The 115,343-nt window shown below is 54.6% G+C and carries 99 protein-coding genes, 1 tRNA gene and 5 pseudogenes (2 of these 105 only partly in view); 53 read left to right on the top strand and 52 right to left on the bottom strand.

The window, feature by feature from the left end; all coding sequences use genetic code 11:
* Positions 1–433 carry the 3' end of a GTPase gene (gene yjiA / locus ETG88_RS15850; protein ID WP_129035764.1) on the top strand. Its footprint begins 521 nt before the window's first position, so only the last 433 of its 954 coding nucleotides appear in the window; the start codon falls outside the window, past its left edge; its stop codon occupies positions 431–433.
* A 357-nt stretch (positions 434–790) separates the two neighbouring features.
* Positions 791–1,336 (top strand): YfaZ family outer membrane protein, encoded by a 546-nt coding sequence (locus tag ETG88_RS15845; protein ID WP_100777764.1) that lies wholly within the window; start codon positions 791–793, stop codon positions 1,334–1,336.
* A gap of 59 nt (positions 1,337–1,395) precedes the next feature.
* Here ETG88_RS15845 and ETG88_RS15840 read toward each other — a convergent pair whose 3' ends face one another.
* From ETG88_RS15840 to ETG88_RS22315, 3 genes are all read right to left on the bottom strand, one after another.
* Complete coding sequence (locus ETG88_RS15840; RefSeq protein ID WP_129035763.1) at positions 1,396–3,936, bottom strand: penicillin acylase family protein; 2,541 nt, start codon at positions 3,934–3,936, stop codon at positions 1,396–1,398.
* A 216-nt stretch (positions 3,937–4,152) separates the two neighbouring features.
* The gene (locus tag ETG88_RS15835) at positions 4,153–5,523 is read right to left on the bottom strand and encodes an NAD-dependent succinate-semialdehyde dehydrogenase (RefSeq protein ID WP_129035762.1); all 1,371 of its coding nucleotides are present in this window, start codon (positions 5,521–5,523) and stop codon (positions 4,153–4,155) included.
* 136 nt (positions 5,524–5,659) lie between these two features.
* Complete coding sequence (locus tag ETG88_RS22315) at positions 5,660–5,800, bottom strand: hypothetical protein (RefSeq protein ID WP_164971804.1); 141 nt, start codon at positions 5,798–5,800, stop codon at positions 5,660–5,662.
* A 399-nt stretch (positions 5,801–6,199) separates the two neighbouring features.
* On the opposite strand from ETG88_RS22315, the gene xapA reads away from it, so the two are divergent.
* From xapA to ETG88_RS15815, 4 genes are read left to right on the top strand one after another with little or no spacing between them, the layout of a single operon-like run.
* Positions 6,200–7,033, top strand: coding sequence for a xanthosine phosphorylase (xapA, locus tag ETG88_RS15830; RefSeq protein WP_129035761.1), 834 nt, complete (start codon positions 6,200–6,202; stop codon positions 7,031–7,033).
* Positions 7,034–7,077: 44 nt separating this feature from the next.
* Positions 7,078–8,277, top strand: coding sequence for an MFS transporter TsgA (gene tsgA, locus ETG88_RS15825; RefSeq protein WP_129035760.1), 1,200 nt, complete (start codon positions 7,078–7,080; stop codon positions 8,275–8,277).
* Positions 8,278–8,297: 20 nt separating this feature from the next.
* Positions 8,298–9,233: a LysR family transcriptional regulator gene (locus tag ETG88_RS15820; RefSeq protein WP_232730989.1), complete on the top strand. Its 936-nt coding sequence runs from the start codon at positions 8,298–8,300 to the stop codon at positions 9,231–9,233.
* Between the two features lie 47 nt (positions 9,234–9,280).
* Positions 9,281–10,552, top strand: a complete 1,272-nt coding sequence (locus tag ETG88_RS15815) for a DUF445 domain-containing protein (RefSeq protein WP_102104526.1) — start codon at positions 9,281–9,283, stop codon at positions 10,550–10,552.
* A gap of 26 nt (positions 10,553–10,578) precedes the next feature.
* Here ETG88_RS15815 and ETG88_RS15810 read toward each other — a convergent pair whose 3' ends face one another.
* The 8 genes from ETG88_RS15810 to ETG88_RS15775 all read right to left on the bottom strand — a co-directional run bounded on the left by ETG88_RS15810 (position 10,579) and on the right by ETG88_RS15775 (position 21,835).
* A complete protein-coding gene (locus tag ETG88_RS15810) occupies positions 10,579–12,207 on the bottom strand; it encodes an alpha-glucoside-specific PTS transporter subunit IIBC (protein ID WP_129035759.1) in 1,629 nt (542 codons plus the stop codon).
* 33 nt (positions 12,208–12,240) lie between these two features.
* The gene (bglB, locus tag ETG88_RS15805; RefSeq protein WP_129035758.1) at positions 12,241–13,329 is read right to left on the bottom strand and encodes a beta-galactosidase BglB; all 1,089 of its coding nucleotides are present in this window, start codon (positions 13,327–13,329) and stop codon (positions 12,241–12,243) included.
* Positions 13,326–15,713, bottom strand: coding sequence for a hypothetical protein (locus ETG88_RS15800; RefSeq protein WP_129035757.1), 2,388 nt, complete (start codon positions 15,711–15,713; stop codon positions 13,326–13,328). Before ETG88_RS15800 ends, bglB begins: the two co-directional genes overlap by 4 nt.
* 250 nt (positions 15,714–15,963) lie before the next feature.
* Positions 15,964–17,637: a hypothetical protein gene (locus tag ETG88_RS15795; protein ID WP_129035756.1), complete on the bottom strand. Its 1,674-nt coding sequence runs from the start codon at positions 17,635–17,637 to the stop codon at positions 15,964–15,966.
* 69 nt (positions 17,638–17,706) lie between these two features.
* Complete coding sequence (locus tag ETG88_RS15790) at positions 17,707–18,774, bottom strand: DUF2955 domain-containing protein (protein ID WP_100777774.1); 1,068 nt, start codon at positions 18,772–18,774, stop codon at positions 17,707–17,709.
* Positions 18,764–19,831 carry an HlyD family secretion protein gene (locus tag ETG88_RS15785; RefSeq protein WP_129035755.1) on the bottom strand — a complete coding sequence of 356 codons (1,068 nt, stop codon included), beginning with the start codon at positions 19,829–19,831 and terminating at the stop codon, positions 18,764–18,766. Before ETG88_RS15785 ends, ETG88_RS15790 begins: the two co-directional genes overlap by 11 nt.
* Positions 19,832–19,833: 2 nt before the next feature.
* Entirely contained in the window at positions 19,834–20,298 is a 465-nt protein-coding gene (locus tag ETG88_RS15780) for a MarR family winged helix-turn-helix transcriptional regulator (protein ID WP_100777776.1), read from the bottom strand.
* A 127-nt stretch (positions 20,299–20,425) separates the two neighbouring features.
* Positions 20,426–21,835 (bottom strand): aldehyde dehydrogenase family protein, encoded by a 1,410-nt coding sequence (locus ETG88_RS15775; RefSeq protein ID WP_129035754.1) that lies wholly within the window; start codon positions 21,833–21,835, stop codon positions 20,426–20,428.
* 99 nt (positions 21,836–21,934) lie between these two features.
* Between ETG88_RS15775 and ETG88_RS15770 the strand changes: the two genes are divergently transcribed.
* Positions 21,935–22,837: a LysR family transcriptional regulator gene (locus tag ETG88_RS15770; protein WP_129035753.1), complete on the top strand. Its 903-nt coding sequence runs from the start codon at positions 21,935–21,937 to the stop codon at positions 22,835–22,837.
* Here the strand turns inward: ETG88_RS15770 and ETG88_RS15765 are convergent.
* Entirely contained in the window at positions 22,824–23,303 is a 480-nt protein-coding gene (locus ETG88_RS15765; protein WP_107702326.1) for a carboxymuconolactone decarboxylase family protein, read from the bottom strand. The two genes, ETG88_RS15770 and ETG88_RS15765, sit on opposite strands and share 14 nt — an antisense overlap.
* Positions 23,304–23,404: 101 nt before the next feature.
* Here ETG88_RS15765 and pdxR point away from each other — a divergent pair, with 101 nt between their 5' ends.
* Together pdxR and ETG88_RS15755 are read left to right on the top strand one after the other, a co-directional pair.
* Complete coding sequence (gene pdxR, locus ETG88_RS15760) at positions 23,405–24,796, top strand: MocR-like pyridoxine biosynthesis transcription factor PdxR (protein ID WP_129035752.1); 1,392 nt, start codon at positions 23,405–23,407, stop codon at positions 24,794–24,796.
* 105 nt (positions 24,797–24,901) lie between these two features.
* Positions 24,902–25,156, top strand: coding sequence for a DUF4282 domain-containing protein (locus ETG88_RS15755; protein ID WP_102104517.1), 255 nt, complete (start codon positions 24,902–24,904; stop codon positions 25,154–25,156).
* A 45-nt stretch (positions 25,157–25,201) separates the two neighbouring features.
* Here ETG88_RS15755 and ETG88_RS15750 read toward each other — a convergent pair whose 3' ends face one another.
* Positions 25,202–25,372 carry a DUF1127 domain-containing protein gene (locus ETG88_RS15750; protein WP_100777782.1) on the bottom strand — a complete coding sequence of 57 codons (171 nt, stop codon included), beginning with the start codon at positions 25,370–25,372 and terminating at the stop codon, positions 25,202–25,204.
* Positions 25,373–25,548: 176 nt separating this feature from the next.
* Between ETG88_RS15750 and ETG88_RS15745 the strand changes: the two genes are divergently transcribed.
* Positions 25,549–26,964: an aminotransferase-like domain-containing protein gene (locus ETG88_RS15745; protein ID WP_100780770.1), complete on the top strand. Its 1,416-nt coding sequence runs from the start codon at positions 25,549–25,551 to the stop codon at positions 26,962–26,964.
* Between the two features lie 39 nt (positions 26,965–27,003).
* On the opposite strand, the gene foxA is transcribed toward ETG88_RS15745, so the two are convergent.
* The 3 genes from foxA to ETG88_RS15730 form a co-directional block, all read right to left on the bottom strand.
* A complete protein-coding gene (gene foxA / locus ETG88_RS15740) occupies positions 27,004–29,112 on the bottom strand; it encodes a ferrioxamine B receptor FoxA (RefSeq protein ID WP_102104515.1) in 2,109 nt (702 codons plus the stop codon).
* A gap of 121 nt (positions 29,113–29,233) precedes the next feature.
* Positions 29,234–30,205, bottom strand: a complete 972-nt coding sequence (locus tag ETG88_RS15735; protein ID WP_129035751.1) for a helix-turn-helix transcriptional regulator — start codon at positions 30,203–30,205, stop codon at positions 29,234–29,236.
* 85 nt (positions 30,206–30,290) lie between these two features.
* Entirely contained in the window at positions 30,291–31,412 is a 1,122-nt protein-coding gene (locus tag ETG88_RS15730; RefSeq protein ID WP_129035750.1) for a ribosomal protein uL16 3-hydroxylase, read from the bottom strand.
* 118 nt (positions 31,413–31,530) lie between these two features.
* On the opposite strand from ETG88_RS15730, the gene ETG88_RS15725 reads away from it, so the two are divergent.
* Positions 31,531–31,914 (top strand): SH3 domain-containing protein, encoded by a 384-nt coding sequence (locus tag ETG88_RS15725; RefSeq protein ID WP_233446116.1) that lies wholly within the window; start codon positions 31,531–31,533, stop codon positions 31,912–31,914.
* 29 nt (positions 31,915–31,943) lie between these two features.
* Here ETG88_RS15725 and ETG88_RS15720 read toward each other — a convergent pair whose 3' ends face one another.
* Both ETG88_RS15720 and ETG88_RS15715 read right to left on the bottom strand, forming a co-directional pair.
* Positions 31,944–32,549 (bottom strand): ATP-dependent Clp protease proteolytic subunit, encoded by a 606-nt coding sequence (locus tag ETG88_RS15720; protein ID WP_102104512.1) that lies wholly within the window; start codon positions 32,547–32,549, stop codon positions 31,944–31,946.
* 64 nt (positions 32,550–32,613) lie between these two features.
* Positions 32,614–33,385 (bottom strand): annotated as a pseudogene (locus ETG88_RS15715) (DeoR/GlpR family DNA-binding transcription regulator).
* A 268-nt stretch (positions 33,386–33,653) separates the two neighbouring features.
* Here ETG88_RS15715 and ETG88_RS15710 point away from each other — a divergent pair.
* Together ETG88_RS15710 and ETG88_RS15705 are read left to right on the top strand one after the other, a co-directional pair.
* Positions 33,654–34,040, top strand: coding sequence for a VOC family protein (locus ETG88_RS15710; protein WP_129035749.1), 387 nt, complete (start codon positions 33,654–33,656; stop codon positions 34,038–34,040).
* 102 nt (positions 34,041–34,142) lie between these two features.
* Entirely contained in the window at positions 34,143–34,961 is an 819-nt protein-coding gene (locus ETG88_RS15705) for a GNAT family N-acetyltransferase (protein ID WP_129035748.1), read from the top strand.
* On the opposite strand, the gene ETG88_RS15700 is transcribed toward ETG88_RS15705, so the two are convergent.
* Positions 34,946–35,368: a FosA family fosfomycin resistance glutathione transferase gene (locus tag ETG88_RS15700; protein ID WP_102104508.1), complete on the bottom strand. Its 423-nt coding sequence runs from the start codon at positions 35,366–35,368 to the stop codon at positions 34,946–34,948. The genes ETG88_RS15705 and ETG88_RS15700 overlap by 16 nt on opposite strands.
* A gap of 204 nt (positions 35,369–35,572) precedes the next feature.
* Between ETG88_RS15700 and trpS the strand changes: the two genes are divergently transcribed.
* The gene (gene trpS, locus ETG88_RS15695) at positions 35,573–36,577 is read left to right on the top strand and encodes a tryptophan--tRNA ligase (RefSeq protein ID WP_129035747.1); all 1,005 of its coding nucleotides are present in this window, start codon (positions 35,573–35,575) and stop codon (positions 36,575–36,577) included.
* Positions 36,578–36,615: 38 nt separating this feature from the next.
* Here the strand turns inward: trpS and ETG88_RS15690 are convergent, their stop codons facing one another.
* Positions 36,616–38,010, bottom strand: coding sequence for an MFS transporter (locus ETG88_RS15690; RefSeq protein WP_102104506.1), 1,395 nt, complete (start codon positions 38,008–38,010; stop codon positions 36,616–36,618).
* Between the two features lie 45 nt (positions 38,011–38,055).
* Positions 38,056–39,144 carry a cellulase family glycosylhydrolase gene (locus tag ETG88_RS15685; RefSeq protein WP_129035746.1) on the bottom strand — a complete coding sequence of 363 codons (1,089 nt, stop codon included), beginning with the start codon at positions 39,142–39,144 and terminating at the stop codon, positions 38,056–38,058.
* A gap of 197 nt (positions 39,145–39,341) precedes the next feature.
* Here ETG88_RS15685 and ETG88_RS15680 point away from each other — a divergent pair, with 197 nt between their 5' ends.
* The 7 genes and pseudogenes from ETG88_RS15680 (at position 39,342) to ETG88_RS15650 (ending at position 44,539) form a co-directional block, all read left to right on the top strand.
* Entirely contained in the window at positions 39,342–40,352 is a 1,011-nt protein-coding gene (locus ETG88_RS15680) for a LacI family DNA-binding transcriptional regulator (RefSeq protein WP_129035745.1), read from the top strand.
* Between the two features lie 212 nt (positions 40,353–40,564).
* A pseudogene (locus ETG88_RS22475) lies at positions 40,565–40,675 on the top strand (phosphorothioated DNA-binding restriction endonuclease family protein); the annotation flags it as partial.
* Between the two features lie 252 nt (positions 40,676–40,927).
* The gene (locus tag ETG88_RS15670; RefSeq protein WP_004131894.1) at positions 40,928–41,185 is read left to right on the top strand and encodes a YjhX family toxin; all 258 of its coding nucleotides are present in this window, start codon (positions 40,928–40,930) and stop codon (positions 41,183–41,185) included.
* A gap of 7 nt (positions 41,186–41,192) precedes the next feature.
* Complete coding sequence (locus ETG88_RS15665) at positions 41,193–42,833, top strand: class I SAM-dependent methyltransferase (protein WP_129035744.1); 1,641 nt, start codon at positions 41,193–41,195, stop codon at positions 42,831–42,833.
* Between the two features lie 127 nt (positions 42,834–42,960).
* Positions 42,961–43,212, top strand: a complete 252-nt coding sequence (locus ETG88_RS15660) for a zinc ribbon domain-containing protein (protein WP_063163721.1) — start codon at positions 42,961–42,963, stop codon at positions 43,210–43,212.
* A 46-nt stretch (positions 43,213–43,258) separates the two neighbouring features.
* Complete coding sequence (locus tag ETG88_RS15655) at positions 43,259–43,651, top strand: VOC family protein (RefSeq protein WP_129035743.1); 393 nt, start codon at positions 43,259–43,261, stop codon at positions 43,649–43,651.
* 540 nt (positions 43,652–44,191) lie between these two features.
* Positions 44,192–44,539 carry a glycosyltransferase family 2 protein gene (locus tag ETG88_RS15650; protein WP_164971807.1) on the top strand — a complete coding sequence of 116 codons (348 nt, stop codon included), beginning with the start codon at positions 44,192–44,194 and terminating at the stop codon, positions 44,537–44,539.
* Between the two features lie 264 nt (positions 44,540–44,803).
* Here the strand turns inward: ETG88_RS15650 and ETG88_RS15645 are convergent, their stop codons facing one another.
* From ETG88_RS15645 to ETG88_RS15585, 13 genes and pseudogenes are all read right to left on the bottom strand, one after another.
* Entirely contained in the window at positions 44,804–45,175 is a 372-nt protein-coding gene (locus tag ETG88_RS15645) for a TA system toxin CbtA family protein (protein WP_038628663.1), read from the bottom strand.
* Between the two features lie 38 nt (positions 45,176–45,213).
* The gene (locus ETG88_RS15640) at positions 45,214–45,579 is read right to left on the bottom strand and encodes a type IV toxin-antitoxin system YeeU family antitoxin (protein ID WP_038628665.1); all 366 of its coding nucleotides are present in this window, start codon (positions 45,577–45,579) and stop codon (positions 45,214–45,216) included.
* Positions 45,580–45,604: 25 nt separating this feature from the next.
* A pseudogene (locus ETG88_RS15635) lies at positions 45,605–45,826 on the bottom strand (DUF987 domain-containing protein).
* The gene (gene radC, locus ETG88_RS15630) at positions 45,823–46,362 is read right to left on the bottom strand and encodes a RadC family protein (RefSeq protein WP_129035742.1); all 540 of its coding nucleotides are present in this window, start codon (positions 46,360–46,362) and stop codon (positions 45,823–45,825) included. The pseudogene ETG88_RS15635 and the gene radC overlap by 4 nt, the downstream one beginning before the upstream one ends.
* Positions 46,363–46,374: 12 nt before the next feature.
* Positions 46,375–46,818 (bottom strand): antirestriction protein, encoded by a 444-nt coding sequence (locus ETG88_RS15625; protein WP_129035741.1) that lies wholly within the window; start codon positions 46,816–46,818, stop codon positions 46,375–46,377.
* 30 nt (positions 46,819–46,848) lie between these two features.
* The gene (locus ETG88_RS15620; protein WP_129035740.1) at positions 46,849–47,670 is read right to left on the bottom strand and encodes a DUF932 domain-containing protein; all 822 of its coding nucleotides are present in this window, start codon (positions 47,668–47,670) and stop codon (positions 46,849–46,851) included.
* Between the two features lie 98 nt (positions 47,671–47,768).
* A complete protein-coding gene (locus ETG88_RS15615; RefSeq protein ID WP_063925496.1) occupies positions 47,769–47,999 on the bottom strand; it encodes a DUF905 domain-containing protein in 231 nt (76 codons plus the stop codon).
* A gap of 71 nt (positions 48,000–48,070) precedes the next feature.
* Positions 48,071–48,520 carry an IrmA family protein gene (locus ETG88_RS15610; RefSeq protein ID WP_000734140.1) on the bottom strand — a complete coding sequence of 150 codons (450 nt, stop codon included), beginning with the start codon at positions 48,518–48,520 and terminating at the stop codon, positions 48,071–48,073.
* A complete protein-coding gene (locus ETG88_RS15605) occupies positions 48,517–48,969 on the bottom strand; it encodes a YfjS/YafY family lipoprotein (RefSeq protein WP_129035739.1) in 453 nt (150 codons plus the stop codon). Before ETG88_RS15605 ends, ETG88_RS15610 begins: the two co-directional genes overlap by 4 nt.
* 36 nt (positions 48,970–49,005) lie before the next feature.
* Positions 49,006–49,575 (bottom strand): hypothetical protein, encoded by a 570-nt coding sequence (locus tag ETG88_RS15600; protein ID WP_129035775.1) that lies wholly within the window; start codon positions 49,573–49,575, stop codon positions 49,006–49,008.
* On the bottom strand, positions 49,575–50,279 hold the full coding sequence (locus ETG88_RS15595) for a helix-turn-helix transcriptional regulator (protein WP_129035738.1): 705 nt from the start codon (positions 50,277–50,279) through the stop codon (positions 49,575–49,577). Before ETG88_RS15595 ends, ETG88_RS15600 begins: the two co-directional genes overlap by 1 nt.
* Before the next feature lie 200 nt (positions 50,280–50,479).
* On the bottom strand, positions 50,480–51,355 hold the full coding sequence (locus tag ETG88_RS15590; protein WP_129035737.1) for a GTPase family protein: 876 nt from the start codon (positions 51,353–51,355) through the stop codon (positions 50,480–50,482).
* 84 nt (positions 51,356–51,439) lie between these two features.
* Positions 51,440–52,324, bottom strand: a complete 885-nt coding sequence (locus ETG88_RS15585) for a hypothetical protein (protein WP_129035736.1) — start codon at positions 52,322–52,324, stop codon at positions 51,440–51,442.
* Positions 52,325–52,798: 474 nt separating this feature from the next.
* Here ETG88_RS15585 and ETG88_RS15580 point away from each other — a divergent pair, with 474 nt between their 5' ends.
* The 15 genes and pseudogenes from ETG88_RS15580 to ETG88_RS15510 all read left to right on the top strand — a co-directional run bounded on the left by ETG88_RS15580 (position 52,799) and on the right by ETG88_RS15510 (position 75,264).
* On the top strand, positions 52,799–53,005 hold the full coding sequence (locus tag ETG88_RS15580) for a helix-turn-helix transcriptional regulator (protein ID WP_025122562.1): 207 nt from the start codon (positions 52,799–52,801) through the stop codon (positions 53,003–53,005).
* Positions 53,006–53,101: 96 nt separating this feature from the next.
* Positions 53,102–53,695, top strand: coding sequence for a hypothetical protein (locus tag ETG88_RS15575; RefSeq protein ID WP_129035735.1), 594 nt, complete (start codon positions 53,102–53,104; stop codon positions 53,693–53,695).
* A gap of 366 nt (positions 53,696–54,061) precedes the next feature.
* Positions 54,062–54,688 (top strand): inovirus Gp2 family protein, encoded by a 627-nt coding sequence (locus ETG88_RS15570; RefSeq protein ID WP_187469895.1) that lies wholly within the window; start codon positions 54,062–54,064, stop codon positions 54,686–54,688.
* A gap of 97 nt (positions 54,689–54,785) precedes the next feature.
* Positions 54,786–55,141, top strand: a pseudogene (locus ETG88_RS15565) (IS66 family transposase); the annotation flags it as partial.
* 251 nt (positions 55,142–55,392) lie between these two features.
* Positions 55,393–56,700 carry an AAA family ATPase gene (locus ETG88_RS15560; RefSeq protein WP_129035734.1) on the top strand — a complete coding sequence of 436 codons (1,308 nt, stop codon included), beginning with the start codon at positions 55,393–55,395 and terminating at the stop codon, positions 56,698–56,700.
* Positions 56,687–57,220 carry a hypothetical protein gene (locus ETG88_RS15555; RefSeq protein ID WP_129035733.1) on the top strand — a complete coding sequence of 178 codons (534 nt, stop codon included), beginning with the start codon at positions 56,687–56,689 and terminating at the stop codon, positions 57,218–57,220. The genes ETG88_RS15560 and ETG88_RS15555 overlap by 14 nt, the downstream gene beginning before the upstream one ends.
* On the top strand, positions 57,220–57,915 hold the full coding sequence (locus tag ETG88_RS15550) for an RNA ligase family protein (protein WP_129035732.1): 696 nt from the start codon (positions 57,220–57,222) through the stop codon (positions 57,913–57,915). Before ETG88_RS15555 ends, ETG88_RS15550 begins: the two co-directional genes overlap by 1 nt.
* 359 nt (positions 57,916–58,274) lie before the next feature.
* Positions 58,275–59,071, top strand: a pseudogene (locus tag ETG88_RS15545) (IS3 family transposase); the annotation flags it as partial.
* A 318-nt stretch (positions 59,072–59,389) separates the two neighbouring features.
* Complete coding sequence (locus ETG88_RS15540; RefSeq protein ID WP_129035731.1) at positions 59,390–60,442, top strand: DNA cytosine methyltransferase; 1,053 nt, start codon at positions 59,390–59,392, stop codon at positions 60,440–60,442.
* A 49-nt stretch (positions 60,443–60,491) separates the two neighbouring features.
* Positions 60,492–63,632: a DISARM system SNF2-like helicase DrmD gene (gene drmD / locus ETG88_RS15535; protein WP_129035730.1), complete on the top strand. Its 3,141-nt coding sequence runs from the start codon at positions 60,492–60,494 to the stop codon at positions 63,630–63,632.
* Complete coding sequence (locus ETG88_RS15530) at positions 63,629–67,711, top strand: Eco57I restriction-modification methylase domain-containing protein (RefSeq protein WP_129035729.1); 4,083 nt, start codon at positions 63,629–63,631, stop codon at positions 67,709–67,711. Before drmD ends, ETG88_RS15530 begins: the two co-directional genes overlap by 4 nt.
* A gap of 125 nt (positions 67,712–67,836) precedes the next feature.
* A complete protein-coding gene (drmA, locus tag ETG88_RS15525) occupies positions 67,837–71,811 on the top strand; it encodes a DISARM system helicase DrmA (RefSeq protein WP_129035728.1) in 3,975 nt (1,324 codons plus the stop codon).
* Positions 71,812–71,813: 2 nt separating this feature from the next.
* A complete protein-coding gene (drmB, locus tag ETG88_RS15520; protein ID WP_129035727.1) occupies positions 71,814–73,673 on the top strand; it encodes a DUF1998 domain-containing protein in 1,860 nt (619 codons plus the stop codon).
* Between the two features lies 1 nt (position 73,674).
* Entirely contained in the window at positions 73,675–74,436 is a 762-nt protein-coding gene (drmC, locus tag ETG88_RS15515; RefSeq protein WP_129035726.1) for a DISARM system phospholipase D-like protein DrmC, read from the top strand.
* A 48-nt stretch (positions 74,437–74,484) separates the two neighbouring features.
* Positions 74,485–75,264 carry an HNH endonuclease gene (locus ETG88_RS15510; protein WP_164971806.1) on the top strand — a complete coding sequence of 260 codons (780 nt, stop codon included), beginning with the start codon at positions 74,485–74,487 and terminating at the stop codon, positions 75,262–75,264.
* Positions 75,265–75,508: 244 nt separating this feature from the next.
* On the opposite strand, the gene ETG88_RS15505 is transcribed toward ETG88_RS15510, so the two are convergent.
* The 5 genes from ETG88_RS15505 to rraB all read right to left on the bottom strand — a co-directional run bounded on the left by ETG88_RS15505 (position 75,509) and on the right by rraB (position 79,259).
* Positions 75,509–76,768: a tyrosine-type recombinase/integrase gene (locus tag ETG88_RS15505; protein WP_129035725.1), complete on the bottom strand. Its 1,260-nt coding sequence runs from the start codon at positions 76,766–76,768 to the stop codon at positions 75,509–75,511.
* Positions 76,769–76,954: 186 nt separating this feature from the next.
* A tRNA-Leu gene (locus ETG88_RS15500) sits at positions 76,955–77,039 on the bottom strand.
* 106 nt (positions 77,040–77,145) lie between these two features.
* Entirely contained in the window at positions 77,146–77,877 is a 732-nt protein-coding gene (locus ETG88_RS15495) for a topoisomerase II (RefSeq protein WP_129035724.1), read from the bottom strand.
* Between the two features lie 27 nt (positions 77,878–77,904).
* Positions 77,905–78,663: a tRNA isopentenyl-2-thiomethyl-A-37 hydroxylase MiaE gene (gene miaE, locus ETG88_RS15490; protein ID WP_129035723.1), complete on the bottom strand. Its 759-nt coding sequence runs from the start codon at positions 78,661–78,663 to the stop codon at positions 77,905–77,907.
* Between the two features lie 170 nt (positions 78,664–78,833).
* Positions 78,834–79,259, bottom strand: a complete 426-nt coding sequence (rraB, locus tag ETG88_RS15485; protein ID WP_100777805.1) for a ribonuclease E inhibitor RraB — start codon at positions 79,257–79,259, stop codon at positions 78,834–78,836.
* Between the two features lie 99 nt (positions 79,260–79,358).
* Between rraB and argL the strand changes: the two genes are divergently transcribed.
* The 3 genes from argL (at position 79,359) to ETG88_RS15475 (ending at position 81,340) form a co-directional block, all read left to right on the top strand.
* Positions 79,359–79,454, top strand: coding sequence for a putative translational regulatory protein ArgL (gene argL / locus ETG88_RS22645; RefSeq protein WP_228483316.1), 96 nt, complete (start codon positions 79,359–79,361; stop codon positions 79,452–79,454).
* A complete protein-coding gene (gene argF / locus ETG88_RS15480; RefSeq protein WP_129035722.1) occupies positions 79,424–80,428 on the top strand; it encodes an ornithine carbamoyltransferase in 1,005 nt (334 codons plus the stop codon). Before argL ends, argF (ETG88_RS15480) begins: the two co-directional genes overlap by 31 nt.
* Before the next feature lie 153 nt (positions 80,429–80,581).
* A complete protein-coding gene (locus ETG88_RS15475; protein WP_129035721.1) occupies positions 80,582–81,340 on the top strand; it encodes an IclR family transcriptional regulator in 759 nt (252 codons plus the stop codon).
* Between the two features lie 4 nt (positions 81,341–81,344).
* Here the strand turns inward: ETG88_RS15475 and ETG88_RS15470 are convergent, their stop codons facing one another.
* From ETG88_RS15470 to ETG88_RS15450, 5 genes are all read right to left on the bottom strand, one after another.
* Complete coding sequence (locus tag ETG88_RS15470; protein WP_129035720.1) at positions 81,345–82,964, bottom strand: glycoside hydrolase family 43 protein; 1,620 nt, start codon at positions 82,962–82,964, stop codon at positions 81,345–81,347.
* Between the two features lie 12 nt (positions 82,965–82,976).
* Positions 82,977–84,359, bottom strand: a complete 1,383-nt coding sequence (locus tag ETG88_RS15465) for a glycoside-pentoside-hexuronide (GPH):cation symporter (protein WP_129035772.1) — start codon at positions 84,357–84,359, stop codon at positions 82,977–82,979.
* Between the two features lie 354 nt (positions 84,360–84,713).
* Positions 84,714–86,681 (bottom strand): YjhG/YagF family D-xylonate dehydratase, encoded by a 1,968-nt coding sequence (locus ETG88_RS15460; protein WP_129035719.1) that lies wholly within the window; start codon positions 86,679–86,681, stop codon positions 84,714–84,716.
* A 14-nt stretch (positions 86,682–86,695) separates the two neighbouring features.
* The gene (locus ETG88_RS15455; RefSeq protein WP_129035718.1) at positions 86,696–87,604 is read right to left on the bottom strand and encodes a dihydrodipicolinate synthase family protein; all 909 of its coding nucleotides are present in this window, start codon (positions 87,602–87,604) and stop codon (positions 86,696–86,698) included.
* 199 nt (positions 87,605–87,803) lie between these two features.
* Entirely contained in the window at positions 87,804–88,256 is a 453-nt protein-coding gene (locus ETG88_RS15450; protein ID WP_129035717.1) for a YhcH/YjgK/YiaL family protein, read from the bottom strand.
* A 675-nt stretch (positions 88,257–88,931) separates the two neighbouring features.
* Here ETG88_RS15450 and arcA point away from each other — a divergent pair.
* The 9 genes from arcA to ETG88_RS15395 all read left to right on the top strand — a co-directional run bounded on the left by arcA (position 88,932) and on the right by ETG88_RS15395 (position 96,443).
* Complete coding sequence (gene arcA / locus ETG88_RS15440) at positions 88,932–90,152, top strand: arginine deiminase (RefSeq protein ID WP_100777812.1); 1,221 nt, start codon at positions 88,932–88,934, stop codon at positions 90,150–90,152.
* 10 nt (positions 90,153–90,162) lie between these two features.
* Complete coding sequence (gene arcC, locus ETG88_RS15435; RefSeq protein ID WP_100777813.1) at positions 90,163–91,074, top strand: carbamate kinase; 912 nt, start codon at positions 90,163–90,165, stop codon at positions 91,072–91,074.
* 104 nt (positions 91,075–91,178) lie between these two features.
* Positions 91,179–92,183 carry an ornithine carbamoyltransferase gene (argF, locus tag ETG88_RS15430; protein ID WP_100777814.1) on the top strand — a complete coding sequence of 335 codons (1,005 nt, stop codon included), beginning with the start codon at positions 91,179–91,181 and terminating at the stop codon, positions 92,181–92,183.
* Positions 92,184–92,230: 47 nt separating this feature from the next.
* Positions 92,231–93,634 carry a YfcC family protein gene (locus ETG88_RS15425; protein ID WP_100777815.1) on the top strand — a complete coding sequence of 468 codons (1,404 nt, stop codon included), beginning with the start codon at positions 92,231–92,233 and terminating at the stop codon, positions 93,632–93,634.
* A gap of 106 nt (positions 93,635–93,740) precedes the next feature.
* Entirely contained in the window at positions 93,741–94,220 is a 480-nt protein-coding gene (locus ETG88_RS15420) for an arginine repressor (protein ID WP_095280563.1), read from the top strand.
* 100 nt (positions 94,221–94,320) lie between these two features.
* Positions 94,321–94,425, top strand: coding sequence for a pyrBI operon leader peptide (locus ETG88_RS15410; RefSeq protein WP_095280562.1), 105 nt, complete (start codon positions 94,321–94,323; stop codon positions 94,423–94,425).
* A 34-nt stretch (positions 94,426–94,459) separates the two neighbouring features.
* Positions 94,460–95,392, top strand: a complete 933-nt coding sequence (gene pyrB, locus ETG88_RS15405) for an aspartate carbamoyltransferase (protein ID WP_129035716.1) — start codon at positions 94,460–94,462, stop codon at positions 95,390–95,392.
* 12 nt (positions 95,393–95,404) lie between these two features.
* Positions 95,405–95,866 carry an aspartate carbamoyltransferase regulatory subunit gene (gene pyrI / locus ETG88_RS15400; RefSeq protein WP_100777817.1) on the top strand — a complete coding sequence of 154 codons (462 nt, stop codon included), beginning with the start codon at positions 95,405–95,407 and terminating at the stop codon, positions 95,864–95,866.
* Positions 95,867–96,056: 190 nt separating this feature from the next.
* Entirely contained in the window at positions 96,057–96,443 is a 387-nt protein-coding gene (locus ETG88_RS15395; protein ID WP_100777818.1) for an enamine/imine deaminase, read from the top strand.
* Between the two features lie 103 nt (positions 96,444–96,546).
* On the opposite strand, the gene ETG88_RS15390 is transcribed toward ETG88_RS15395, so the two are convergent.
* The 3 genes from ETG88_RS15390 to mgtL form a co-directional block, all read right to left on the bottom strand.
* Positions 96,547–98,931 (bottom strand): beta-N-acetylhexosaminidase, encoded by a 2,385-nt coding sequence (locus tag ETG88_RS15390; RefSeq protein ID WP_129035715.1) that lies wholly within the window; start codon positions 98,929–98,931, stop codon positions 96,547–96,549.
* Between the two features lie 196 nt (positions 98,932–99,127).
* On the bottom strand, positions 99,128–101,836 hold the full coding sequence (gene mgtA, locus ETG88_RS15385; protein ID WP_107702357.1) for a magnesium-translocating P-type ATPase: 2,709 nt from the start codon (positions 101,834–101,836) through the stop codon (positions 99,128–99,130).
* 212 nt (positions 101,837–102,048) lie between these two features.
* Entirely contained in the window at positions 102,049–102,102 is a 54-nt protein-coding gene (gene mgtL, locus ETG88_RS22590) for a mgtA regulatory leader peptide MgtL (RefSeq protein ID WP_220186778.1), read from the bottom strand.
* A 191-nt stretch (positions 102,103–102,293) separates the two neighbouring features.
* On the opposite strand from mgtL, the gene treR reads away from it, so the two are divergent.
* The 5 genes from treR (at position 102,294) to nrdG (ending at position 109,541) form a co-directional block, all read left to right on the top strand.
* Positions 102,294–103,241, top strand: a complete 948-nt coding sequence (gene treR / locus ETG88_RS15380) for a trehalose operon repressor TreR (protein ID WP_100777823.1) — start codon at positions 102,294–102,296, stop codon at positions 103,239–103,241.
* A gap of 125 nt (positions 103,242–103,366) precedes the next feature.
* Positions 103,367–104,785, top strand: a complete 1,419-nt coding sequence (treB, locus tag ETG88_RS15375; protein WP_181827912.1) for a PTS trehalose transporter subunit IIBC — start codon at positions 103,367–103,369, stop codon at positions 104,783–104,785.
* A gap of 51 nt (positions 104,786–104,836) precedes the next feature.
* Complete coding sequence (gene treC / locus ETG88_RS15370) at positions 104,837–106,492, top strand: alpha,alpha-phosphotrehalase (protein ID WP_129035714.1); 1,656 nt, start codon at positions 104,837–104,839, stop codon at positions 106,490–106,492.
* 375 nt (positions 106,493–106,867) lie between these two features.
* Positions 106,868–109,006 carry an anaerobic ribonucleoside-triphosphate reductase gene (nrdD, locus tag ETG88_RS15360; protein WP_100777827.1) on the top strand — a complete coding sequence of 713 codons (2,139 nt, stop codon included), beginning with the start codon at positions 106,868–106,870 and terminating at the stop codon, positions 109,004–109,006.
* A 70-nt stretch (positions 109,007–109,076) separates the two neighbouring features.
* Entirely contained in the window at positions 109,077–109,541 is a 465-nt protein-coding gene (gene nrdG, locus ETG88_RS15355) for an anaerobic ribonucleoside-triphosphate reductase-activating protein (RefSeq protein ID WP_129035713.1), read from the top strand.
* A gap of 32 nt (positions 109,542–109,573) precedes the next feature.
* On the opposite strand, the gene ETG88_RS15350 is transcribed toward nrdG, so the two are convergent.
* From ETG88_RS15350 to ETG88_RS15330, 5 genes are all read right to left on the bottom strand, one after another.
* Complete coding sequence (locus ETG88_RS15350; RefSeq protein ID WP_129035712.1) at positions 109,574–111,484, bottom strand: BglG family transcription antiterminator; 1,911 nt, start codon at positions 111,482–111,484, stop codon at positions 109,574–109,576.
* A gap of 19 nt (positions 111,485–111,503) precedes the next feature.
* Positions 111,504–112,649, bottom strand: coding sequence for a lactonase family protein (locus ETG88_RS15345; RefSeq protein ID WP_129035711.1), 1,146 nt, complete (start codon positions 112,647–112,649; stop codon positions 111,504–111,506).
* Between the two features lie 77 nt (positions 112,650–112,726).
* The gene (gene dagF, locus ETG88_RS15340; protein WP_129035710.1) at positions 112,727–113,467 is read right to left on the bottom strand and encodes a 2-dehydro-3-deoxy-phosphogluconate aldolase; all 741 of its coding nucleotides are present in this window, start codon (positions 113,465–113,467) and stop codon (positions 112,727–112,729) included.
* Positions 113,464–114,582, bottom strand: coding sequence for a DgaE family pyridoxal phosphate-dependent ammonia lyase (locus ETG88_RS15335; protein ID WP_129035709.1), 1,119 nt, complete (start codon positions 114,580–114,582; stop codon positions 113,464–113,466). Before ETG88_RS15335 ends, dagF begins: the two co-directional genes overlap by 4 nt.
* Positions 114,566–115,343: the 3' portion of an amidohydrolase/deacetylase family metallohydrolase gene (locus tag ETG88_RS15330; protein ID WP_129035708.1), read on the bottom strand. 356 nt of this gene lie beyond the right edge of the window; 778 of the gene's 1,134 nt are visible here — the last part of the coding sequence; its start codon lies off the right edge, out of view — the gene reads right to left on this strand; the stop codon is at positions 114,566–114,568. The genes ETG88_RS15335 and ETG88_RS15330 overlap by 17 nt, the downstream gene beginning before the upstream one ends.

Here is a 115,343-nt window from a genome sequence, read left to right as displayed (position 1 = left end):
GCGCATCAACGCCCGCGCGCCGATTTATACGGTGGTCCACGGTGATATCGACCTGGCGCAGCTGTTCAACACCAACGGCTTTATGCTGGAGGAGAACGTCACCTCAAAACCACGCTTCCACTTTATCGGCGATAAGCAGAACGATGTCACCTCTATCGTGGTCGAGCTGGATTATCCGGTCGATATCAGCGCCGTGTCCCGCGTGATGGAAAATCTGCTGCTATCGTTTGCCGACAAACTGCTGCGCTACAAAGGGATGCTGTGGATTGACGGCGAGCCAAACCGCCTGCTGTTCCAGGGCGTTCAGCGCCTCTACAGCGCCGACTGGGACCGTCCGTGGGGTGATGAAACGCCGCACAGCACCATGGTCTTTATCGGGATTCAGCTGCCCGAAGAGGAAATCCGGGCGGCGTTTGCCTCACTCAAGTCCTGATCGCAGGAAACATAACCGCCCTTATCGGGCGGTTATGGCAAATATCGCGTAATGTCGATTAGAGAAATGTAATTTTTCGTCATTTACAAAGTTTTTTTGAAATAATGATAATCCTCATTAATTCACTTCTCATCATTATTTCCGCGATATTCAGGCTTTGTTTAGCTAATAAATAAAACGAAGTCTAAACACGAAAAGATAAATGATTGACGCCGTGACAAACCCACTTTAGCTCAACAACAATCATACCGAAAAGTAACAAAACCAGCATAAAACCGCGAGTCACGTCACATTTGCAGTCATAAACATCGCTTGTTAAGGTGTCCTCAGATTAATTTGATGACGAGGAAATACACCATGAAAAAGATTAACTTCATTCTGCTTTCTGTCCTGACCGTAACATCTGGCTCCGCACTGGCGATGGGCGCATCTATTGAGCAGGGTAAAAACTTCACCAACTTAAATATCGAAATGGGCAAATCCACCTCCGGTATTTATGCTGAAAGTAACTGGCTCAAAAATACCGATGACGGTACTCAGACGGGTGGTGTGGGTGCAGGTTATAACCTGGAAGTGGGTCCGGTAATGCTGAATGCAGGTGCGAAAGCCCTCTACCTCGGCCCGAAAAAAGGCGATAACGGTGTCGCATTCCCGGTCGGCGGTGGTGTAAACGTGGCTCTGACCGACAGCATTAACGTCTTCGGCGAAGGTTACGTAGCGCCTAACGGCCTGAACAACAGCGTGAAAAACTACGTCGAAGCCAATGGCGGCGTGAGCTGGACGCCGGTTAAACCGGTTACGCTGAAAGTGGGCTATCGCCACGTAAGCGTTGACGGCAAAGACGGTCGTCCAAACCACACCCTGATTGACGGTGCCTACGTCGGCGGCGGCGTGAGCTTCTAAGGCTTGCGAACAAAACAAAAAACCTGCCCCAGGGCAGGTTTTTTTATATGAGAGATTCGCTAGCGCTGAACCTGCAAAATCTCCTGCGATTCCTGATTGGCACTCACCTCCTGCGGCGTTAACCACAGCGGCTTCCGGCCAAAGGTTTCGTACATTTTCAGCTGATCGTCATAATGCTTATCCGGCGTCCCATCCGGGGCCACAAACCCGCTTTGACCGGGCGCAACCACGTCCCACGCCAGAACCGGGCTTGCTCCCGATTGAGGGGAGAAGACAATCATGTCGTTTTCCGTTCCCCGGTTCTGATATTCGGCCTGATGACGCGCCTCTTTCGTCGCCGCCTGCGGCACGCCAAAGAAGTTGTTCGCGCGGAAGGTCAGCGCCATGGCAGGTGTTTCCCAGGCGTTGATATCCGTACCGTAACGCGCCGAAAGCGTCTGCCACGCATCCTGCAGGGCCGCGAGGACGACCGTCTCCTGCGACTGTCCGGCAAAGAGATCGACCTCCTGCGGGATCGCCGATTTCTCCCCCTCCAGTGCTTCGAAGAGGATCTTGGCCCCGACGCTGATATTCAGCGAGCCGGTCGGCCCGTCCTGCGTCGTTTCATAGCCGCTGGCGCTGTACCAGGTGTTAAAGGGTGCCGGTACGGCGGCAACCACCGTGCGCTTCAGCATACTGGTCAGCCAGGCATTGAGAATGGCGGAACCGGGTTGATCATAGGTTTTCCCGTCGTCGCGTAAGCGATTTTGACCGTCCCAGTTCGTCAGCTTTTGCACCAGCAGCTGGCGGGGATCGCTTTGCGGCAAACTGGCCGCCGCTTTTTGCAGCGCAGGCAGGAACAGACGTAGGTTCAGATCCTGACGGCTGGTTTTTTGGATCAATCCCCAGGCTTGTTCGTAGGTCAGCGTGGGCTGTTTATCGATAAGCTGCGTGATTTCAGTGACGCGATCCGCCCCGCCCCATAAGAACGCAAACAGATCCGAGGCCGGATAATCTTTCTGCGGAGCATTGTTCCAGTTAGCGATATACCCCGACTGCGGGTTATACACCTTCGGATTGAGATCAAACGACAGCAGCCCCTGCCAGTCCCACTTTCCGGTGCCGGGCACCGGCAGGCGCGGATCGTGACCCGGCTGGCGTTTCGGATATGCGCCCCCATGAACGTAACCGATGTTGCCGTCGATATCCGCGTAATACCAGTTGATAGTGAGCGCCTGCTTCGCCGCCTGCGCCGTCCAGCTCGGCCAGTCTTTAGCCTTCATCTGGTGCGTCCACGCCAGCAGGGAGGCCACCTCTTTTCCCTCCCATGCGCGCGCTTTGGCGTAGGCGGTGTGTGTCGCCGGATCGACGTTGATCACATTGCCGTGAACGGTTCGCCAGACGGTAAACGTCTCAGGCTGCCCGTCTTTCACGGCGATCGTCTCTTCGCGACGCTGCATTTTGATCCACTCGCCGTTATGCAGATATTCACCCGGTTTGCTCTCGGAGGTCTGCTCCGCAAAGATATCCACATCGTCACCGAACCCCGCCGTCGCGCCCCATGAAATGGTCCCGTTGTGGCCGAATACCAGCCCCGGGTAGGCAAACGGCGTGTTGCCGGTCACGTCATAACCCGCGCCGTGCAGCCCAATGCCATAGGTATACGCCGGGGCGTACCAGCCAAACTGCGGGCCGTTGACCATAATCGCTTTCGCGTCCTGCGCCTTTTTCTTGCCAATCACCCACATATTGCTGGTGGTCGGGTAACCCGCCAGTCCGTTGGCCCCGCTACGGGCAAACTGGGCGGCGATCGTTTCGCGGTTTTGCCCGGCAGTGAGCGCCAGCAGTGCGCCATCCCTGCCTTTCGCCGGTCGGTCGAGCATCGGTGCGGGGAGATCGTAGCGCGGGAGCAGCGCGGCGGTTTGGCTGTTTTTCAGATCGACAGTGATCGGATAGCGACTCTCCTGCGCGGCGATGGTGGTCGGCGCCGCCGGATTCACCAGCCATTTCAGCTGGTTAAACACCCCCATCCCTTTTTGCGCGCCGTATCTATCTTTTAACGCCGTGAGAAGCGCCAGGTTGTCGATTTCACTGGTGCTGTCGGAGAAACGGTTGGCCATCGTGCCAACAAAAACCATCGCCACATCAAAGGGCTGCCAGTGCCCAGGCTTAAAACCAAACTCGGTAAATTGCGCAGGCAGACGCTTACCCGGCTCGGCGTTCACTTTATCAATCCAGGCGTTCATGCCGTCGGCATAGCCCTGAAGGATCGCTTTGTCATCGGCAGAGAGCGCGGCGATCTGCGCGTGAATCGACGCCGGCCAGTAGTTCTGGCGGATATCCTTATCAAAACTCACAAAAGATTTTCCGAGCACTTCAGACACCGTGCCCTGGGTGCTGCGACGGGCCATCTCCATCTGGAACAGGCGATCCTGCGCCACCACATAGCCGTAACCGTAAAAAAGACGATAGGTATCATCGGCGTAGATATGCGGCATGCCGTAGCTATCGCGAACGATCTTGACCTCTGTCGGGGCGGTATTCGCCAGCGCCGCGAGGCTCCAGCTTAGCGTCAGGGAAGCCACAACACAGTTCACGATCATACGATTTGTATTTTTCATTGTATCCTCTTGCAGGTGTATGATTTTCGATTTGATACTAGCAAGAGGCGAATTGTTATCCAGAACAGCCAGTTTGTTTCACTGCGAACTGTGAGTCTGGTAACTAATTCATGATACGAATATATTCATTATGTGATATCAGGCGAATCACAATCATTTGTTGATTGCAAAAAAAGGGCGGCTCGTAAGCCACCCTGTTTACTGCTGTGAAATCGGTTAGCGGCGGACGACCACCAGCTTCTGATTCACAAACTCTTTAATGCCCAGATCCGACAGCTCGCGACCGTAGCCGGAGCGCTTCACGCCGCCGAACGGCAGTTCTGCCGCCGTGTCGGTCAGCCAGTTGATGTAGACCATCCCGGTTTCGATTCGCGAGGCCATTTTCTTCGCACGCTCAATGTCCTGACTGAACACCGCCCCGCCCAGCCCGTAGTTCGAGTCGTTCGCCAGGCTCACCGCTTCGTCGTCGTTTTTGACGACATAGAACTGCGCCACTGGCCCGAAGAACTCTTCAAAATAGGCCGGATTCTCACGGGAGATATGGGTCAGGATTGTCGGCTCAAAGAAGTTGCCGTCACGCTGCACCGGCTTGCCGCCCACGTGCACTTTCGCGCCGTTTTTCACCGCCTCGTTAACCTGTTTGGTTAACGTCTCCAGCGCATCTTTCGACGACAGCGGCCCCAAAGTGGTGCTCTCATCCAGCGGATCGCCGATTTTGACCTCGCGGAACGCCTCGGTGAAAGCCGTCAGGAACTGATCGGCCACTTTTTCATGGACGATAAAACGTTTCGCGGCGGTACACACCTGCCCGGCGTTGTTGAGTCGGGCATTGACGCCGATCTTCACCGCTTTCTTGAGATCCGCATCGTCGAGCACGATAAACACGTCGTTACCGCCCAGTTCGAGGGTCGATTTTTTGATGTGCTTCGCCGCCTGCGCTGCGACCACGCTCCCGGCCTTCTCAGACCCGGTCAGGGCTGCACCCTGCACGCGCGGATCGGCAATGATCTTCGCGACCTGATCCTGCGAGATAAAGAGGTTCGTCCAGGCACCGTCCGGCGCACCGGCTTCACGCACCAGATGGGCGAACGCCTCTGCGCAGTGCGGCACGATGCTGGCGTGTTTCGCCACCACAGGGTTGCCCGCCGCCAGGTTCGGCGCCAGCACACGCATCAGCTGGTAGAACGGGAAATTCCACGGCTCAACGGCCATCACCACGCCGATAGGATGGTGCTCCACCCAGGCGTCACCCAGTTCCGATTTGTACTTCACAGGGGCGAGAAACTGCTTCGCATTATCCGCGTAATAGCGGGCGATTTGCGCGCAAAGCTTCACTTCCCCGCGGCTTTGCCCGATGAGTTTCCCCATCTCCTGACTGGCGATTTTTGCCAGCTCTTCGCTCCGGCTATCGATCAGATCCGCCAGCTTATGCAGCACCGGCAGACGCTGTTCGATAGCGCCTTTCGCCCAGTCGGAATGGTAAAGGGCATCCGCCGTTTTTAGCGCCGCCTCGATATCAGCGTCGGTATGGGATTTGTACTCTTTAATGAGCTTGTTGTTAGCAGGATTCACTGTCTGGTAAGCCATGTAGGTCTCCTTAATTACCGCTTAGGGTATTAAGGGTAGTCAAAATGGCCGGGGGTGGGCGTAAAGTTGGGTATATACGGACGTTTCTTAGAAACATGTTGTAAAAAAGGCACATCACCCGATGTGCCTTACCTGTTTATTCGTCAAAAGAGCAGTAACCGCCTTTATGATGCGAGCCGGTCCCGCCGTGAGGGTGCTGCCCTTTTGGGCAGGCCAGTGCTGTAAATGAAGTCATCGTAAATAAAGCCAAAAACATTGCTACAATAATCTTTTTCATGTATTCCATCCGCGAAATTAATAATTCCTATTTATATTTCCCCGCGTAAACAAACGGGAAGGGAAATTATACTACCGGTGAATAGGGTTATTAATTAACGGATGTCGCAAATAGATTAACGATCGTGCTGCGCGATAAATTTTTAAGAAAGAGGCATTCACCCGTTCAGAATGGCAGCGGCAAAACCGCAGAGCCACAACGCTCACCATTGACTCCCATCACAGTTCCTCTGCGTCATTTCCCCCACTACCTCTGGGCTGCTCATCCTAACCCGTTGAAAATCCACATACCCAACAACCATCCATTCGAAAAATACTATCGATAACCCATTTTATCCAATTGGATCTGCAATCACGCTCTCCACAGAATGTGTATAAACCTACGCATTCAGGAGTTCCCATGTCTATTTCCGTGATTAACAACACCCCGTATGAAGCCGTTGAAATCATTCAGGCTGCCAAACCCGGCTTTAAACCGCGCATCGCGTTTATCCTCGGCTCCGGCCTTGGCGCGCTGGCGGATAAGCTTGATAACAAAACCGTTATCTCTTACGAAAAACTGCCGGGCTTCCCGGTCAGCACCGTGATTGGTCACGCGGGTGAAATAGTGATGGGTTCGCTGCACGGCGTGGATCTCATCTGCATGAAAGGACGCGGGCATTTCTATGAGGGCGTCGGGATGGGCATCATGACCCACGCGGTGCGCACCTTTAAGCTGCTCGGCTGCGAATTTATGTTCTGCACCAACGCCGCCGGTTCACTCAACCCAAACATCCCGGCGGGCAGCCTGGTGGTGCTCAATGACCACATCAACACCATGCCGTCCACGCCGCTGGTTGGGCCGAACGACGACCGTTTTGGGCCGCGCTTCTTTAGCCTCGCCAACGCCTACGACAACGATCTGCGCGCAAAACTGCACCACACAGCGGGTGATCTCAACATCACTTTGCACGAAGGCGTGTTCGTCTCCTACCCAGGGCCAAACTTCGAAACGGCGGCAGAAATCCGCATGATGCAGAACATGGGCGGCGATGTGGTCGGCATGTCGGTGGTGCCGGAAGTGATTGTTGCCCGCCACTGCGGCCTGAAAGTGCTGGCGGTCTCGGCCATCACCAACATGGCGGAAGGGCTGAGCGACGTGGAACTCTCCCACGAACAAACCCTGAAATGTGCGGCGATGGTCACCGACGATTTCATTCGCCTGATTAGCCAGTTCGTGAAGAACTGCCGCTAACTTCCCGTCCAGCGGCGGGCACGCGCCCGCCAGGAGAAATGCAGATGTCAGAAAATTACTCTCGCGGCAGTCTGAATGCGATTTCGTATCTGAGCTACTACTTCGTCGGCGCGCTGGTCTCGACGCTGGGGATTGTCCTCGGCCCGCTCTGCGCCGCGTTCAATAAGGATCCGAGTTTCATCGGCCAGGTGTTTACCCTGATGAATATCGGCATGTTCGTGCCGATCATGCTCGGCGGCATCCTGATGAAAAAATGGGGTCTGCAAAAGCCGCTGGTGATCGCCGCCGCGCTGACGATCATCATCAGCGCCCTGCTGTTCGCCACCCCGACGCTGACCATGTTCAGCGTGGCGGTCGCCATTATCGGTGCCTGCGGCGGTATTTTTATGACCATCGGCAGCTACCTGGTGGTGCGCATCAATCCGGACGAAAAAAGCCGTTCATCGAGCCTGATCTTCACCGATTTCTTCTTCAGTCTGGCGGGCGCGACGCTCTCCTTCCTGCTGGCGTGGCTGTTTAAAATGGGTGCGAGCTGGATTGCCATGTACGGCATCATGGGCGGGCTGGGCGTGCTGATGCTGATCCTCACCCTGCGCAGCCGTTACCCAAGCACCGTTGCGCCAGAACCGGCGCATCAGGACACCACCCGCAAAGAGCCGTGGGGTCGTTCCGTCTGGCTGCTGTGCGGCGCGCTGTTCCTGTTCCTGCTGGCGGAGCCGATTTTCACCATGTGGACGCCAGGCTATCTGCAGTGGCGTTTCCAGATGCTGCCAGAACAGGCGGCGCTGTACACCACCGTCTACTGGGTGGCGAAAGCGACCGGGCTGTTCCTCAATCAGTTCACCGTGAAGTGGATGAAACTGCGCACCTTCCTGCTGATCTGCACCGCCGTCGGTCTGGTGGCGATTGCGCTTATCAGCAACAGCGCCAATACCATGCTGATTCTGATTGCCTGCGGCGCGTTCGGTTTCTTCAACTCTGGCCTGTTCTCCGGGCTGATGAGCTACGGTTCGCTGCAGGTCAGCCGCAGCTCCCCGACGCTTATCTCCGCGTTGCTCACCTGCGGCACCGTCGGCACGCTGCTGTTCGCCACTGTCTCGTCGCTGGTTAACAGCCGCTACGGCCTGCACGGCGCAGTGAATGCCTCCACCTGCGCCTACGCGCTGCTGATGGTGACGCTGCTTGCGGCCATCGCCTGCAGCAAGGCTGAACGCCTGCACCGGGGCGAGGCGGTCGCGGTTTGACAGGCTCCAGGGAGGGTTGCATGATATCGCCACCCTCCTTTTTCTCGGTGCCCGGTATGCTCGATTCACAGGCCAACAGCCGCATTCGCTTCCGGATGCTGCGCTATTTCCAGACCCTCGCCGATGAGCTGCATTTTGGGCGCGCTGCCGCCAGGCTGAATATCTCCCAGCCACCGCTGAGCATGCAAATCAAAGAGCTGGAAGAGCTGCTTGGCGTGGAGTTGTTTGAGCGAACCAGCCGAAAAGTGGTGCTGACTCACGCCGGAAAAGTGCTGAAAGCGGAAGTCGACCGTCTGCTCAGCGCTACCGAACAGTCCCTGAACTATGTGCGCCAGATTGGCCGCAGTGAAAAGCAGCACATTAATATCGGGGTGATTGGCAGCGCGATGTGGGGGCCGTTGCTGACGCGCATGAAAGCGTTCCGCGAGGCCAATCCGGACGTCAACTGGACGCTGCACGAGCTGGGCCAGCAGGAACAGACCGAGGCCCTGCGCGCCCGCACCGTGGACATCGCCATCAACCGCAATGTGATCCCTCACGTCGAAGCCAAAATCCGCTGCCAGATGATTGCCCGTGAGGCGGTGTGCGTGGCGGTGCATGAGAGCGATCCGCTGTGCCGCCGCGCCCAAATATCCCTGAAAGATCTGGTTGATCGGGCGTTTATCTCCCTCTCTTTCACCCACAGCGACTTTGCCCGTCAGGTGTATGACAGCTGCCTCGCGCTGGGCGTCTCGCCGCTGGTGACGCATCAGGTCTTTGAACCGCAGACCGCGCTGGCGCTGGTCAGCACCGGGAATGGCGTATCGCTGTTACCCGAATCCTGCGCGCTGATCCACTGGCCGGGTGTGGTGTTCCTGAAACTTACCGAGACTATCCCCGCCGATCTCTACGCGCTGTGGTACGACGAGCCGCTGCCGGATCTGTTCAGCCGTTTTCTGGCAGCCCTGCGCGACTGATCACACTTTTTTGCACTCCTCCCACGTTCCGCTCTATCCTTAACCCTATGGAAAAATTAGCTGAACTCAAACGCGCCAAGCTGTTGGCGCTGTCGCTGCTGCTGGTTGCCGCCGCGATTTTCATTGCCACGCTGTTTCTGCCGCAGACGATCTGGGTACGCGGCGCGAAGGCGATTGCCGAGGCGGCGATGGTCGGCGCGCTGGCGGACTGGTTCGCCGTGGTGGCCCTGTTCCGCCGGGTGCCGATCCCGTTTATCTCGCGCCATACGGCGATTATCCCGCGCAATAAAGATCGGATCGCCGATAATCTCGGCCTGTTCGTGCAGGAAAAATTTCTCGATACCCAGTCTTTAGTTGCGCTGATCCGCCGCTACGAACCCGCACAGATGATCGGCAACTGGTTCAGCCAACCGGATAACGCCCAGCGTGTCGGGCAGCATCTGATTCAGGTGATGGGCGGGTTCCTGGAACTGACGGACGACGGGCGCATTCAGCGCTTACTGAAACGCGCCGTACACAAGGCCATCGATAAGGTCGATTTTACGCAAACCAGCGCGGCGATGCTGGAGAGCATGACCAAAAACAACCGTCATCAGGTGCTGCTGGACGCGGTGATCAACCGCTTGATCACCCTGATACAGCGCGACAGTACGCGGGACTTTATCGCCGCGCAGATCGTTCACTGGCTTAAAACCGAACATCCGCGCAAAGCGATGATGCTGCCGACCGAGTGGCTGGGCGATCAAAGCGCCGAGCTGGTCTCCGATGCGGTGAACGCGATCCTCGACGATATCAGCCACGACCGCACGCACCAGATCCGCCAGGCGTTTGATCGCGCCACGCTGAAGCTTATCGACAACCTGAAAACCGATCCGGAGATGGCGAACAAAGCGGAGAACATCAAACACTACCTGAAGAATGACGAAGCGTTTAACCGCTATCTTGGCGAGATGTGGGCCGATCTGCGCGCATGGCTGAAAGCCGATATGCAGAGCGACGACTCCCGCGTGAAGCAGCGCATCGCCAACGCCGGGCAGTGGTTTGGCGAAACGCTGGTGGCCGACGCCAGCCTGCGCGCCTCGCTGAACGAACATCTGGAGCAGGCGGCGCATCGCGTGGCACCGGATTTCGCGGCCTTCCTGACGCGCCATATCAGCGATACGGTGAAGGGCTGGGATGCAAAAGACATGTCACGACAGATCGAGCTGAATATCGGCAAGGACCTGCAGTTTATCCGCGTTAACGGCACGCTGGTCGGCGGAACTATCGGGTTGATTCTGTTTCTGCTGTCGCAAATTCCGGTGCTGCTCCCCCACTAAAAAAGGGGGCAGAGCGCCCCATTTTGTTATGAGTTTACCGGCTGCGGCGCAGGCGAATCTCTCCCCGCCTCGCGCGCGCGAATCACTTCTGCCTCAAAGAATTCCCGGACCACGGTGACCGACAGGCCGATCACGATTTGCAGGTTCCTGCCATTACGAATCGTCCCTAATGCACCCGCAGCTTTCAACGCGTTGTCATCCATCACGCACGAGGGATCGTGGATCACCAGCCGCAGGCGGGTCTGGCAGTTGCTGATGGTTTCAACGTTTTCCGCGCCGCCGACGCACTGCAGGATCGCAATCGCCTTCTCGCGATCGGGTTGTTTGCCCGCCGCCTTTTTATCGCGGTAATCCTGTTTCGAATAGAGACGCACCTCGTCTTCATCCTCGTTACGCCCCGGCGTCAGGATGTTGTATTTGAGGATCACGTAGCGGAAGACCATAAAGTTGATCGCCGCAAATCCAAAGCCGATGGCCAGATGGATCCAAATCAGGTGCGCGTGGTTTTGCGCGTAGAAGATCCAGTTGAACAGGATCATGTCGTTCATCCCGCCGCCCATAAAGCCCACCACCCCGGCCATGTACAGCGCCATGCACAGCACCGCACCGATCAGCGCGTTGAGCAGATAAAGCACCGGCGAAATAAACAGATAGGTGAATTCGATCGGTTCGGTAATACCCACGCTCATCGCGGTGATGATCGCCGGGATCACCAGGGCCGCCACTTTTTTCTTCTGGCTTTTCTTCGCCGTGGCGTAAATCGCCAGCCCCGCACCCAACGAGCAAAAGACGCTGATATTGCCGTAAAGGGAGTAGCCCGCCGCCGGGAACTGCTCACGCAGCGGCACGGCAGAGGCCGCGTAGGTCGAGACGTTCTCGATCCAGTGGGTGTAGAGACCGCCGTCCACCACCGCCGGGCCGAAGAAGAACGGGAAATAGACGAAGCGGTGTAGGCCCGTCGGCACCAGAATACGCTCCACAAACGCAAACAGCCCCATTCCCAGCACGTCGGCTTCGATGTAGAACGTTTGCATGGCGTTGATGCCCAATTGCACTTTTGGCCACACCAGACAGGTCAGCCACGCCAGAGGGATCATCAGGAAGAAGGCGATAATAAACACCAGCGCCATCCCCTGGAAAATCGAAAAGTAGTCGTGGAGTTTTTTCTCGAAAAAGCGGTTGTGGATCCAGGTGACGATCCCGCCGACGATCAGGGAGAAGACGATACTGGTATCCAGCGTTTTGATGCCGCCCACCAGCGCCAGCCCGCTCTGCCCACCCACTTCCTGGCTGAAGTTGACGCCGAAATCAGCGCCCCAGAAGGTGAGCATCCCGTTGGTAAAATAGTTAAACGCCATGTAGGAGAAAAAGGCCACCAGCGCCGCGCGCGCCTGGGCGGACTTCGCCAGGCCAATCGGCAGTGCCATACAGAACAGCAGCGGGAAGTTGCGGAAAATCGTCCAGCCGCCGGACTTCAGAATCGTCATTACCTTGTAAAAAGTCGCGTCCGGATGGGCCAGATCGCCCATGATATCGGGCATGGTGAGGATGTTGGTGACGGCCAGCAGCAACCCTGTGAACGGCAGGAAAGCTATCGGGACCGCCATCGCGCCGCCAAACGTCTGGAAGGCGCCCATGATGTTGAGTTTTTTCATTTATTATTATCTCCAGCTATCCGCTCTCGCGGGTCAGGTCACAGAGGTTTTGCCAGGCCAGTCACCCTGCTCCCTCTCCAGCAGGAGCAGCATCGTTAACGCCTGAGCGTAGGGAACGGGGGCCATCGCGATATCGCAGTAATACTGGATATCCCAGCCCAACATGGTGCCGCGTGAGGCTTCGAGGACGATGCCGTCCTCGTCAATGCGCGCCATTACGGCGTCAAACGCCCGCAGCGCGTTAACGCTGACGGAATCATCCAGAATGCCCATCCGAACGCCGCGCAGCATGCCGTAGGCAATCCCCGCCGTGGCGGAAGATTCCTGAGGTGAGAGCGGATCGTCGAGCACCGTGTGCCACATGCCGTTGTCAGCCTGGAGCGTGCATAGGGAGCGCACCTGGCGCGCCACCACCTGCGACAGATAGCGACGCACGCCGGTATCCAGATGCTCGCCCATCAGTTCGATAAATTCGGGGATTGCCACGGTGATCCACGCGTTGCCGCGCGCCCAAAACGCCCCGGCAAAGTGGTGTTTATCGACAAACGTCCAGCCGTGATACCACAGCCCACTGGCCGGATCGCTCAGATAGCGGGTGTGCAGCAGAAACTGGTATCCCGCCTCGTCAATCAGGTCCCGACGTTTGAGCACAATCCCCGCCACGCCAAGGAAAAGGCAGGTCATAAACAGCGTGTCGTCCCAGAGCTGGCCGGTGTTGGGCTGCTCTTTCACCACGTGCTGGAAGCCGCCCTCTTCGGTTTTGGGCAGATCACGCAGCAGGGCGTCGGCCCAGTCGTTGACCGTTTTCAGCAGATCCTCACGCTGATGTTGCCCCGCCACCAGCGCCAGCACGATCATCGGTGCGGTGGTGTTGATCTGTATCTCCGGCAACCCTTTGGCGATCTGCGCCTCATACCATGCGAGGATCGACTGCTGCAGCGCCGCGTCCTGCTGGTGCGCGGCGTAACGCCAGAATCCGTAAAGCCCGACGCCGATTTCCCACTCCCACTCCTCAAAGTGGATCGCAAAACCGTCGCCAACGCCCACTTCATTCAAATTCTTCAGACGGCAAAATCCGCGCACCACGCGGTCCAGCGTGCTCATCCGTTCATCCTTGTTCATGCGTTTACGTCCTTGAAAATAATGCGTGGGGCAGTGCTGTGCAGAGCGGGAAATGTCGCGGCGAGATCGTGATCTTTCTCGATCGTCATTGCGCCCATCCGGGCGCTGAACGTCGCAAAAGCCACGTCGTCGCCATAGCCCGCTTCCACGTACCACGCCACGTCGCGTCCCGCCGCGCGACACTCTGTTCCGGCCGTGAGCCCGTGGTCGATGGTGTGCAGGGGAGCAGAGCAGATCACCGCCGCAAAAGCCTGACCGGCGCGAACGATACGGGCGTGCGTCGAGGCGATGACACGATCAAAAGCCTGTACCGGCAGGTGAAGATGCGTCCACGGCAGGGCCTCTTCGTCAGCGATGTGCCAGCGCATCGCAGCGCCGTTTTCCTGCTGCATGACATGCGGCATTACACCGTTTCCCGCCCAGAATGAAGGCCGCTTTTCGCCGCCTGGCTCCGCTTCACCCGGATGATTAATCCAGATTTTGGCGTCAGGACGGGAAGCAAATTGCAGATCGAGCAGATGCTGCTGATGGCCTGGCTCACCCGTGTGGTGATCGACGCAGGAGGACAAACTGACGCCCGGCGCTTTCCAAAGGCAAATATTCCCGCCGCCGCAGGTGTACCAGGCGGCCAGTTCGCCTTCGCAGAGCGTGGCGTACTTCTCTGACTCGGCAGGCGGCACGTAGTCGCTGGCGCAGAACAACGGCAGCGAGGCGCATTTGCGGTTATAGCTGCCGCCATCCCAGGCCACCGCGCCGTAAGCCGACAGCTCGGTGAGCCTCCCTGCCAGCAGCTCTTTTTCGTAGACGCGGCCCATGGTTCCGGCGGCGACGCCGTTCTGGTAATGCAGCGAGCTTAATAGCATTAAGCGGTCAATGAGCTGACCTGCGCGGGTGCGAATCACCTGGCTCTCGGCAAGCTGATACAGCGCGAACAGGCCAATATAATCAACGGGATAATAGGGCGCGGAGTTCCACTCGACGAAACCATGCGCATCGATGGCGTCGAACCACTGCACCAGACGCGCTTCGGCAATCGCCTGCTGTTCGCGCCCAAGGCGGCCCGAGGCGATAAACTGTTCGTCCGGGAAAAACTGCCCCGCCAGATACTGGGCGGTATGGAAACAGAGCGCGTGGTTTTCGCTCCAGAACCACATCACGTCGCAGCCCTGTTCGTCGAGCCAGTAGCGATAGCCCAGCAGAGTCGATTTCACCCGTCGCCAGAGGGCTGGCGGGAAATGCTCCCCCTGGTGATAGCGCCAGATCCACAGCAGCGGCACCAGCGAAAAATCAGAGCAGTCTTCGCGCGCGCTGATGCGCTTGAGAGTGCTGTTCAGCAGGGTTTCACACTCAGGGCCGTATTCGTGCAGGTGCATCATCGCCAGCAGGCGGCAGGTGCGATCCATCCCATGCGCGGCGATATAGCGCAGCGCTTCCTGTTTGCGCCCTACAAGAGTGGTGGCGCGGGCAAGCACCGGCGCATCGGGCATGACGTTGACGCCGATGTGACGCGTGAGTGTCACTTCACCGCGCTGGAGCGTCAGACGTAGCTGATAGTGCGCCTCACCGATATCCGCCGGTAACGGCAGGGTGATCGTCATTTCCCCGACGTTTAGCGCGCCAAAATCGAGTATTCTCGGCGTAAAGTTGTCGTTGCCCATGCCGCGCAGTTCACCGCAAAGCACAACCCCCGCAGGGACTGGCACACTGCCGTGCAGCCGCACGCTGTGGTCAATGGCCGCCAGTTCCGGTCGCAGCCCGCACGCAAACTCACTCAGACAATCGACCGCCTCCCCCGACATGCCGGGCAGTGCCACGCCCAGGGGCGCGTCATCCAGATAGACCATCTGCAGAGCAAAAAGGGTGTCGCGCTCAAACAGCTCGTCGAGATGGATCTGCAGGCTATTTTTGCCCGCATTCAGCGGCAGGCGCACCTCGACATGCTGCAGGGTATTGCGCGTAAACGGCGTATGGCAGAGGGTTTCTGCTCCCTCAATCCATATCCGCACGCCGCCGCAGGTGCCCACACGAAACGAAAATTCCCCGGTGTGTGGCGCGAAAAGATCAACCGTTAGCCAGCGCTGAAAGTGGAAAGGCAAATGGCGAAAATCAGAAAATGAAACGCTGTCATTCTCACCGCTAAAGGTCACTTCTCGGCACGGCAGCGCCTGGGCGGGATCGACCGCGCGCCGGGCGTGCGTCTGGCGAAAGACGCGGCGGCAGAACGCCTCAGCTTTCGGGCCGGAGCCGTTGCGAAAGTGATAGTCTATTTCCGGGTCGATGGCTTCGCCGGTATAGAATTCAGCAAAGCGCTCTTCCTTTGCCGCGGAAAAGAGAAAACGCGTCAGCGCTTCGCCCTGTTTAAGTTGCCAGTCACCCTGTGACATATTTTCCTCGCCTTCATACGACTTATCGATTGCGGACCAATCATCAGCGGGAATGTACTTTTCGGCGAGCAGCCAATAGTGGAGATTGGCCGGAACTGCCTGGCAACTCACAAAGCGAGCCACCACCGGGGAGACGACGTGACGACGATCACGCCTTACGTGAAATGAAAAAAGAGAATGTGACGATGGGCGCATAGCCATCGCGCCGTGCGCGTGTCTTGCGCGACGTTCGTCACATTTTTGGCAGGTTTTAGCCCTTCAGCGCCTTAAGCTCCTCGCCCAGGCTATCGGCCAATGCCCGTACGCGTGAGGCATCAAACAGCACGTGCAATCCCGGCGAGGCGTCCGCGTGTTTCGCGCAGTAGTCTTCCATTTCTGAGGCGCTGCGATACAGCTCCTGAATGTTGATCTGGCAGATCTCGCGCATGCTCCAGCTGTTTTCCACCTCACGGGCAAAGCGCAGAGTGAAGAAGGCTTTCTGAGCATGCAAGAACAGGTGGCAGTAGAGCGCAAAGCCTTGCCACTCCTCCAGCCAGCGGTTTTTCAGGGCATACGGGAACGCGGCGATCTCCGTGAAACGCAGCGCGCGTTCACGTAAGCTCACAGAGGCGTCGCGGGCGTCATCTTTCTCTTTGGCGATGCGCGTCAGGCAGGCGGCGGATGTCTCCACATCGCTGGCGTCAAAGGAGATATCGCGCTCGGAGCCTGGCAGCCAGTGGTTGCGATTGAGCTGTCCGTAGAGGCTCCACACCGCCTGGCCGTAGCTTTCCGGCACCTGACTGTGGCGGTGAAACACGTGGTCGCGGACGTAAATCGCGTTATAGAGCACCTGTCCGGCCTGCTCCAGCAGGGCGGTGAACTGGTGAAACACCGGCGGTTCAGGGCGCCAGCCGTAGCTTTCGTCGAGCCAGTACGTCAGCAGCTGATCGCGCGACAAATGGGCGCCATCATTCGCCAGCATCCGGCTGCATGCCAGCAGATTACATTCGCTCAGGGTGCCCATGATCCAGTGGTTATCGACCCCTTCCCAGCTGGTTTTGCACACCGCGCCGCGGATCGCCGGATTGCTGCGACACCACAGCAGACGGCCCTGCAGCTCGTCGATGCGCGGAAACGGGAAAATCCCCCAGCCCACCTCTTCGCCCACCAGATCGATATCCGCCCACACTTCGCGCTCGCGGACTGCCAGCAGCGCCGGGTTATTCGGAAACGATGGCCAGAAGCGCTCAGGAGTCAGTTTGATGGAGACGCTGACGCTTTCGGGCAGCGGGCGGATCGCCTCCAGCACGTTGCCGAGATCGTGATTGCTCGCCGGGAACACCCGCAGCACCAGATGCTTATTCTCTTTCTGCATCGTCCGGGAAAGCGCGCTGAAACAGCGGCTGTAGAGGGAAAAACTGCGCTCGTCACGCTCGGGAAGCCGGGCGTTGTCTTGCCCCTGTAGCTCCCAGTTCGGGCGCGAAATGGGCAGCAGCCCGTCAGTATTGGAAATCGCCACCAGCAGGCCGCTCAGTGCCGGAATGCGCTGGCAAATCAGCGACACTTTCTCGCTCAGATACGCGCACCAGAAATCGATGTCAAAGCGCACGCCGTGGCCCGGCTCGAACAGATGCGGATGCGCCAGCAGCAGGTCGGTCGGGAAGTTGAACTCTTTGGCCTGCAGATAAAAACGCAGCCCTTTTTGCTGACACAGTTTACCGAGACGATTGAGATGGACGCAGCGGGCGCGCTGCTGGCTGGAGAGGCGATCGTTGTACTGAAGCGGGGTGTAACCCTTGGGCGAAACCAGCATGTCGAACAGGTCCACCTGCCCGACAATCACGGTATTGAAATCATGCGCGACGGCGTATTCCACCAGCTCGCAGGCCTTATCCCAGTTCCAGTAAGCCTGATTATTTAGCTCCAGCGCCCTTGTCTGCCACATCTCCCTGCTCCTTTTGTCGCCCAATTGACCGGCCGACAGTCATAGCACAGAACGCAGAAAATAGGTGTGTCACGGTTCTCGAATGACGTAGCGGGTCGGCTCAAAAAGGTTCAGGAACAGATGCACCAGGAACACCAGCGTCAGCGTGGAGACCAGCGCCACCGTCACCGAGACGATGCGGTAGAGATCGCTGAACACCAGATCGCCGTCAGGATGCATGTTCTGACCAAACATAATGCCGATGGTGGTGATGCTGGCAAACCCGACGCCCGCGCCGACTTTTTCCATGACGTGCAGACGTGCGCCAAACGCCAGCCCGAGGCCAATCAGCGGCATCATCAGCAACATATGGCTGCTGTGATCGTAAAGCACCAGCTGCATTACCAGGATGTACAGACAGCCGAGGATCACCCCGACCACGCGCCACAGGGAGCTTATCACCGCGCCGCGATAGTTCATCGGAAAGAGGATCAGCACGCCCGCCATCAGCGCCGAGAGGGAATCGCTGAGATCGCTTATCTGAAAGACGACAAATATCAGCGTCGCCACGGTACCGGAGAGCAGGGATTCGTGGCGCACGCGGGCAGCGTTTTTCTCAATCAGCGGCGGCGGCTTGCGCGGTTCGACGTCCGGCAGCAGGTAGTTCATCAGCGCGCTTAAACAGACCGCCATGATGCTGGCCTCGACGTTTGAGAACAGCAGCGTGTGCCAGTTCGTGGTCGGGTAACTCATGAAATTGAGCATCACGCTCTGACACACCACCCCCATCGAGCCAAACAGGAACAGCGGCCCCTTGCTCATAAACCGAAAACGCATCACGTAGAGGGCAAACACCACCAGCGTCATGATCAGCGGCCATTGTGAGAGATAGCCGATGATAATTACCATTTCGATGCAGTTCAGCGACGCGCTAAAAATAAACTGCTTCGCCACGTGGCGGTTAAACACCGGCACCAGCGACAGAAGCATGATCGGGTAGACCACGTAAAAGACGCCGTAGCTGGTGTTGTAAAACGTCGAAATGCTCAGCGCGATCATCCCGGCAAAGACGATGCGCAGGGTCTGGCGAAAGTCGTTCGCCGTGTAGACGATGTTGCCGTGCGGGGTAAAGACCCGCGCGAGCGTATTAATAGACATAATGCAGCAGGCTCACGAGGTGAATTTGCAGCCCGGAGAAGAAGCGGGCGAACGGCCCTTCGCTATTGTACAGCTGCACTGTGGCGCGAGCGCCGGTTGGCAGGTGTTTCGGCAGCGTTTCGTCCAGCGCAATGTGAATGCGCATGCGCTGCGCGTCTCGCACCCAGCGGTTGGAGGTTTCAGGCTGAGATAATTCACCGTTTACCGCCTCCTGTCCCGCCAAAATCCCGGCGTCACTGCTGGTGACGTGCGCGCGGAAAACACGGCCCGGGAAGGCGTCAAACACCACCGCAGCGTCGGTGCCCTGATGGGTATGGCGCAGGCTTTTCTCGCGGAAATCGGCGACGATATCAGTCTGGTTATTCACCAACGCCAGCGCGGCAGAGCCTGACGAGGCGTAAAAACCGGGGCTAAGCTGCACGTTGCTCACGGTGCCGTCGGCCAGCGCGTAGACCTTCGTCCAGCTCAGGTTTAGCTCCGCCTCTTCCAGTGCGTTACGATATTTTTGCAGCGTTACGTTGCGCTTCTCATCCCGCTCACCGCGCTCGATGCGCAGGTTATGGATATTAGCTTCCAGATTCGCCACCGACTGTTCGCTGCTCTGCCAGATGGTGCGCACCTTATCCAGATCCGATTGCGAGACGTTCTGCAGGGTGCTCAGGCGCTGATAGCGGTCAAAAGTGACTTTATCGTTGCGGGCGGTCAGCTGCGCCGTTTTCAGATTGGCCTGCGCGGCGACAATCTGCGCGTCCAACTGCTGGTTCGAGAGCCGGGCCTGTTCCAGAGCGATCTGGGCGGCTTCGACCTTATTGCGAAACGGCGTCGGGTCGAGTTCGAACAGCACATCGCCCTTTTTAACCTGGCTGTTGTTGTGGACGTACACCGCCGCGACGTTGCCGGAAACGCGCGCGGATACCGGCGTCACCACACGCATCACGGTGGAGTCCGGCGTCAGCGGGATCCAGATATCCGCGACGATAAAATAGACAAACATCAGCAGGAAAGAGGCAATACTCACCCTAACCCAGCGGGCAAACTTTTGTTCAGGAGTCATTATTTTTAGATCTTGTTGTCTTCTTCGCGGATTGATCGCAAATTGCAGGCGATTTGATTTAATGTTGCGCAGAAAATCTCAAGATGTTCTGGCGCGATATTATATGACACACGTTGCTGAAAATTTTCGACCACCTGGGTGAGCGTTTTCAGGACCGCGTGACCTTCCGGCGTGAGGGTGAGCAAGCGGATGCGCTTGTCATAAGGTGATACCGTGCGCAGCAGATAACCCTGCTTTTCCAGCTGAGTCAGGGTGCGCATCAGCGGCGGCAGTTCGATACCCTGCACTTCCGCCAGTTCGCTGACCGAGACGTTATCGCCAAGCGATTTGAGCTGCATCATCACCGTCCAGCTCGACTGGGTGAGTCCCGTATCGAGAATGGCATCATCAATGACCGCGCGCCATTGACGCACAATCATCGCCATCCGCATGCCCATCGGCCTGCGGCAAAACAGATCATCTTCGCTCACGGGAACCCCCCTCTCATCACCGTAAGCAAGATAATAGTTATCAGGGTAACTATCAAGAAACGAGAGGGAAAAGAGCAGGAATTGCGAATTCATAAGCCGGTGGGCACTGCGCCCACCGGGCGGGGTTTTATTCAATCATCGTTTTAGGCTCCATAAATGCGCTGATCCCCCACGCGCCCATCTCGCGGCCTACGCCCGAGTGTTTGAATCCGCCGAAAGGTGCTTTCGGTTCGTGGGCGAGCGTATTAACCAGTACCCGGCCAGACTCAATTTGTTGTGCAACGCCACGCGCACGCTCGCCGCCCAGCACCAGCGCGCTCAGGCCATAATCCGTATCGTTGGCAATGGCGATAGCTTCGGCCTCATCGCGATAGGCGATAATCGACAGCACCGGGCCAAAAATCTCCTCGCGGGCGATGGTCATCTGGTTATCGACATCCGTAAACAGCGTCGGACGGACAAACCAGCCGTTTTGTGTGCCCTCCGGACGCCCTTCACCCCCTGCCAGCAGACGCGCCCCCTCTTCTGTACCTTTGCGGATGTAACCCTGCACGCGCCGCCACTGTTTTTCGCTGACCATCGGCCCCACTTCCGTCGCCGGGTCACGCGGATCGCCCGATTTCACTGCCGCCATCGCCTGCGCCAGCGCCGCTTCGCATTCCGCTTTGCGTGAGCGTGGCACCAGAATGCGCGTCCCGGCCACGCACGCCTGGCCGCTGTTCATCAGGCCAGCCTGGATTGCCAGCGGAACCGCCTGGCTTAAATCGGCGTCTTCCAGCACAATCGTCGGCGATTTACCGCCTAACTCCAGCGTTACGCGCTTAAAGCTCTCAGCGGCGTTGCGCAGAATCGCTTTGCCGGTAGCGGTTGAACCGGTAAACGATATTTTTGCCACGTCCGGATGACGGCTGATAGTCTCCCCCACCGTCTCGCCGCGCCCGGTGACGATGTTAAACACCCCCGGCGGTAATCCGGCTTCGCTCAGGGCTTCGGTGATAATCTGCGTCTGCCATGCGCTCATTTCGCTCGGTTTAATCACTGCCGAACAGCCCGCCGCCAGCGATGCCGCCAGCTTGCCGCAGATAAACCCTGCATCGCTGTTCCACGGCGTGATAAGCCCCGCCACGCCAAGCGGCACCATCTGTACCGTGGCGGCGCCGACCTCGGTCGTGAATTCAAACGCCGTCAGCGCGTCGATGGCCTGGGCTATCACCTCTGCCGGATAACTCGCCATCCACGCCGATCGCGACGCAGGAGCACCGTACTCTTCGATAATCGCCTCCAGCAAATCGTCATGACGCGCCGCGACCGCCGCATGCATCCGTTTGAGGGCAGCAATGCGCGCCTCGCGTGTGGTCCTCGCCCACGCAGGAAACGCAGCCTTGGCCGCGCTGATGGCGCGTTCCGCGTCGAGTTCATCCGCAAGCCGAACCTGCCCGAACACCTGCGCGGTCGCCGGGTTGTAGAGATCAAAACGCTCTGTGCCGTGCGGTGTGACAAATTCACCGTTGATAAAAATCCGATCGATATGACGCATAACACCTCCTCAGGCTGGAAGAGCCCAGTCTGGCACGCCTTTTACGTTTCGATAATCCACGCTATCCTGCAAAGGTTATTGCGATTTTCAGGATAATCTATGCACCGTTCAGGACTGACAGAGCTGGAAGTGGTGATGGCCGTGGTGCGGCGCGGCAGTTTTCGCGGCGCAGCGCAGGAACTCAACATGTCGGCAACAGCAGTGAGCAATGCCATCGCCGGGCTGGAAAGCCGCCTGCAGACGCGGCTGTTTAACCGCACCACCCGCAGCGTTGCGCTGACGGACGCCGGGCAGCGCTATGTGGCGCGTATCGGCCCGGCATTGCAGGCGATCCGCCAGGCCAGCGAAGAGATCCACAGCGAGACGGACGAACCTGCCGGAACGCTGCGCCTGAATGTGCCGAACAATATCGGCCCCCTTTTTCTGGACGATCTGCTGATCGACTACATGATCCGCTACCCCAAAATGCGCGTGGAGACCGTCAGTGAAGCGCGCCTGATCGACATTGTCGCCGAGGGGTTTGACGCCGGGATCCGCCTGGAAGAGTCTGTCCCACAGGACATGATCGCCATCCCGCTCACCGCCGATATCCGCCAGCTTGTCACTGCCACACCGGACTATTTTGCCCGCCACGGTATTCCGCAAACGCCGGATGATTTGCGCAATCATCAGGGGATTGGAATGCGCATGTCGCACGGCGGGATTTATCGCTGGGAGCTGGAACGGCGCGGCGAGCGCTATGCCCTGGCCGTCCCGCCGCGTTTTGCGACGTCGGATCTGTTTGCCTCGATACGGGCGGTGAAAGCGGGGCTGGGAGTCGGTTTTTTACCGGAACTTTATATCCAGCAAGAGCTGGCATCGGGGGAACTGGTAAGCGTGTTAAATGACTGGACGCAGCCCTTTGCCGGACTGCGCCTCTACTATCCCGGCCACCGGCACGTCCCGCCGGGGTTGCGGGCGCTAGTGGCACTGGTTCGCGAACGCGGGATTATTCCAGGTTAGCTTTGTTCAGGCCGTAAGCCGCATCCATTGCACCCGGCTCCATGCGCGAGGTAATGCCCAGACGGTTCCAGGCGTTGATCGCCACGATGGCGAAGTTAAGCTCTGAAATCTCGGTGTCGGAGAAGTGCTCAGCCACGCTGCAGTACAGTTCGTCGCTGATGCCGTGGACGCTGATTTGGGTCAGCGCTTCGGCGAAGGCCAGCGCCGCTTTTTCGCGAGCGCTGAACAGCGGCGACTCGCGCCAGGCCGCCAGATGATACAGGCGCAGCTCGCGCTCACCGGCAATTTTCGCCTCTTTCGAGTGCATATCCAGACAGAACGTGCAGCCGTTCAGCTGAGAGACGCGGATATCGATCAAGTGCTTCAGGGCCGGGTCGATGGAGGTTTTGCCGATCGCCATGCTCAGGTCGGACAGGGCTTTGGCAAGTGCAGGTGTGGCTTTATGGTGGTTAACGCGAGTGCTCATTGTCTTTCCTCTTTTTGTGCGGCATATCAAATGCGATGGGGCAAATCTACGCCGATCATGACATAGTAAAAAGATACAAAATTCAGGAAACGAGGTAGGACATGAAATCGGGCTATCACGATATCTACACCCGCTATCGCGACAACATCACGCGCGGCGTGCTGAAGCCCGGCGACAAAGTGCCTGCCATCCGCGTGCTGGCCGAAGAGCTAAAAGTGGCGCGCAAAACCGTCGAAACGGCTTACGCTATCTTGATCGGAGAGGGCTATCTGGTGAGCGAGGGGGCGCGCGGGACGCGGGTGAATCCCGATTTAACCCTCCCGGCGAAACAACCGGCTCCCGCTGAGCAGGCCACCGGCACGCTGCCGGAATCGCTCATCAGCCAGCGCGAGCGCGCCGGTTTCCTGCGTCCGGGTATTCCGGCGCTGGACAGTTTTCCCTATAAAAAGTGGCTGCTGCTGGCAGGCCTGGCGACACGATCGATGCGCCAGGAAGAGATGCTGAACCCGCCGGTCATGGGCTGGTATCCCCTGCGCCAGGCGATTGCCAGTTACCTGAACATTTCGCGCGGATTGTCCTGCACGGCAGAACAGGTGCTGATCACCAGCGGGTACAGCGGCAGCCTGCGGCTGATCCTTGATACGCTGGCAAGCCGCAGCGATAAAGTGGTGTTCGAAGATCCGGGCTATTTTATGGGGCAGCAGCTGTTAAAGCGGATCGTCCCGCGCCTGCACACGGTGCCCGTGGATCGCGCCGGGATGGACACGGAGTATCTTCTGCGCCACCACCGCGACGCCCGTTTTGCCATCGTTACCCCTTCACATCAAAGCCCGCTGGCGGTAACGCTTTCCCTGCCGCGCAAACAGCAGTTGCTCGACTGGGCAACACATAACGAGGCGTGGATCATCGAGGACGACTACGACGGCGAGTTTCACTACACCCGCAAAGTGCTGCCGTCGTTGAAAAGCCTCGATCGTCACGACCGGGTGATCTTTATGGGCACATTCAGCAAAACCGTGATGCCCTCCCTGCGCATGGGCTATCTGGTGATGCCCGCCAGCACCGTGGAGGCCTTTACCGACTGCGCGGATATTGTTGCCAGCGGCCAGCCGGTACTGACGCAAAAAATTCTCACCACCTTTCTTAACGATGGCCACTTTTTCCGCCATCTGAAAAAGATGCGCACACTCTACCAGCAGCGTCGCGACTGGATGATCGCCGCACTACAGGAGGTGTATGGCGAGCGGTTTTTCACTGAGCAAAACGATGGCGGAATGCATATCGTGGCATTCCTGAGCGCAGGCAGTTGCGACCGCGAGATCGCCCGCTGCTGGCAGGCGCAGCAGCTGCAGGTCAATGCGCTTTCAGAGTGGTATCGCGGTTCCGGTAAACGCTACGGGCTGGTGATGGGCTATAACAACGTGCGCAGCTATGACGAGGCGCTGGAACTGCTGCGACGCCCGCAGGCCGAGACCCTGCGCCTGCTGGAGTAGCCAGTATCGGACCCGATAAATTTCGTAGGTGTGCGTGACAGAACATCTCTTTATACTCTGCGGGCTTATTTCGTCGGATTCCGACATTTTTCTAAGGACAAGAAAATGAAGTCAATTTTAGGATTTGATTATCTGTTAACGCCGCGCGTGCTGGTCTTTTTCTACTGGATCGCCATGGTGCTGATTCTGATCGGCGGTGTGTATTCCATGTTCACCGAGCATCTGTTCACCGGTTTTATCGGCATGATTTTCAGCCTGATCGGCTGTCGCGTGATGTTCGAGCTGATTATGGTGGCGTTTAAAAATAACGAATACCTGCGCCGCATCGCGGAAAACACCAGCAAAACCACCGCAGAGTAATCTTCAGGCATTTATCTGCTCCCCCGCAGATAAATGCCCTGCCATTCAGATATTGCATGCATCATTTCGCGTTAATCCAACATCCTTCAGCTGCTCGTCGCTCATGCCCTGCAACACACGTCGCGTCTGCTGACGGCGACGCCATTTAATAAACGCCTGCCAGATAAAAACGAAGCCGATAAAAGGTCTGTTTGGGCGGTTTTCGTTGAATTCCATGATGTTCTCCTCACGCTGTTTGAGGCTCTATCATCGTCGGAAACCGGCTTTACAATACAGATTCAAAAACAACTTTTCTTTAACATACAGATCCGCTAAAAATGAATCTGCATGGCGATTATCGCCCTAATCTGTACTGGTTTAACCATCTGTATGGTCACATTTGAGGATACAGCATGACGCGCTACCAACATCTGGCCAATCTCCTGGCGCAACGCATTGAACAGGGGCTGTATCGCAGCGGCGAGCGGTTGCCGTCGGTGCGTGCCCTTAGCCAGGAGCATGGCGTCAGCATCAGCACCATTCAGCAGGCCTATCAGATCCTCGAAAATCTTCAGCTGATTACCCCCCAGCCGCGCTCAGGCTATTTTGTCTCGCAGAAAAAAGCCCTGCCGCCCGTTCCGGCGATGACCCGCCCGGTGCAGCGCCCGGTGGACGTCACCCAGTGGGATGAAGTGATGATGCTGCTCGATGCGCGCGGCGATCGCGAGATGGTCTCCTTTGGCGGCGGCTCGCCGGATCTAACCCAGCCGAGCCTGAAACCCCTGTGGCGCGAGATGAGCCGCATCGCGCAGCACAATCCGGCGGAAATGCTGAGCTATGACGTGCTGGAGGGGCGTAAAGAGCTGCGTGAGCAGATCGCGCGCCTGATGCTCGATGGCGGATCGACCGTCGCGGCAGACGAGATTGTCATCACCAACGGCTGCCACGGCGCGCTCTCTCTGGCGCTGCTCTCCGTGTGTAAGCCGGGAGATATTGTGGCGGTAGAGTCGCCGTCGTTTCACGGCACCATGCAGATGCTGCGCGGGTTTGATATCAAAGCCATTGAGATCCCAACGGATCCTGAAACTGGGATCAGCATCGAAGCGCTGGAACTGGCGCTGGAGCAGTGGCCGATCAAAGCGGTGATCCTGGTGCCGAACTGTAATAACCCGCTCGGCTTTATCATGCCGGAAGCGCGCAAACGGCAGGTTCTGGCGCTGGCCCAGCGACACGATATTGTGATCGTCGAAGATGATATTTACGGCGAGCTGGCGGCGGAATACCCACGCCCGCGCACCATTCACTCTTTCGATATCGACGGGCGCGTGTTGCTGTGCAGTTCGTTTACCAAAACTGTCGCCCCTGGGCTGCGCGTCGGCTGGATTGTGCCAGGCCGTTATTACGATCGGGTGATGCACATGAAATACGCGGCGGGCGGGTTTAACGTTCCCGCTACGCAGATGGCGGTGGCGGCGTTTATCCGCGACGGGCATTACCACCGGCATGTGCGGCGTATGCGTCAGATTTATCAGCAAAATATGGAGCGTTACACCTGCTGGGTGCGGCAATACTTCCCGGCTGAGATTTGCGTGACGCGCCCGCAGGGGAGTTTTTTGCTGTGGGTGGAATTACCGGAGCAGGTGGATATGGTGTGCGTCAGTAAGCAGCTGTGTGCGCTGAAGATTCAGGCTGCGGCGGGATCGCTGTTTTCCGCATCCGGGAAATATCGCAACTGTCTGCGGATTAACGTCGCGTTGCCGCCCAACGAGAGAAATCGTGAGGCGCTGAAGAAAATGGGCGAGGCGACTTATATCGCCATGGAGGAGTAGTGTTGCCGCCGGGCGGCAACACTCTCCATGAGCCTCACATCAGAACTTCCAGGACACGCTGCCGACAATACTGCGCTCTGCGCCGAAGTAGCAGTAAGAGAGCGAGTTACAGGCCGCCACGTAGTTTTCGTCTGTCAGGTTGTTCACGTTAAGCTGCGCGCTCAACCCCTTCACACCCAGCTTCGACAGATCGTATCCCACCGCCACATCCACCAGCGTATAGGACGGCAGCGTGTGCGTGTTCTGGCGATCGCTCGTCACACCGTTCACGTAACGCACGCCGGAACCGAGCGTCAGGCCGTCAAACGGACCGGTTTTGACATCGTAGCTCAGCCAGGTGCTGGCCATATTGCGCGGGGCGTAGACGGCGCGTTTGCCCTCCTCTTCCGGGCTGCTCTTCTTATAGCGAATGTCCGTGTAGGTATAGGCCGCCTGCACGCGCAGGCTGTCGGTGAGCTGGCCGATAGCTTCCAGCTCCACGCCTTCCGATTCGATCTCCCCGATGGAGCGGTACGGATCTGTCGGCTCCTCTTTGGTGGCGATGTTTTTCTGGTTAATGCGGAACACCGACGCGCTGAACTGGCTGTTCATCCCCTCCGGCTCCACCTTCACGCCTGCTTCCCACTGCTTGCCTTTCATCGGGTCCAGGATCTGGCCGTTCTCATCGGCAAAGCTGGTCGGCGTGAAGGCCGTGGAGTAGCTGATGTACGGCGCAATGCCGTTATCGAACAGGTACAGCAGCGCCGCACGGCTGCTGAAGTTGTTCTTATCCAGATCGCTGCGGCTGCTGTTGAGCTTGTCGATATTGGAGACGCTCACCTGGTCGTAACGCCCGCCCAGCGTCAGACGCCAGCGGTCGATGGACATCTGATCCTGCAGGTAGTAGCCCGTCTGGCGCAGCTTGTGCTTCTCTTTGCTGTACATGGTGATGTAATCCGGCTTCGCGCCGTACACCGGATGGAAGGCGTTAATCGGCGGGAAACCGCCGTAGTAGCCGGTGGTGTTGTTGCTGCGATCCTGATAGTCCAGACCGATCAGCACACGGTGGTTCACCGCCCAGGTATCGAAGCTGCCGTCCACCTGGTTATCCAGCGTGATCGCGTTCATCTTCTCGTCGGAACCGGAGTAGCCGCGATTTAGATCCGTTTCGTTCAGCCATCCTGCGGCATAGACCTGATTCAGCTCGACTTTGGTATGCAGGTAGCGCAGCTTCTGGCGCACCGACCAGCCGCTATCAAACATATGTTCGATGTTGTAGCCGACCATGTTCTCGCGGCGGTCATATTTGTCGTAATCGTCTTCGCCTTCAAAGAAAGTATTGGAAATCTTCTTGCCGTCGTGGGGAACCACGGTGCCTTCGTACGGCAGGCCAGAGTGGCTCCCGCCTTCCGGATCGCGATGCAGATAGGCCATCAGATCGAGACGCGTATTGTCGGTGATACGCCAGGTGAGGCTCGGCATCAGCGCGTAGCGCTCTTCCTTCAGCGGGCCAAACTGCGAATCGGCGTAGCGGGTCATCCCGCTCAGACGTGCGGCCACGCGGTCGTTATCGTCCAGCGGCCCGGTGACGTCGAACATCGCCCCGCGCTGATCGTTATTCCCGGCGAAGAGTTTGATCTCACCGCCCGCATCAAATGAGGGTTTGCGCGAGGTCAGCGCCACAATACCGCCCGGCGAGGAGCGCCCGTACAGCACGGATGCCGGGCCACGCACCACTTCGATATTTTCCAGGAACCAGGGATCGACGACCAGCGAGCTGTGGGAGTTGGTGTCCCCCATCATTTTCAGGCCGTCGAGATAGACGTTATCCAGGCTGCCGTCGGAGAAGCCGCGCAGCACGATGTAATCAAAGCGGTTCGACGCACCAATCTGGTTGCTGTAGACGCCAGGCGTATAGCTCACCGCCTGGCGCACGCTGGTCGCGCCCTGCTCTTCGAACTGCTCGCGCGTCACGATCGACACCGACTGCGGGGTTTCGATATCCGGCGTCTCGAGTTTGGTGGCGCCACTCTGCATTTGCGAGGTGACAACGACGGTTTCGGTTTTCGGCGTATCCTGCGCCAGCAAAGGGAACGCAACGCTGCCGGTCACCCATCCCACCAGCAGTGCCAGCCGTGATTTAGCGAACATGAAAGTCTCCAAAGGTATTTCTAATTGTTAATAAGAATTATTACCTTTTTGAGATCGCAAACAGCTATGCGCGACGCCAGGTGACGTATGCGAAATGACAAATCGTATGCGGGAGATTCGCGCGATGGCGAAAAGTGAGTTAGCCGTGTCGGCGCAGATCGCCGGGGGAGATACCGTATCGACGGCGAAACGCAGTGGCGAAATTGGTCGCGTGCTGATATCCGGACATCCACGCAGCCTGCTGCACGCTGTGCCCTTCCAGCAGATAGCGGCGTGCCAGCTCCAGACGGCAGTCGCGCAGGTAATCAAACACCGTTTTGCCATAGGCGTGGCGGAACTTCGTCCGCAGGCTGCCAGAGCTCATCGCCGCCTGCGTCGCCAGCTGTGCGAGGGTGTACTCCTGTTCCGGCGACTGTTCCAGCATGCGCCGGATGCGTTCCAGGCGGGCATGTTCCCCGCTCGGCGGCAAAGCACTGCGTCCTGTTTGCGGCTGGCACTGGTTCAGACCGTGGCCGAGCAACTGGTACATCAGCCCTTCGAGCAACAGCGTGCGCGCCACGGCGCTCAGCCCCTTCTGCTGCGCATGCTGAATGCCGATCAATACAAATCCGGGCACCGGCCAGACGAACGTTGGCGCATTCAGACGCTGCCATTCCTGGAGCAGCGTTTCCAGTAAGCTCTGGCGATCGGCATTATTCGGATAGACGCCAAAGGAGAGGGTTTTCAGGGTGCAATCTGCGTCGTGACGGGCGCTCATCGCCTGCTGTTCGCTAAGCTGCGAGCTAAAGGCCATCCCCGGCAGCACCTGATATTCCTGGCCGTTCAGCGTTAGCGTGACGCAACCTTCCAGCACCACCAGCATATAAAGCGGGCTGCTGTGGCGGGAGGTAGTTTCGTAGGGCTGGAGCACGCGCACGTCAGAGTGCGTCAGGGAAATACCGGAGGAGAGAGTCATCTCTTCGACATCGCCGTGCAGAACGGGGCTGTCCCAGGCGTTATCTGCCAGATGCGGAAAGCGATAATCAATACCGTAGCGCTCGCCGAAGCCAATAAAATCCTCAACGCAGAACAGGCGTTTGGTTGAGCTATCAGGCTGTGCGGCAAGATTCATGATGGCGTATGCGTGGGCGGATGACACACGAACATTAACACTGCGGCGGCGCAAAGGCTACGTCGCCGCAGGTTCATCGTTCGGATTACTCTTCGAAGTACCAGTAACCCTGGTTAATCAGATCGGTCAGTTCCGCGATAAACGCCGGGTTTTGCAGCGCGTCGCCGAGTTCGTTTTGGCCAAACTCGGTGTAACGGCAAAGCACATCGGCCGCTTTCGCATCCACCGTTTCGAGCAGTTCGCTGTTGATAAAGAAACCGCCGCCCACGTTCAGCACGCGTAGACCGCTCAGGCGGGAGAGCGTTTCGCCGCCCTGCAGGGCATCCAGCACCTCCTCGGGTTCGTAAGCCGGTTCTGCCGCGGCGATATCCAGCTCGTGACGCGGAGTGCTGACAAAGCTGCCGAACCATTTTTTGAAATCTTCCGGCTGGCTGATCATCTCGATCATCATGTTGCGCAGACGATCAAGTTCGTACTGCTCTACGCGGCCAGGGTGTTCGCGACAGGTCAGATCCGGATCGCTGTAGTGCTCGCCGCCCAGATCGTTTTCCAGCGCGTAGTCGGCAAAGCTGCTGATCAGATCACGACCGTTAGGCCCACGGAAGCCCACGGAATAATTCAGCGCCGTTTCGTGGGTAAAACCGTCGTGCGGGAATCCAGGCGGAATGTAGAGGATATCGCCCGGCTCCAGATCTTCGTCGATAATCGGCGTAAAGGGATCGACGTGCAGCAGCGCCGGATGCGGGCAGAACTGACGCATCGGCAGCTTGTCACCCACGCGCCAGCGGCGGCTGCCCATCCCCTGAATGATAAACACATCGTACTGATCGATATGCGGGCCAACGCCACCGCCAGGCACGGAGTAGGAGATCATCAGATCGTCCAGACGCCAGTCTGGCAGCACGCGGAACGGGCGTACCAGCTCTGCGGACGGCATGTGCCAGTGGTTCACCGCCTGCGCCAGCAGCGACCAGCCGTTTTCACCCAGTCCGTCAAAATGCTCGAAAGGACCGTTGCTCGCCTGCCACTCACCGTTGAAATGGCTGACCAGACGGCTGTCGACTTCTGGCTCCATTGCCAGGCCCGCGAGTTCATCAGGCGTGATCGGATCGACAAAATTCGGGAAGGCATTTTTCAGCACAACGGGTTGTTTTTGCCAGTATTTTTCAAGAAATTCCGGCCAGTTGAGATTCAGTTGATACGCCATGGAAAGCACCAGTGAGAAGGGAAACAGGTCCGATTATGAGAGACGAGCCGTGAGGCTGCTTTGTCGTGGGTCAATTGGCCGCCAAATCCCTCCCCTTCAGCCGTTCGCATGACACACCGTGACAGTTTCAGCCTTTAAGGTTATCGCCCGATCCCTGGCGACTTATATCGTTAATGACTATGAGCGCGCTGTTACGAGGCCTGATATGAGCCATTACACTGAACTTCCTGTTTCAGGAACGGTTAGCACCACGATGGGCGTTTTCACACGCAGGGAAAATCCGTCGGTTTTTTCGCCCGTTGCGAATGCGCTACCTGCCGGGAGTCGCGTGACGGTTCAGGGGGCGGTGGTGGGAGATGCGGTGGAAGGCAATGCGCACTGGTATCGGGTGGGCGAGGATACCTTTATCTGGGCCGGGGCTTGTACACGGCTGGAGCCGTATCCGGAATTTCCGGAGGTCATAAGACCCAACTGGACAGCGATTATTTTACATGAACGTTAGCGCCCGAAACCGGGCGCTAACAGGAACACTTAATCCAGTTTCAGTTCATCATACTGGGTGATGATTTTGCCCACGACGCCGTAATCCAGCGCCTCGGCAGGAGACATCCAGAAGTTACGGTCGGTGTCTTTTTTCACTTTTTCCAGCGGCTGGCCGGTCGCATCGGCGATCAGCTTGTTTACGCGGTCCAGCATGCGGATGATTTCACGCGCTTCGATTTCAATATCCGTTGCCTGACCACGCACGCCGCCCAGCGGCTGATGGATCATGAAACGGGTATTCGGCAGCGCATAACGGTGCTCTTTTTTCGCCGCCAGGAAGATGGTGATCCCGGCGCTCGCCACCCAGCCGGTCCCGATCACGTGCACATCCGGGCGGATAAACTTGATAAAGTCGTGAATGGTATCACCCGCTTCCACGTGGCCGCCCTGGCTGTTGATGTACAGCTTGATCGGATCGTTGCTCACGCTTTGCAGCAGGATCAGTTGGGTGATCACTTTCTCGGCCAGCGCCTGATCAATTTCACCGGAGATAATGATCGAGCGAGACTCGAGTAGTTTTTGCTGAAGCGCGCCCGCGCCGTTTTTCCCTTCTGATTTTTCTGTGTTGTCGCGATCTTTCTGTGTGAAGTGCATTGTTATTATCCTCGGCTTTTAGCGCTCAAAGTGAGAGTGTAGCCTGTTTTGCCTGGCAAAGTCGTCAGGCGCACACAATGCGAACATCCTGAGTCGCGAACGCGTTAAGAACGTCCTGGTTCATATTCGCTTCAACCACCAGCACATCGATATCACCGGTTTTGGCGACCACGAAGCGCGCGACGCCGGGGATCTTGTCGGTGGTCAGCGCCACGATGGTCTGATTGCTTTGGGCAATCACCGTTTTCTTGAACTCGCAGTCGGCAAAATCAAAGCCGGTCAGCCCCATTTCTGGGTCCATTGCGCAGCCGCCGATAAAAGCCTGATCGAAGATAATCCCCTGGATCTGGCTGGCCGCCGTCGCCCCAACCGCGCCGCCGGAGGCGCGCTGAATCTGCCCGCCGGTCATGATCACCTCACACAGCGGATGGCGCAGCAGCTCCGCCGCAATTGCCGGCGAATTGGTCACGATAGTCACCTTCAGATCGGCAGGCAACGCTTTCGCCAGGGCCAGATTGGTTGTGCCGGTATCCATAAAAATGCAGCTGCCGTGTTTGATAAAGGTTGCCGCTTTCTGCGCGATCATGTCTTTTTTTGCAGGATTTTTTTTGCTCGCGGCTAAGGAAGTTTCCCGCATCCGGCAGCTGAAGCACCGCGCCACCGTAGACCTTTTTGCATAAACCCTCTTTGCTAAGCTCATGTAAATCACGGCGAATCGTGTGCTCCGACACCTTCATTTGGGTGGCTAACTCCGTGCAGACCACCCGGCCCTTCTCCTGAAGGATCTTGCGGATCAGGTCTTGTCGTTGTTCCGGAAAAGCAGCATAATCGAGCATAAAGAGTCCTGTAATAATCCAAATCGAGCATCAATGCGCATAATGTTGCATGACGCTCACCCTGTCAACAATGCAGCCTGGAAGGGAGCGTGATGATAAAACGCAGCAAGCCATCTCACCCGCTTGTGGCTACTCAGCCTTACGACGGATTCTGGTTTCAGCCCGTCAGCCACACTGAGCGATCGCAGCAAAAAGTGCAGCGGGAAGAGTTGCCCGCCCGGTTCCAGGAATATCACCCAACAACGCGCAGCAAACAACGAGGCTTAATATGAAAATTGCACATGTCGCCCTCTGGACCCGCAACCTGTCCGCGCAGGTTCAGTTCTGGGAAACGGTTTTCGGGGGTCGCAGCAACGAGATTTACATCAGCAAAAACCGCCCCGGCTTTGCGTCGCACTTTATTACGCTCACCGACGGCCCGACGATTGAGCTGATGACGGTCCCGGAGCTGGCCGACGCGCCCGCTTACCCGGAATTTGTTGGCTGGGCGCATATCGCCCTCGATGTCGGCAGCAAAGCGAATGTGGATCGTATGGCGGAACAGGCGCGGCAGAACAGTACCCTGCTCAGCGCACCGCGCATGACAGGCGATGGATTTTACGAAGCGGTGATCGCCGATCCCGACGGGAACAGAATTGAACTGGTGGGGGAGTAATTTCTGCCGTTCCCAGTAAGCTGAAAACGCGTGGCATTCAGAAATACAGGAGAGGATTCATCCGCTACACTGATGTCCTCTCCCTTACTGAGGATGACCCTCATGGAACTGACCGCAGTCAGCGCCCTTCACTTCAGCGTGACGGAACTTACTCGCATTCTGGAGCGCTGTTTTCAGCACTATTTCGTCCCGTTTTCGCTCACGCCCGAGGCTTTTGCCCTGCGTTTTGCCGCAGAGGGGATGAGCATGGAAGACTCCTGCGTCTGGCTGCAGAATGGTGAGCCGGTGGCAATCGCCATTATCGCCCGACGTGACGCTCTCGCCCGTCTCGCGGCGTTTGCTATCGTTCCGCCACTTCGTGGGAAAGGGCTGGCCCGCACGATGCTCGCACCGCTGTTCGCCACGTTGAAAACCAAAGACGTAGCGCGTTTTTATCTGGAAGTGATCGCCGAGAATCACGCCGGGATTGCGCTGTACCGATCGCTGGGGTTTCGCGATTCACAGGCGCTGTACGGCTTTAAAGCCATCACGACGGAGAATCCGCCGGGCGCAGAACTGCACACTACCACGCTGGATGCACTTTACCGTGCGCTCTTTTCTGCGCCACGGGAGACCACGCCCTGGCAGCTCGATCCGCTGGCGCTGCGCTCGTTACCCTGCAAGGTGTTAACCACCGGAGGTGCATGGGCGGCCATCATGACTCACGGCCCGGCGCCGCAGCTGCGCTATCTGTTTGTGGAACCGGCATCGCGGCGTAAGGGAGAGGCGCTGCGCCTGTTGCAAACACTGAGCGAGCAGTATCCAGCAATCAGCACCCCGGTCGCGGTGCCGGAGCGTTTTGCGCGGCTGTTTTTGGCGGCAGGCTACGCGCAGATGGACATTTCGCAGCGTGAGATGGTTTGCGATCACGCCGGTGAATAAAACTGCATCCCGGCATAGGGCTTTTCCCGACACGCCGCCAGTCGCGCGGCGAGATCGCCCACATGCAGTTCCAGCTTATGCCCGTCTGGATCGAGAAAATAGAACGACGCCCCTTCGCTTTTATTGCTCTTCCAGACGGTGACGCCCGCCTGCTCAAGCCTGTGTGAAAACGAGTCAAAATCTGCCGGTGCGACGCTGAACGCATAGTGGGTATAGTCGCTTTCGTTGGGCGGAACATAGTCGCGAGTCTCGTCAAACGACAGGCACAGCCAGAGATCGCCGCAGGTAAGATACGCGCCGGTGTCCCACTGCGCATGCAGTGACAAACCCAGCAGATCGCGCCAGAACGCCACGCTGGTTTGCAGGTTGCTGACGGCCAGCGTGAGGTGGTTGAGTGATTGCAGCATACGATCCCCTGTTGTGTTTCGCTCAGAACATGATACGGTAATTCGATGAACAGAAAACACCTCCCCGCTTTACATCACACCCTGTGGTGGCTGCCTTCTTAAAGGCGGCCCGGAAGTGTTTTCCCTCTTTTCAGATAGCCGCCGAAAGGCGGCTATTGCATTTCAGAGACGTCTTTCGGCTTTTAAAACCTTAAGGAGTCTTTCATGAACCCTAAAACGACTATTCTCACCGGCGACCGTCCGACTGGCCCTCTGCATCTCGGCCACTATGTTGGATCGCTACGCCAGCGTGTTGCGTTGCAGCACGACTATCAACAGTTTGTGCTGGTCGCAGACCTACAGGGCCTGACGGATAACGGCAGTAACCCGCAAAAAATACGCGACAACATCCCCGAAGTACTGGCCGATTATCTGGCCGCAGGTATCGACCCCGACCTCACCACCCTCTGCCTGCAATCTGCTCTCCCGGCGCTTGCCGAGCTGACGATGCTGTATATGAACATCGTCACCGTGGCGCGCGTGGAGCGTAATCCGACGGTGAAAAATGAGATCGCGCAGAAAGGGTTTGCCCGCTCGCTGCCCGCCGGTTTCCTGGTGTATCCCATCAGCCAGGCGGCGGACATTACCGCGTTTAAAGCCGAAGTGGTGCCCGTCGGCGATGACCAGTTGCCGATGATCGAACAAACCAACGAAATCGTACACAAGATGAATAGCCTGCTGCCCGCCCCGGTGCTGCGCCACTGCAAAGCGATGCTGAGTGACACCAGCCGTCTGCCGGGCGTCGACGGTAACGCCAAAATGTCGAAATCCCTCGGCAACACGCTGCACCTTTCGGCCAGCGAAGAGACCATACACCGCGCCGTCAGCGCCATGTATACGGACCCTCACCATTTGAAAGTGAGCGATCCGGGCCAGATCGAGGGCAACGTGGTGTTCACCTGGCTGGATGCGTTTCACGCGGATAAAGCCAAAGTCGCGGCGATGAAAGACCACTATCAGCAAGGCGGGCTGGGCGATAGGATCTGTAAAAACGAGCTGGAAGCGTGCCTGCAGGAGCTGATCGCGCCAATGCGCGAGCGGCGGGCGACCTACATCCAGGACAAAAGCCAGCTGATGGAGATACTGAAAAAAGGCAGCGAACGCGCCCATGAAGTCACGCAGGCGACCTTAAAAGAGGTAAAACGGGGGCTGGGCGTACCGGTGTTCTGAAAGTGCATTGACGCCTGGCGAGCAGGCGTCAATATCGGTTAGTTGACTGATACCGGGCGATCCAGACGCTCGTCGCCTTGATTTTCCTGCGTCGTCGCATGACGCCGCTCCGCCAGCAGACGGCAAATCTCAGCGTGTTTCTCTTCGGTAAAGGTGAAGCGCGACATGCAGCCCAGGCGGATCAGCGAGCCAATGGCCGGAAGCAGGCAGATGCCGAAGAATAGCCCGGTGAGCACGCCGTCGCTCTGAGTTTGCGCCTGCGGCACGTAGCCGATCATCGTCAGGAACACGCCGATTAAGCCCCCCCCCACGGCCACCGACATCTTGCCGGTAAAGGTCTGCCCGGAGAAGGTGATCGCCGCACAGCGTTTATGGGTGTGGTACTCGGCGTATTCGATGGTGTCGGCGATCATCGACGAGGTGAGGATATTGCTCATCATCACGAACAACGTGCTCAGGCCGAGCAGCAAGAACAGCAGCGCCGTGTGCTGATAGCCCGCGAACCACATTACCGCGCGCACGGCGATATCCAGCCCGCAGAGGATCATAAACAGTTTTCGTTTCTGCATTTTGCGCGTCAGCATCGGCGCGATCAAACACACCACCGCCGCCACGATCCCCATCACGCCAATCGCCATCTGCAGGCTGCCGTCGCCCAGATTGTAGATAAAGAAGTAGATGTAAATCCCGTTGGCGACGTTGTGGAATACGCAGAAAAAGAACGACAGCAGGATGATAAACAGCGGCTTGTTCTGGCGCAGATTGTGGAAGGTGTCTCGCATCGTCACCTTCTCGGTGCTCGGCGGCACGCGCTCTTTAATCTGCATAAACCCGTTCAGCATCAGCGGCAGGCCGAACAGCATCATCACCAGCGCCGCCATAAAATAGCCTTTGTCGTTGCTGTACTGAGCGAAAAACGCCGCCAGTTTCGGGAAGAAGATATTCGCGCAGGCAATACCGGCGTTAACCCCGAGCATGGCCGCCGTCACCGCGCGGGTGCGCTGGCCGGAGTCATTAGTCATCACCGATGACATGGACCAGAACGGGATATCGGAGATGGCGTACAGCGTCCCCCACAGGATGTATGTCACCCCGGCGTAGAGGATTTTGGTGGTCATGTCCGCTTCGATTTTATAGAACGAGAGCAGCGTGACGCCGGTAATCAGCAGCGGAGCGATAAGTAAAAAATGCCTGAACTTACCGAAACGACTGTTAATGGTGTCCATAAAACTGGCGAACAGCGGATCGTGAACCGCATCCCAGACGCGGGCAATCAGAAAGATCGAGCTTGCCGCCAGGGCCGAGATCCCCAGCACGTCGGTGTAAAAATAGTTAATAAATGAACCCACTAAACCAAAACTAAAACACTGACCTAAACCATAGCCAAAATAGGACCACAACTCGCGAGACGGTATTTTCATTGTCGTTGCCATAGTGCGTACCTTGTTGTCCGGCGGCGTACCGCCGGATCGTTATTGTTATGCCTGCGGCTGCGGGGCGATTTGGCGGAGCTTGCGCATCAGGGCGATTTCACTGCGCAAGAAGGGGATGCCGTTCTCTTCAAAGACGTCGTGAAACCACAGGCGGCAGTAGTCGGTGGCGCCGGTCATGATCACCGGCCACGGCAGCCAGGTCTGGGTTTTGCCGCGAACCAGGCCCCACTGATAGGGCGCGACCTTCGCGGTGTACATCAGCGGAAGCTGCTCTTCGATGGTGCTGCCGACGTGACGCGCCAGCCATTCGGTGCAAAACAGGGGACGGCCAAGCTCCTGTAATTGCTGAATAATCGCCGTCATACGCCCGGTGTTGGTGTAAGCGTGGTAACTCACCACGTCCGACAGATCCAGCGCGGTTTGATCGAGCGGATGCTGGAAGAACGTCTCCCCTTCCTCTTCCGGCGGCACGCGCCATGCGCAGACCGTCAGGGGTTGCTCAGGATCTTCTTCCCGCGCCCACTGGAACGCCAGTTTCATTAATTCATGCGCATAGGTTTCCAGTTTTTCGTCATAGAGCACTTCCACGGTGCCCGTCGCAAAAATACCCCGGTTGCCCGGTTCGTTATAGAGATCCCAGAGCAGAACGCGCTTATCATCGCGGAACTGGCGGATAACGTCGCGGATATAGCGCTCTATTTGCGGCCAGCAGTCGCGATCGCATACTTTATCGCGCCCTGGGCTTGCCGCCGCCTGGCTGTTGTGTTTGCCCGGCACCGGTGGCTTTTGCGGGCCGAGATACGGCTCGTCACCCGAGAACCCGCAGTCGTCCATCAGCGTCAGCATGGTGCTGAACCCGTGGCGGTCAGCCAGCGCCAGAAAGTGCTCAATGCGCGCCAGTAGCCCGTCGCGATCGTGCTCCCAGACGATAAACGGCAGATTTATGCGCAGGGTGTTGTAGCCCGCCTCCGCCGCCCAGCCCAGCTCGCGGTCGATGGTTTGGGCATCGAACGTCTCCTGCTGCCAGATATCGGTCCAGTTCACCGCCGTCGACGGCAGATAGTTAAATCCGCACAGCCACCCTTTTTGCTGATACCACGCCTGCGCCTGTTCCTTGCTCCACTGCTGTTTCATCGTCGCCTCACTTGCTGATAATGTTTAGCTAATAAATATTAGCTGCGTTATAAATGAGCAAACAGGCGCATTCAGAAAAGCGACAGCAATCACAAAGTTCAGGCTTGAGCGCGTAAGAAACGTGATCGACCGCGCTTTCGCCTGACCGATATTAAAGCCGTGAGGTATGATGCTGTTTCTGAAGGGGGAGCGGACGGATGAAGCGGAAAAACAAAATCACGATGAACGATATTGCGCGGGCGGCGGGGGTGTCGCAGGCGACGGTATCGCTGGTGCTCAACCAGTCCCGCAACATCAAACTCAGCGACGAGACGCGCCAGCGGGTGATCGGCGTGGCCGCAGAGCTGGGCTACGATCGCCTGCCCGCCATTCACACGCCGCGCAACCAGGAAGAGGTGGCGCTGCTGGTCAGCTCCCTGCAAAGTTACGATCCCTTTATCGACGCCATCAGCCAGGCACGGGATGCGGCCTGGCGCAACGAGACGCTGCTGACCGTGTACGATTACGGCGACGACGTGGAGCTTGCCCTGAACATCATTCGCCAGCTGGAGAAGCGCAACTGCGTGGGGATTATCCTCGCCTCCCCCGTCACCACGCTGGTGGATATGACCGATTTCCAGGACTGCACCCAGCTCCCGCTGGTGCTGCTGAATCAGCGCGATCCCGGCTCACCGCTGCTGCCATCGTTCATTCCCGACGACTACGCCAACGCCTTCCAGGTGACGCGTCATCTGATTGCCCAGGGGGCAACACGCATAGCGCACATCACCGGCGAGAGCTGGATGGAAGCCACCCGCCAGCGTCAAGCGGGTTACCAGGCCGCCCTCGAACAGGCCGGGCTGTCGTACGACGAGAGCCTGGTTCGCCCGACCAACTGGCAGTTCAGTGAGTCTTACACGGCCACCGAGTCCCTGCTGCAACTCCCTACCCGCCCGGATGCGATCTTTTGCGCCAGCGACTGGCTGGCGATCGGCTGCTATCAGGCGCTGGCCGTGAACCACGTGAAGATCCCGCAGGATATGCTGCTGGCGGGCTACGACGATCAGAAGATTTCCGAGCAGCTCACCCCGGCGCTGACCAGTATTCAGCTCCCGTACAGCGAACTGGGACGACTGGCGGTGGAGTATTTGTGCAATCAGGAAGATGCGGCGACGCATGTGACGCTGGCGGGGAGACTGCGGGTGAGGAGATCGAGTGAGCGTAGTTGAATAAAAACTATATTCAAGACAGCTCTAATTGTGCTTATTGCGTTTTTATATTTCTCTGGGCTTTATCGACGGAAATTATAAAAGGCTGAAAAATCAGTTGAGTGGGAAAGGTGTCGGTGGCGCCTTTTTTTGTGGGTAGTGAAAAGCACGTGGGTTGATTGAAAAAGGTTTTGCGAGCATCATCGCAATTATTTTTCTTATTTCGTAACGCGATGACATCCAGTAAAACCCTCGAACAGGCAATTGCCAATATCATTATCTGGCGCAAAGGCGGTGAACGTGCGCCACATAAACCGTTATTGCTCTTGTATGTGTTGGCAAACTAACGTGGACTGCCCCTGTCTGGATCACACTTTTCAACTCAGGATATTCACTTACAAAAACCAGGTGTTATTATTCACCCCGTAAATACCTTTCAACTCTACCCGAGGCTTTGATGCTGGAGAATGTAATCATCCGATAATCAGCTTACCTACCTTTTTAGGCAGGACTGATTATCAATGCGCCGAAATCGAATGCGGACACCGCTGTGTGTTTGCACGTTTTGCACATGATGATTAAACAGGTTTTCCAGTATGAATTTATCCCGTCAGGAACAACGTACCTTACACGTTCTCGCCAAAGGTGGCCGTATTGCGCACGTCCGCGATGCGTCTGGCCGCGTCACCGCCGTTGAATGCTACACCCGCGAAGGGCTGTTGCTGACCGACTGCACCCTTGCCACCTTCAAAAAACTCAAAACCAAAAAACTGATCAAGTCCGTCAACGGTCAGCCCTACCGCATCAACACCACCGGGCTGAATAACGTTCGCGCGCAGCTTGATAACCGCTAAGGAGAGCATGATGGATATCAGCACCCTTATTTCCTCATCCCGACACATCCAGCTGTCAGCGGAGGAAAGTAAAATCCCCTGGGACGAACCGGCCTTCAGCCAGCGCATGCTGGCGAACCATTTGTCGCAGGACCACGACTGGGCTAGCCGCAGGCAGGAGGTCATTGAGCGGCAGGTGAATTGGATCGCCAACCTATTACCCCCAGGCGCACGTATTCTCGATCTCGGCTGCGGTCCCGGCTTTTATACCCACCGCTTAGCAGAGCGCGGATTTTACTGCACCGGCGTGGATTTCTCACCGGCATCCGTGAGCTGGGCCCGTCAGCAGGCGCAGAGTGCCGGATTGAATATCGACTATGTCCAGCAGGATATCCGCGCATACTGGCCGGATAAATCTTTCGATTTCATCATGATGATGTTCGGGGAACTGAATGTTTTCAGCGCGGCAGATGCGCGCTCACTCGTCAGCCGCTGCGCGCTGTGGCTGGAGCCGGGTGGCAGGCTGCTCACTGAAGTCCATGCTTTCGACGAAGTTAAGCGTCAGGGAATGGCTGAACCGAGCTGGCAACGCTGCCCGGACGGGCTGTTTCTGGGCGTCCCTCATCTGCTGCTGACAGAACATGGCTGGGATGAAGAAGCACAGACCAGCTCAACGCAGTTCTGGGCCATAGAAGCAAACGGTCAAACCACCCGTTTCGGCAGCCAGATGACGGCCTGGCGCAATGATGAGTACGTCAGCCTGCTCGGTAATGTCGGTTTTACCCTGCTTCCTCCTCCTGAAAGCCACGACTGGCCAGTCAGTGAAACATTTGAAGGGAAGCTGTTTGCTCTGCTGGCCGAAAAAGCAAATACCTCAGAGGAACTTCCTCTTAATACTCAACGCAATAAAAGGAATTCCACATTGGATATCCCACGTATTTTTACCATCAGTGAAAGCGAACACCGCATTCATAACCCGTTCACCGAAGAGAAATACGCCACGCTTGGCCGCGTGCTGCGCATGAAACCGGAGACCCGCATCCTTGACCTCGGCAGCGGGTCGGGGGAAATGCTCTGTACCTGGGCCCGGGATCACGCCATTACCGGTGTTGGTATCGACATGAGCCAGTTGTTCAGCGAGCAGGCCAGACGCCGCGCGGAAGAACTCGGCGTCAGCAGCCGGGTTCATTTCATTCATAACGACGCCGCCGGATATGTGGCAGAAGAGAAGTGCGATGTGGCCGCCTGCGTCGGCGCGACATGGATTGCCGGTGGGTTTGTCGGGACGGTCGAACTGCTGGCGCAAAGCCTAAAACCGGGCGGGATCATGCTTATCGGTGAACCTTACTGGCGTCAGCTTCCGGCAACGGACGAGATAGCGCAGGCCTGTGGCGTCAGTTCGACGACCGATTTCCTGACGCTGCCGGGGCTTGTGAGTGCATTCGATGAACTCGGCTACGACGTGGTGGAAATGGTACTGGCGGACCAGGAAGGCTGGGACCGTTATGAGGCCGCGAAATGGCTGACCATGCGCCGCTGGCTGGAAGCCAATCCTGACGACGACTTCGCCGCCGAAGTCAGGGCCGAGCTAAACATCTCGCCAAAACGCCACGTAACGTACGCGCGGGAATACTTTGGCTGGGGCGTGTTCGCGCTCATCGCCAGGTAACAACAGGTTCCCGGTATTTCTGACTGGAGATACCGGGAGCTTCGTCTTTGCTTTGATCTGATGCATCACCTGCACAATACCCATTCAGTATATTTATTAATCATGACGTCACCATAAGGAGCATCATATGTCACAACATGAACAGTTCTGTCAGGCTTGCGGAATGCCAATGTCGGCACCCGATGCACACAGTGCCAGCGATCAATATTGCGCGTACTGCAGCGACAGCAACGGCAATCTTAAACCCTGGGAAGAAGCGGTATCAGGCTTAGCCAGCTTCCTTGATTCCTGGCAAAAAGTCGGCCCGGAAGAAGCACAAAAGCGTGCAAAACGTTATCTGACGGCAATGCCAGCCTGGGCTCATAAAGCGGACGAGTGATTTGAGCTGATTATTTTCACTCCCCTGAATCCAATAAGGAGAGCCAATGTATTCTTACATGATGCTTGGAACCAACGACTTGCCACGCGCCATTACATTCTACGATCCGCTGATGGAGTTGCTGGGGTATCCCCGTGGCGGCAGGAATGAGAACGTCGCATGGTGGGGCGTATTCAACGGTAATAATACGACGGCACTGGGTATCGGCAGACCTTTTGATAAACAGTATGCCACGACCGGAAATGGTGTGATGGTCGCCCTGATTGCGCGTTCTGCCGAACGCATTCAGCAGCTTCACGCGCTCGCTTTAAACCACGGCGGCACGGACGAGGGAGCGCCTGGCCTGCGTCCGCATTACGGCGAAGGGTTCTACAGCGCTTGTGTCAGAGACCCTGATGGCAACAAACTGGCTTTCGTGTATTACACCGCACATTACTGAGAACGTTAAACCGGGGCCTCAGCGCCCCTACCTGCCGCTCGTATATCCTATCAAACCCGTTCCAGACCACACAGCCGCGCATTCTAAAAGTCATTCTCACATTCAAAAACCCAGTCGCCATTTTGCCTGAAGCCATGAACCTCCCGGTAATATAAGTCGCGCAACCGCATTTCATATCGATCGGCTCTAACGATCAATATCGAAAACTGATCTATCAAAACGATTATCTTTCTTGCGCCCTGCCTGGTTATCCTTGACTTACATTACTCGCAGAAATGCCTTTTATTACGGTTAGTTATCTAGCTGAGACTTGTTGCGTCCATTTTCCATGTAATCCACACAATGAGTTCACTAGGGCGCAAAAAGATGAAGAGATGTGCACGTTGCAACAAAAAAAGAAGCGTCCTTGATCAGTGGCTCTCTCTCGATAAAGGATTTTGTGACGAGTACTTATTCGACATGGACGAGGAAATCAGGGAAAGACTGGTTATTCCGATCAGGCGCCTCAAAGATGACAACGAAGGGAAATAGTTACTCGTGATGAAGAATAAAATCGACGTCAGCGTAATTATTCCGGCTTACAACGCCGCAAAGACCATTGATAGTCTGGTTAATAATATCCTCAGTGAAACCCGCGTGGCTATTGAACTTATCGTTATCAATGACGGTTCTACTGATGGAACAGACCACGCTCTTCATCAAATCTATGATGACCGGCTCATTCTGATCGAGCAGGCCAATCAAGGTGTCTATGCTGCCCGAAATGCTGCTCTAGCCTTGCACCAGGGAGAATGGGTTATATTCCTTGATGCGGACGACGATATAGCAAATGGGTTCATTGAAAAAAGATGGCAAGCAGCGAAGGCCGGACTCGCACATTACACTTAACCCCTTGAATTAAAATCAATAAAAACAAACTAATTTTATACGTACCAACGCAGATACCAACACATTAATTCATTGGATTCGGGACTCGAATCAGGGCAAAGCCAAGTGAACAAAATTCCCCTATGAGTAGATGATACAGATAAAGATGAGAAGCTGGCTTTAGCCTTCGCGAACTCCTCATCATCTGGTTACTGTTAGCTTTCCCTACATTGGACAGCATTGTATCAATGTTGTCGATATCAACATTAATTGACTTCCCATAGCTTATAGCTCCTGAAGTTGACCTGCCGTTACCCTGGTAACAGTTTTGTGACTGTTGCGTTTCATCAGACCGGAGGCTTTCCGGGCACGTAGAATATCGATACTGGTGATGAACGGTGACTTCTCCATGACAGAGCAATCATTACAGTCAATTCTTACCAGTTCATATTTTTCGACAAGAAAGTTCACCGCATCGCAGAGCGATACTCCAGCATCAATGTGTTCCAGTATGGTGGTTTCATTACTGAACGGTGTGTCATTCAACGTCAGACCATAGTGCTGCGACAACAGACAAGTCAGTAACCGCTGCCAGATTTCAACGGGTGACAGGCAGGGCTGAGTCGCCCGTGTCGGGTGTGATGATATAGTTTGCATGATGTTTGCTCTGTGAGTTTAAGAGGATAAGCGGGGATTTACTGCGGCTCAGTTTGCTCAGGATAGATAGCAATGTAGACATAACCACAGGAGCCTAGTGTATCGGCTTCGCAGGTGAGTCCATTGTGGTAAAGCGTGACGCAGTGTGGGTGGCGAGGGTTAAGCTCTCCACTGGTCAGCATCAGCTCAAGTTGCTTCATCATTAACGGAAATGCCTGGTCAAGGCGCATTGCAACATCGACGGCAAATACCCCGCTAAATCCTGCGCGGTCAGAGAGAAAATGCAATCGGTTGCCCTCCTGTACCAGACGGGCACCAAAACAGGGGGTAATAGCACGTTTAAGCCCCCACTGCTGGCAGGCGGGATTCTCCGGCTTTGTACCGGATTCTGAGTGATGGTTCATTATTGTTCCTGATAAAAGGGAAGGATTAATTAAGAGTAACGCTTCGAAGAATGACATAGGGACCATTGCGGTCTTGACGACGTTCAGCAAATACAGCCAGAACGCCGCGTATGTCCTGAACTTCCCGGCCAGCATAATGGCAGATACTGCCAGACCATTTATATTTGCCGGTACAGAAGCGAAACAGCCGGGAGCCTGGATGCTGTTATTACAAAGCCATTGCCTGACGTTTACTGATGATTTTCATATCCACCCTCGCTCCGCAAACGACACAATGCCATCTGAACCGACGACCAAATGATCAAGCGTGTTTACATCAACCAGTGCCAGGGCTTCTTTAAGTCTACCGGTAATGTTGCGATCGCATTGGCTGGGCTCCGGGTCGCCGGATGGATGGTTATGCGCCAGCACGACAGCTGCAGCATTGAAGCGAAGCGCTGACTTCACTACCTCTCGAGGATGGACCTGGACATGGTTAATCGAACCGGCAAATAGCGTTTCGCTCTCCAGTAAACGGTGCTGGTTATCGAGATAGAGCACCATAAACACTTCCCGCTCCTGTCCGGCCAACTGTAGCCGAAGCCAGTCACGAGCAGCAGTACTGGAGGTAACGGATTTGCCGGGCTGACGCAGATATTTATCCAGTAGATTGATAGCGCGGCGAATGGTGCGTTGGGCATAGGGGGTTAATCCGGCGGTCACAGGGAGCAAATAACCATGCGGGGCCATAATCAGTGGAAAGAGTTCAGGCTGCGTTGACACCGGGGATAATGCGGTATTCATGTCAGGTATTCCTCAGTCGATGAGATGCATAATGGCGCTGCATTCCGGATGGATTAGCGCGTAGTCGCGTAAGAGATAATAGTGCTCAGTCATCGCGTCACATTCGGTGCGACAGGCGTGGTGGCTGAATGCCATCAGACAGGCGACCATCCCTGCAGCTTCACTGGTAAGCTCTGCGCCATTGCCATTCATGCTGTTGAACAATGTCCACTTCTCATCGTGCTCTGGCTCGGGAGCCATAAAAGCGCCGCCGTTGCTGAGCGTCGAAAAGCGCCAGATACCGCCGTGATAATCGGTACACAGGCGGTCCATCCAGGCGAAAATGCGAGGTTCAAGGGTTATCCATTGTGGGATGGAGCCAAAGTGCTGCGGCCAGAAACCGATGCGTAACTCGTCCGGGACCACTGAGGCAGTAATTGCGGTATGCTCCGCGAACTGATGATTTTGTGTATTCATTAAACTATCTCCTTATGCAGGAACTGTTGTTTAACGCCCGAAAAATTCGAGCATGTTTTCTGCCATAACCCACAGGGCGCGATTGAGCTTCACATCGCCGTCAATGCCGGTAACGGCACGGGTGCGGCTGCTTTTCCCCTGTGCGGTTCGCCCTGACAGACCTCCTTTCATCAGGTTCTCCTGTACCCTCTGATAGACGGTCCACAGGTCGTCGCTGTAATCCTCCTGGCGACGCGGGGTAAGCAACTGCGATACCGTGACCGGCTGGTGGTCTTCGCCAAAGCGATATTTCAGCGCGGCATTCGCCAGCGCGTGACGGGCCGGGGCTGGCAGCGCCAGTGACTGCATCGCATCGCGCTTCTCCTCCACCCGGTCAAAGACCCCGAGCACTTCGTAAGCCCCTTCAATCACCTTCTCGACGACATTGCCTTTATGCGGTACCCGCACTTCTCCGAATGACTGGCCGCAGACCAGACCGTTGGTACAGACGCCACGAAACAGCCCCGGCAGCATCTGGTAGCTTGATGAGCCGTCGTGGCTGTTAAGCAGAATGATTTCCGGTACCTGATGCCCGGTAAGTTGACCGGCACGACGCAGGCGAAGCATGTGTTTGGTGTGTTCCCGCTTGCTCTGGTCACGGACCTTTGTCTGGCAGGCAAAGAACGGCTCAAAGCCTTCACGCTGCAGGCTTTCGAGGATGGTGATGGTCGGGATGTAGGTATAACGGTCTGAACGAGATTCATGCTTGTCACTCCCGAACACGCTGGGTACATGACTCATCAGCTCTTCATGGGTCAGAGGCCGGTCACGGCGTATCTGGTTTATACGGCCAAAGCGGCTGACTAATCGCATGGGTAACTCCTTATGCAGTGGGTAAAAAGACAAAAGGCCACACTTCCCGAAAGAGGTGTGGCCTGACTTTGTTTGTATCGGTGATGTGCTGGTGGTGGTTATGCAGGAAATTTGCGGATGCCATAACGAGTGATATACCGGTTCAGCCAGTAACCGGCATCCGGCTCAAAGTTCCAGGCTCGCCAGACCATGCAACGCTCATGACGGATAACCAGACGGAAATGCGTACCCTGGTCGTCCTCTATAGCAATGTTGGAATATTGAGCCGCAACCGCCTCTGCCTGCTGGCGCGAAAACGGTCCCTCTGGTAGTTCAGTGAGTTCAGGCATACAGGCTCCTTAAAACAAAAAGCCCCTGTGGCATAAGCGACAGGGGCTGAATCAAACGGGTAAAGAATTGGCTAAGACGCCTTACCTCCGACAACCGTGACTTGCAGCGGTTGGTAATACTGCGGGTCGAAAACAGACAGTGGCAGGTCAATCTGGTAACCATTACGCTCTTCCGTTGCCTTCATGATTTCGACAGAGCTGACGTTTTCCACGCATTCGTTCTCCAGCGAGGCTTCCTGAGAGCGAGTCGCATCGCTCTCACCAAATGCAGCCACCGCCATATTCCCCTTAACCAGCGTGTTTCCCCCTTTGTCTTTCAGACGCAGGGAGAGCGTCAGAGGCCCAAACCCCTCACCACTGCCGCCGTTGTCCAGGCGAAACTGCCACACGCAGACATTGCCCGGCACCCAGACCATGTCTGTGTTGCGGATGCTGATGTAACGCTGTTCTTCGGCCTGAGCCGGTGAAAGCAGACAAAGGCTCAGAGCGAAAACTGAGATAACGCCTTTCAGCTTCTTCATGGATTTTTCTCCTGATTCTCCGGCAGATAGAGTTTCCCCATTTCCTTGCCATCGTGCGAATACACCACCGATTTTTCACCCGTGTAGCTGTCGGTTTCAACCCGGAAGCTCAGGGTGATATTGTCCGCAAGACACAGGGCAGCAATCAGAGGCTGCACCGTTTTCTGCTGCATATCCGCAATGTAGTAATAATTGCCTGACTCACAGCCTTCCGGCGACTGGTTGGTTTTCATCACCGTATATTGCGGTGTGCCGAAAGCATCCTTCTTTACCCATTCCTGGGCAATATCGGATTTATGCGAGACAACCTTGCTGAACGGTGGCGGAGTCAGGTCCTTAAAACTGGCTATCGTTTTCACACCCGCATCTTCCTTGCGGTCGCAGCCAGAAACCCCCATGGCACCGATAACCATCAAAACAGTGAGAACAGGTCGATACAATTTCTTCATGGTGCAGATTCCTTATTAATCGTCCGTTCCTTGGCTTCAGCAATTGCCGGTGCGCCGGCACAACTCTGCCAGACTCTGTTGAGCTACCCACTGCTGCAGTTTCTGCTCTGAGGCAGAACGCTTCGCCGCCAGGGCAGCTTGCTGCTGTTTGTTGACACAGTTTTCCGGGAATGCGGCAAGCACCTGGTTGCTGTGAGGTTCATCAGCCAGCCCCAGCTGATACTGGGTGTCGATGATAGTGAAGTAACACCCTTTCCCCTGGTCTTCACTCTGATAGACCGAGGTCAGATCGGAGTAATAACCGCTGGCAGGTTTCAGATTCAGCTTGCGCACGGTATGCGTTTTCTTATCGGCGAGAAAATATACACCGCCACCACGCTGACGCAGCAGGAATTGCCTGGTCCAGGGATAATTGCCAATCACACTGGCCTGATAGAGCGTATTGTTCAGCGCGTCGTTGTCCATGTCATCTGCTGATTTCCAGCCATCCGCCTGCATGTACTGCCAGAATTTGACGGTACCCACGACAGTTTCAGCAGACGCCGGAAAGGTAGCGCCTGCGCAGAGACTGACGGCCAGCGCCGTTGTAGTCAGTATTTTCTTCATCATGATTCCTTATGAGGTAAAAGACCGTCGCCGGTTCTGGCGAGCAGTGAGTGAAAAACGTGAAAATGGGGAAGAGCTCTGAGGAATTCCGGTTCGGTGAGAACGTTGCGAATCTGAAGGTCAGGCACGAACAGTTCCGGGTGCAAGGTAACTGCATGGATATCGTTCAGCGGAAACACCGCCACGCGATGATGGTGCTCTCCAGTCAGATACCAGTGCCCGCCGCAGAGTACGAGGCGGTATGGTGCAAGCCCTGAACAGCGACAACCTTCAGCCAGCAGCGTCACACGGCGATGATCTGATATGGCCCTGACAAGGCGTGTAAATATACCTGGCCTGGGTGGCGACAATGATTCTGACTCTGCCCATATGAGACAAGGAGACTCACCGGGTCCACTCAGCAGTGAGCTGACCATGTGGTTATCCATGTCAGGAAACAAAGCCTCCACGCCTGACTGACGAGCAAAAGTCAGTACAGCCAGTTCGCGTTGATGGCTTCCTGAGAGCAGACGACAGGTGCCATCGCGATATTCCAGGTCCAGATACATCAGTCGCTCACGAAAGTCCCGGCGGAGGGTACGGATCGACACGCCAAACTCTGCAGCAAGAAGGCCCATATCCAGCGTTTCGCCAGCAACCAGGCGGCTGATAATGAGGGACAGCCGAACCGCCAGCCGTTCATGGCGACGCTCAGTCTGGGACATTAGATTTTCTCCATCCCGTTAACAGGCTGAAAATTAAGTGATTAGTGTAACGAAGGGGTCGGACAGGGTATGGACAGGGGAAGGCGTATTTTTTCAAAGCGTGGATTTCAGGCGTGATGCGCCGTTGCGCCTGATTGATAGATTTGTAGCTCATTAATTGAGCTATGGGAGGACAGGGAGTGTCCGCATTAAGCGGTTTGTCAGAAGAAAATCCAATCCCAGACGGCACGGGCAACGGTCACCACAGCTTCTCGCACCGTCCGAATCACAGCCCTTACAGGCGCTGGCAGAAAAGATGATGACTCTACAGTGCCAATAATTTCATCCACGGCATGACCAAAGCGCTCGCATGCCTGCTTTTTTACCGGCTCGGTGCAGAGCCTTCCGTGCAGTTGTGTTGTCAGTGGGCTGGTGGCCCGGTCAGGCAGGCTGCGCATCATCATCTCTACCATCGCATCCAGCCCCCAACCCGTTCGGGCCGATACAACACTGACTGGATGGTGCGGCAGGAAGAGCTTCTGCACCGCGCTCCGCTTGGCCTCAATTGTCGACAGTTGGCTATGAGAGGGTGTATTGCTGGTGGTATTCCACTGATGGCAGGGTTCGGCCTTGTCAGCCTGATTAACCACGAACAGAACCCTCTGCTGATACGCCAGCATCACCTTGCGATAGAAGTGTTCATCCACCGACAGTGCCCGGTCATCGGTTTTGATAACCCAAAGCACTAAATCCAGTTCGGGCAAGATCCGGCGGTATAACGTGGTGTACTCCTCGTCACGTTCCTTACTTTCCCCCACTCCCGGTAAGTCGACCAATAACAGGCTGTGAGAGCCACTGCTGAGCCGGAAGCGCAGCACGTCGCGGGTACAGGCTTCAACATTGCTCACAGGTGTTACCTCTCCCTGGAACAGCGCGTTACAGAGCGACGACTTACCCGCTCCGGTTTTACCCATGATGCCGATTACCGGCTCGTACTGAGTGAGACTGCGAAGACGTGCAAGGATAAGGTTGCGAAGCAAGTGTGGCAGTGAAGCTAGCGGTTGCTCAAAGGCCTTAAGGCCGTCCAACTTTTGCATACGAAGATCTCAGCGTGAAAAATAACAAGCCCCGCAATCCGGTAAAGGATGCGGGTGATTCACTGAGATAATATCTGTCTGAAATTATTTGGAATGTTCTTTTGTATTTTTACTTTTATATAGCCTAAGAATGGCACTCTCTATAATTGCGTTATTTGACATCGTATCTTTTATAGACATATCTCTCAGCATATCATGAGCTTGCTGAGAGATATTTACACTCATTGTCACAAGTTTTTTCTCTTCTTTATTTTTATTCCTGTTCTTCTGTGTAGACCAGGCGCTCTTAAACTTTCTAATGAACAACTCGACAGAATCCGGAGAATGCAGGTTGTTTTTTCTCCACATAAAGTAACTAGCATAGCACCAGGACATTATTTCCTCGGGAGAATTACCACAAATACGTTTCAGACCTATTGATGTATTCCCCTTTAAGTAATCCCTTAACCAGGAACAGACATCAACTTTACTGGATCTAACACTTCTGAATAAATCATGTTGATCAAGTAACCCAGCCCACTCAATACTTTGATCCTTCATAAAGTCAGACTGTGTTATATAAAGTATAGGCCATTCATCCATGCAGCGACGTATCGCATCAATTCTTACATCATGACTGGGTTGTAATGACACAGGGGATAAAAAACCGCTATTGTATTCAGGAGTTTCTGATTTTAATTTTTCATATAATACACAGACCAACCACAAGCTTGCTCGTGGATCATTACGGTACCAATCCAGTTCATTTTCGGATGGAAAGCCACTTGTATAGCTATTATCTACTTTAGCAAAGAAAGCATTGATTTCCTGCTCTGGAATATTCAATGAAATAAGATAATTGAAAACCCTCACCTGATATGCTCGGTAATCTTTACCTATCCCATTAGACTGAAAATGATAACCATGCGCAATGAGTTTGTTTTCAAGATTCCGTATCTTACTACTCTCATTTCCCACTAGCTTAACCATACCAGCACCCTCCTTGATATCACTAAGTGATTTACAGTGAATTAATGACTTTTAGCATAACATCATGCTGTATATCAATAACTTTCATGTGTAAGATCCAGGGGGAAATGACAATTATGTGATGTGGCTTACATATGTAAATGAGGATGATGATTGCCATTCTCTCTTCAAAGTTATACAGAAATTATTGCAGCCTTTATCAGCCTACAATAATCTTACATTACTTCATTTATATTTTTAACCATTTCCACTATACATAGCGGTTAATTTGATCTGGCGTGAAAAATCACAGCCCAAGAAATAACACTTCATTATCTTCTATTTTTGAAAAACTCCAGCATTGATGCCAAGGCAGAAACAGAGGTAAATATAACTCGTTTTTTTTACGTATCTCCACATGGATATGTCCCGGAGCAGTCGTCGTTATCAAACCTCACTAATCCGGCTTACCTTTCAAAACCGGAGAGATAAATCATGAATACCCCTACCCTACTTACCGAAGACCAGCTCGTTGACATGGTATTTATCACAACGCTTCTTCAGATGACAGACAAGTGGATTTATAAGCTCATTAAAGATGGTTCCTTTCCTAAACCTATCAAACTAGGGCGAAGTTCCCGATGGCTGAAAAGTGGAGTGGAAGCCTGGCTCCAGGAACGCGTCGACCAGTCCCGTAAATAACCTCCAACCCGAGTAATCCCTCAGCAGGCTAATAACTTTCCGGTATCTCCGGCGGTTTTCTTCTGCCTGTAATTTAAACCCTAAGGAATATAAATCATGAAAGACTACAAACCACGCTACGAGGAGCTGTATAAATACTACCAGACCTGGCTGACAGATTTTACGAAGCTGACGGTCAGATCGGGTATGTGTCATCAGAATATATATCACCATCACACTCTGACGGTTGGCAGCCTTAAGTTTCCAGGAGAGGAAGAGGTTATTGCCATCGTCCCCCAATGCCTACATCGGATTATTTATGGCAGAGCAGCAACCCCACTGACTGTTAATTATGACCTGAGAGTCAGTTTATTTACCCAGGAACACTTGCTGGCTCACCATCCCATGCTGGAGGGGATTTTGCTGTCTGAGTGCGTGCGGTTAAAACAGCGTCCTCTGGCAAATAAGCTCATCAGTTTTTTTCGGCAGTTCAGTGGCACTGAACTGCGTCTAAAGATGGTCTGGTTGTGCTGGTACGATTTGATGCTGGGAAATGGTCTTGATGACTGGACCGACAATCTGAAGCGCAGCTCCTATGAGGAGCTTTGCAACTGGATCATCGGGCGGCAGGAGGAGAATCTGATGATAACTAGCGTAATGGATGAATACGTTACTTTCGCGTATCGCACAGTTGTCGATCCACTGATTTAACCTACTGAAGTATTGGTAGGAAACATCGTTGTTCCATTGCAAATGCCTGTTATAGGGGACAACTAACTTCGGAGTGATTATTGACGGTAAAACAATCAGTTAAGCCTTATACCAAAAGGTTTCTCTGAATGATGATAATGTCGGATAGGTAATATATTACTTCAATATAATCAGTTGCTAACACTTCTGGTGTTAATGATGCTGTGCAGCTATGACAGTCGCTGGTTAATCAACTAAGAACATCATCCCCCCTATTCCCCCAACCAAACCATTAGCAAGCCTGTTTTACGGGACAGCAGCACCATGCCTGCCGTTCCTCGACAGGTGGAGGAAACCACTGTGTTCATATTCAATAATACTAACCCTATGAAGCTCGACCCAAGCCAGGCACCTTTCAATGTGGCTTATCTACAAAGAATCGCTGAAGTGCTCTGCCACGCACTGAAGGAGCATCCACAAACCACAGTTATCAGGGTGGATTTGCACTTACCGGAAGACGGTGATGTGGGCGACAGCGTTACCAGTGATGCAGATTTAAGCCAAGGGTTACTGTCCCGTTTTATCGACTCGCTGAAAGCTCAGATAGTCGCTTACCGACACCAAAAAGCCCGGGGAGGTAAACGCTGCCATCGCACTTCAGTGCGCTATGTATGGGTGTTGGAGCAGCCTGAACCGGATGGCAAGAAGCACTACCACTTGGCTCTCCTCGTCAACACCGACACGTTCAATGCTCTGGGAAGCTACGATGAACAAGGGAAAGGTCTGGCATCCCTGATTCAAAACGCCTGGCTGAGTGCGATGAAGAAACGAGACTGGTCTGAATATCTGACGTTAGTCCATTTCCCGGGTAACCCCCTGGCTTTTCTGGAAATCAATAAGCCGGATTTCAGAAAGAAAGTGGATGCACTGACTTTCCGTCTGAGCTACATGGCAAAACATCGTACTAAACGCTACAGTTGTACCGAACGCTCATTCGGCTCCAGTCAGGGCTGATATTCCTTAATTCCGGTGGTCTACAGAGACTGAATACCACGAATCATCTTCCGCTAACGCATAGCGGCCCCGCTATTCATCCCTTGCCACGCTGCCCATAAGGATACTACCGGCAGAGCAGAGCCTTGCCGAACGTCAGCAGATAGCTAAACCACTGCTGAAATCCTTGGAAAGCTGGCTGCGTGAAAATATGAAAGCCCTATCACGACCCTCTGAGCTGGTAAAAGTGTTCGTGTATGCTCTGAACCAGTGGCTGTTATTGATGTACTATGCAGACGATGGCTGGGCGGAGGCAGATAACAACATCGCTGAAAATACCCGACAGGCGATCAGTCTGGGCGTAAAAACTTCCTGTTCTTCAGCTATAACCACGGTGGCACGGTGGTGAGCGGGGGACCGCTGCTGCACAGCCTAATCGGAACGTGCAAACTGAATGGAGTGGAGTTGGAAAATTAACCAGTAGTAACATTCACGCATTACAAAGAAAATCACCTGCATAGTGCGCTAGGTTATCACTCCCCGAAAGTATACCGACGACAGCGGATCGTTAACTTAAGCTATAAAAGCTGTCGGAGATGGCTGGGCCAGCTCACGAATACGCATTTCTTGATAGGTAGTAATATGACCAGAAAAGTAAAATAATACCGAATCCAATGTCTATTGCATGCAGTGTGGGATAAATCAGAAACTGGAGAATTATACTGATGTTTACCGGACTAAGATTGACAAATTTCAAGGCGTGGCAAGACACAGGTGACATTGACCTGAAGCCTGTCACAATGTTGCTTGGCACTAACTCATCCGGCAAATCAACTTTGATTCAAAGTCTGTTGCTACTCAAGCAAACCGTACAATCACCCGATCGCAGCATTTATCTCAACCTTGGTGGCGATGAAGTCAACGATATCTTTAATTTTGGCGATTTTGACGATGTGTTACACAAAAATTTTGCGGGTGCTCGCCAATTTTCATTGAACTTCACCTTTCAGCCCCATTCACCTTCCCGAATCAATAACGGAAGTTTTTCCTGTAGTTATGGTCAAAATTCTGCAGGTGGAGTGACCATCAAGGAATGGAGCGTCAGCACCGGTCAACGCCAGTTTAAATCTATCCGTCGCGATAGAGGCGCTTATTCGGTTATGGTTGATGAAGAGAGTCAACCGCGGGGTAAAGGTCGTCACCTATGTCCTGAGCGCTCGGTATCGTTGTCTGCAGAAGCTATAGCAATATTGGGCCACGATGGCGCACTGCTTGAAGATTTGAGTTTATCTATTCGCCGTGAGTTGGAAAATATCGTCTATCTTGGCCCATTACGCCGGAAACCTGAACGAGATTATGTTTGGAACAAGTCTAATCCGGGTGAGGTGGGTAGTGATGGTCATCGCGCGCTTGATGTGCTCCTAGCCAGCGCCTTAATGAAAGGTGATGACCAAAATCGCATTATTGAAGGTGTATCGAAGTGGCTTGTGCGGATGAAAGTTGCCGACAAGTTGGAAGTTAAACAATTGGGCCGTTCGACACGTTATGAATTAGTGGTACACCGTGATGGTGTAGAAGCAAATTTGCGTGATGTGGGTATCGGAATTTCACAAGTCTTACCTGTTTTGATAATCGCCTATTTCGCACCAAGTGGCAGCACAATTATCCTTGAAGAGCCTGAGATACATCTGCATCCGCTTGCACAGTCTGTGTTAGCTGAGCTGTTTGTAGAGATCAGCAAGCAGCGAAATGTTCAGTTCATCGTCGAAACGCACTCTGAGCACCTGTTCCGACGGATGCAAACACTGATCGCTAAGCAACTTATCACCCCTAAAGATTCTGCAATGTATTTTGTTGAGCGTGAAGGCAAAGCTGCACACCTGCGGTCTTTAGTGCTGGATGATTTTGGTCGTGTGAAAAACTGGCCAGAAGGTTTCTTCGGAGATGCTCTGGGGGAGACAAGAGAGCAGACAGCCTTGGCCATTAAGCGTGCAAAGGAATTAAGAGCGAGGGATGGTAATGTACCTAGTTGATACCAATGTTATGCTCGCAGCAAGTGCTGTCTCTGAGTTGTCAAATCAAGCAGTGAGAGCCATGCCAAGTGAGATTGAGCTGCGTGAAATAATTTACGACTGGCTTTCTTCTTTTGAACAATCTGAGCAGAGTATTGTACTAGATGAAGAAGGGCTAGTACGAGACGAATACGAACGAAACATGCCTTACAACTCTCTTGAGCAAGAATATGGCATGCAAGTTTTGCAATACAAGTTAGATAGAAATCAGGTCGTTTATGTACCTATCAATTCGATTGAGGCAAACGGTGAGCACATTGCGGTGCTTGATCCTGTGCACGAAGCACTGGTATCAGACCGAGAGGATAGAAAATGGGCTGCTTGTGCACTGGCTGCACAGATTCTTTTCGACCAAGTGCCACCAATTGTATATGGGGCAGAAACTGACTGGTTCATAGCAGAAGAACAATTAAGAGGAATAGGCCTTTGTTTTCATAGACTATTGCCCGATGAATGGTATAGCTCAAAGGTTGCTTCTTAATGACTACTAAATTCTTTCGTTTTCCTCATACCCCACACCTTGCTTGGCTGGGTAATAGCTCACCACGCGATGATAAGGTACTTTCGCACGGTGAGGTGGCATCCTTACTTTCGGATGAAGTTGTGGTAGAGGAAAAATTGGATGGTGCAAATGTCGGCTTTTCGCTTGACGCGAATGGTAATTTAGTAGTCCAAAATAGAGGTCAATATCTGTCGGGGCCCTATACTGGACAGTTTGCCCGCTTACCATCGTGGTTGATACAGCATACTGACTCACTATACTCAATGCTTAAACCAAACATAATATTGTTCGGAGAATGGTGCGCTGCGCGCCATTCTCTGGATTATGTATCACTGCCAGATTGGTTCCTGATCTTTGATGTGTATGACCGTGCTATGGGGCGTTTCTGGAGTACCTCTCGCCGTAATGCATTAGCCACTAGCGTGGGTTTGGTTACTGTTCCGCAATTGCTCAAAACAAAAACTTCCCTAGATTCACTTAAGCAATTAGTCATCACGCAGCAAAGTCATTATCGAAAAGGACCACTGGAAGGTATAGTGGTCCGCCGAGAGTCAGCAGAGTGGTGCGAAGCTCGCGCTAAGCTGGTTCGCCCCGATTTCACCCAAGCCATTGACATTCATTGGCGTAAGCGAGTGATCGAGTGGAACAGAGTCAGCAACGAAAAATACATTTAACCCACCCAATATGATTCAGTTGGGTAATACTCTAATCAACAGCAAACGGCATACTGAAAAAAAAGATAAGAATAACCCAATCTAATCAAAAGATTGGGTTTTCTATGTGGTGTTAAGGCTGAATGATAGGCACTGATGAAAAAGGGTAATCACATATACTGGGGCTGTAAAAGTTTGCCATCCCATTCGATAAGAGTGTATTGGACGCCTTGTGTTGCCTGACGGAACACTTCTTCAGACTCATCGAAAGAGGCAGCGACGATGCTCTGCAAGCTTGCTTCATTCGCTTGACCTGCTCCCCGTTGATTAATACACCGCGATGTTAGTAATGTCTTCATAAGCCACATGAGGACATCCCCATGAAGAAGCGATTTTCCGACGAACAGATCATCAGTATTCTCCGCGAGGCAGAAGCCGGGGTTTCGGCCCGGGAACTCTGCCGCAAGCATGCCATTTCAAACGCCACCTTCTACACCTGGCGTAAGAAGTTCGGTGGCACGGAAGTCCCCGAAGTGAAGCGGCTCAAGTCACTTGAAGAGGAGAACGCTCGTCTCAAGAAGCTACTCGCTGAAGCCATGCTGGATAAGGAGGCGCTTCAGGTGGCCCTGGGCCGAAAGTTTTGACGACAGACCAGAAGCGGGAAGCCGTGGAAGTCATGTGTGAGACAACGGGTTTGTCGCAACACCGTGCCTGCAGGCTGACTGGTCTGTCACTTTCAACCTGCCGTTATTCGGCTCAGCGTCCGGCTGCTGACGCACAACTGTCTCTACGCATCACAGAGCTGGCACTTGAACGCCGCCGGTTTGGTTACCGGCGCATCTGGCAGTTATTGCGCCGGGAGGGCCTTCACGTCAACCACAAGCGCGTTTACCGCATCTATCACCTTAACGGTCTGGGTGTAAAACGCAGGCGCCGCCGTAAGGGTCTGGCGACTGAACGGTTTCCGCTTCTTCGCCCGGATGCGCCGAACCTGACATGGTCGATGGATTTTGTCATGGATGCACTTGCCAGCGGCCGCCGGATTAAGTGCCTGACCTGTGTGGATGATTTCACGAAGGAGTGTCTGACGATCACCGCCGCTTTCGGGATTTCAGGTATTCAGGTCGCGCGTATTCTGGACAGCATTGCGCTGTTTCGTGGATATCCAGTATTCATTTACCCTACAAGCTGTTCATGAGATCATACAAGCAAATAACTTCTGGTATGGGGCTTTTCAGTCTAGATCGCTGGTCATCGGTTGAATGAATCATAGAAGACTCTGGTAACAGCAAAATCACCATTTATGTGCAGCCCCAAAATGCTGTATTTTTATACATAAAATACTTCATCATGGAAGTTGTAAGCTAAAGGCGCTCGCAGATGGTTGCATCTTGGACGTTGTACAAATACTAATGAAGTGGGAATAAGATCTTGATACTCTTGTAGTAATTAATTTATGGGTATCTCTAAGTCTTGAAAAGATGAGAAGAGTTAAATGAAGAAAGTATCTTGTGTCGATTTGTTTTGTGGTGCAGGTGGATTAACGCATGGCCTTGTACTTGAAGGCTTACCTGTAGTTGCAGGAATTGACATGGATCCGGCCTGCAAATTTCCTTATGAATCAAACAACAATGCCAAATTTATAGAACGGGATATAAGCAAAGTAACAACAACCGAATTAGATGCATTGTTTGGCGATGCTGACATCAAAATTCTCGCTGGCTGCGCGCCTTGCCAACCATTTTCTACCTATACACAACGTTATGAATCGGATGGTAAGGATGGTAAATGGGGGCTCCTGTATGAGTTTGCACGCCTAGCAGAAGGTACTCGCCCAGACGTGATCACGATGGAAAATGTTCCTACTGTGGCTAAACACCAAGTGTTCCACGACTTCGTCGATGCATTGAAGTGTATTGGCTACAGCGTATGGTTTAGCATTGTTGATTGCACTCATTTCGGTGTCCCACAAACACGTAAGAGAATGGTTTTATTGGCATCACTCCATGGCGAGATAAAAATGTCTTCTCCAACGTGTACAAAACCCAAAACAGTAAGAGAAGCTATAGGCCATCTGCGCGCATTAAATGCTGGTGAAGCCGCTCCAGGAGATAAGCTGCATGTTACCTCCACATTGTCAGATAAGAATCTGGAGCGTATTAAGGCCTCAAAACCAGGAGGAACTTGGCGTGACTGGCCAGAACATCTTGTTGCCGATTGTCATCGAACAGAAAGTGGCAGAACTTACGCTAGTGTTTATGGCCGTATGGAATGGGACAAACCAGCACCAACCATGACAACGCAGTGCTATGGTTTCGGAAATGGTCGATTTGGGCATCCTGAACAGAACCGCGCAATCTCCCTGAGAGAAGCGGCAATTCTTCAGAGTTTTCCCCGTAACTATGCATTTATTCCCCATGATGGGCCAGTAAGTTTAAGGATTCTAGGGCGCCTAATCGGGAATGCAGTTCCTGTTGAACTTGGCCGAGCAATTGCACGTAGCATTAATTCACATCTTGAAAATGTGAATATGGTCACTGTGGAATAACAACTCTTTACTAATCATTAGCTTCGCTGAATTAGAGCCTGGAAACAATATGGAAATTTCTAATACACCTGATATCCGAGTACAGCGAACTATTCCAGAACCCGGTCAGTTGGTTGAGGTCCGTCGGCGTCAATGGATTGTTGTGGAAGTTACTTCATCTCAATTGTTACCTGCCTCATCTCAACAGCACGCAGTAACTTTGTCATCTATTGATGAAGATGGTTTGGGGGAAGAACTTGAGGTTATTTGGGAAATTGAGGTAGGTGCCCAGATTATTGAACGAGCTGGGCTGCCCACAATCAGTGGCCAAGACGACTCCAGCACTCTTGATGCTTTCCTTGACGCAGTGCGCTGGGGAGCAGCCACTAATGCTAACCGAGGCTTCCTGCAGGCCCCATTTCGCAGTGGCGTTAGTATAGAAGACTTCCAACTCGATCCGTTGGTGCGTGCAATTGATATGGCACGTGTCAATCTCCTCATAGCCGATGATGTCGGTTTAGGTAAGACTATTGAGGCGGGATTAATCATTCAGGAAATGCTGCTTCGGCATCGAGCCCGTACAGTCCTGATTATCTGCCCTGCGTCGCTACAGGAAAAGTGGCGGATGGAGATGCAGGAAAAGTTTGGACTGGAATTTCAAATCGTCGACACTCGCTATATCAAGCAATTACGCCGAGAACGAGGGATCCATGCCAACCCGTGGACATCGCATTCTCGACTGATCACATCCATGGATTGGGCCAAAAGTGGCGAAGGCTTGAGAGCTATGCGCGATGTGTTGCCCTTGTATAGCAGCTACCCACGCAAGTTCGATCTATTGGTCATTGACGAAGCACATAATATCGCACCGGCTGCTGGGGTAAACTACGCATTAGAGAGTCAGAGAACGCGCTTCATCCGTTCAATCAGTCCTCACTTCCAGCACAGGTTATTTCTGACCGCTACGCCACATAATGGCTATACCGAATCCTTCACCTCACTGCTCGAACTTCTGGATGACCAACGTTTCGCCAGAAATATACTCCCGGACGATAAGCAGCTCAATCAAGTAATGATTCGTCGCCTCAAGAGCGATCTCGTCGATGCTGACGGCAATCTACTTTACGCCCAACGTAAGCTTGAAGCCTTACCGATCTTCTACACTGCCAAAGAACGCGAAATTCACTCAAAACTCAATGACTACTGCAAGAGCCGAGAACTAGGTGCAGAGAAAACCGGTAGCACATTCGGAACTGCTTTCGTGAATCAGCTACTAAAAAAACGGCTCTTTTCCTCCCCTGCGGCCTTCGCATCAACACTCGAAAAACACATCGCTAGTCTGACTTATGAAAACCTGCGTAGTGATAATAGTCCGATGGACGACCGCATCTTGCGCAAAGCTATTCTTCGTGTTGATGAAGATTACGCTAACGACCAAGAGGTAGAGAACGCGCAATCTGAGGCTGTTGAAGAAGCTTCATGTCGAGCTCAGCCGCTCACGACCGACCAGCAACAAATGCTGAGTGAACTACGTAAATGGGCACAGATAGCCAGAAACCAAGTCGATTCCAAAGCTAAAGCCGTGCTCAGCTGGCTTGATACCAATCTGAAAACAAACGGTCATTGGAACGAACATCGGGTAATTCTGTTCACTGAATATCGCACTACCCTCCAGTGGATACATGAGATCCTAGCCAGCCATGGATTTGGTGGGGAGCGCCTTGCGATCCTACATGGTGGTATAGCGCAGGATGAACGTGAGAAAGTAAAAGCAGCCTTCCAGACCGCTCCCAAAGACTCTGCCGTTCGTATTCTTCTTGCTACTGATGCAGCATCTGAAGGTATCGATCTGCAGAACCACTGTAACTGCTTAATCCATCTTGAGATCCCCTACAATCCCAATGTCATGGAGCAGCGCAATGGTCGTATTGACCGTCATGGTCAACGCCAGAAAGAGGTGTTGATCTGGCATCCTGTCGATGGCGATGAAAATAGCCAAGCTAGCATTGGAGGCCATAGTGGGGACATCATCCGAGCTCTACGTAAGCTCGAATCTATGCGATCAGACATGGGTAGTGTCAATCCGGTTATCGCGCCACAGATGTCGAAGCTGATTGAAGGATCTATCAGGGATTTTGATACTCGTATTGCAGAAGCTCGGATTGCCAAAACTAAACGATTCGTAAGCGCCGATCGTGAACTGAAAGAACGGATAGCCCGGTTACATGACCGGCTACTATCCACTCAAAACGATTTCCATCTCACGCCAGAACATATCCTCATGGCTGTAAATACGGGACTTACTTTGGCAGGCCGCTCACATTTGGAGCCGTTTGCTCTTCCGGATGCTCCAGCTGGTTCAACATTCAAAATGCCAGCATTGTCAGGATCCTGGGCTCGTTGCCTGGAGGGGCTACGCCATCCCTATACCCTACAAACTCGCCCTATCACCTTTGACCATACCGTGGCGAGAGGACGTGACGATGTCGTACTCGTTCATTTGAATCATCGACTGGTACAGATGTGCCTACGTCTGTTACGAGCAGAAGTATGGGCTCGCGATGACGTGAAGAAGTTGCATCGTGTTACTGTACGTTCGGTGCCCGACACACTAATTGATGGCCTTGCCGTAGTAGTTAGTTCAAGGCTGGTTATCACCGGAGGCAATTACCATCGCCTTCACGAAGAGTTGACAACAGCTGGAGGTTATCTTGGGGATAAATCCTTCCGCCGTGAAGAAGGGGTCAATAAAGTTCAGCTATGGCTAGATAATAGTAAGCCAATGACAGCTTCTGACTCACTATTTGATGACATCCGTATTCGTTTTGAGCGTGCAAAACACGCTATTCTACAGTCAGTGAACGCTAGGTCAAAAGACCGGCTCAAAGATTTGAGTAATACTCTTCAGCTCAGTAAGAATCGAGAATTGACGGACATTAGCACAGTGCTTGATGAACTTGAAAAAACCATCTGTATCGAATTAAAAAAAGATCAACAACCTGAGCAATTTTCACTGTTCTCAGAGGATGAGCGAACCCAGCTCAAACGTGACACCGCAGCTCTGAAAGCTCGCCTTTTACGTATTCCTGAAGAGCGTGAACAGGAGATCCAAGCCATCGAAACTCGCTACGCTAAACTCGACGATCGTACTTTCCCCGTTGCTGTTACCTTCCTAGTACCTGAATCTACTGTTCAGAGGGGGGAAGCATGAGTATGGCCAGCATACACGATGATTGGCTCTCGCTAATCGACATTTCAGGCCCCTTCCTTGCTGTACCAGTACTAAAAGATGCATTCCCGCAAGGGCTGGAAGAGCTAGACGCTGCTAAGCGCAAACGACTGCGCCAAGCTTACGATGAGTGGCGAGAAGCACTGGAACAAGAAGATCCTCAGTTCAACAAATTGCATTTTGCGTGGATTGAAGAAGTTCTTTCACGTGGCCTTGAGTTTGATGAGGATGGGAAAGGCGATGTACTGAAGGGCACAGATTGGTGCGCCACCAACTTGAACACTTTTCTCCCTGATCATGGCGTAGCTCTGTCACCAACTCTAGCAATTGTCGACGAGCAATGTGCGAACAAGCCTTTGATGCTCATTCATACCTATGCGCAAGATATCGATCTTGACGCAACTTTGAAAATAGACGGATGGGCCACTACACCCACGGAACGTATGGTTCAGCTGTGCCGCTCCAGGGAGTGTCGCCTTGGTTTGGTGACCAATGGCGAACGCTGGATGCTGGTGGATGCCCCTGTAGGCGCTGTCACCAGCTTCGCCAGCTGGTATGCTCGAATCTGGAACCAGGAGCCCATAACACTGCAGGCCTTCGTGCACCTGCTCGGTATCCGCCGTTTCTTCGTCGATGAATCCGAACAACTACCCGCATTGTTCGACAGTTCTCTGAAATATCAGGATGAAGTAACCGATGCACTGGGAGAACAAGTACGTCGCGCTGTAGAAGTATTAATCCAGTCCCTTGATAAAGCTGATCAGGATCGCAACCGTGAACTACTTTACAACGTAAAAGAATCCGAACTCTATGAAGCGGCTCTGACAGTGATGATGCGCTTGGTGTTTCTGCTCTCAGCCGAAGAGCGCGGACTGCTACTTATGGGTGATGAGCGATACGAAGTCAACTACGCACTTTCCACTTTGCGTATGCAGCTACGCAAAGTTCCCGAAGAAATCCTAGAACGAAGATGGGACGCTTGGTCGCGCCTATTAGCGATTTTTCGGGCTATGTTCTGTGGTGTTGAACATGAGAATCTTCGTCTACCAGCGCTGGGTAGTTCACTATTCGATCCCGACCATTTTCCTTTCCTGGAGGGACGGGCTAAAGGATCTAATTGGCAAACAGATGCTGCCAAACCACTTCCAATTGATAATCGCACAGTCCTGTTATTGCTTGAGGCTATCCAGCAATTCCAAGGCCGAACACTCTCATATCGCGCACTGGACGTCGAACAAATCGGGTACGTGTATGAAGGTCTACTGGAGCGCACCGTCAAACGCACTGATGATGTCACGCTAGAACTGGACGCAACCAAGAAAGCCCAATCACCATGGGTCAAACTAGATGAGTTGGATTCAGTAAGCATTCATGGCACCGAACAATTGGTTAAATTGTTGCGAGAGCGCTCAGGCAGCTCTGCCAGCCGAGTGCGTAATGATCTGGCTAAAGCTGTTGATGACACCTTAGCTGATCGCCTGCTTACGGCCTGCCAAGGAGATATTCAGCTACGTGATCGGATCAAACCTTACGCTTACCTGCTCCGAACCGATCCTTGGGGTTATCCGCTCGTCTATACCAAAGGGGCTTTTATTGTCACTAATGGCTCCAACCGGCGCGAGACAGGTACGCACTACACGCCTAAGTCTCTCACCGAAACCATTGTCGCTGAGACGCTGACGCCTGTTACCTATGTAGGACCGGCAGAAGGCATACAACGTGAAGGGTGGAAACTCAAATCCCCTGCAGAATTACTTGAACTCAAGATCTGCGACCCTGCCATGGGCTCGGGTGCCTTTCTGGTACAAGTCTGCCGCTGGCTGGCCGATCGCCTCGTTGAAGCCTGGTCGCTGGCCGAAGCAAACGGAAAAGCGATAGGTGAAAAAGGCGACGTTTTGGAAGTTCTGGATACCAAAGAGCTACTGCCGCGCGATACCGATGCACGCATCGTCATTGCCCGTCGCCTCATCGCCGAGCGCTGCTTATACGGTGTTGACCTCAACCCGCTGGCAGTCGAACTCGCCAAGCTTTCCATCTGGCTAGTAACGTTAGCTAAGGGCCGACCATTTGGGTTTCTTGACCACAATTTACGTTGCGGTGACAGTTTGCTAGGCATCCATCGGATGGATCAACTTACCCAGCTTTCGATGAGTCCTACAACTCAAGGACAGCTGCGTCTGTTTGGTAAAAATATCAAGCAGGCCGTACACGAAGCCATTGCGCTGCGCCAGCAATTACGTGAAACACCTATCCGTAATATGCACGATGTGGAATCTATGGCAGAGCTGAATGCCAATGCACGAGGCAGACTTAATGTGCCGGAATGTATTGCAGATGCGTTTATTGGGGAAGTATTTGCTACTGGCGGCAATGCCATAGCATTGGAAACAGCTTTAGCATCTCTTGCCATCCAAGCCGAGCAAGCTATGGAAGGTGATAATGAACAATTAGCGTTAATGCAGCATAGGGCAATCACTGCTTTTTCAACTGATTTGCCCACCGGTAAGCTTTCTCGTAAACCTTTCCATTGGCCATTAGAATTTCCTGAGGTGTTTGAGCATTGTGGAGGATTTGATGGCATTGTAGGTAACCCCCCTTTTCTTGGAGGAAAGCGTATCAGCACTGTGACAGGAGCTGCCTACAACGAATGGCTTTCCATTGAACATCCAGGAGCTGGTAAAAACGCTGATTTGGTAGCGCATTTCTTCCGCCGTGCTTGGAATATTATTCGAGGCAGTGGTAGTTTCGGATTTATTGCTACAAACTCTATTGCGGAGGGCGATACTAGAAAAGGTGGGCTTGAATGGATGCTGAACGATGGAGCTATCATCTACGCAGCCTATCCTAACGAACCTTGGCCAGGAAAAGCAGCTGTCGTTACAAGTCGTGTGCATATCCACAAGGGCGTATGGAAAGGTCAACGCAATTTACTCGGAAATAAGAAATCTTTCATTTCAGCATTCCTATCTGATCGTGAGGAATGGAGTCCGAAGCGACTGAAAGCGAACGCGGGTTTAGCATATCAAGGCTCGATCGTACTAGGTAAGGGTTTCTTACTCTCCCCTGTTCAAGCTCGCAGGATGTTGGATGCAGATCCTAGAAACGCCGAGGTGATCTTCCCCTTCATAAACGGAGATGATCTCAATTCGGACCCAGAGCAGAAACCAAGCCGTTGGGTAATCAATTTCTGGGATTGGCCGGAAAAAAAAGCAGCTACTTACAAAGAACCTTATGAATGGATCAAAGAAAATGTGTACCTTGAGCGGCTGGGTAAGAGCAAAGAAAAGTCCTACCGCGAGATCATGTCTATGTGGTGGTTGTTCTGGCGCCACCGTCCGGAACTCTACCATGTAATTGGTCGTGGTCATCATTTCGAATGCCACCCAAATAACTGGTCACCCAATGGAGCACTGTCTTCAAAAGTGATTGCGATCACGCGTGTCAGTAAGACACTAGCTTTCTCATTTGTCGATTCCAACATTGTGTTTTCAGATGCTACCGTTGTGTTCTCACACAATCGTGGTAGAAATTTTGCTCTGTTACAATCGAATATACATGCTGTCTTCGCATGGCAGCATGCATCAAGACTCAAGACAGACTTGCGTTACAGCCCTACAGATGCGCTTGAACCATTCGTTTTCCCGGGTGGATTCAATGATGTAAAGGACTGTTTGCTTGATGACTTAGGTAATAGGTTCCATGAAGCACGCATTGAAATTATGCTTGCTGATCGCATCGGTCTGACTAAGTTTTATAATCGCTTCCATACACACACCGAACGCGATCCCCGTATTGAGGGATTACGCGCATTGCAATGTGAAATGGACATTAGTGTCACACACGCCTACGGCTGGGACGATCTCGATCTCGGGCACGGCTTTCACGAAGTACCATATCTGCCCGAGAGAGATCGCGTCCGTTTCACTATATCGGAGACTGCCCGTGTCGAAGTACTGCAGCGGTTGTCAGAACTGAATCGCCTTCGCTATCAGGAGGAACTTGCTGCTGACTTGCATGTAAAAGCGGCTAAAGCTAAGAGATTAAGCACGCCACGAAAATAATCCCCAACATTAATTTCAAACTAAGTTTGAGTTTGAGAAAGGTAGTTCATTAATGATCAACGCAACCCCCGTTGATCTTGTTGTCACGGCTCAAAATTTCGTCTAGAGCGGTATGGAGGGAAATAATGATAAATGATAAACCAACCAGATCACCTAATGCATGGTTCGCGATTGACCGTGCCCAAGTGAAAGATCCGACCTTAGCCCTCTATACGCAGCGCTTAAAAGGCGAGCGAGAACTCAATCAAGGCATCTCAAATGACGATTGGATCGTGATTCTAGATACCTCAGGCCATATCACGCGAATCGGACGCATTCTGCGTATTCGTTCCGATCTTGAAAGTACTACGCTGTTTTTCGATCGCATGTTGCACGTCAAGCCATCTATTTCGGTTGGTATGACCTCACTCACACTACCAGCAAAAGGAAGTTCTGGTCGTATTCAATGGAAAGAATTCATTGAAATGCTCCCAAATGCACTGAATACGAATATTGCTGAAATACCAAAAATCGGGGATCAAACCTATATCCGCGAACTGCTGCAATTGGCTGTGATGGACGACTTGCTTGGCCCTGCTGGTGGCCCTAATGAGCTCATCGTCGATATGGGTGTACGCGACCGCTACCTAGTTGGCAAACTCGCCCCACGTGAAGCAGCCGAAAGAGGACAAGAGTTTCCTGTTGATGTTGAAGATATTGAAGATGAGGAGCCAGACCTGATCGTCAAAGCGAAGACTGCAAAGGTGAACTCTCCCTCAGTCCTTGGTAGCGGCGAAACAGATACGGCAGAAGAGATTGATGCAGCCAGCAATCAGTCATTGGTGCCCAGTAGCCTCGGCATGACTTTCTGCGTGGATGGCGACGTCGATCGGATCGAGATCGAAGCGTGTTGGGGGCGATATGAGCGTGTGCCAAATGATGAACATCAATTCTTTAAGTCCAATGGGCAAAAAGCTAAGGTGTGGAAACGCATTCCTTGTGGCGGCAAGATCGTACTCCCCCTGATCGAAGGCTCGATTTCACATAATGCTCCGGATAGTACTTCCCCGGAAGTTAGAGTGCAGGGCTCTATTCGAGCCAAAAATGACAATGGTGATCGGCTGATTACACTCTTCCTCGTTAATGCGCAGGAAGAACCGGATACAAACCGTGATACAGCATGGGTGTTTCAACCAGAGCTGATCGTTCGAGCAGCGAAAGATGCTACCAAGCCTGCCATTTTCAGGCGCAGACCGGTACTAGATGCAGATGGTATGGACCCAGAGCGCGAAGCACTTGAGATGATCTACCGAGATCGTGTCGAGTTCGCCGTGGGTCATGGAGTTGCAGTTCATGCAGAAATAGCGGATGACGTCACACTAGCTACAGAAGTGCGTACTACAGTGATGCCACAGTACGAGGTTCAGGCAACTGAGACTCCTGGGCTTGAGCTATCCGATCGTCCAGCTATGCGAGAAATGGTAAGTAGTGGTCTGCTTGATATGCAACGACTAGCCACTTTGGACATTGATCCATTAGTTGATGCCTTGAGTGTGCTAACTAATGACTACGCTACCTGGATTGATGAACAGAACTTGAGTGTGAGCAGCAAGGCCAAAGGCTTCGATAGCCAAGCCCAAGCGGCCATAAATCGTTGTCAGGAGATCCATACCCGCCTGCAAGAAGGTATCAATACACTTAAGTATAATGAGAATGCTCTGGCGGCCTTCCGTTTCGCCAACCAGGCGATGGCCACGCAACGTATACGCAGCTTGTATGCACTTGCCATGCGCCGAGGCGAGGGCGTTACCCTAGATAAGTTCGATGTTCTGAAGAACCGCAGCTGGCGTCCATTCCAGTTAGCTTTTCTGTTGCTGTCGATTCCATCCCTGGCGGATCCGTGTCACCCAGACCGAGTCAAACCTATTGAGGCTTATGCGGACCTGCTGTGGTTTCCTACCGGGGGTGGTAAGACTGAAGCCTATCTGGGTGTAGCCGCCTTCACCATGGCTATTCGACGTATGCAGGGTAATTTGGGCGGGTACGATAGCTCGCGTGGTTTGACTGTAATCATGCGCTACACCCTTCGTTTGCTGACACTGCAACAGTTCCAGCGTGCTACAGCACTTATTTGTGCAATGGAAGTGCTGCGACGCGAGGCACTAAATAAGGGTGATAAGTCCCTCGGAACGGAGCCATTCACTATTGGCCTATGGGTCGGCAATAAAGTGACTCCGGGAACTACTGAAGATAGCCATAATGCTATCGAAAAAACACGTAACACGGGTAGTTATAATGCAGGAACAGCCTCACCCGTCCAACTGACCAGCTGTCCATGGTGTGGTACCGAAATCATTCCTGGGCAAGATGTCGAAGTTAAAAAGGATAAAGCTGGCGGCCGAACCTTTATCTATTGTGGTGACAAAAAAGGACGTTGCGAATTTTCCAAGGGAAAGTCCAGCAAGCAACTACACCCTGGAATACCAGTACTGGTGGTAGATGAAGAAATCTACCATCGTCCTCCGACAATGATGATTGCCACAGTGGATAAGTTCGCCATGATGGCATGGCGTGGCCAAGTGCGGACTCTTTTTGGCAGAGTTGAAAAAGAATGTGAGCGGCACGGTTTACTCTGGCCTGGGGCCAATTGCACTGGAAACCACCAAGCATTCAAAGGACAACCTTCAGCTAAAGTGAAGGCCATCCCCCCCATCCGACCACCTGATTTAATAATCCAGGATGAGTTCCACCTAATAAGTGGGCCACTGGGTACCATGGTAGGTTTGTATGAAACTGCCGTCGATGAGCTGTGTAGCTGGACGCTCAACGGAAAAACGGTAAAACCGAAAATCATCGCCTCAACGGCGACGGTACGCAAAGCCAAAGAACAAGTAAATAATGTATTTATGCGTCAAGTTTCGGTATTCCCGCCACATGGACTAGATGTGGAAGATAACTTCTTCTCAGTTCAACGCCACATTAAGGATAAATTTGGGCGACGTTATTTGGGAGTCTGCTCCCCCGGTAGCTCGCGCCCAGCAATGCTTATTCGTGTCTATACCGCTTTCTTAACTGCGGCACAGGAACTATTTGACCACTTCGGTGAACCTGCTGATCCTTATATGACTATGGTCGGCTACTTCAACTCTCTGCGTGAACTAGGTGGAATGAAGCGATTGGCAGAAGATGATGTGCAGACACGTTCCTATCGCGTGCAAATGAGCATGGTGGAACGGCCTGCATTGGCACAACGTAGTGTCAACAACATCCGCGAATTGACTTCTCGTGTATCCAGCCAGGATATCCCAAAGTACCTCGACAATCTTGAGGTCAAGTTTAAGGCCGAGTTTGATAACTCTGCAGGTAAATACGTAACGAAATGGCAGGAGGGTGATACTCGCGCTATTGATGTAGTGCTAGCGACCAATATGCTGTCAGTGGGAGTCGATGTGAATAGACTCGGCCTGATGGCAGTGAATGGACAACCTAAGGGAACGGCCGAGTATATTCAGGCTACCAGTCGTGTTGGACGTTCATTCCCCGGCCTAGTTTGCACCGTACTTACGTGGGCCCGACCGCGTGACCTCTCTCATTACGAAACATTCGAACATTACCACGCCACCTTCTACAAGCATGTTGAGGCTCAATCGGTAACACCATTCTCTCCACGTGCAATGGATCGTGGTTTGACAGGGGCGTTGCTAAGTCTTATGCGTCTGAAGAATAACGAGTTCAGCCCGAATGAAGGTGCGGGTAAATTGGATATGTCAAACCAGAGTGAACTCGCTCATGCAATTGAAGTTTTAGCGACTCGTGCAGGCAATGTAGCAGAAGATAATGCACGTAAGTTGTTAGCTGAAAATGAACTGAAAGAGCGTGCCGACGAATGGGCCAAAGAGGCCAGTAAAGGCGGACGAATTTTGGGATATGAAAAGAGAGGACCCGAAAAAGACAAGACTGTGTCGTTGATCAAATCACCAGGGCTTCAAGCGTGGGACAACTGGACTGTACCTATGTCAATGCGAGAAGTTGAGTCTGGAGTACGCCTGATTATGGACACCAAATTTATCAAGGACGATCACGATTGGAAGCCTCGTCCTGCAACGAATGACGAGGATTGAATATGATCATCAATAACAAAACTCCAGTCGGCGAAGTACGCCCAAGCCAGTTGCTATGGACTTATGGGCCTGGCGCGCTAATCGATCTACCGAGCCTATCTGTAGTGACACTAGGTATTGACCAGTGGGAGCGAGATCGCTGCCAGCCAATTCAAGAGGCCCGGCTTCTTGCTGCTGTTCGGAAGGTATTAGGATCACAAGTCGAAAATTTGAGAATGCCGCCCTTTCAGAAAAGCGAGCTCGTTGACCCCTGGTCAGCCGAGGCCAACATAGGTGTACCTGTTCGTCCATTTCCTCGCTGGATGCGCTGTGTAAAGTGTGGTTTGTTGTCGCCCTTTGATGATGGTCTGCTTGAGATCAGAGAGGATCGATTCAGGGCCGAACGAACTCGCTTTGTTCACAAAGGCTGTACAGGTTCTAAAAGGAATTTACTTGCTAAGGATGCTGATGCTGTTCCTGCACGTTTTCTGCTTGCCTGTCGTGACGGTCACCTAGATGACTTTCCTTGGCACTACTTTGTCCATGGTGGCAATAGTACATGCAAAGGGACACTGCGCTTCTTTGAGAGCGGTGCATCCTTACAAACCGAAAACCTGTGGGTACGGTGTGATAGCTGTGAGGCATCACGAAGCATGGCCCATGCCTTCGGCAAAGCCGGTAAAGAAAATCTTCCAGCTTGTCGAGGTCGCCACCCACATTTGGATCAATTCGACATTGACTGCGGTGAAGAACCACGGGCAGTACTGCTAGGAGCCACAAACAGCTGGTTTCCGATAACGCTTTCTGCATTGGCCATACCCCAAACAAAAAATCCTCTCAGTCAGTTGATTCAAGATGGATGGCCGTTCTTTGAAGCAATTACAGCTGAAGTCATGGTTCCCATCGTTGTGCAGACACTCAAGTTAACTGGCGGTCTCCCTGGAATCGACAAATATAGCGTGTCAGACATCTGGTCAGCCATCGAAATGCATCGTTCTGGTGGCGATAGCGAATATGTCGGTGAAGCCGATATCAAAGGTCCAGAATGGGAAGTGCTGACAGAGGCCAACCCTCCCACGGATTATCCACACTTCATGAGTAAGAAGATCGGAACCCCAGCACAATTCATACCGTACATCAGCCGTGTATTACTACTTGAACGACTACGAGAGGTTAATGCTCTGCTTGGTTTTACTAGAGTAGAGGCACCAGAAGGATCTGGAGAGATAAATGAACGTCCTCAGATGGCTAGCTTGGCACGCAATAAACCTGAATGGGTGCCAGCTAACCAGGTGCATGGGGAAGGTATTTTCATCCAATTCGATGAAAAAGCTCTTGTAGATTGGGAATCACTGGATGCCGTCAAGCAAGTAGACAAGATGCTTCGTGGTGGGCATACCGGTTGGCGTAACTCTCGTAATCTCGATCCGAATGAAGATTACCCAGGTATCCGATATGCCATGCTGCATACCCTATCTCATTTGTTGATCCGTGAACTAGCCCTGGAATGTGGATACAACGCAGCAAGTATTCGCGAACGTATCTATGCTGATACATCAAACGGCAGTCCACAAGCTGGTATCTTGATCTACACGGCAGCAGCTGATTCTGATGGCACACTGGGTGGTCTTGTAGATCTTGGTAAACCAGAGAATCTTGGTCGCCTGCTGGTACAAGCATTAAATCGTTCTAAGATCTGTTCTTCTGACCCACTATGTTCTGAACATAACCCGGAGAAAGATCGGTCATTACATGCCGCAGCCTGCCATGCATGTACTCTGGTAGCAGAAACCTCTTGTGAGCAAGGCAATCGCTATTTGGATCGATCGCTATTAGTACCAACACTTGAGCGTATTCACGCTGCATTTTTTAAGGGTTTTTAACATGGATGAACTCTTAGATGCTGTTGCCGAGCTAGTTTGTCTGGTTTCTCCTGAAAAGATACAAGCGATCGCTGGCCGAATTCGACGGACTGAAGCCTGCAAGGCTCTGCTGGTACTGCCAGGTGCAGTAGGAACTCCCAAGGCAAGTAAAGCTATTGAGAGACTAGCAATTGCATGGCGAAACACCATGGTCAGTTCAGATGAACTAGCATCTATGCTTCTTGCTGCAAGCCATGTTTACTTTAAAGTTAGCTCTGAGCAAAGTACTGAACTTGTATGGACTGGTCCAACAACACCTTTTGTATCTGTTCGCCGTACAGAGCAAGTGCTGCTACAAATAATCAATGCGGCAAAACAGTCTTTATTTATTACCAGCTTTGTTGCCTATGATGTGTCGAGTATTGTGAATGAATTGAATATGGCTATAAAGCGTGGCGTTACCATTACAATGTTGCTGGAATCTTCACAAGAGCATGGTGGCAGTATCAATATTGATATCATCGGTAAGATGCAGACGCTTATACCTGGCGCACATATTTACGCCTGGAATAATAAAAACAATGAATTTTCAGAAGGTCGCGTGCATGCGAAAGTAATTGTTGCCGATGGTCACACTTGTTTTATTACAAGCGCAAATCTAACTGGGTATGCCATGGAGAGAAACATTGAAGCAGGAGTACTTATTACAGGCGGAGGGATTCCAGAAGCACTTAGTGATCATCTGTACTCTCTTATAAACACAAATATCATTAGTCTGATTTAATTTATTCAGCTTGATATAAAAATGAATCTTCGTACTAAGGATAAAAAATTGAATGCATCTGAAAATGGACTATTAGAAGTAGCTTGGTATCTCGCTAAGTATGGAAAAAAAAAGCCTCCTGAAGCTCTGGGTGTTGATACATGGAAAGCAGCAATATCACTATTTTATTCAACATTTGGTGCAGGTAAGACGAGAATTGAATTTTATAACAGTCTAAAAAACCACCGTGATCGTTTTGATTCTTGGCTAAGTGATGTTCGCACAGGCTGGCGGAATGCTGATGGTTCTCCTGGCGAGCTCCCGTTGTCTGCTCAGATTGTTATGAACAAAATGAACAAACTACCAGAGTCACTTATTGAACAAAAAATTTTATCTTGGCTGTCGATAACCTCTTCAGAACAAGAACTGGCTGATATCTTACCTATTCAACAAGATAAAAGTCTGGATGAAACGATGAAAGAACGATTAGTCGCTTCAAGGCTTGGACAAGGTGAATTCAGGAAAAAATGCCTTAAACTGTTCCCTGCCTGCCCTATAACAGGTATTTCTTTTCAACCACTATTAAGGGCTAGCCATATTAAGCCTTGGGCCGCGTGCCAGAATGGTCATGAGCGACTGGATCCTTATAATGGAATAATGTTGGCAGCTCATATTGATGCTCTTTTTGACCAAGGATGGCTGTCATTTAATAATAATGGGCACATCTTAATTAGCACCGAACTTGATTTTGAAGTTAAAACACAACTAAACCTACCTGAAAATATCCCACCATTCTCGGAACAGCATCATCACTATTTAAAATGGCATCGAGAAAATATATTAAGATGATGATATTATTTTCGTGGAAACAGTTACACAAAAACACGCCAATTAAAAGCATGCTTCCTGAAGTATGTAAATAGATGAAATTGAGTATTGGTTAATCAATTCAGTGAAGCTTAAAGCAGACATCCAACCATCCTCATGCTCAGATGTCTGCTTTACTGACATTTTTTATCAAAGGTCCTCTTGGAGATAGATCGCCAGCAACACTATGTCGTATGTTGCAAATACTATACTCAATAAGGCTTATCTATTTCCCTGAATTAATTTTCGCAAAATCAAACGGACTCACTACCCCTTCCCGATTAACATCCAGAAAATCAGCCCACCACTGCAGCATCAGTCGCCGCTCATCAAGATGTTCGGCCTTATGAATGTAAGCTGCACGTACTGAGTTACGTTCCATATGACTCATCTGCCGTTCCACTGCATCCCTCGACCACAATCCAGACTCAATCAATGAACTACAGGCCATTGTCCTGAAACCATGCCCACAAACCTCTACCTTGGTGTCATAACCCATAACGCGCAGGGCCTTGTTCACCGTGTTCTCACTCATCGGTTTGCGATGGTCGTGATCGCCAATGAAAACAAAATCGCGATCGCCACTAAGTTTGTGTACCTGTTTAAGGATTGCTAACGCCTGACGAGATAACGGCACCAAATGAGGCGTACGCATTTTTGAACCACGCTGGGAGTGCTTCACCCCTTCAATAGCTTCTCGCTCTGCTGGGATCGTCCACATCGATGTTTCAAAATCGATCTCAGACCAACGAGCAAAACGCAGTTCACTTGAACGAATAAATACAAGGAGGGTTAGCTCAACGGCAAGGCGGGTCAAAGGTCTACCCGTATAGCTGTCAATGCGCTGAAGCAGTTCGGGGGTGCGTTTCAACTCCAATGCAGGTCTATGCTGCCTGTTACTTGAAGCAACAGCACCAACCATTTCCTGTGCGGGATTGTAATCAAGTAAACCACTCTGAACGGCATATCTCATAATTGCAGTAGTGCGCTGCTGTAGACGGGATGCCACCTCAAGTCGCCCCGACAACTCTACCGCTTTGATTGGGACTAGCAGGTCTCTAGTTTTAAGATCAGCAATATTTCGCTTACCGATGGCAGGGAAGAGATTATCCTCCAGACTTTTCAGTACTCGTCGGCTATGTTCTTCCGACCACTTTTTATTTGTGGCATGCCACTCAATAGCAAGTTGTTCGAAAGTACGTGCTTCTTCCTGCTCAACCTTATCATTTTTCTTTTTATCTCCCGGATCGATGCTGTTTGCCAAAAGCTTACGAGCCTCATCACGACGAGCCCTTGCATCAGCGAGTGACACATCAGGATAAACACCCAGAGCCAGCATCTTTTGCTTTCCGCCAAAGCGATATTGCAAACGCCAATATTTTGAACCATTTGGGTGGACGAGAAGATGCATACCGTTGCCATCGGTCAGTTTGTATTGCTTATCCGTTGGCTTGGCTGATCTGACTTTGATATCTGTTAGGGCCATGCTTATCCCCTCCCTGTTGGTACAAGCATTATCGAACCGGAAATACCATCATCTATACCAACATCTGTTGGTAGATGTACGTTGAAGTCGGTTGACCTTGAGAGAGTTAATATAGCTGGAATGAAGGGTAAATACTGAATTTCAGGTACAAAAAAAGACGTCCGTTGACGTCTATTAATGTTCCGATGGTGCCGAAGGCCGGACTCGAACCGGCACGTATTTCTACGGTTGATTTTGAATCAACTGCGTCTACCGATTTCGCCACTTCGGCACTGAAGGGGATGCGGAAACGTTGTGGATTATACCTGTCGCGCGCCGCCATGCAAGCGACGACGCGCTAAACCCGCGCTAAGTGCCCAAAAAACCAGCGCCCATCGTCACTCCAGCTCGGAAACGGCCAGCCGAATCACGCCGGCGGCATGGCTTTCAGGCAGTTGCAGCACTTTAGCCCACATCTCCTGCACCATATCGCACGACAACTTCTCTTTCCCCGTCGCCTTGTCCGGCATCTGCAACAGCTGAATATCCTCGCCGTACTTCGCGGCCAACTCTTTCATGATCGGGCGCACGTCGGCGACGGCGGTGTCGCGCTCCTGCGCCGTCACGGTGTGGCGGTTTTTGCCGTAGGCGGCGCGCATCATGTCGGCGTCGGCCTGCATGCGGCGCTGCATCATCGGATTATCCAGCACTCGCATCGGGTTAATGCCGCCCTTTACGTCCGGGTAGAGAAAGCGGAAACAGGCGTCGTCGCTCACCTTCTGAATGGCGGCGGTCTGTTCCATATTCGCCTTCATATAATCCACCACGTTCGCGTCCGGCGCGGTCTGCAGGCGCGACATCTGCAGGTGCAGGATCTGCGGCTGAATCACGTCGATGATCTGTTGCTCGGAATCCCCCTCTTTTTGCATCGCGAGGATCTGTTCACGGATGCGCTGCTGGAATGCGGGTTCTTGCTCCTTCAGCACCTGCCAGGCAGGCATACTGTTGAGCGTGGTGTCGAGTTGCTGTTCGGGGTTTTGTTGCAGGCGTTGTTTATCGTAATAGACCCAGCACGCCACGGCAGCGGCCAGTACGGCAACAATCACAATCGGTTTCCAGGCTCTCTTCATCGTCTCGCATCCTTTTGATCTGTCGGATTACACCGGCACGCCGCTATGAAAACGAAACTCACTGTCCGGTGTCAGGATAAGTGTGGCTTCAATTTCACCAAAAAGCTGTACGCGTGAAGAGATATCGTTGTCGCTTACCTGTTGAGCAAGTGTCAGATAGTCCTGGTAATGGCGTGCTTCCGAGCGCAGCAGCGACAGATAGAACTTCTGCAGGTCGTCGTCGAGTAATGGCGCCAGCGCGGCGAAACGCTCGCAAGAGCGCGCTTCGATGTACGCACCGCAAATCAGCTTGTCTATCAGCGTCAGCGGTTCGTGAGTGCGCACTTCCTTCAGCATCCCTTTGGCGTAGCGGCTGGCGGTGATTTTGACGTACGGAATATTGCGCGCCAGCATCGCCTCACGCACCTGCCAGAAGTGGTGCAGCTCTTCTTTTATCAGCAGCACCATACTGTCGATCAGCGCCTGACCCCACGGGTCGTCGGTTTTGGGCATCACGCTTTTACTAATCTGCTTGTGCAGGGCGATAAAATCCGGTTCTGGCCCTTCGCGGAAGGTGAAGGCTGCGTAGGGTTTGAGCCAGTCGAGCAGCGCGTCGGCCCCACTTTTGTCAGCGACATATTTACGCACCAGCAAAAGCGCAGTCTGGGCGGCTTTGAGTTCGCACACCATGTGGTCGGTGAGCAGGAGCGGCAGGTTTGCCGGATCGCGGGCTTTATCAATCCATGCTTGCGGGGTCGGGCAGTGGAGGAAGTTAAGAACGGGGGTGAGTATCTGCGGGTAGTCCATGATGAAACCTTACAAAGCGGCAGCCGAAGCTGCCGCAATACACTTCATCCTTCACGCTACCTCTTCGTTGGCTGCCCTCGTTCCCCCAGGTCACTTACCTGTGTAAGCTCGCTGGGACTCACTCGGTTGCCGCCTCGACGCAGCGTGAATGATTTTGTGTATTTTATTAATTAGTGGCGCACGCCGTCGTCATCTTCGTCGACGAAATCTTCATCGTCTTCGTCATCGCCGTCTTCGCCGTTTGGATCTTCGTAGTAGGTTCCCCAGCCGTCGTATTCCACTTCAAACTTCTCGGCCAGATCCATCAACTGCTCAACCTGCGCATCGATCAGCTCTGCTTTCAGCGCCCCTTCGCTCAGGATGTCGCAGCAGATGACGGTTTCGCCCTCTTCCACTTCCAGCTCTTCCGGCTCGGTCACTTCGTAACCCATTTTGAACGCTTCTACCGCCAGTTTCTCCAGCGATTCAAAGTCATCTGCAGAGAAATGGTGCTCGATGGTGTACAGCGCGTCCGGATCGCTGCCGTCTTCCAGCAGCTCTTCAATGATCAGGCGCGTCTCTTCGCGTTGCTCTTCCAGCAGTTCTGGGTTTGCCATGGCTCGTTCCTCTTTAAGTTCGGCAGATACTTCTATTTTCACACACGGACGTGTTTGCCTCCACCTAATGTAAGAAAGAATTGTTAAACAGGGTTGCAAATGAATATTCATACATATAAAGTGAATTTTAATTCAATAAGTGGCCTTTGCCATGTGAGGATAACATGTCTGAACTGTATAAAAAGCACTTCCTGAAATTGCTCGATTTTACGCCTGCACAGCTCAACTCTTTGCTGACGCTCGCGGCAAAGCTTAAAGCGGATAAAAAAAATAACACTGAAGTTCAGTCGCTTACTGGCAAAAACATCGCGCTCATCTTCGAAAAAGACTCAACCCGTACACGATGCTCTTTCGAAGTTGCCGCATTTGACCAGGGCGCGCGCGTCACTTATCTCGGCCCGAGCGGCAGCCAGATTGGGCATAAAGAGTCAATTAAGGATACGGCCCGCGTACTCGGGCGGATGTACGACGGAATTCAGTATCGCGGCCACGGCCAGGAGGTGGTCGAAACCCTGGCGGAATATGCCGGTGTGCCGGTATGGAACGGGCTGACCAACGAGTTCCATCCTACCCAGCTGCTGGCGGATTTGCTGACCATGCAGGAGCACCTGCCGGGCAAAGCGTTTAACCAGATGACGCTGGTGTATGCGGGCGATGCGCGCAACAACATGGGCAACTCAATGCTGGAAGCGGCGGCGCTGGTCGGGCTGGATCTGCGTCTGGTCGCGCCTAAAGCCTGCTGGCCGGATGAGAGCCTGGTGGCGGAGTGCAGCGCGCTGGCGGTGCAGAATGGCGGCAAAATCACCCTGACGGAAGATGTGATCGCCGGGGTGAAAGGCGCGGACTTCATCTATACGGACGTCTGGGTGTCGATGGGCGAGCCAAAAGAGAAGTGGGCGGAGCGTATCGCACTGCTGCGTAACTATCAGGTGAATTGCGAAATGTTGGCCCTGACGGGCAATCCGAACGTCAAGTTCCTGCACTGTCTGCCGGCGTTCCATGACGATCAAACGACCCTCGGCAAGCAGATGGCGAAAGAGTTCGATCTGCACGGCGGAATGGAAGTGACCGACAAAGTGTTTGAGTCCGCGGCGAGCATCGTCTTTGACCAGGCGGAAAACCGGATGCATACCATTAAAGCCGTCATGGTGGCGACACTTGCGGAGTAAGCCTTCACTCTCGCTTTCTCCACACGGCAGAAAGAATCAACAGCAAAAACGGCGACCTGGGGTTGCCGTTTTGCTTTTACCGCCATTCGATTGATTTTTCAGCGAAAAAAAGGTACTTTTTCACCTGAACTCCAGCGTGGACGGTCCTTAATTATGCCTATTATTCAGTCTGTTGAACGTGCCTTGCAGATCCTCGACCTGTTTAATGAACAGGCGACGGAGCTGAAGATCACTGACATCAGTAAACAGATGGGTTTGAGCAAAAGCACGCTTCACTCGCTGCTCAAAACGCTCCAGCTGCACGGCTATATCGATCAGAATCCGGAAAATGGCAAATATTGTCTCGGCATGAAACTGGTGGAGCGCGGCCATTTTGTGGTGAGCTCGATGGATATTCGCCAGAAGGCGAAGGGCTGGCTGACGGATCTGTCGCAGCGCACCGGGCAGACCACCCATCTGGGCATTCTCGACGGGCGCGAAGGCGTCTATATCGAGAAGATCGAAGGTAAGCTGGCAGCCATTGCCTATTCACGCATTGGCCGTCGTCTTCCTGTCCATGCGACTGCCATCGGGAAAGTGTTGATCGCCTGGCTCAACGATACCGACCTCAACGCCCTGCTCGACGGCTATCAGTACACCTCTTTCACCCCGGCGACGATAACCTCGCGCGAGGCGCTGCTGGCAGCGCTGGCGCAAACCCGCGCCCAGGGTTACGCCCTCGATAGCGAAGAGAACGAACAGGGTGTGCGCTGCGTCTCGGTGCCGGTGTGGAATCATGAATCCCGCGTGATTGCGGCGCTGAGCCTTTCGACCTTAACCTCGCGGGTCGATGATGACGCGTTCTCCCGCTTCCGGGGAATGCTGGAAGAGGCCGGGCTGCAGCTCTCAAAAGCGCTGGGCTACCCGGCCTGAAGCGTCACGCGGTGGCAGGCGTATAGCTGAAGTAATCAAAATCGGCAAAACAGCCATCGCCGCTGATGTCTTCACAGTGCAGTCCGACAAACGCCCCCGTAAAGAACCCACGGCCGCCGATGTAATCATCCGACAGTTTCCACGCGTCATAGGTGACAGGCACGGTCTGCCACTGCTCGCCGTCAAACGAATAGCTGTAGCGATAGACTAAATGCTCGACGTCAACGTGCAGCCACACGCCCTGCGCGTCGTCCGGTACGGGGATCGGCTGCTCGTGCAGCGGCCACGACGGCACGTTCTGATCGAGCTGAATCACCTTGAGCGTCCTGCCCTTCCCTTCCTCGTAATCGACAAAGCAGTAGCTCCAGTTTTTGCTGTTGTAGTAGCAGGTTAACCCAGCACTTTGCTGGAAATGGCGCGGGGCAAACTCCATGCGCGTCTCGGCGCGAAACGCGAAATGCTGCCAGCGCCGCGCCACGGTGGACTGGGTAAAGGTCGAGTTGAGGGAGTCGTTGCCATACAGCCGCAGGAATCCCCGGCGTGCCGTCAGCGATCCGAGAGAATCGTCGAACGGAATGCGCAGGGTTTGCAGTTCCGGGTTAAGCGCTGATGTATCAAAATCATCGCGCCAGTTTGCCGTCGACACGCTTTGACTCTCCGCCATCTGCGGCCCCGGTACGTGGACCTGCGCGTGTTTCCCGCCCTCGACATAGGGCCAGCCGTCACGCCAGGTGATGCGTGCGATCCCGGTTTCACGCCCTAACGAACAGTAGCCGCGTCCGCCAGAGGCCAGCAGCGGCACGCCCGGCAAACGCTGCGGTCGGCTGGTCAGATAGGCCATATACCACTCGCCGGTGTGCGTCTCCAGCAGCGATCCGTGCCCGCTCTTTTGCAGCGGATTTTCCGGCAGATGCCAGCTGGTCATCATCGTCACCTCGGGGTGCAGCTCGTAAGGGCCATCGATGTTTTTGGATCTCAGCACGACCACGGCATGTTCGTAGCTGGTGCCCCCCTCCGCGACCATCAGATAGTACCAGCCCTCCTTGCGATAGAGATGCGCCCCTTCCGTGTAGCACAGCGGTGTGCCGGTAAACAGCGTTTTGCGCTCCGGCGAAAGCCGCTGCGTCTGCGGGAAATACTCCTGCATCACGATAGTGTTATGCGGATTGCTGTGGTGGCGAGGCCCCCACGGTCGGTAAATGTAATATTTGCGGCCATCGTCATCGTGGAACAGCGACGGATCAAAGCCACCGTTGCCCATCGGAATCGGCTCGCTCCACGGCCCTTCGATGGACGGCGCGGTGACGAGGAAATTTTTGCCATTTTTCCACGGTGAATCGACGATTTTCACGTCCGTGTACAGCAGCCAGAACTGCCCGTCGGCGTAGCTCAGACACGGCGCCCAGATGCCGCCAGAATCAGGATTGCCTTTCATATCCAGCATCGACACACGATCCAGCGGCGTGCTCACCAGCGACCAGTTTTTCAAATCGCGCGAGTGATAAATCCGCACGCCGGGGAACCACTCAAAGGTCGAGGTGGCAATGTAATAATCCTCACCCTGACGGCACAGGGACGGGTCCGGGTTGAATCCGCTCAGAATCGGGTTAGTGATAGTGTACATAGCGTCTCCTTCTTAATGGGATGCCGCCGTCGCCGCAGCGGGAAGACCCTCGCCCTGCGCCGCACGGTGTTTAAGCAGTTGCTGGCTGATGGCCTCGACGCGGTCATCGCTGAGTTTGTAGAGCGAGAGCATGATGAACATGCCGACGTAGAGCACCACCGGAACCACGCAGAACAGGATTTTGATGGTGGTCAGCACTTCGATGGGCTGCACGCTGCTGCTGGCGGAGTAATTGACATAGGCGAGGATCCAGCCGACCACCGCGCCGCCAATCGCCAGGCCGATTTTCAGGCTGAACAGATAGGTAGAGAACACCAGCCCGTCCAGACGGCGGCCGCTGCGACTCTCTTCATAATCGACAACGTCGGAGGCCATCAGCCATTGCAGCGGCGTGGTGGTGTTAAAGACAAACAGGAACAGGATATTGAGGGCGAAAATCAGGCCGATATACGCCACCGGCGTGATGAAAATCAGCAGGCTGATCAGGGAGTACGCCACGATAATCCACTTGAACGATTTCACGCGGTCGAAGCGGCCTAACAGCCGGGATGAACAGAGCGAGCCAAACATGGTGGCGATGCTGCCGTAGAGTAAGAACTGCGTGGCCATCTCCGGATGGTCCATCACGTATTTCACGAAATAGAGCGTGGCCCCACCGCGCACCACGTTCGAGCAGGTCGCCATCATTTTGAACGCGCACATAATCCGCCACTGGCTGTTGCCCCACAGCAGCTTCAAATCTTTTGATACCGACGAACCCGGCTGCACCTCAAAGGTATAACGCTCTTTGGTGGTAAAGAAGCAGACATACAGCAGCACCACACCGCTCAGGCCGAGCACGCACATCGCGCCAAAGTAGCCCAGCTGTTCGTTACCTTTACCGATGATCCCCACCAGCGGCAGCGCAATCCCACTGATCGCCAGCGATCCCGCGGCGGCGAGGAAAAAACGCCACGACTGGAGCGCATGACGCTCTTTCGGATCGGCGGTGATCACTCCGGGCATGGCGCAGTAAGGGACGTTCACGAAGGTGTAGACCAGCGTCAGCAGAATGTAGGTCACGCAGGCGTAGATGATTTTACCGTTGGCGGAAAAGTCCGGCGTGTAGAAGGTCAGCATGCAGACGACGCCAAACGGGATCGCGCCCCAGAGCAGGAACGGGCGGAACTGGCCGTGACGCGTGCGGGTGCGATCCACCAGCAGCCCCATCAGCGGATCGGTGACGGCGTCGAGTATGCGCGACACTAAAAATAGCGTCCCCATAATGCCCGCCGATAAACCAAACACATCCGTATAAAAATAGGCCAGCAAAAACATCGTGGCCTGCCAGACAAAACCACAGGCGGTATCACCCAGCCCGTAGCCAATTTTATCTTTCATGGTTAATTGCATTATGACCCCCAACGCAGAAAGTGAAAAAGTGCAAACGTCAGGGACCTGTTCCAGGCAAAAGCAATACCTGGTGCATCGTCAGGAATACACCCTTTTTTCGTGTGCTGATCGGACTATTTCGTGTTAATTGAGTGTAAGTAAATGATCGATTAACCAGCAATGGTCATATCTTATTTATGAATTATGATATTTTGCTTTTGTGATAATCGTCGTTATATATCCACAAATTAAAAAATAGTTTTAGCTTTTATTTTTAATACGTTATGAAAACAGCCATTTATTGAATTTTGCTATATTACAGGCACAATAAAACCGCCCGCAAATTATCATCACAGGCAGTTAAATTTATTTTATGCTTTATATTCCGAGTGCTTTTTTACCGGCGTTAATCACCTCGATAATTTTATCGGTATCATATATACAGCCTTTCCAGGTCCCGCCGCTCACCGACTGCAACGCCGCCCAAAGCCGCGTATCGTCCGGCAAGAAATCGTGGGCATGCAACTCCGGGTGCGGCGCCCGACGCGCCAGCTCCGCAGCGCCCTCTTCCGGCGTAAGCGGATGCTGCGCCGTGCCGATGAAATTCACCCGGCCAGTTAACGAAAGCCTGTCCACCTCGATCTCGATGATGTCGTTATCGCGCAGCTTGCCAATCGGCCCACCGGCCAGTGCTTCGGGTGCTACGTGGCCAAAACAGGCGCCGGTCGATACGCCGGAGAAACGGGCGTCGGTGATCAGGGATACGGTCTTGCCCCAGGAGACGTGTTTTAGCGCCGAGGTTAACTGGTAAGTCTCTTCCATTCCGGTACCGGACGGGCCTCCGCCGATAACGACCATGATATCGCCGCGCACGATCTCCCCGCTTTTGATGGCTTTGATTGCCCTCGCTTCGGAGACAAATACCCGCGCCCGGCCAGTATGACGATACACACCGTCCTCACCCACCACCGACGGATCGATCGCCGTGGCTTTTATCACCGATCCTTCCGGCGCGATATTCCCCACCGGAAAGGCCACGGTGGAGGTCAGCCCGCGGGCTTTGGCCCGTTCCGGCGGCAGGATCACATCATCAGGATCAACACCGTCCTGCTCACGCAAACACTGACGGAAACGTTCGCGACGCTCGGAGGCTTGCCACCAGTCGAGGTTTTCACCGACCGTCTGGCCCGTCACCGTCATGGCATCCAGATGCAGCAGGCCGAGATCGCGCAGATGGAGCATCACTTCCGGCACGCCGCCCGCGAGGAACGCGCGCACGGTCGGGTGATAATCCGGTCCGTTCGGCAGCACGCTCACCAGGCGCGGCACGCTGCGGTTGATCCGCGTCCAGTGATCGACATCCGGGATCGTGCAACCCGCCGCATGGGCGATCGCAGGAATATGCAGCAGCAGATTGGTCGATCCCCCAAACGCGGCGTGGATCACCATCGCGTTTTCAATGGCTTTGTCCGTCAGGATATCGCGCGTAGTGATCCCGCGGTCGTCGAGCTGCGCCACAGCGCGGGCCGACTGTCGCGAAATTTCCAGCCACACATCCTGCCCGGATGGAGCCAGCGCTGAGTGTGGTAGCGCCAGCCCGAGCGCTTCGGCCACTACCTGTGATGTTCCGGCGGTGCCTAAAAACTGGCAGCCACCGCCCGGTGAAGCACAGGCGCGGCAGCCCAGTTCAGCGGCTTCCTGCAATGAGAGTTCATGGTTAGCGTAGCGCGCGCCGATGGTCTGCACCTTTCCGGCATCTTCGCCGAACGTTGGCGGCAACGTCGCGCCACCCGGCACCAGAATGGTCGGCAGATGGTGCATGGAGGCGAGTGCAATCATAGTCGCGGGCAGGCCTTTGTCACAGGTGGCGACGCCAATCACCGCCCTGCGCGTGGGGAGCGAACGAATAAGACGGCGGAAAACGATGGCGGCGTCGTTGCGGTACGGCAGAGAATCGAACATCCCGTGCGTCCCTTGCGAGCGCCCGTCGCAGGGATCGCTGACAAACGCCGCAAACGGAATTCCCCCGTTGCGGGTGATCTCTTTTGCCGCCGCCTGCATTTGCAGGCCGATTTCCCAGTGGCCGGTGTGATACCCAAGCGCCACCGGGCGGCCATCTCCCGCGCGAATCCCGCCCTGAGTGCCGATAATCAGCACCTCTTTACCCGTGAGTTTATTGGCGTCCCAGCCCATGCCCGCGTTCTGCGTCATACCAAACAGGTTGCCACTCGGCGACTCCATCAGCATTTGCGGCGTCAGCGGCAGTGCGCCCTGCGGCCCGGCCGCATGGGTGATAACGGAATAAAATGTATCATCCTGCGGGGTAAAAATCGTCTCTATCGCCATCTTATCCTTCCGGTTCAGCAGAGTTTCAGCTGTTGCAACAGCGATTTCAGCTGCGCCTTGCGTGACTCATCCAGCGGGCTGGCTGGCGGCAGCACATAGGTCGAAACCGGCCGCCCGCACAAAGAGATCGCCTCTTTGATCACATTCACAAACGGCGTATCGAGCTGATACATCTGCGGGATTTGCAGCATCGTCTGGTGATACTGCGCGGCCTGGGCCAGATCGCCGTCGCGAAACGCCTGCAGCAGTTTGACTGAGACCTGCGGCGCAAAGTTGCCGCTGGCCGAAATGGCCCCGTCGCCGCCGAGCAGCAGAGTATTGAACAGGTGATCGTCATACCCGCAGAGCACAGTGAAGTGCGGATGCGCCCCTTTCACGGTCTGGATCATGCTGCGCAAATGGGCCACAGAGTCGATGGTGTCTTTGATACCGACAATATTGGCACACGTATCGGCCAGCGTTTTCACCAGCGCGGGCGTTAAGTCCTGGCCGGTCAGCGCCGGGAAGTTATAGAGGATCACCGGGAGCGTCACGCTTTCTGCCACCTGCTGGTAAAAGCGGATCAGATTCTGCTCTGACACTTTCCAGTAATAAGGGTTAATCACCACAATGCCATCAGCACCCGCACGCTGGGCATGCTGGCTGAGTTCAATGGTTTCCCGGGCATTGGTTCCACCGGTGCCAATCAGCACCGGCACCCGGCGATTAACATGCTCAATCGCAAATTCGGCAATCGCTTTACGCTCGTCGGCGTTGAGCTGAGAAAACTCGCCCCCGCTGCCTAAAAAGAACAGTCCGTCGACGCCCGCATGAATCATGTCGTCGATGAGCGCGGCGGTGCTGGATTTATCGAGCTGGCCTTCGGCGGTGAAAAGGGTGGAGACAGGAGGAATAATCCCCGAGAACTGCACGGTCTGCTGCATGTGATCTCCCTGTTGATACAGTTTGTTCTACATTATAGAACAGCGTTCATTTATTTAACTCTCATACTAAGCCGCGACGCGCAAAGAGGTAAACCGGGAAAAATCAGTAAGGGGCGATTTTTTAGACTGGATCACGAAATGATGAAACGAGGGATAAAAGTTGTAGCCCGGTGAGCGAGGCGCCACCGGGCGAGGGAAATTAAGCCACCAGCATCTTCACGACGACCTTACGCACCGGCGCCGGGCTGCCCACCGCACACAGCGGTTTATGCACTTCGCCCGGGTAAAACACCACAAAATCCCCTTCGCTTAACACCACGGTTTTTTCCTGATCGCCTTCCGGCAGGAACGCGATGTCTTTATCCGCCAGCCAGTCGGTGTCCGGCGTGCCGTGGGGTAGCGTGCTGAACGTCATCCCTTCCTGGCCTTTCATGATGATTTGAATGTCCAGATAACGGGCATGGTACTCCGCGCGGCGCTCGGCGAACGGCTGCGTCATGTCTTCTGAGACCAGATAAAACAGGTTGTTACCGTCGATATCGTGCTTGCCGAGTGAGGTAGCGTCGGTGACGTGCGCTTTGACGTGTTCGATAGCCTGGCGCAGCTCTTCCGGCAGCCAGGACTGGAGGTGATGAATGTTGCCAACGATCATGAGTAAACCCTCAATATAAAACAATGTTTCATTTTCAACTTTTATACGAGAATTCTCTCTGCCATACCACCCCTTTTTACACCCTCTTTGCGCCAGCGCATGTTTATCGGGAAATGTGTTATCCGCCTGTTAAACCCTGCCAGGCAACTATGCACCGATTATGCATAACCACGATCAGAGGCTTTGCGTAGATTCTTATAAGCCACTGATTTCGCGGTGCTAAGTAAAAAACGCCTTGTTGGGTCACAGTTTATCAATCCGTTTAATTTCAAATAATCTGGATAGTTATTTATTAATTTACCTTTGGACAAAAATAGTTAACGGAGATAAGTGCATATTCATTCTTAGTGAAAATTTTTATCCTTTTAAATCATGCAGTTAGTTATTTATGTCTGATTATTTCATTATACATAACAATAACAATATCAAATAACCCCAGCCAATTATGCTTAATGATTCATTCCTGAATATAACTTAATTAAGCATAATCTGACGCGAATCATGCAATAGAAAACAAAGCCGACAATATCCGATCTCACGTGAGCCACATCACAAAATACAATTCTTAACTGCCTACTATGGGCCTTGAAATCAATTGAGCTTAAAGGGCTATGAATTAATAACAATTCATAGCACAGACCTTTTTATTCTGAAAAAACAGTTAAAGGAATAATTATGGAAAAGCATTACGTCGGTTCTGAAATTGGTCAATTGCGTAGCGTTATGTTGCATCGCCCGAATTTAAGTCTGAAACGCTTAACGCCGTCGAATTGTCAGGAGCTGTTGTTCGATGACGTTTTGTCCGTCGAACGGGCGGGTGAAGAGCATGATATCTTCGCAAATACCTTACGCGAGCAGGGAGTGGAAGTCCTGCTGCTAACCGATTTACTCACTCAAACGCTTGATAACAAAGACGCAAAAGCCTGGCTGCTGGACACCCAAATCTCTGACTATCGCCTCGGCCCCACCTTCGCCAACGACGTGCGCGGCTGGCTGGCGGATATGTCCCATCGCGAACTGGCCCGCCGTCTGAGCGGGGGTTTGACCTACGGCGAAATCCCGGCCTCGATTAAAAATATGGTGGTCGATACCCATACGGCCAATGATTTTATTATGAAGCCGCTGCCCAACCATTTATTTACGCGCGACACCTCGTGCTGGATTTATAACGGTGTTTCGATTAACCCGATGGCAAAACCGGCCCGTCAGCGTGAAACCAATAATCTGCGCGCAATATATCGCTGGCACCCGGCGTTTGCCGACGGTGATTTTATTAAATACTTTGGCGATGAAAATATTAATTACGATCACGCCACATTAGAGGGCGGCGACGTATTAGTGATTGGTCGCGGCGCCGTATTAATTGGCATGTCTGAACGCACCACTCCACAGGGCGTCGAATTCCTGGCCCAAAGCCTGTTTAAACACCGCCAGGCAGAACGCGTGATTGCCGTTGAGCTGCCGAAACACCGCTCCTGTATGCACCTCGACACGGTCATGACCCACATCGACGTCGACACCTTCTCCGTCTACCCGGAAGTGGTGCGCAAAGACGCCCAGTGCTGGACGCTCACCCCGGACGGTCGCGGCGGCCTGCTGCGCACCCAGGAAACTGACCTGCTCCACGCCCTCGAAAAAGCCCTCGGCGTTAACCAGATACGACTGATCACCACCGGCGGCGACGCTTTCGAAGCCGAACGCGAGCAGTGGAACGACGCCAACAACGTGCTGACCATTCGTCCCGGCGTGGTGATTGGCTACGAGCGCAACATCTGGACCAACGAGAAATACGACAAAGCCGGGATCACCGTGCTGCCGATTCCGGGCGACGAACTCGGACGCGGTCGCGGCGGTGCGCGCTGCATGAGCTGCCCGCTGGAACGCGACGGAATTTAAAGGAGCCATCATGGAAAGAAAACCCACTCTGGTCGTGGCGCTGGGCGGTAACGCGCTGCTCAAACGCGGCGAACCGCTGGAAGCGGACATTCAGCGCCAGAACATCGAGCTGGCGGCACGCACTATCGCCGGACTCACCGCCCAGTGGCGCGTGGTGCTGGTCCACGGCAACGGGCCGCAGGTCGGGCTGCTGGCGCTGCAAAACAGCGCCTACGACAAGGTCACGCCCTATCCGCTCGACATTCTCGGGGCTGAAAGCCAGGGGATGATCGGCTACATGCTCCAGCAAGCGCTGAAAAACAACCTGCCGCAGCGCGAGGTGAGCGTCCTGCTGACGCAGGTCGAAGTCGATGGCAACGACCCGGCGTTTCGCAACCCGACCAAATACATCGGCCCGGTGTACAGCGAAGAGCAGGCCAACACTCTGCGGGCAGAAAAAGGCTGGGTGTTTAAAGCCGACGGCAGCTACTTCCGCCGCGTGGTGCCCTCGCCACAGCCGAAACGCATCGTTGAGAGCGACGCCATTACCGCCCTGATAGCGCGCGATCATCTGGTGATTTGCAACGGCGGCGGCGGCGTCCCGGTGGTGGAGAACGCCAACGGCTATCGCGGTATTGAAGCGGTCATCGACAAAGATCTCTCCGCCGCTCTGCTGGCCCGCCAGATTGAAGCTGACGCGCTGCTGATCCTCACGGACGCCGACGCGGTGTACCTCGACTGGGGCAAACCGACCCAACGCCCGCTGGCGCAGGTCTCTCCGGAGGTGCTCAAAACCCTGCAGTTCGATGCCGGTTCGATGGGGCCGAAAGTTGCCGCTTGCCGTGAATTTGTCGAGGCCTGCAACGGTATCGCCGGGATCGGCGCGCTGGCCGACGGTGCCGCGATTCTGGCAGGCGACAAGGGGACGTTGATTCGCAATTGATTCCTATTTTTCCCTTCACCCTGCTCCTGGCATTTCCCCTCTCCCGCAAAGAGAGGGGCGGGTGAAGGGCACCAGACAGCTCAACATTTAACAAGGATCGCCACATGACCATTAACCTGAAAAACCGCAACTTCCTCAAACTGCTGGACTACACCCCGGCAGAAATCCAGTACCTGATCGATCTGGCCATCGACCTGAAAGCCGCCAAAAAAGCCGGGCGCGAAAAGCAGACCTTAGTCGGCAAAAACATCGCCCTGATCTTCGAAAAAACCTCCACCCGCACGCGCTGCGCCTTTGAAGTGGGCGCCTTTGACCAGGGTGCGCAGGTCACCTACCTCGGCCCAAGCGGATCGCAGATTGGCCACAAAGAGTCGATGAAAGACACCGCCCGCGTGCTGGGCCGCATGTATGACGGCATCGAGTATCGCGGCTACGGCCAGGCTATCGTCGAAGAGCTGGGCGAATACGCGGGCGTGCCGGTGTGGAACGGGCTGACCGATGAATTCCACCCGACGCAAATCCTCGCCGATCTGATGACCATGCTCGAACACGCGCCGGGCAAAACCCTGCCGGAGCTGAGCTTCGCCTATCTGGGCGACGCGCGGAACAACATGGGCAACTCCCTGATGGTCGGCGCGGCGAAGATGGGCATGGATATCCGTCTGGTGGCGCCGAAATCCTTCTGGCCGGAAGCCGGGCTGGTCGAGCAGTGCCGCGCCATCGCCAAAGAGACCGGCGCACGCATCACTCTGACGGACGATGTGAATGAGGGCGTTCACGGCACCGATTTCCTCTATACGGACGTGTGGGTGTCGATGGGCGAACCGAAAGAGGCCTGGGCAGAGCGTGTAAGCCTGATGAAACCGTATCAGATCAACGGCGACGTCATGAAAGCCACCGGCAATCCGAACGTGAAATTCATGCACTGCCTGCCCGCGTTCCACAACGAACACACCAAAGTGGGCCGTGAAATCGAAATGGCGTACGGCCTGAAAGGGCTGGAGGTGACGGAAGAGGTCTTCGAATCCCCGAACTCTATCGTCTTCGACGAAGCAGAGAACCGCATGCACACCATTAAAGCGGTCATGGTGGCGACACTCGGCGACTAATCACCGCCCGGCGCGGCCACAGGCTGCGCCGGGGCAAGGAGAACATCATGGGCAAGTTCAAATTTCCTTCCGCTTACACCATTCTCTTTTTCCTGATCGCCGTGGTCGCCGCCCTGAGCTGGATTGTTCCGGCCGGACAGTACCAGATGGCAATGAATGCCGCCCTCGGCAAAGAAGTGCCCATTGCCGGAACCTACGCACACGTCGCCGCGCATCCGCAAGGGATCGTTGCGGTACTGATGGCGCCGATCGCCGGGCTGTACGATCCTGAGTCCGGCCAGGCGGGGGCGATCGACGTCGCGCTGTTTATTCTGATCATCGGCGGTTTTCTCGGGATCGTCACCAAAACCGGGGCGATTGACGCCGGGATCGAACGCGTCACCACCCGGCTGCGCGGTCGCGAAGAGTGGATGATCCCGATCCTGATGGCGCTGTTCGCCGCCGGTGGGACCATTTACGGCATGGCGGAAGAGTCGCTGCCGTTCTACACGCTGTTAGTGCCGGTGATGCTGGCCGCCCGTTTCGACCCGGTGGTCGCCGCCTCCACGGTGCTGCTCGGCGCAGGGATCGGCACGCTCGGTTCAACCATTAACCCCTTCGCTACGGTCATCGCCGCCAACGCCGCGGGCATTCCGTTCACCAACGGGATCGCCCTGCGCGTCGCCCTGCTGGCGATCGGCTGGATCATCTGCGTGTGGTGGGTAATGCGTTACGCCCGCAAGGTGCGCCAGGACCCGTCCCTGTCGATTGTCGCCGACAAAGAGGCTGAGAACCGTGCGCATTTCCTCGGCGATAAAGGCCAGCAGTCGCTGGAATTTACCCCGGTGCGCAAAGTGATTCTGGTGATTTTCGCCCTCGCCTTCGCGGTGATGATCTACGGCGTGGCGGTGCTCGGCTGGTGGATGGCAGAGATCTCCGCAGTCTTCCTCGCCAGCGCCATTATCGTCGGCCTGATCGCCCGCATGAGCGAAGAAGAGCTGACATCAACATTTATCAACGGGGCGCGGGATTTGCTGGGCGTCGCGCTGATTATTGGTATTGCGCGCGGTATCGTAGTCATCATGGATAAGGGCATGATTACGCACACGATTTTGCACAGTGCCGAAGGCCTGGTGACCGGACTGTCAACGGTGGCGTTTATCAACGTGATGTACTGGCTGGAAGTGGTGCTGTCGTTTCTGGTGCCATCTTCCTCGGGCCTTGCCGTTCTGACGATGCCGATCATGGCACCGCTTGCCGATTTCGCTAACGTCAACCGCGACCTGGTCGTGACGGCGTACCAGTCAGCCTCCGGGATTGTCAATCTGGTCACACCGACGTCCGCCGTGGTGATGGGGGGTCTTGCGATCGCGCGCGTACCGTACGTGCGTTATCTCAAGTGGGTCGCCCCGCTGCTGGGTATTTTGACGGTGGTGATCATGGTGGCGTTGAGCCTGGGTGCGCTTATCTGATTTGCCGGATGGCGCTGCGCTTATCCGGCCTGCGGTAATCTTTTTGTAGGCCCGGTAAGCGTTGCGCCACCGGGCATTTTTTGTTGGCAACAGAGATGGGAACCAGATGATGGAATATGGAGAATACTCCCCAAAAGAACAGCTTCAGCTCGCGGTATGCCAGAGCCTGATCAGCGAAAACAGCTATCTTTCTCAGGAAGAGATCCGCCGCGACCTACAGGAACGGGGGTTTGACAGCATCAGCCAGTCGAGCGTCTCCCGGCTGCTGAAATTGCTTGGTGTCATAAAAATTCGAAATGCCAAAGGACAAAAGATTTATTCGATGAATCCGCAGTTGCGCCCTGCGCCGGATGCAGCCCGTTCGATCTCCGAAATGGTGGTCAGCGTGGAGCACAATAGCGAATTTATCCTTATTCATACCGTCGCCGGATACGGGCGCGCCGTGGCGCGAATTCTGGATTATCACCAGTTACCGGAAATTTTAGGTGTGGTGGCCGGAAGCAGTATTGTCTGGGTCGCGCCCCGCGTAGTAAAGCGCACGGCGCTGGTACATAAGCAAATTAATTATTTACTCAGAACGCATTAATATTCAAATAGAACCGTTTGCACTGAGTAAAGTGTGCATTAATCGCTTGATCCGAAAATCGAGCTGAGTATAATGCCCGACAATTTGCCGGGAGGAAGTCATGGTCAAGCGTGTACGACATACAGTCATACCGCGTCTGAAAACAGACGCTGGCCTGCCGTTTTTCTTCCCGTTGATAACCCTATTCCCAGAGCCCCTCATTTGAGGGGCTTTTTTTTGCCCGGCGTCAGGAGATAAACATGAATCCGCTTTATCAAAAACACATCATTTCCATCAATGACCTCAGCCGCGAAGAGCTGGAACTGGTTCTGGATACCGCGGCAAAACTGAAGGCCAACCCACAGCCCGAGCTGCTGAAGCACAAAGTGATCGCCAGCTGCTTCTTTGAAGCCTCCACCCGCACCCGTCTGTCGTTCGAGACCTCGATGCACCGTCTCGGCGCGAGCGTGGTCGGCTTCTCTGACAGCAGCAATACGTCGCTGGGCAAAAAAGGCGAGACGCTGGCGGATACCATCTCAGTCATCAGCACCTACGTGGACGCGATTGTTATGCGCCACCCGCAGGAAGGCGCGGCGCGTCTGGCGACCGAGTTCTCCGGCGGTATTCCGGTGCTGAATGCCGGTGACGGTGCGAACCAGCATCCAACGCAGACCTTGCTGGATCTCTTCACCATCCAGGAAACGCAAGGGCGTCTGGAAAATCTGCACATCGCCATGGTCGGGGATCTGAAATATGGTCGCACCGTCCACTCGCTGGCCCAGGCGCTGGCGAAATTTAACGGCAACCGCTTCTACTTTATCGCCCCGGCGGCGCTGGCGATGCCGCAGTACATTCTCGATATGCTCGATGAAAAAGGCATCCAGTGGAGCCAGCACGCCAGCATTGAAGAGGTGATGGGTGAAGTGGACGTGCTGTACATGACGCGCGTGCAGAAAGAGCGCCTCGACCCGTCCGAGTACGCGAACGTCAAAGCGCAGTTCATCCTGCGTGCCAGCGACCTCGAAGGCGCACGCCCGAACATGAAAGTGCTGCACCCGCTGCCGCGCATCGACGAAATTGCCACCGACGTGGATAAGACGCCGCACGCCTGGTATTTCCAGCAGGCAGGCAACGGCATCTTCGCTCGCCAGGCGTTACTGGCACTGGTTCTGAATCGCGAAATCGTTCTGTAAGGGGAAATGACAATGACACATGATAATAAACTCCAGGTTGAAGCCATCAAACGTGGCACCGTGATTGACCATATCCCTGCGCAGGTGGGCTTTAAACTGCTGACGCTGTTCAAGCTGACTGAAACCGACCAGCGCATCACCATCGGCCTGAACCTGCCGTCCGGCGAGATGGGCCGCAAAGACCTGATCAAAATCGAGAACACCTTCCTGACCGACGAGCAGGTCAACCAGCTCTCCCTGTATGCGCCGGACGCGACGGTGAACCGCATCGACGATTACGAAGTGGTGGGCAAATCGCGCCCGAACTTACCGGAACGCATCGAGCACGTGCTGATCTGCCCGAACAGCAACTGCATCAGTCATGCTGAGCCGGTGTCGTCCAGTTTTGCAGTGAAAAAGCGGGCGAATGACATCGCACTCAAATGCAAATATTGCGAAAAAGAGTTTTCTCATTATGTGGTGCTGGCCAACTAATTGAGGCTGGTAATGAGACGCCGGCCTTCTGTTACACGAAATCATTCGCGCCGCATCAAGGCCAAATATCCCCGGAAGCAGAGGAAACTCTGTGACCGGGGTATGAGGACGCGGCCAACGAAGAGGCGGCGTGAAGGATGATGTGTATAATGGCCGGGACCCTTCTTAACGCTGTAATCCTGGAGAAAATATGAGCAAAGTACTTGCGACGGAAAATGCACCAGCGGCTATCGGTCCTTACGTTCAGGGCGTAGATCTCGGCAGCATGATCATTACTTCCGGTCAGATCCCGGTGAACCCAAAAACCGGTGAAGTGCCGGAAGATGTGGCGGCGCAGGCGCGTCAGTCACTGGAAAACGTGAAAGCGATCGTTGAATCCGCGGGCCTGAAAGTGGGCGATATCGTGAAAACGACCGTATTCGTCAAAGATCTGAACGATTTCGCGACCGTTAACGCCACTTACGAAGCGTTCTTCAACGAACACGACGCAACCTTCCCGGCGCGTTCTTGCGTAGAAGTCGCGCGTCTGCCAAAAGACGTGAAGATTGAGATTGAGGCGATTGCAGTTCGTCGCTGATCGGTACTGATCCGTTAAGCATCAGAGGTTATTCCGTTCACCTTATGTTCAGCAGAACATAAGGTGAACGGAACCCCCTCAGTGCCCAACGAACCCAACAACCCTACTGATTCCTCGTCGCCCTGAGCAACTTCTCCAGCGGATAAACCGCTGCAATCACCACTTCATCTTGAATCTTCGCCGCGTTATCCAGCTCGGTCTGAATCGAGGCGATCTCCTTATCGTCCAGCGTGCCTTGCCGCGCCACCAGATCCGTCAGGCGCAGGCCAATCGACGCCAGTTTGTCCACCTCCTGAATCACCGGTTTGATGGCTTTCAGCTGATAGCTGTTTTCACTCAGCGCCAGCGCATCGCTGGTATTGTTCTGCCAGCGCGTAAAGACGTGACGCAGCGCTTCGGCGCTTTCCGTGTCTTCGGCATCGCTTATCAGCCGCTCGGTCCATTTATCCATCTGACGCACCGTGGCGCTTTCGGCGTTCAGCGCGTCGGCGTAGCGGTTTAGCGGCTCAAACTGATGATAATTTCCAGCCTGGAATTTCAGGTGCTGACGGGTGTAATACTGCGCAGGCTCCACGGCCTGGGCGAGAATGTGCAGCGGCAGGGTGTCGGCGTTATTCGCCAGACGAGTGAACTGCGCCTGCTGCTGGCTATGCTGTTGCAGCCCGACCGATACTGTCGTCCAGCTGTCCATCGCCTGCAAACGGGTGTACATATTGTCGATATCATTCACATCCTGCGCAGACCACAGGCGCTCCGCCACTGCAAACGCGCGCGGCCAGAGTTTGATATCCAGAACCGGGGCAATCACGTTTTCCGCCCACAGCGCCGCTTCGCCGCCGAGCAGGTTGGCCTGCTGATCGGCATCCGGCACCGTCGGCTGAATCCTTTTCGGCACCTCATTGAGGCGCGCGCCGGAAATCGGATAGCGGGCGTTCCCCACCAGGAAGTAGCCGGTGAGTTTGTCGTCCGACACATTGACCACCGGGCGCGTTTCGCCCATCCAGGTGTCGACGGTGAAGCTCAGCTGGTTGTCGTCGCGCCATTCGATATGATCAATCGCACGGCGGGATTTGCCGCTGAAATCGATAAATCCGCGCCAGCCGGAAACGCCTTTAATCAGCGTAAAACTGCCCTCGACCGGTTTGCCTTTCAGACGCGGCATCGTGAAAGTCCAGCTCTGCGCGCTGTCGGAATCGGCGATGATGTCCATACCGTTCAAGCCCTGCGGTACGATCTCATTGCGGTAGTGATAGGCCGTGGACTGGGGCTGATCGAGGTAAAAACCGGTGGAGAGAATGCCTTTATAGCCCTGCTTCACCACCTCGCCCAGCGCATCCTGCCCCTGCCAGGACTGGATCAGAATGCTTTTCGGCAGATCGGGATGATAGATCTCATCCCAGCCGACCATCTGGCGATGGTGTTTCTCAAGAATGGTTTCCAGTTTGCGGTTGAAATAGGCCTGCAGCGCATGGCTGTCCGCCAGTTTGTTGTCGTGCATAAACTGCTGGATGGCGGTGCTGTTTTTCCACTGGCTATCGTCAACTTCATCACCGCCGATATGCAGATACGGATCGGGGAAGATCGCAGCCAGTTCGCTGACCATCGCGTCGGCAAAGGTGTAGGTCGCTTCTTTTGTTGGATCGAGAACGGGTTTCAACACGCCCCAGTGTCGCTCCATTTCATACGGGCCAGGTGCGCTCATCAGTTCCGGATAGGCCACGGCGATCGCCGACGCGTGGCCCGGCATGTCAATTTCGGGAACCACGCGAATGCCCCGCGCGGTGGCGTAACGCACCACGTCGCGCATCTGCTCCGGTGTGTAGAACAGCCCGTCGCTGGCGAGCTGGGTCAGTTTAGGATAGCGCTTCGAGGTAAACCGCCAGCCCTGATCGTCGGTCAGATGCCAGTGCAGGACGTTTAGCTTCGCCGCCGCCATGCCGTCGATCTGGCGTTTAATGTCCTCCAGCGGAATGAAATGACGCGCCGAATCGAGCAGCAGCCCGCGCCACGGGAAGCGCGGAGAGTCGTCAATCGACACCCACGGAATCGAGGTGTTTTCAGCGCCATTTTGAATCAGCTGGAGCAACGTTTCCATCGCCCGCAGTGCGCCAAAGCGCGTGTTAGCGGTGATGTTCACACCGCTCGCATTCACGGTGAGTTTGTAGCTCTCATCGCTGTCCGGCAGCGGCTGCGGCTTCACTTTTTTGGCAATGGTCACTGAAATAGTGGGCTTTTCAGGTTTGTCGGCCTGGGGCTGAAGCGTCCAGCCCGTTTGCAGCGCGATGCGCTGGCGAAGACGGTTTGCGGCATCACCCAGATCGTCGCCGCTGATGCTGACGGAAATAGTATCGCTGAGGACGAATGAGCCCTGCTGTGCGGGCCGTTCAACGTGGGCGGGCCAGGGCATTAACGGCAGATCGCCTGCAGGAGCCGCAAGCACAGAGGTACCGAGCAAAAGCCCGGCGGTGATGAGGCTAAGACGTAACATAATGTTCCTTATCAGAATTTGACGGGCCAAAAACAGACAAAACATTTTGTTAACATGCGTACAAATTGTCGTCAAGCAAAGTGCATGACGGGGATCACAGGTTGTGGAATTTGGGAGGAAGGCTATTTTGCCGGGCGGCGACGACACCTTACCCGGCAGATTTGGAACCTAGGCCCGGCGGTGCCGGGCATGAGATTTACTGCCAGCCGTAACGACGGCTATAGAACCCTTTCACCATCTGCGTCAGCACCATGTAGCCCGCCAGAATTGCCACCAGCCATGGGAAATAGCTCAGCGGCAGCGCCTGCAGGTTCAGGTAGCTTGCCAGCGGTGAGAACGGCAGCGCGATCCCCAGCACCATCACCACGCCGGTCATGATGATCAGCGGCCAGGCGGCGCGGCTCTGGAAGAACGGAATACGGCGCGTGCGGATCATATGCACAATCAGCGTCTGCGACAGCAGCCCGACCACGAACCAGCCGGACTGGAACAAAGTCTGATGTTCTGGCGTGTTGGCGTGGAACACGAACCACATCAGGCAGAAGGTCAGAATGTCGAAGATCGAGCTGATCGGGCCAAAGAACAGCATGAAGCGGCCCAGATCAGACGGATTCCAGCGCTGCGGCTTTTGGATCTGCTCGTCGTCGACGTTATCAAACGGGATCGCCACCTGGGAGACGTCGTACATCAGGTTCTGAATCAGCAGGTGCAGCGGCAGCATCGGCAGGAACGGCAGAAATGCGCTCGCCACCAGCACGCTGAAGACGTTACCGAAGTTAGAGCTGGCGGTCATTTTGATGTATTTCAGCATGTTGGCAAAGGTACGGCGCCCTTCGATCACGCCCTGCTCCAGCACCATCAGGCTCTTTTCCAGCAGAATAATATCGGCCGCTTCGCGCGCAATATCCACCGCGCCGTCGACGGAAATCCCGATATCCGCCGCGCGCAGCGCAGGCGCATCGTTGATACCATCGCCCATAAAGCCAACTACGTGCCCTTCGCGCTTAAGCAGCGTCACAATGCGCTCTTTGTGCATTGGCGTCAGGCGCGCAAACAGCGTGGTGGTTTTGGCAAGCTGTGCCAGTTCATCGTCAGAGAGCGTTTCAATATCGCTGCCCGTGACAATCACACCCGCATCCAGCCCCACTTCATGACACACTTTCGCCGCCACCAGCTCGCTGTCGCCGGTAAGAATTTTGACGGTAATGCCGCTGGCTTTCAGCGCTTTCAGCGCCGGTGCCGTCGTCTCTTTCGGTGGATCGAGGAAGGCGATGTACCCTTCGAGGATCAGATCCGACTCATCAAGGCGATGGTAATCCCCTTCGCGCCCCGGCAGGAATTTGCTGGCCACCGCCACGACGCGCAGTCCCTGACGGTTCAGGTTATCTGTCACACGCTTGATGCGGCGCAGCATGGTGTCGTCCAGCGGCACAATTTCACCGTTATGACGCACCTGCGTTGAAACATTCAGGATCTCCTGCAACGCCCCTTTGCAGATCAGCTGATGCACATTCGCCTGCTCACTCACCACCACCGACATGCGGCGACGCTCGAAGTCGAACGGGATCTCATCCACTTTTTGCCAGCGCGTTGAGAGCGCGCGCGCAGAATCTTCATCCACCCCTTCCAGCACGGCGACATCCAGCAGGTTTTTCAGCCCGGTCTGGTAATGGCTGTTCAGCCACGCGGTTTGCAGCACGCGCTCGCTGACTTTACCGGAGATATCCGTATGATTCTCCAGCACAATTTTATCCTGAGTCAGGGTGCCGGTTTTATCGGTGCAGAGGATATCCATCGCGCCAAAGTTCTGAATGGCGTCGAGGTGTTTCACAATCACTTTCTGACGGGAGAGTTTCACCGCCCCGCGCGCCAGCGTGGAGGTGACAATCATCGGCAGCATTTCCGGCGTTAAGCCCACCGCCACGGAGAGGGCAAACAGCGCCGCTTCCCACCAGTCGCCTTTGGTGTAGCCGTTGATCAGCAATACGATTGGCGTCATGACCATCATAAAGCGGATCAGCAGCATGCTGACGCGACCGATACCTTTCTGGAACGCGTTTGGCTCGCTTTCCTGCTCGCTCACACGCCCGGCAAGCTGACCAAACCAGGTGTTGCCGCCCGTGGCGATAACGATAGCCTTCGCGGTGCCGCTCACCACGGTAGTGCCCATAAAGCACAGGGTATCGCTTTCGAGCGGATTAGTTTGCTGCGGATCGCGGCTGCGCGCCACTTTCTCGACCGGCAGAGATTCCCCGGTCAGGGACGCCTGAGCGACAAACAGATCGCGGGCCTGAATCACGCGCAGATCGGCCGGGATCATGTCCCCTGCCGCCAGTTTGATCATATCGCCCACCACCAGTTGATCGATCGGCAGTTCCAGCCAGGCACTTTCGCCTTTCGTGTTAATGACGCGCTGCACGGTGGCGGTGTTGCTGACCATCGCCTTCAGGGCGTCCGCCGCGCGGGTGGAGCGCGCCTCCTGGATAAAGTTGAGCATGGTAGAGATCGCCACCATCAGCGCGATCACGCCTGCGGCAAACAGATCTTCCGTGGCATACGAAATGATCGCCAGCACCGTCAGCAGCAGGTTAAACGGGTTGCGGTAGCAGAGCCACAGATGGACCCACCACGGGGCCGGTTTTTGCGCCGGAATTTTGTTGTCGCCGTGCTCGGCGCGCGTTTTTTCTACTTCAGCTGCGTTCAGCCCTTCCGGATGACCGCCGAAGGCGCGCCAGACTTCGTTTTCGTCCATCGCGGCGGCTTTCAGGCAATGCTCCGTCAGCGTGGAGGGAATGGCAGCGCCTGCCAGGTTTTTGGCATTCGGCAGCGGATCGCGCTGAACCAGACGGCGCGGCAGGTGGCGGTTTAGCTGCGCAAGCAGCTGCTGGGTGATATTTTTCAGCATAGTAAGCCCCCCGCATCCGCAAAGGCGGACGCAGTGTTAACTTCAGGCACAGCAAGGCGGTACCTGAAGGGCACTTAAATTTTCAAAGCAGAATTTTTTACCCCACTCTTTCAGGCTGTATGCCGGCGCATAGCCAACGCATATGCAGCTTGAAATAGGACGGGTAACGTCACTGCCTCACACATCACCGGTGAGACAGCGAAAAGGCTGGCTTACCGGAAAGGACTCAGTCTCCATGACTGGAGAGGGGTGGGATCGGGATCCATACGGCCTCCGGTAAGTGAAAAAAGGGGTTATCACCGCGCAGTTATGGGTTTTAACCATACCGTTAGTGGCGGTTCGGGCGGTATGATACGCCCGCAGATTTAAACCGTACATATACCAGACTTTGCTCATTGCGAATTAAATCGTAAGCAGTAGTCTCAATTGACGACCATGCTGTTACAGGGAATAAAGGATGCAGAATCGCCTGACCATTAAAGACATCGCCCGTTTAAGCGGCGTGGGGAAATCCACCGTGTCGCGCGTACTGAACAACGAAAGTGGCGTCAGTGAACGCACGCGCGAGCGCGTCGAGGCGGTGATGAATCAGCACGGTTTTTCTCCTTCCCGTTCCGCGCGCGCCATGCGCGGACAGAGCGACAAAGTGGTCGCCATTATTGTTTCGCGTCTCGATTCCCTGTCGGAAAATCTGGCGGTGCAAACCATGCTCCCCGCCTTTTACGAGCAAGGTTACGATCCGATCATGATGGAGAGCCAGTTCTCGCCTCAGCTGGTGGAAGAGCATCTTGGGATGCTGCAACGACGCAATATCGACGGCGTGGTGCTGTTTGGGTTTACCGGCATTCAGGATGAAATTCTGAAACCCTGGCAGGCCTCGCTGGTGCTGCTGGCGCGCGACGCCAGCGGCTTTGCCTCCGTCTGCTACGACGACGAAGGGGCGATCCTTACCCTGATGCAGCGCCTGTACGAGCAGGGCCATCGCCATATCAGTTTCCTCGGCGTGCCGCACAGCGACGTCACCACCGGCAAGCGCCGACACGAAGCCTATCTCGCGTTTTGCAAACAGCACGCTCTCCCGGCGGTGGCCTCTTTACCTGGTCTGGCAATGAAACAGGGCTACGAACAGGTGGCAAGCGTGCTCACCCCGCAAACCACCGCCCTTATCTGCGCCACAGATACCCTCGCGCTGGGCGCCAGCAAGTATTTGCAGGAGCAGCGCATCGACACTATCCAGCTCGCGAGCGTCGGCAGCACACCGCTGATGAAGTTCCTGCATCCGGAGATTGTCACCGTCGATCCGGGCTACGCCGAAGCGGGCCGTCAGGCGGCGATGCAGCTGATTGAGCAGATAAACGGTCGCTCTGAACCACGCCAAATCGTTATCCCCGCCCATATTTCTTAACCCTCCGAAAACGGATTATTGTGATCCTCACCCAATTTCGGGAACGTTCCCATTTTCAGCGTCTCGCTCAAAGAGTAGGCTTGCGTCCAGGTCATTACCCTCCACATCTGTCATGAGGCTTCATGATGAGCAAAGTTAAACAAACTGATATCGACCAGTTGATCGTTCTGGTTGGGGGACGCGAGAATATCGCCACCGTCAGCCACTGCATTACCCGTCTGCGTTTTGTGCTGAACGATCCGGCCAAAGCCAATCCGAAGGCTATCGAAGAGCTGTCGATGGTCAAAGGCTGCTTTACCAACGCCGGGCAATTCCAGGTGGTGATTGGCACAGAAGTGGGTGATTACTATCACGCGCTGCTGGCGACCACCGGGCATTCGTCGGCAGATAAAGAGCAGGCCAAGAAAGCGGCGCGCCAGAATATGAAATGGCACGAGCAGCTGATCTCCCACTTCGCGGAAATCTTCTTCCCGCTGCTGCCAGCGCTGATCAGCGGAGGTCTGATCCTCGGTTTCCGCAACGTGATTGGCGACGTGCCAATGAGCGACGGCAAAACCCTGGCGCAGCTTTACCCCGCGCTGCAGAGCATCTATGACTTCCTGTGGCTGATTGGCGAGGCGATCTTCTTCTATCTGCCGGTCGGGATCTGCTGGTCGGCGGTGCGTAAAATGGGCGGCACGCCGATTCTCGGCATCGTGCTCGGCGTAACGCTGGTCTCTCCGCAGTTAATGAACGCTTACTTACTTGGCCAACAGGTGCCGGAAGTGTGGAACTTCGGCCTGTTTACCATCGCTAAAGTGGGTTATCAGGCGCAGGTTATTCCCGCCCTGCTGGCCGGTCTCGCACTCGGCTTTATTGAGACGCGCCTGAAACGGATCGTCCCGGATTACCTCTATCTGGTGGTCGTGCCGGTCTGCTCGCTGATTCTGGCCGTGTTCCTCGCCCATGCGTTTATCGGTCCGTTTGGCCGCATGATTGGCGATGGCGTGGCCTTCGCGGTGCGTCACCTGATGACCGGCAGCTTCGCCCCGATTGGCGCTGCGCTGTTTGGCTTCCTCTATGCGCCGCTGGTGATTACCGGTGTGCATCAGACTACGCTCGCCATCGACATGCAGATGATTCAAAGCCTCGGCGGTACGCCGGTCTGGCCGATTATCGCCCTGTCGAACATTGCTCAGGCGTCGGCGGTCACTGGGATTATCCTGGTCAGCCGTAAACACAACGAGCGTGAAATCTCGGTGCCGGCAGCCATCTCCGCCTATCTCGGCGTGACCGAACCGGCGATGTACGGTATCAACCTGAAATACCGCTTCCCGATGCTGTGCGCGATGATCGGCTCAGGCCTGGCGGGGCTGCTGTGTGGGCTGAACGGCGTGATGGCGAACGGCATCGGCGTCGGTGGCCTGCCGGGTATCCTCTCTATTCAGCCGTCCTACTGGCAGGTGTTCGCCCTGGCCATGGCGGTGGCGATTATCGTCCCGATGGCGCTGACCACGGTTATCTATCAGCGCAAGTTCCGTCAGGGCACGCTGCAGATTGTTTAACGTCTTCTTTCGGGGCGCAGTTGCGCCCCTTCGCATTTGCAGGAACGCATTATGAATACCCTTCCGCACTGGTGGCAAAACGGTGTCATCTATCAGATTTACCCAAAGAGTTTTCAGGACACCACCGGACGTGGTACCGGTGATTTACGCGGCGTCACGCAGCGTCTGGACTACCTGAAAACCCTCGGCGTGGATGCCCTCTGGCTGACGCCATTCTATATTTCCCCGCAGATCGATAACGGCTACGACGTGGCGAACTATACCGCCATCGATCCGGCCTACGGCACGCTGGATGATTTTGACGAACTGGTGAAACAGGCCCATGCGCGCGGCATCCGTCTGGTGCTCGACATGGTGCTCAACCACACCTCCACGCAGCACGCGTGGTTCCGCGAATCTCTCAATAAAGAGAGCCCGTACCGTGAGTTCTATATCTGGCGTGACGGTACGCCGGACGCGCTGCCGAACAACTGGCGCTCCAAATTTGGTGGCAACGCCTGGCGCTGGCACGCCGAGAGTGAGCAGTATTATCTGCACCTTTTCGCCCCCGAGCAGGCGGATCTGAACTGGGAAAACCCGCAGGTCCGCAGCGAGCTGAAAAAAGTGTGCGAGTTCTGGGCCGATCGCGGCGTGGACGGCCTGCGTCTCGACGTGATTAACCTGATCTCCAAGGACCAGGATTTCCCGGACGATAACCTCGGCGATGGCCGCCGTTTCTATACTGACGGCCCGCGCGCCCATGAATATTTGCAGGAGATGAGCCGGGATGTGTTCACCCCGCGCAACCTGATGACCGTGGGCGAGATGTCCTCCACCTCGCTGGAAAATTGCCAGCAATACGCCGCGCTCGACGGGCGCGAACTGTCGATGACCTTTAACTTCCATCACCTGAAAGTCGATTACCCGAACGGCGAAAAGTGGACACTCGCGAAGCCCGATTACGTGGCGCTGAAAACCCTGTTCAGCCACTGGCAGCAAGGGATGCATGGCGTTGCGTGGAACGCTCTGTTCTGGTGTAACCACGATCAGCCGCGCATCGTTTCGCGCTTTGGCGACGAGGGGGAATACCGCACCACCTCCGCCAAAATGCTGGCAATGGTGCTGCACGGCATGCAGGGCACGCCGTACATCTACCAGGGGGAAGAGATCGGCATGACCAACCCGCACTTCGTCCGTATCACCGATTATCGCGATGTTGAGAGCCACAACATGTTCGCCGAACAGCGGGCAAAGGGGCGCGATGCAGAGGAACTTCTGGCGATTCTGGCGAGTAAATCCCGCGACAACAGCCGCACGCCGATGCAGTGGGATGCCACCCCGAACGGCGGTTTTACCACCGGCGAGCCGTGGATCGATCTGTGCGATAACGTCGCAACCCTCAACGTTGACGCGGCGCTCAGCGATCCCGACTCCGTGTTTTATACCTATCAGTCGCTGATCGCTCTGCGCAAATCGCTGCCGCTGCTGACCTGGGGCGACTATCAGGATCTGCTGCCGACGCATTCTTCCCTGTGGTGTTACCGCCGCCAGTGGCAGGGGCAGACGCTGATCGTGGTCGCTAACCTGAGTCATGAATGCCAGGCGTGGCAGCCGGACGCCCTCAGCGGCGACTGGCGCGTGGTGCTCAGCAACTACGCCGAAGTCGCCAGCCAACCCGCCGCGATGACACTGCGTCCGTTTGAGGCGGTGTGGTGGCTGCAGGCGTAGTACAAAATGCCGGGCAGCGCTGCGTTTGCCCGGCAATATTTTACTGTTTTTGTTGAATATTTAATCAGATTTTTCCTGCCCGGATTTACAATCGCTGTAGTGCCCGCCGTTTGTACTCTCGTCTTTTTACTTTGTTCTGAATCAAAAAAATCGCAAACATGTTTGATGCAAATCACTACATATAGAACTTAAAATGCACGCCGACCCAACATATTGTATTTATCGTCTACTATTCCAACAAGACAACGGCGACGACGCCGGCCGGAATTGTGGATAACAAGCGTCGGGAACGAGGGAAGTGACTGAGGCATCGGGACTTGCGTCCTATGCAGCCTTCCCCACCTCTGTGGATAACCTGTTTTTAATGGAGTGATCATGACACCGCATGTGATGAAACGAGATGGCTGTAAAGTGCCGTTTAAATCAGAGCGCATCAAAGAAGCGATTCTGCGTGCAGCTAAAGCAGCGGGAGTCGATGACGCAGATTACTGCGCCACCGTCGCAGAAATCGTCAGTAGCCAGATGAATGAGCGCAGTCAGGTGGATATCAACGAGATCCAGACTGCGGTAGAAAACCAGCTGATGTCCGGCCCGTACAAGCAGCTGGCGCGCGCCTACATTGAGTACCGTCACGACCGTGACATCCAGCGTGAAAAGCGCGGTCGCCTGAATCAGGAGATCCGTGGCCTGGTCGAGCAGACCAACTCTGCGCTACTGAATGAAAACGCCAACAAAGACAGCAAAGTGATCCCGACCCAGCGCGACCTGCTGGCCGGTATCGTCGCCAAGCACTATGCCCGTCAGCATCTGCTGCCGCGCGACGTGGTGCAGGCCCATGAACGCGGTGAGATCCACTACCACGATCTCGACTACTCCCCGTTCTTCCCGATGTTCAACTGTATGCTGATCGATCTGAAAGGCATGCTGACCCACGGCTTTAAAATGGGCAACGCCGAGATTGAGCCGCCAAAATCCATCTCTACTGCCACGGCGGTAACCGCGCAAATCATCGCCCAGGTCGCCAGCCATATTTACGGCGGCACCACCATTAACCGCATCGACGAAGTGCTGGCACCCTTTGTCACCGAGAGCTTTAACAAGCATCGCAAAGTGGCGCAAGAGTGGCAGATCCCGGACGCGGACGGCTATGCCCGCTCCCGCACCGAGAAAGAGTGCTACGACGCGTTCCAGTCTCTGGAATACGAAGTGAACACCCTGCACACCGCCAACGGCCAGACGCCGTTTGTAACCTTCGGTTTTGGTCTGGGGACCAGCTGGGAGTCGCGTCTGATTCAGCAGTCGATTTTACGCAATCGTATTTCGGGCCTCGGCAAAAACCGCAAAACCGCGGTGTTCCCAAAACTGGTCTTCGCCATTCGCGATGGCCTGAATCACAAGTTTGGTGATGCGAACTACGACATCAAACAGCTGGCGCTGGAATGCGCGAGCAAGCGCATGTATCCGGATATTCTGAACTACGACCAGGTGGTGAAAGTCACGGGTTCGTTCAAAACCCCGATGGGCTGCCGCAGCTTCCTCGGTGTGTATGAAAATGAAAACGGCGAGCAGGTACATGAAGGCCGCAACAACATCGGCGTGATCAGCCTCAACCTGCCGCGCATTGCGCTGGAAGCGAAGGGTGACGAAGCCGCGTTCTGGACCCTGCTCGACGAACGTCTGCAGCTGGCGCGTAAAGCGCTGATGACCCGTATTGCGCGTCTGGAAGGAGTAAAAGCGCGCGTGGCGCCGATCCTCTATATGGAAGGTGCCTGTGGCGTGCGCCTGAAAGCGGACGATGACGTTTCTGAAATCTTCAAGAACGGCCGCGCGTCAATTTCGCTGGGGTATATCGGCATCCACGAAACCATCAACGCCCTGTTTGGCAATCAGCACATGTATGACAGCGAAGCCCTGCGCGCGAAAGGCATCGCTATCGTTCAGCGCCTGCGCGATGCGGTAGACCAGTGGAAAGACGAAACGGGCTACGGCTTTAGCCTCTACAGCACGCCGAGCGAAAACCTGTGCGATCGCTTCTGCCGTCTGGATACCGCCGAGTTTGGCGTGGTGAACGGCGTGACCGACAAAGGCTACTACACCAACAGCTTCCACCTCGACGTGGAGAAAAAGGTCAATCCGTACGACAAGATCGACTTTGAAGCGGCCTACCCGCCGGTGGCGAACGGTGGCTTTATCTGTTACGGCGAGTACCCGAACATTCAGCACAACCTGAAAGCGCTGGAAGACGTGTGGGATTACAGCTATCAGCATGTGCCGTATTACGGCACCAACACGCCGATCGACGAGTGCTACGAGTGCGGTTTCACCGGTGAATTCGAATGTACCAGCAAGGGCTTTACCTGTCCGAAATGCGGTAACCACGACGCCGCGCGTGTCTCCGTGACCCGCCGCGTCTGTGGTTACCTCGGCAGCCCGGACGCACGTCCGTTCAACGCCGGTAAGCAGGAAGAAGTGAAGCGCCGCGTGAAACATTTGGGGAATGGCCAGATCGGGTAATCCTCTGCCGCGCTGATGCCGGGTGAGCAAGAGCAGCCAGCGCGGGCATTGCGATAATTGAGAAGCGAAAATGAATTATCACCAGTATTATCCCGTCGACATCGTTAACGGCCCGGGCACCCGCTGCACGCTGTTTGTGTCCGGATGCGTTCACGAATGCCCTGGCTGCTACAACAAAAGCACCTGGCGTCTGAACTCGGGGCTGCCGTTTGACGACGAGATGGAAAACCGGATTATCAGGGATCTGAACGACACGCGGATCCCGCGCCAGGGGATCTCCCTCTCCGGCGGCGATCCGCTCCATCCGCAGAACGTGCCGCACATTCTGAAACTGGTGAAACGCATTCGAAAAGAGTGCGCGGGGAAGGATATCTGGGTGTGGACCGGCTATAAGCTGGATGAGCTAAACGACGCTCAGATGGAAATCGTCGACCTGATTAACGTGCTGGTGGATGGTAAGTTCGTGCAGGATTTGAAAGACCCGGCGCTGATTTGGCGCGGCAGCAGCAACCAGGTTGTACATCATTTGCGATAAACCGTGGGCGGAGACGTTTTCCGCCCATCGCCTCAAAAACGACTCAAACTCTCCATCGCCACCGTTTTGAATTCTGCAAAATCACGGCAGCCGCACAGGCGCGTCATCGCCCGCTCGCGCAGGAAGGTGACGAAAATATCGTAAATCGCCATCGCCTCTTCGTATTCGCTTTTGCTGATCGCCAGCAGGAAAATCACGTGCGCCGTTTCGTCGCCCCACTTTATTCCCTGCGGAGCCAGTACGGTGTAGACCACGGTTTTTTGCGCCAGCAGACCGAGGGAGTGCGGCAGCGCGATACCGTCGCCGAGCATGGTGCTGACGATGGCTTCACGTTCGACCACCGAGTCTAGAAACTCCGCGTCGACAAACCCTTCCTCACACAGTTGCCCGCACAGTTCCTGGAACAAGGTTTGCTGATCACTGTTTGAATCAATCACGCGGAAATGGTCGGCGTCGAAGTATTTTTCCAGCATCCACGGACGGGTGCGATCCACCAGCACCAGCTTGCCGATCTGCTCCAGCTGATAGTCGGTCGGGAACGGCGCGATCTGTACCACCGGTTTCGCTTTTTCACTGATGCGGGCGGTGGAGATCACGAAATCCTCGCTGATGCTTTCCGCCAGCTCGTACTCGCGCAGAGTGACGGTGCGCGTCACTTCCACCTGCGGGTATTTGCGCTGCAGCACCGCTTCAATCATGCGCGCCATCGCATTCCCGGCATCGCACACCAGCAGGACGCGCGGCTGACGCTGATAGCCGACGTTGTAATGCCTCTCCAGCCCGACGCCGATGTGCAGCACCAGAAAACCAATCTCGTTTTCGCTGATCACGTACGGCGTGTATTTCCCCCAGCCGGAGACCGCTGCCAGGGTCATATCCCACGCCATCGGGTAGTGCTGTTTGATGTTATCCAGCAACGGATTGGGGATCATGATTTGGTAGCGCACGCGGGTGATCATGGTTTTGATATGTGTCAGCAAATCCGCATGCAGCTGGGCGTCGTTCAGCAGGTTGTAGTTATAGTGGGTGTTAATGTAGCGCAGGATATAGTTCACCAGCGCTTCGTCGTCGTCAGCGTTAATCGCGCTCGGGGCGATCTCCTGAATCTGGCGCGCGGCGATGTGGACACAAAGCCAGTTCTCCTCTGACGGTGAGAGCACTTTATCCGCCAGCCGGGCAATGGCCGCAGCAATATCCCGCGCGGCGTCACGCACGTTCTCTTCGACATCCTCGGCGTTAAATTCCGGCAGCGGATAGCCTTCGCTGATGCGGCGCACGGACACGGCGCAGTAGAGCCGTACAAACAGCTCGCCTTCATCCGTGAGACGAATGTGATGGCGCGTGAGGGTGTCATGCAGCACCATGACCAGCTGCTCCGGCACACCCGCATTCAGGGCGACTTCGGTCACCAGCGGATTGAGGCTGTCCTGCTGCGCCAGCTCCCACAGCAAATCCGTCAGGCAGGCCCGAATCGACATCTCACTGCCGAACAGTTTCATGCCGTGGCGCGGGCGCGTTTCCAGCGTCAGGCTGTAGCGGTGGAAGCACTCTCGCACCTCCACCATGTCGTTTTGCAGGGTCGCGCGGCTGACAAACCATTCATCAGCCAAATCTTCCAGCTTTAACGAAAAAGCAGAGGTGAGAAAACGTACCACCAGATAATGCACGCGCTCCTGTCCGGTGCGCGGGATCCGCAGCGCGCGCGGGCGAGAATCCTGCAACGACTGATAGCGCGCGGCATCGTCAATCTTGAGCTGATAGCCGTTGCCGCGGCTGAGAATAAACTGCGCGCCGTGGCCTGCCAGCAGCGCGTTCAGGGCGGTGATGTCCGCCCGCACGGTACGTGTGGATACCGACAGCCGCTGCGCCAGCTCGTCCTGCGGCAGCGTCTCGTTTTGCAACAGATCGAACAGTTGCGCTAAACGTTGGTTCGGAAATCGCACGTCTTTATCCTCTTACGGCTCATGGCCCGGTTGAAATGACCATCTGTGATGGGCTGCCGACCGGCGTGTAGTCCGGTTCGAAGCTTAGCTTGCCATCGGGTGCAACGCGAAAACGGGTGATGTTATCGCTGCGCTGATTCATAACGTACAGCCAGCGGCCCTGCTTATCCAGGGTCAGAGAGCGTGGGTAATCGCCACGGGTCCAGACATCCTCCTGATGCACCAGCGTGCCCTCGGCCGTTACCCTAAAGTGCGCGATGCTGTTATGCAAACGGTTCGCGACGTACAGCTGCTGGCCATCAGCGCTCAACGCCAGCCCTGCGGCAAAACTGGTGCCTTTATACTCTTTCGGCAGGGAAGAGATCGTTTTGCCCTCTTTCAGCGTGCCGGTGGCCTGATCCAGAGCATACCAGCTCAGGGTCGAGGACTCTTCGTTGATCAGCCACAGGCCATCGCCTTTCGGCGTAAAGACAAAATGGCGCGGCCCGGCACCTTTAGACGAGGCGTTGATAAACGGCGGCTCGTTTGGGGTGAGCTTTCCGCGTTGAGTGTCAAAACGATACTGATAGATCCGATCCAGACCGAGATCCGTCGAAAAAACATATTTCCCGCTCGGATCGGCGGCGATCATATGGGCGTGAGGGCCGTTATGATCGCTTACGGCAAAACTGCCTTCGACAGCCGCTTCCGGTTTCGCCGCACCGGGTTCGCCCTGATCCTGATGGGTGTCCGTTGCCTCTCCCAGACTGCCGTCAGCCTTCACGGGCAGCACCGCAATCGAGCCGCTGACATAGTTCGCCACCAGCAGATGACGCCCCTCTGGCGTCAGGGACACATACACAGGTCCCGCCCCGCCGGACGCCACCTGATTCAGCTCGGTCAGTTCACCGCTTGCCCCGATGCGTAACGCCTGAATCACCCCTTTCTCCGCTTCGCTCGCCAGATAGAGGGTTTTGCCATCGTGCGAAACCGTAAGCTGCGCCGCGTTGGGTAACTGGCTCACGAGGGTTTTCTCCCCGAGCGAACCATTGTTGGGATCGACCGTAAAACGGTACAGCCCTTCGCCGTTCGGGTTGTAGGTGCCGACCCAGGCGTACTGGGGTTGTGCGACGGCGGCGGTGGCAAGCAGGGAGAGTGAAGCGACGAGCAGGTGATGGGTGTGCATTGCGGCTCCTGGTGTTGTGCGGTTTGATGCCCTCACCCGACCCTCTCCCAAGGGAGAGGGTTCAGGCGCGGCGAGAACTACTTGACCAACGTCTTCGTCATTTCCAGCAGCGTGCGCACGTCCTCAGGACGGGTATCGCCGCTGGCTTTGTCGATAATCGAGCTATAAATATGCGGAATGATTTTGCTCACACCTGCGTCGAGGGCGATCTGCAGGATCTCCTCGAAGTTTTCCAGATCGATACCGCCGGTTGGCTCCAGCCAGAAATCGTGGCGGGCACAGGCTTCGGCAACGGCCTGGTATTCGTCACGGCATTTCAGACCGCCCATCGGGAAGTATTTGATGGAGCTGCCGCCGAAATCTTTCAGCAGGGCAATCGCCGTCTCAACCGGGACGATACCGTCCGGTGCCGCGCTGCTCAGCGGGCCGGTGGAGATTTTGACCATTCCGACGGTTCCCGTTGGCGAGACCAGACCATTAACCACCGACGCATTCTGACCCAGCAGTGCGCGGCTGGTCGCCACACCGGTGAACACCTGGTTGACGTGCTGCGGCTGCACCTGGCGAGAGATTTCGCTGACCATCGCCGACTGGTTCGGATCGCCCGCCCCGAGTCCGACGGAGAGAGCGTTGTCGATTAGCGCTGCATACTCGCGCATATCAGCGACGGCACTCGCCACATCAGGATAGTTTTTGGAGAGCACGCCCACCAGCACATGGCCTTCTGCGGCTTCATAGATCCCGCTGGCGTTGGCTTTGGAACCGGCCAGCACGTTTAGACACACGCGGTCACGATAAAAATTGGGGGTCAGTTTCATGCTTGTTTCTCCTGGCTTAAGACTTCGCGGATGCGGCGATAGACAATATTCAGCTGATCGGCGCTGACGCTGCGCACATCCGCTTCGATAATCCCTTCGTTGGCCTTGTAGCCACGGAAATAGATCGCGTATTCGCCCTGCTTGAGCTGACTGACCAGCTCGCCGGTGCCCACGCCGGTGGTGGCTTCATCGAATTTAATTTCGGTACGAGCGATATCGCGGCCAGCGCTGTCCCATACCACGCGGGCCGTGACGCCGTTAAGCGTATTCAGCGCATCGATAAAGGGCGTCATCTTCGCCACCATCTCTGCTCCGCTCTCTTTGGTCGCCGTCAGATAGTGTTCGATGGCGCAGGTCAGGCCCAGAATCCCCTCTTTGCCCACTTTCATCGCGCGGCCAATACCCGCGGTCTGACGTTTGACCCACTCTACATACTGGGTTTTGCCAATCACCAGGCCGCTGGTTGGCCCTTCGATCGCTTTCGCGCCGCTGTAGATCACCAGATCCGCGCCGGAACGATAGTAGGTATGAAGATCTTCTTCGGCCGCCGCATCGACGATCAGTGGCAGATCGTGTTTTCGCGCGACCACTGCGGCCTGCTCAACGCTGAGCATGCTTTTCTGCACGCAGTGGTGCGATTTGATGTAGAGGATCGCCGCTGTGCGCGGGGTGATCGCCGCCGCCAGCTGATCGGCGGAGCACTCATTGGCGTAACCGGCTTCCACCAGTTTACCGCCGCCGAGCGCAACCATGGTGCCGACCGGTGCGCCAAAGTTGACGTTGTGGCCTTTCGGCAGCACGATTTCGTTGTTCTCAATCGGCGTAACGTGCAGGTTTTCCAGCAGCCAGTCGCTGTCCTTGACCAGCACCGCAGCCACGGATTGGGCAATCCCTGCTGACGCGCACGAGACCACCGTCGCCCCTTCCACGTCCAGCAGCTTCGCGATGTACTCCCCGGTTTTATTCACCAGATCTTTCATTTCGAAGTAGTGGTTCATGCCGTCCATCGCCGCCTGCACCACTTCCGGGCGCGGCGTCGATACCCCCAGCGCGGTCATGCGGCCTGAGGTGTTAATCACCTGTTTTAAATTGTATTTCTCATAAATCGAAGGCATTTTCCGTACTCCCTTGTTCGGTCATATAGCCCTTGCCCGCGCGGATCGCGGCAAGCGGCACCAGAATATGTTCAGCCTGCAGGCTGTCGTTTTCCGCATCCACCAGCAGCGTGGGCTGGCGTTTAACGGTGAACAGCGTCAGGTCGGCATCCAGACCCGGCTGAATGCGGCCTTTATGGGCCAGACGCAGGCCATCGGCGGCGTTCGCGGTGACGCACTCGATCACCTGCGGAAGCGACATGCCGATTGCGAGGAATTTCGACATCACGCTCGCCAGGCTGCCCACCGGGCCGTTAATACGGTTGCGGCAATAAATGTCCGAGCTGATGGTGTGCGGCAGAATGCCCATCGCGATGGCGCGTTTCGCCACTTCAAAGCTAAAGCTTGCGGTACCGTGGCCCACGTCCAGTCGCACGCCACGCTTGAGCGCACGGGTAACGGAGGCGCGCAGTTCGCCCTCTGGCGTCAGAATGCGGTTCGGTTTGCCGTTATAGCAGTGGGTGATGATGTCGCCGGAACTGAGCAGTTCGGCAATCTCGTCGAGATTCGGCGGATTGTTACCGATGTGGACCATCAGCGGCAGTTCGCCGTTCTCTTTCTGAATCGCTTTCGCACGCTCCAGCGGCGTGATGCCGTTTTCGCCGACCACGCTGCTGCTCATGCGCGCTTTCAGGCCGACGATGAAATCCGGGTGGCGTGCAACGGCCTGTTTCACCGCATCGGCATCGATATTGGCCATGTTCGCCAGTTCGTTCTGGGCA

It is taken from the genome of Lelliottia nimipressuralis, from assembly GCF_004115925.1.
GTDB lineage: Bacteria > Pseudomonadota > Gammaproteobacteria > Enterobacterales > Enterobacteriaceae > Enterobacter > Enterobacter nimipressuralis.
This window is presented reverse-complemented; position numbering and strand designations above follow the sequence as displayed.

Bases quoted from the DNA above. Each gene is read 5' to 3' on its own strand.
- ETG88_RS15835 (WP_129035762.1), bottom strand. From the start codon at position 5,523: ATGGCTTACCAGACAGTGAATCCTGCTAACAACAAGCTCATTAAAGAG.
- argL (WP_228483316.1), top strand. From the start codon at position 79,359: ATGAATATTCATACATATAAAGTGAATTTTAATTCAATAAGTGGCCTT.
- radC (WP_129035742.1), bottom strand. From the start codon at position 46,362: ATGAATACCGCATTATCCCCGGTGTCAACGCAGCCTGAACTCTTTCCA.
- argF (WP_100777814.1), top strand. From the start codon at position 91,179: ATGACCATTAACCTGAAAAACCGCAACTTCCTCAAACTGCTGGACTAC.
- ETG88_RS15530 (WP_129035729.1), top strand. From the start codon at position 63,629: ATGAGTATGGCCAGCATACACGATGATTGGCTCTCGCTAATCGACATT.
- ETG88_RS15660 (WP_063163721.1), top strand. From the start codon at position 42,961: ATGTCACAACATGAACAGTTCTGTCAGGCTTGCGGAATGCCAATGTCG.
- ETG88_RS15335 (WP_129035709.1), bottom strand. From the start codon at position 114,582: ATGCCTTCGATTTATGAGAAATACAATTTAAAACAGGTGATTAACACC.
- ETG88_RS15690 (WP_102104506.1), bottom strand. From the start codon at position 38,010: ATGGCAACGACAATGAAAATACCGTCTCGCGAGTTGTGGTCCTATTTT.
- ETG88_RS15685 (WP_129035746.1), bottom strand. From the start codon at position 39,144: ATGAAACAGCAGTGGAGCAAGGAACAGGCGCAGGCGTGGTATCAGCAA.
- dagF (WP_129035710.1), bottom strand. From the start codon at position 113,467: ATGAAACTGACCCCCAATTTTTATCGTGACCGCGTGTGTCTAAACGTG.
- pyrI (WP_100777817.1), top strand. From the start codon at position 95,405: ATGACACATGATAATAAACTCCAGGTTGAAGCCATCAAACGTGGCACC.
- ETG88_RS15735 (WP_129035751.1), bottom strand. From the start codon at position 30,205: ATGAATCTTGCCGCACAGCCTGATAGCTCAACCAAACGCCTGTTCTGC.
- drmC (WP_129035726.1), top strand. From the start codon at position 73,675: ATGGATGAACTCTTAGATGCTGTTGCCGAGCTAGTTTGTCTGGTTTCT.
- ETG88_RS15455 (WP_129035718.1), bottom strand. From the start codon at position 87,604: ATGCAGCAGACCGTGCAGTTCTCGGGGATTATTCCTCCTGTCTCCACC.
- ETG88_RS15450 (WP_129035717.1), bottom strand. From the start codon at position 88,256: ATGATCGTTGGCAACATTCATCACCTCCAGTCCTGGCTGCCGGAAGAG.
- ETG88_RS15730 (WP_129035750.1), bottom strand. From the start codon at position 31,412: ATGGCGTATCAACTGAATCTCAACTGGCCGGAATTTCTTGAAAAATAC.
- ETG88_RS15590 (WP_129035737.1), bottom strand. From the start codon at position 51,355: ATGCAAAAGTTGGACGGCCTTAAGGCCTTTGAGCAACCGCTAGCTTCA.
- ETG88_RS15560 (WP_129035734.1), top strand. From the start codon at position 55,393: ATGTTTACCGGACTAAGATTGACAAATTTCAAGGCGTGGCAAGACACA.
- ETG88_RS15410 (WP_095280562.1), top strand. From the start codon at position 94,321: ATGGTCAAGCGTGTACGACATACAGTCATACCGCGTCTGAAAACAGAC.
- rraB (WP_100777805.1), bottom strand. From the start codon at position 79,259: ATGGCAAACCCAGAACTGCTGGAAGAGCAACGCGAAGAGACGCGCCTG.
- ETG88_RS15625 (WP_129035741.1), bottom strand. From the start codon at position 46,818: ATGAATACACAAAATCATCAGTTCGCGGAGCATACCGCAATTACTGCC.
- ETG88_RS15620 (WP_129035740.1), bottom strand. From the start codon at position 47,670: ATGCGATTAGTCAGCCGCTTTGGCCGTATAAACCAGATACGCCGTGAC.
- nrdG (WP_129035713.1), top strand. From the start codon at position 109,077: ATGAATTATCACCAGTATTATCCCGTCGACATCGTTAACGGCCCGGGC.
- pyrB (WP_129035716.1), top strand. From the start codon at position 94,460: ATGAATCCGCTTTATCAAAAACACATCATTTCCATCAATGACCTCAGC.
- drmD (WP_129035730.1), top strand. From the start codon at position 60,492: ATGGAAATTTCTAATACACCTGATATCCGAGTACAGCGAACTATTCCA.
- xapA (WP_129035761.1), top strand. From the start codon at position 6,200: ATGTCTATTTCCGTGATTAACAACACCCCGTATGAAGCCGTTGAAATC.
- nrdD (WP_100777827.1), top strand. From the start codon at position 106,868: ATGACACCGCATGTGATGAAACGAGATGGCTGTAAAGTGCCGTTTAAA.
- ETG88_RS15840 (WP_129035763.1), bottom strand. From the start codon at position 3,936: ATGAAAAATACAAATCGTATGATCGTGAACTGTGTTGTGGCTTCCCTG.
- drmA (WP_129035728.1), top strand. From the start codon at position 67,837: ATGATAAATGATAAACCAACCAGATCACCTAATGCATGGTTCGCGATT.
- ETG88_RS15815 (WP_102104526.1), top strand. From the start codon at position 9,281: ATGGAAAAATTAGCTGAACTCAAACGCGCCAAGCTGTTGGCGCTGTCG.
- ETG88_RS15700 (WP_102104508.1), bottom strand. From the start codon at position 35,368: ATGCTGCAATCACTCAACCACCTCACGCTGGCCGTCAGCAACCTGCAA.
- arcC (WP_100777813.1), top strand. From the start codon at position 90,163: ATGGAAAGAAAACCCACTCTGGTCGTGGCGCTGGGCGGTAACGCGCTG.
- mgtA (WP_107702357.1), bottom strand. From the start codon at position 101,836: ATGCTGAAAAATATCACCCAGCAGCTGCTTGCGCAGCTAAACCGCCAC.
- ETG88_RS15585 (WP_129035736.1), bottom strand. From the start codon at position 52,324: ATGGTTAAGCTAGTGGGAAATGAGAGTAGTAAGATACGGAATCTTGAA.
- ETG88_RS15845 (WP_100777764.1), top strand. From the start codon at position 791: ATGAAAAAGATTAACTTCATTCTGCTTTCTGTCCTGACCGTAACATCT.
- ETG88_RS15575 (WP_129035735.1), top strand. From the start codon at position 53,102: ATGAAAGACTACAAACCACGCTACGAGGAGCTGTATAAATACTACCAG.
- trpS (WP_129035747.1), top strand. From the start codon at position 35,573: ATGAACCCTAAAACGACTATTCTCACCGGCGACCGTCCGACTGGCCCT.
- ETG88_RS15820 (WP_232730989.1), top strand. From the start codon at position 8,298: ATGATATCGCCACCCTCCTTTTTCTCGGTGCCCGGTATGCTCGATTCA.
- ETG88_RS15495 (WP_129035724.1), bottom strand. From the start codon at position 77,877: ATGAAGAGAGCCTGGAAACCGATTGTGATTGTTGCCGTACTGGCCGCT.
- miaE (WP_129035723.1), bottom strand. From the start codon at position 78,663: ATGGACTACCCGCAGATACTCACCCCCGTTCTTAACTTCCTCCACTGC.
- ETG88_RS15470 (WP_129035720.1), bottom strand. From the start codon at position 82,964: ATGTACACTATCACTAACCCGATTCTGAGCGGATTCAACCCGGACCCG.
- bglB (WP_129035758.1), bottom strand. From the start codon at position 13,329: ATGAACAAGGATGAACGGATGAGCACGCTGGACCGCGTGGTGCGCGGA.
- ETG88_RS15670 (WP_004131894.1), top strand. From the start codon at position 40,928: ATGAATTTATCCCGTCAGGAACAACGTACCTTACACGTTCTCGCCAAA.
- treR (WP_100777823.1), top strand. From the start codon at position 102,294: ATGCAGAATCGCCTGACCATTAAAGACATCGCCCGTTTAAGCGGCGTG.
- ETG88_RS22315 (WP_164971804.1), bottom strand. From the start codon at position 5,800: ATGAAAAAGATTATTGTAGCAATGTTTTTGGCTTTATTTACGATGACT.
- ETG88_RS15770 (WP_129035753.1), top strand. From the start codon at position 21,935: ATGCACCGTTCAGGACTGACAGAGCTGGAAGTGGTGATGGCCGTGGTG.
- ETG88_RS15540 (WP_129035731.1), top strand. From the start codon at position 59,390: ATGAAGAAAGTATCTTGTGTCGATTTGTTTTGTGGTGCAGGTGGATTA.
- ETG88_RS15765 (WP_107702326.1), bottom strand. From the start codon at position 23,303: ATGAGCACTCGCGTTAACCACCATAAAGCCACACCTGCACTTGCCAAA.
- pdxR (WP_129035752.1), top strand. From the start codon at position 23,405: ATGAAATCGGGCTATCACGATATCTACACCCGCTATCGCGACAACATC.
- ETG88_RS15650 (WP_164971807.1), top strand. From the start codon at position 44,192: ATGAAGAATAAAATCGACGTCAGCGTAATTATTCCGGCTTACAACGCC.
- ETG88_RS15615 (WP_063925496.1), bottom strand. From the start codon at position 47,999: ATGCCTGAACTCACTGAACTACCAGAGGGACCGTTTTCGCGCCAGCAG.
- arcA (WP_100777812.1), top strand. From the start codon at position 88,932: ATGGAAAAGCATTACGTCGGTTCTGAAATTGGTCAATTGCGTAGCGTT.
- ETG88_RS15505 (WP_129035725.1), bottom strand. From the start codon at position 76,768: ATGGCCCTAACAGATATCAAAGTCAGATCAGCCAAGCCAACGGATAAG.
- ETG88_RS15345 (WP_129035711.1), bottom strand. From the start codon at position 112,649: ATGCACACCCATCACCTGCTCGTCGCTTCACTCTCCCTGCTTGCCACC.
- ETG88_RS15605 (WP_129035739.1), bottom strand. From the start codon at position 48,969: ATGAAGAAATTGTATCGACCTGTTCTCACTGTTTTGATGGTTATCGGT.
- ETG88_RS15570 (WP_187469895.1), top strand. From the start codon at position 54,062: ATGAAGCTCGACCCAAGCCAGGCACCTTTCAATGTGGCTTATCTACAA.
- ETG88_RS15795 (WP_129035756.1), bottom strand. From the start codon at position 17,637: ATGTGGCAGACAAGGGCGCTGGAGCTAAATAATCAGGCTTACTGGAAC.
- drmB (WP_129035727.1), top strand. From the start codon at position 71,814: ATGATCATCAATAACAAAACTCCAGTCGGCGAAGTACGCCCAAGCCAG.
- ETG88_RS15610 (WP_000734140.1), bottom strand. From the start codon at position 48,520: ATGAAGAAGCTGAAAGGCGTTATCTCAGTTTTCGCTCTGAGCCTTTGT.
- ETG88_RS15720 (WP_102104512.1), bottom strand. From the start codon at position 32,549: ATGCACTTCACACAGAAAGATCGCGACAACACAGAAAAATCAGAAGGG.
- ETG88_RS15595 (WP_129035738.1), bottom strand. From the start codon at position 50,279: ATGTCCCAGACTGAGCGTCGCCATGAACGGCTGGCGGTTCGGCTGTCC.
- argF (WP_129035722.1), top strand. From the start codon at position 79,424: ATGTCTGAACTGTATAAAAAGCACTTCCTGAAATTGCTCGATTTTACG.
- ETG88_RS15460 (WP_129035719.1), bottom strand. From the start codon at position 86,681: ATGGCGATAGAGACGATTTTTACCCCGCAGGATGATACATTTTATTCC.
- ETG88_RS15640 (WP_038628665.1), bottom strand. From the start codon at position 45,579: ATGAACCATCACTCAGAATCCGGTACAAAGCCGGAGAATCCCGCCTGC.
- ETG88_RS15755 (WP_102104517.1), top strand. From the start codon at position 24,902: ATGAAGTCAATTTTAGGATTTGATTATCTGTTAACGCCGCGCGTGCTG.
- ETG88_RS15475 (WP_129035721.1), top strand. From the start codon at position 80,582: ATGCCTATTATTCAGTCTGTTGAACGTGCCTTGCAGATCCTCGACCTG.
- ETG88_RS15550 (WP_129035732.1), top strand. From the start codon at position 57,220: ATGACTACTAAATTCTTTCGTTTTCCTCATACCCCACACCTTGCTTGG.
- ETG88_RS15745 (WP_100780770.1), top strand. From the start codon at position 25,549: ATGACGCGCTACCAACATCTGGCCAATCTCCTGGCGCAACGCATTGAA.
- ETG88_RS15580 (WP_025122562.1), top strand. From the start codon at position 52,799: ATGAATACCCCTACCCTACTTACCGAAGACCAGCTCGTTGACATGGTA.
- ETG88_RS15555 (WP_129035733.1), top strand. From the start codon at position 56,687: ATGTACCTAGTTGATACCAATGTTATGCTCGCAGCAAGTGCTGTCTCT.
- ETG88_RS15425 (WP_100777815.1), top strand. From the start codon at position 92,231: ATGGGCAAGTTCAAATTTCCTTCCGCTTACACCATTCTCTTTTTCCTG.
- ETG88_RS15395 (WP_100777818.1), top strand. From the start codon at position 96,057: ATGAGCAAAGTACTTGCGACGGAAAATGCACCAGCGGCTATCGGTCCT.
- ETG88_RS15665 (WP_129035744.1), top strand. From the start codon at position 41,193: ATGATGGATATCAGCACCCTTATTTCCTCATCCCGACACATCCAGCTG.
- ETG88_RS15750 (WP_100777782.1), bottom strand. From the start codon at position 25,372: ATGGAATTCAACGAAAACCGCCCAAACAGACCTTTTATCGGCTTCGTT.
- treB (WP_181827912.1), top strand. From the start codon at position 103,367: ATGAGCAAAGTTAAACAAACTGATATCGACCAGTTGATCGTTCTGGTT.
- treC (WP_129035714.1), top strand. From the start codon at position 104,837: ATGAATACCCTTCCGCACTGGTGGCAAAACGGTGTCATCTATCAGATT.
- ETG88_RS15775 (WP_129035754.1), bottom strand. From the start codon at position 21,835: ATGCGTCATATCGATCGGATTTTTATCAACGGTGAATTTGTCACACCG.
- ETG88_RS15420 (WP_095280563.1), top strand. From the start codon at position 93,741: ATGATGGAATATGGAGAATACTCCCCAAAAGAACAGCTTCAGCTCGCG.
- ETG88_RS15810 (WP_129035759.1), bottom strand. From the start codon at position 12,207: ATGAAAAAACTCAACATCATGGGCGCCTTCCAGACGTTTGGCGGCGCG.
- ETG88_RS15680 (WP_129035745.1), top strand. From the start codon at position 39,342: ATGAAGCGGAAAAACAAAATCACGATGAACGATATTGCGCGGGCGGCG.
- ETG88_RS15655 (WP_129035743.1), top strand. From the start codon at position 43,259: ATGTATTCTTACATGATGCTTGGAACCAACGACTTGCCACGCGCCATT.
- tsgA (WP_129035760.1), top strand. From the start codon at position 7,078: ATGTCAGAAAATTACTCTCGCGGCAGTCTGAATGCGATTTCGTATCTG.
- ETG88_RS15705 (WP_129035748.1), top strand. From the start codon at position 34,143: ATGGAACTGACCGCAGTCAGCGCCCTTCACTTCAGCGTGACGGAACTT.
- ETG88_RS15600 (WP_129035775.1), bottom strand. From the start codon at position 49,575: ATGAAGAAAATACTGACTACAACGGCGCTGGCCGTCAGTCTCTGCGCA.
- ETG88_RS15390 (WP_129035715.1), bottom strand. From the start codon at position 98,931: ATGTTACGTCTTAGCCTCATCACCGCCGGGCTTTTGCTCGGTACCTCT.
- ETG88_RS15790 (WP_100777774.1), bottom strand. From the start codon at position 18,774: ATGTCTATTAATACGCTCGCGCGGGTCTTTACCCCGCACGGCAACATC.
- ETG88_RS15800 (WP_129035757.1), bottom strand. From the start codon at position 15,713: ATGTCACAGGGTGACTGGCAACTTAAACAGGGCGAAGCGCTGACGCGT.
- ETG88_RS15710 (WP_129035749.1), top strand. From the start codon at position 33,654: ATGAAAATTGCACATGTCGCCCTCTGGACCCGCAACCTGTCCGCGCAG.
- ETG88_RS15645 (WP_038628663.1), bottom strand. From the start codon at position 45,175: ATGCAAACTATATCATCACACCCGACACGGGCGACTCAGCCCTGCCTG.